The 115,343-nt window shown below is 72.1% G+C and carries 12 protein-coding genes and 1 pseudogene (2 of these 13 running past the window's edge); all 13 read right to left on the bottom strand.

Annotated elements, in window-relative coordinates:
* Positions 1-4,824 carry the start of a type I polyketide synthase gene (locus ACWGKJ_RS13290; protein ID WP_453315731.1) on the bottom strand. The gene continues 6,285 nt to the left of window position 1, outside the view, so the window shows 4,824 of its 11,109 coding nt (coding positions 1-4,824); the start codon lies at positions 4,822-4,824; the stop codon falls past the left edge of the window.
* Positions 4,825-4,869: 45 nt separating this feature from the next.
* Positions 4,870-18,852 (bottom strand): annotated as a pseudogene (locus ACWGKJ_RS13285) (SDR family NAD(P)-dependent oxidoreductase); the annotation flags it as partial.
* A gap of 270 nt (positions 18,853-19,122) precedes the next feature.
* Positions 19,123-20,250, bottom strand: a complete 1,128-nt coding sequence (locus tag ACWGKJ_RS13280) for an HAD-IIIC family phosphatase (RefSeq protein WP_385026028.1) — start codon at positions 20,248-20,250, stop codon at positions 19,123-19,125.
* 168 nt (positions 20,251-20,418) lie between these two features.
* Positions 20,419-21,540: an acyl-CoA dehydrogenase family protein gene (locus ACWGKJ_RS13275; RefSeq protein WP_385026031.1), complete on the bottom strand. Its 1,122-nt coding sequence runs from the start codon at positions 21,538-21,540 to the stop codon at positions 20,419-20,421.
* Position 21,541: 1 nt separating this feature from the next.
* Complete coding sequence (locus tag ACWGKJ_RS13270) at positions 21,542-21,823, bottom strand: acyl carrier protein (RefSeq protein WP_385026034.1); 282 nt, start codon at positions 21,821-21,823, stop codon at positions 21,542-21,544.
* A complete protein-coding gene (locus ACWGKJ_RS13265) occupies positions 21,820-22,686 on the bottom strand; it encodes a 3-hydroxyacyl-CoA dehydrogenase family protein (RefSeq protein WP_385026037.1) in 867 nt (288 codons plus the stop codon). The genes ACWGKJ_RS13270 and ACWGKJ_RS13265 overlap by 4 nt, the downstream gene beginning before the upstream one ends.
* Before the next feature lie 102 nt (positions 22,687-22,788).
* The gene (locus tag ACWGKJ_RS13260) at positions 22,789-25,674 is read right to left on the bottom strand and encodes a condensation domain-containing protein (RefSeq protein ID WP_385026040.1); all 2,886 of its coding nucleotides are present in this window, start codon (positions 25,672-25,674) and stop codon (positions 22,789-22,791) included.
* 5 nt (positions 25,675-25,679) lie between these two features.
* The gene (locus ACWGKJ_RS13255; RefSeq protein WP_385026043.1) at positions 25,680-26,516 is read right to left on the bottom strand and encodes a hypothetical protein; all 837 of its coding nucleotides are present in this window, start codon (positions 26,514-26,516) and stop codon (positions 25,680-25,682) included.
* Positions 26,517-26,628: 112 nt separating this feature from the next.
* Positions 26,629-41,583, bottom strand: coding sequence for an SDR family NAD(P)-dependent oxidoreductase (locus ACWGKJ_RS13250; protein WP_453315730.1), 14,955 nt, complete (start codon positions 41,581-41,583; stop codon positions 26,629-26,631).
* 79 nt (positions 41,584-41,662) lie between these two features.
* Positions 41,663-77,950 (bottom strand): type I polyketide synthase, encoded by a 36,288-nt coding sequence (locus ACWGKJ_RS13245; protein WP_453315729.1) that lies wholly within the window; start codon positions 77,948-77,950, stop codon positions 41,663-41,665.
* 103 nt (positions 77,951-78,053) lie between these two features.
* Complete coding sequence (locus tag ACWGKJ_RS13240) at positions 78,054-97,949, bottom strand: type I polyketide synthase (RefSeq protein WP_385024850.1); 19,896 nt, start codon at positions 97,947-97,949, stop codon at positions 78,054-78,056.
* A gap of 64 nt (positions 97,950-98,013) precedes the next feature.
* The gene (locus ACWGKJ_RS13235; protein WP_385024853.1) at positions 98,014-107,706 is read right to left on the bottom strand and encodes a type I polyketide synthase; all 9,693 of its coding nucleotides are present in this window, start codon (positions 107,704-107,706) and stop codon (positions 98,014-98,016) included.
* A gap of 51 nt (positions 107,707-107,757) precedes the next feature.
* Positions 107,758-115,343 carry the 3' portion of a type I polyketide synthase gene (locus tag ACWGKJ_RS13230; protein WP_453315728.1) on the bottom strand. It continues 6,883 nt past the right edge of the window, so only the last 7,586 of its 14,469 coding nucleotides appear in the window; the start codon falls outside the window, past its right edge; its stop codon occupies positions 107,758-107,760.

Raw genomic sequence — 115,343 nt, 5'->3', positions numbered from 1 at the left:
CCAGGCCAGCGAAACGGCGGGCAGACCCTGCTGGTGGCGGTGCGCGGCCAGGGCGTCGAGGAAGGTGTTGCCCGCCGCGTAGTTGGCCTGTCCGGCGTTACCGACCACGCCCGCGATGGACGAGAACAGTACGAAGGTGTCCAGGCTCAGGCCCAGGTCCCGGGTCAGCTCGTGCAGGTTCCAGGCCGCGTCCACCTTGGGCCGCATGACCCGCTCGACCCGCTCCGGCGTCAGCGATGCGAACAGCCCGTCGTCCAGCACCCCGGCCGCATGCACGACGCCTGTCAGCGGCACATCCCTGAGCACGTCCGCGAGCTGCGCCCGATCGGACACATCACATGCCACGGCGGTGACCTGAACACCCAGCTCCGCGATCCCGGCGCTGAGGGTCTGCATTCCGGGGGCTTCGCCACCGCGGCGTGAGACTAGCAGTAGCCGCTCGGCCTGTCCGCTCCGCGCCAGATGCCGGGCCACCAGACCGCCCAGCACACCGGTGGCACCGGTGATCAGGACCGTACGCGGATGACGCTCCTGGTCGGTGGACGGGGGTGTGGAGGGGGCCGTGGAGCGTACCCGGGCCAGCCTCGGCACGCGCAGCTGTCCGTCCCGGAAGGCGATCTGCGGCTCGCCCAGGCCCAGTCCGGCTCGCAGCCGGTCCGCAACGTCCGCCGTGGACGCGTCGTCCACATCGACGAGCAGGATCCGGCCGGGGTTTTCCGTCTGCGCCACCCGTATCAGGCCCCAGACCGGGGCAGCAGCCAGCTCTATCGGTGTCTCGGGTCCGGCGTCCACCGCACGCTCGGTCACCACCAGCAGCCGCGCACCGGACAGCACATCCGCCGCCAGCCACTGCTGCACCAGCTCCAGTACATCCACCGCGGTCCGATGCGCCGCAGCCGCGAGGGCTCCGGTGCTCACCTCGGGTACGACCCGCACCACGACGGCTTCCGGGACCTCAGCCCCGGCCCCGACCGCCGCCGCCAGCCCGGCCACATCCGGGTAGGCGACCGCACCCGGCAGCTCCGCGCCGACGCCTTCCGCCGTTCCTCTGAGCACGGCCCACCGGCCGGACGGCTCCCGTTGCCCGTCCGGCGCCGAACTCGCGGCCGGGGCAGGCACCCACTCGACCCGGAATAGGGCGTCTTCGGCGGCATGCGCACCAGCTCCGAGTTCCTGAGCCGACACGGTCCGCAGCGCCAGCCTGCCTACCGAGGCGACTATTTCGCAGGTCGCGTCGGCCAGCGTCACCGTCAGCCCATCGCCCGAGGCGGCCGGCGTCACCCGTACCCGCGCCGCCGCCGCGTCCGAGGCGTGCACCATCACGTCGCTCCACGCGAACGGCAACGCCAGACGGTCATCCCCGGTGTGCGCGGCGGCCACGTGCAGGGCGGCATCGAGCAGCGCGGGGTGCAGACCGAACCCGGCCACACTCACGTCTCCCGGCAGGGCGACCTCGGCGAAGAGTTCCGTACCGCGTCGCCAGGCCGCCCGTACGCCCTGGAACACCGGGCCGTAGCCAAGACCACGCTCCGCCAATCCCGGGTAGAAGCTCTCCAGGTCAAGGGCCTCCGCGTCGGCCGGAGGCCACTGCTTGAAGCCGTCGCCACTTCCTTCAGCCGCTGCCCCGGCCGCCGAGAGCACACCCGCCGCATGCCGGGTCCACTCCCCTTCCGGCGAAACATCCTCGTCCTGGGCATGAATGCTGACCGCACGGTGACCGGACTCATCCGGTACCTCCACCGTCACCTGCACCCGCACGCCACCAACCGAGGGCAGTACGAGGGGCGCTTCACTCAGCAGCTCATCAACGCGCGAGCAGCCCACCTCGTCCCCGGCCCGCACCGCCAACTCCACCAACGCAGCACCCGGCACCACCACCCGACCCGCCACCACATGATCCGCAAGCCACGACTGCGAGGACAAGGACAACCGCCCCGTCAACACCACACCACCACCCGCAGACAGCACTACTACAGCGCCCAACAGCGGATGCCCCGGAGATGCCAGACCAAGATCCTCAGCACGGCTGTCACTGGCCGCCTCCAACCAGAAACGCTGCCGCTGGAAGGCATAGGTCGGCAGGTCAACGCGGCGCGCACCGGTACCGGCATAGACGTTCTGCCAGCCCACCGGCACCCCGCGTACGAACGCCTTCGCCAGCGCGGTCAGCAGCGCCCTCGGCTCATCACGGCCCCGGCGCAGCACCGGCAACCACACCTCGGCCGAGGTCTCGCCCTCGGCACGGGACTGCGCCCCCATCCCGGACAGCACACCGTCCGGGCCAAGCTCCAGGAAGGTGCCCACCCCGAGCCCACGCATACTCTGCGCGGCATCGGCGAACCGGACGGCCTCACGCACATGCCGCACCCAATACGACGGATCCATCACCTCATCCGCCACGGGACGACCCGTCAGCGCCGACACCATCGCCAACCGCGGCCGGTGACACTGGACTCCAGCGACCGTCGCGGCGAACTCCTCAAGCATCGGCTCCATCAACGGCGAATGGAACGCATGCGACACCCGCAGACGACGCGTCCGCGCACCAGCCTGTGCCAGCTCCTCCGCCGCCGCCAACACCTCACCCTCGACACCGGAGAGCACCACCGCACGCGGCCCGTTGACCGCAGCCACATCCACACCCGGACGGGCCACAATCACCTCACGCACCCGCTCCTCGGAAGCCTCCACCGCCACCATCGCCCCGCCAGTGGGCAGGCCCTGCATCAAACGACCACGAGCAGCCACCACCGCACAGGCATCCCCCAACGACCACACCCCGGCTACGTGAGCAGCGGCCAGCTCACCAATGGAATGCCCCGCCACCACCTGCGGGGCAATACCCCACGACTCCAGCAACCGGAAAAGCGCCACCTCGATCGCGAACAGAGCAGGCTGCGCCCACACCGTCGCATCAACACTCCCCCCACCAGGCCAGGACACCTCACCCTCACCGCGCACCACCGCAGCGAGCGAACCCTCAACATGCCCCGACAGACCCGCACACACCTCATCAAACGCCCCCGCAAACACCGGGAAGGCTTCATACAGCTGCCGGCCCATACCGACACGCTGAGCGCCCTGCCCCGTAAAGACAAAGCCGAGCTTGCCCGCGCTACCGTCCGCAGCACCGCTCACCACGCCCGGCACCTCACGGCCCTCAGCCAACCCACCCAACCCGGCAGCCAGTTCATCGCGATCCGAGCCGAGGACCACCGCCCGGTGCTCCAGCACCGCACGCGAAGACGCCAACGACCAGCCCACATCCACCGGCCGCACACCCGCATCCCGCTCCACAAACTCCGCGAGCCGGCCGGCCTGCCCCGCCAGACCCGCCACCGAACGACCCGACACCACCCACGGCACCACCGGAAGCACCACACCACCCACACCAGCAGCGGTACCGGCCGCATCAGCGGACTCGTCCTCAAGCTGGGGCGCTTCCTGGGGCTGTTCGATGATGACGTGGGCGTTGGTGCCGGAGAACCCGAAGGACGACACCCCGGCACGACGCGGACGCTCGCCCGTCTCCGGCCACGGCATCGCCTCGGTGACCAGCTGTACCGCGCCCGCGTCCCAGTCCACGTGTGAGGACGGGTTCTCGGCGTGCAGCGTCGCGGGCACCACACCGTGCTGCATCGCGGCGACGACCTTGATGATGCCTGCCACACCCGCGGCGGCCTGCGCATGGCCGATGTTCGACTTCACCGAACCCAGCAGCAGCGGACGGCCATCGGGCCGCTCCTGCCCGTAGGTCGCCAACAGCGCCTGCGCCTCGATCGGGTCGCCCAGCGCCGTCCCGGTGCCGTGCCCCTCGACCACGTCCACATCGGCCGACGCAAGTCCCGCGTCGGCCAACGCCGCCCGGATCACCCGTCGCTGCGACGGACCGTTCGGGGCCGTCAGACCGTTGGACGCACCATCCTGATTGACGGCGCTGCCGCGCACCACCGCCAGCACCTTGTGACCGTTCCGCCGGGCATCCGAGAGCCGCTCCACGACCAGGACGCCGACCCCCTCACCCCACGCGGTGCCGTCCGCGCCCTCGGCGTAGGACTTGCAGCGTCCGTTCAGAGCCACGGCTCGCTGCCGCGAGAAGTCGATGAACGTGTTGGGGGTGGACATCACCTTCACCCCGCCGGCCAGCGCCAGGGTGCTCTCCCCCGACCGCAGCGACTGAGCAGCCAGATGGAGCGCCACCAGCGACGACGAGCACGCCGTATCGATCGTCACCGCCGGGCCCTCAAGCCCCAGTACGTACGCCACGCGCCCGGAGGCGACCGACGCCGTGGCGCCGACGCCGACGTACCCCTCGACCTCCTCCGGCATCGAGTGCGACGGCAGATAGTCGTGGTAGAAGAGCCCGGTGAACACGCCGGTCGAACTGCCCCGCAGATCGGTCGGGTCGATGGCGGCGTTCTCCAGCGCCTCCCAGGAGGTCTCCAGGAGCAGCCGCTGCTGCGGGTCCATCGCAAGGGCCTCACGCGGGCTGATCCCGAAGAACCCGGCGTCGAACTCGGCCGCGTCGTAGAGGAATCCGCCCTCGCCGGAGAGGGTTTTGCCTGCGGCATCCGGGTCGGGGTCCACCAGGTCCTGGGGCCAGCCGCGGTTGTCCGGGAAGGGGCCGATCCCGTCGCCACGCGACTCCACCAGCTGCCACAGCTCGTCCGGCGAGGAAACCCCGCCCGGGAACCGGCAGGCCATCCCGACGATGGCCACGGGTTCCGGCCGGTGTTCCTCCATCTCCCGCAGGCGCTCCCGGGCCTGGGCGAGGTCGGTGGTGACCCGCTTGAGATAGTCGCGAAGCTTCTCTTCGTTCGCCATCCGATTGACGCCTTCCTCACTACGCACGGTGGTACGGCGACGTACTCAGAGCCCGAGCTGGTTGTCGATGAAGTCGAACATGTCGTCGTCGCTGGCCGACTGGATACGGTCGGCGACCGAGGTGCCGTCGTCGTCACCGTCGTCGGTTCCGGCGGTCCCGTTCAGCGTGCCCAGAATGTCTTTGAGCCGGGCAGTGACCCGTAGCCGCGCGGCCTCGTCGGCCATCAGCCCGGCGATCGCAGCCTCGATCCGGTCGAGTCCGGAGTGGGCCGCGAGCGCGTCCGATTCCTCGGACGCGGAGCCGAGCATCTCCTCGGCGAGGTAGCCGCCCAGCGCAGCCGGGCTCGGGTGGTCGAAGACCACGGTGGGCGGCAGCCGCAGCCCGGTGGCGCTGTTCAGACGGTTGCGCAGTTCGACGGCGGTGAGCGAGTCGAAGCCGACGTCGCGGAAGGAGCGGGCCGCGTCCAGGCGGCCGGGCCCGGACATGCCCAGCACCTGGGCGGACTGCGCCAGGACCAGGTCCCGCAGGGTCTCAAGGGCCTCGCTCCGGTCCAGCAGGCCCAGCTGCTCGGCGAGCCGCTGCTGTGCTTCGGCCTGCCCCGGGACGCTGCGCCGCCCGTCGACTGCCGGACGGGCGGGCCCGCCTGCGTGCGGACCGCGTACCAGCCCGGAGAACAGGGGCGGGACTTCGCCGGTACGGTGCAGCGCGGCCGGGTCCAACTCGGCGGCCACCAGCAGTGGTTCCACTCGGCCCCTTGCGGAGTCCAGCACGGCGAGTCCGCGCGCGTCGGTGAGTGGCAGCAGCCCCTGCCGGGCCAGTCGCTGACGTTCGGCGTCGGTGAGCTGCCCGGCCATGCCGGACTCCCAGGGTCCCCAGGCCAGCGAAACAGCGGGCAGTCCCTGCTGGTGGCGGTGCGCGGCCAGGGCGTCGAGGAAGGTGTTGCCCGCCGCGTAATTGGCCTGCCCGGCGTTACCCACCACGCCAGCGACGGACGAGAACAGCACAAAGGTGTCCAGCTCCATGCCCAGATCCCGGGTCACCTCATGCAGATTCCAGGCAGCATCCACCTTCGGCCTCAGCACCGCCCCCAACCGCTCCAGGGAGAGCAAACCGACGATCCCGTCATCCAGCACCCCAGCCGCATGCACCACACCCGTCAGCGACACACCCTTGAGAACATCCACAAGCTGCTCCCGGTCACCCACATCACAAGCAGCGACAGTGACCCGAACACCCAACCCATCCAGATCACCGACAAGATCCGGCATCCCCGGGGCCTCCCCACCACGCCGGGAAACCAGCACCAGGTGATCCGCCTGCCCACTCTCCGCCAGATGCCGCGCCACCAGACCACCCAGCACCCCGGAGGCACCGGTCACCAGCACGGTGCCCGGCCGGGTCGTACGGGTCGCGACTTCGTCGGACGGTGTTGCACCGGACCCAAGGTCTCTATGAACGGCTGTTGTTGTCGCTGGTGTTGTCGCTGGTGTTGTCGTACTGATCGATGCCGTACGGGTCAGTCTGGGCACCCGGATCTGTCCGTCCCGGAGCACCCACTGCGGCTCGCCCAGCTCCACGCCGGCGCTCAGCCAGCCGGCCAGCTCGGCATCGGGGACGGACGTGTCGTCCACGTCGGCCAGCAGGATCCGGCCGGGGTTCTCCGTCTGCGCCACCCGTATCAGGCCCCAGACCGGGGCAGCAGTCAGCTCCACCGCGGCCTCAGGTCCAGCATCCACCGCACACTCGGTCACCACCAGCAGCCGCGCACCGGACAGCACATCCGCCGCCAGCCACTGCTGCACCAGCTCCAGTACATCCGCTGCGGTCCGATGCGCCGCAGCCACAACACCCTTTACCTCCGGTGGAGTTGCGGCCCGTACTACGACAGTACGGGGGACCTCGGCACCGGCCTCGACCGCCTCAACCAACGTCGGAAGGTCCGGGTACGCCGTGGCGCCCGGGACGTTCTCGCCGAGCACGGCCCACGGGACCGCCGCCTCGCCGGAACCACTCGCCGCCACCGCAGCGGGCACCCACTCCACCGTGAACAGGCCATCAGAGGGACCGGCAGTGGCAGCAAGGTCGAACAGCTTCAGGGTCAGGCCGCCGACGGCGGCGATCGGTGCGCCGTCGGTGTCCGCGAGGGTCAGGGAGAGAGCGTCGCCCTGTGTGTCGACCCGGACACGGGCCACCCGCGCATTGGTCGCATACAACTCAACATCCCGCCACGCAAACGGCACCTCCAGCCCGCCCGCACGCTCCCCAACACCCACACTCACATGCAACGCCGCATCCAACAGGGCCGGATGCAACCCGAACCCCTCCACCGCCACATCCTCCGACAGCGCAACCTCAGCGAACAGCTCCGCACCACGACGCCAAGCCGCCCGCACACCCTGGAACACCGGGCCATAGCCAAGACCACGCTCCGCCAAACCCGGGTAGAAGCTCTCCAGATCAACGACCTCCGCACCGGACGGCGGCCACTGAGCCAACCCGTCTGGCACTTCGGCAGCCACCCCGGCCGGAGCAAGCACACCTACCGCATGACGCGTCCACTCCCCCTCCGGCGAAACATCCTCGTCCTGGGCATGAATGCTGACCGCACGGTGACCGGACTCATCCGGTACCTCCACCGTCACCTGCACCCGCACCCCACCAACCGAGGGCAGCACAAGCGGCACCTCGCTCAGCAGCTCATCGACGCGCGAGCAGCCCACCTCGTCCCCGGCCCGCACCGCCAACTCCACCAACGCAGCACCCGGCACCACCACCCGACCCGCCACCACATGATCCGCAAGCCACGACTGCGAGGACAAGGACAGACGTCCCGTCAACACCACACCACCAGCAGACAGCGCTACCGCAGCACCCAACAGTGGGTGGCCAACGGCCGATTGGCCCAACTCCGCCGCGTCCGAACGGGCGGAGGGGGTCGGTAGCCAGTAGCGCTGCCGTTGGAAGGCGTAGGTGGGCAGGCCGATACGGTGTGCACCCGTGCCCGTATAGAGCTTCTCCCAGTCCACTGGTACTCCGCGTACGAACGCCTTCGCCAGCGCGGTCAGCAGCGCCCTCGCCTCATCACGGCCCCGGCGCAACACCGGCAACCACACCTCATCGGGAGCCTCGCCCTCGGTGCGGGTCTGCGGTCCCATGCCGGAGAGGACACCATCCGGGCCGATTTCAACGAAGGTGCGCACCCCGGTCTCACGCATCGCGTCGACGGCATCGGCGAACCGGACCGCTTCACGCACATGCCGCACCCAGTACGACGGATCCATCACCTCATCCGCCACGGGACGACCCGTCAACGCCGACACCATCGCCAACCGCGGCTTCTGATAGGCGACTTCAGCGACCGTCGCGGCGAACTCCTCAAGCATCGGCTCCATCAACGGCGAATGGAACGCATGCGACACCCGCAGACGACGCGTCCGCGCACCAGCCTCTGCCAACACCTCCGCAGCCGCCAACACCTCACCCTCGACACCGGAAAGCACCACCGCACGCGGCCCGTTGACCGCAGCCACACCCACACCCGGACAGGCCACAATCACCTCACGCACCCGCTCCTCGGAAGCCTCCACCGCCACCATCGCCCCACCCACAGGCAGGCCCTGCATCAAACGACCACGAGCAGCCACCACCGCACAGGCATCCCCCAACGACCACACACCCGCCACATGAGCAGCGGCCAGCTCACCAATGGAATGCCCCGCCACCACCTGCGGAACAACACCCCACGACTCCAGCAACCGGAAAAGTGCCACCTCGATCGCGAACAGCGCGGGCTGCGCCCACACCGTCGCATCAACACTTCCGCCACCCGGCCAGGACACCTCACCCTCACCGCGCACCACCGCAGCGAGCGAACCCTCAACATGCCCCGACAGACCCGCACACACCTCATCAAACGCCCCCGCAAACACCGGGAAGGCTTCATACAACTGCTGGCCCATACCGACACGCTGAGCGCCCTGACCGGTAAAGACAAAGCCGAGCTTGCCCGCACTACCGTCCGCAGCACCGCTCACCACGCCCGGCAGCTCACGGCCATCCGCCAACCCACCCAACCCGGCGGCCAGTTCATCGCGATCCGAGCCAAGGACCACGGCCCGGTGCTCCAACACCGCACGCGAAGAAGCCAACGACCAGCCCACATCCACCGGCCGCACACCCGCATCCCGCCCCACGAACTCCGCCAACCGGCCGGCCTGCCCCGCCAGACCCGCCACCGAACGACCCGAAACCACCCACGGCACCACCGGCAACACCACACCACCGGCCTCGCTCAGAGGAGCGTCCCAGGAAGCAGAAGCCCGCTCGTCAACCGGAGCCTCTTCGATGATCACGTGCGCGTTGGTGCCGGAGAACCCGAAGGACGACACCCCGGCACGACGCGGACGCCCACCCGTCTCAGGCCACGGCACCGGCTCAGTAACCAGCCGCACCGCCCCCGCATCCCAGTCCACATGCGAGGACGGGCTCTCCGCATGGAGCGTGGCAGGAACCAAGCCGTGCTCCATCGCGGCCACCATCTTCACGATGCCCGCCACACCCGCAGCGGCCTGGGCGTGACCGATGTTCGACTTCACCGAACCCAGCAGCAGCGGCCGGCCATCGGGCCGCTCCCGTCCGTAGGTCTCCAACAGTGCTTGTGTTTCGATCGGATCACCCAGGCGTGTTCCCGTGCCGTGGCCCTCCACCACGTCCACATCGGCGGGTGCCAGATCCGCATCGGCCAATGCCGCCCGGATCACCCGCTGTTGGGAGGGGCCGTTGGGTGCGGTGAGGCCGTTGGACGCACCGTCCTGATTGACGGCCGACCCACGTACCACCGCAAGCACCTTGTGACCGTTCCGCCGGGCATCCGAGAGCCGCTCCAGCACCAGGACACCGACACCCTCACCCCAGCCGGTACCGTCCGCGCCCTCTGCATACGCCTTGCAGCGACCGTCCGACGCGAGCCCACGCTGGCGCGAGAAGTCGATGAACGTGCCGGGGGTGGACATCACCGTCACCCCGCCGGCCAGCGCCAGCGTGCTCTCCCCCGACCGCAGCGACCGGGCAGCCAGATGGAGCGCCACCAGTGAGGAGGAACACGCCGTGTCCACCGTCACCGCCGGGCCCTCAAGGCCCAGCGCATAGGCCACCCGGCCGGAGGCCACCGAACCCATACCGCCGGTGCCGAGGTACCCCTCGGCCTCCTCCGGCACGGCATGCCAGGGCAGGTAGTCGTGGTAAAAGAGCCCCGCGAACACGCCGGTTCCGCTGCCCCGCAGCCCGGTGGGGTCGATGCCGGCGTTCTCCAGCGCCTCCCAGGAGGTCTCAAGCAGCAGCCGCTGCTGCGGGTCCATCACCAGAGCCTCACGCGGGCTGACCCCGAAGAACTCCGCGTCGAACGTAGCCGCGTCGTAGAGGAATCCGCCCTCCCCCGAGACGCTTTTGCCCATGGCGTCCGGGTCCGGGTCCACCAAGTCCTCGGCCCATCCACGGTCCGACGGGAAGGGGCCGATCGCGTCGCCGCGCGACTCCACCAGCTGCCACAGCCCCTCGGGGGATGACACCCCACCAGGGAACCGGCACCCCATGCCGACGATGACGACCGGATCGTCGTCCACACGTGCGCCGCCGGCCACCGGGGCGGTGCCGGGGGCCGGTACGCCGACGTCCTCGCCGAGCAGTTCGGCTCGTACGTATTCCGCCAGCGCGGCGGGGGTGGGGTGGTCGAATACGGCGGTGGCCGGAAGTCGTAGACCCGTCGTCCTGTTCAGCCGGTTGCGCAGCTCGACCGAGGTCAACGAGTCGAAGCCGGTGTCCCGGAAGGAGCGTCCGGACTCGACGGACTCCGGCCCTGCCATCCCCAGGACCAGCGCGGCCTCCGTCGCCACCAGGTGGAGGACGGTCTCGGACCGCTCGTCGGGGCCGAGCCCGGCGAGCCGTCCAGCCAGCGTGTTCCGGCCATCGGCGGCCGGCTCGGCGGCCGTGCGGCGGACGGGCTGTCGGCCGCTGCGCGTTCCCGGCAGCAGTCCGGAGAGCAACGGGGGCACCTCTCCGGCGCTGCGCAGCGCGGCCGGGTCGAATCCAGCGGTGACCAGCAGGGCGCTGTCGGTACGGACGGCGGCGTCCAGCAGGGCCAGCCCGGCCGGTGCGGACAGCGGCCGCAGCCCCTGTCGGGACATCCGGTGCCGGTCCACATCGTTCAGAGCGCGGACCATGCCGGACTCCCAGGGTCCCCAGGCCAGCGAAACAGCGGGCAGACCCTGCTGATGGCGGTACGCGGCCAGGGCGTCGAGGAAGGTGTTGCCCGCCGCGTAATTGGCCTGCCCGGCGTTACCCACCACGCCCGCGACGGACGAGAACAGCACAAAGGTGTCCAGCGCCATGCCCAGATCCCGGGTCACCTCATGCAAATTCCAGGCCGCATCCACCTTCGGCCTCAGTACCGCCCCCAACCGCTCCAGGGAGAGCAAACCGACGATCCCGTCATCCAGCACCCCAGCCGCATGTACGACGCCTGTCAGCGGCACATCCCTGAGCACTTCCGCGAGCTGCTCCCGGTCGCCCACATCACAAGCAGCGACAGTGACCCGAACACCCAACCCATCCAGATCACCGACAAGATCCGGCATCCCCGGGGCCTCCCCACCACGCCGGGAGACCAGCACCAGGTGATCCGCCTGCCCACTCTCCGCCAGATGCCGCGCCACCAGACCACCCAGCACCCCGGAGGCACCGGTCACCAGCACGGCGCCCGGCCGGTGCTCCCCTTCCGGGGACGGAGGCGAGGACGGCAGACGTACCAGCCGTGGCACTCGAATTCTGCCGCCCCGCACCACGAACTGCGGCTCGTCCAGGGCCACTCCGGCCAGCAGCCGGTCGGCTGTCTCGTCGGTGGAGACCTCGTCCACGTCGGCCAGCAGGATCCGGCCGGGGTTCTCCGTCTGCGCCACCCGTATCAGGCCCCAGACCGGGGCGGCAGCCAGCTCCACCGGTGCCTCGGGGCCGGCGTCCACCGCACGCTCGGTCACCACCAGCAGCCGCGCACCGGACAGCACATCCGCCGCCAGCCACTGCTGCACCAGCTCCAGTACATCCGCTGCGGTCCGATGCACCGCAGCCACAACACCCTCGGGGCCGGCTGCCGACAGGGCCGGGGCCACCACGGTCCGAGGGACCTTTGCCCCCGCTTCGACCGCCTTCACCAGTGCCGCCACATCCTGGTACGCCACCGCTCCCGGGATCCCGGACCCGGCGCCGGCCGTTCCGCCGAGCACCACCCACCGGTCGCCGGCCGGCTCCGACTCCCTCTCCTCTGCGGGCTGGGTCTCTGGGGCGGGAACCCACTGGATCCCGTACAGGCCATCATCTGCTTCGGCAGTGGGAGCCGTGAACGACCGCAGGGTCAGGCCGCCGACGGCGGCGATCGGTGCGCCGTCGGTGTCCGCGAGGGTCAGGGAGAGAGCCTCGCCCTGCGTGTCGACCCGGACACGGGCCACCCGCGCATTGGTCGCGTACAACTCAACATCCCGCCACGCAAACGGCACCTCCAGCCCGCCCGCACGCTCCCCAACACCCACACTCACATGCAACGCCGCATCCAACAGGGCCGGATGCAACCCGAACCCCTCCACCGCCACATCCTCCGACAGCGCAACCTCAGCGAACAGCTCCGCACCACGACGCCAAGCCGCCCGCACACCCTGGAACACCGGGCCATAGCCAAGACCACGCTCCGCCAAACCCGGGTAGAAGCCAGCCAGATCGAGGGCCTCCGCATCAGCCGGAGGCCACTGAGCCAACCTGTCTGGCACTTCGGCAGCCACCCCGGCCGGAGCAAGCACACCCGCCGCATGACGCGTCCACTGCCCTACCCGCGAAACGTCCTCGTCCTGGGCATGAATGCTGACCGCACGGTGACCGGACTCATCCGGTACCTCCACCGTCACCTGCACCCGCACCCCACCAACCGAGGGCAGCACGAGGGGCGCTTCACTCAGCAGCTCATCGACCCGCGAACAACCCACCTCGTCCCCGGCCCGCACCGCCAACTCCACCAACGCAGCACCTGGCACCACCACCCGACCCGCCACCACATGATCCGCAAGCCACGACTGCGAGGACAAGGACAACCGCCCCGTCAACACCACACCACCACCCGCAGACAGCACTACTACAGCGCCCAACAGCGGATGCCCCGGAGATGCCAGACCAAGATCCTCAGCACGACTGTCACTGGCCGCGTCCAACCAGAAACGCTGCCGCTGGAAGGCATAGGTCGGCAGGTCAACACGGCGTGCACCGGTACCGGCATAGACGTTCTGCCAGCCCACCGGCACTCCGTGTACGAACGCCTTCGCCAGGGCGGTCAGCAGCGCCCTCGGCTCATCACGGCCCCGGCGCAGCACCGGCAACCACACCTCATCGGATGTGTCACCCTCGGCACGCGTTTGCGGCCCCATCCCACACAGCACACCGTCCGGGCCAAGCTCCAGGAAGGTGCCCACCCCGGTTTCGCGCATCGCCTCGACAGCATCCGCGAACCGGACGGCCTCACGCACATGCCGCACCCAATACGACGGATCGGCCACCTCGTCCGCGACAGGGCGACCGGTCAACGCCGACACCATCGCCAGCCTCGGCCGGTGGAAGGTGACCTGACCAACCACCTCGGCGAACTCTTCCAGCATCGGCTCCATCAACGGCGAATGGAACGCATGCGACACCCGCAGACGACGCGTCCGCGCACCAGCCAGCGCCAACACCTCCGCAGCCGCCAACACCTCACCCTCGACACCGGACAGCACCACCGCACGCGGACCGTTGACCGCAGCCACATCCACACCCGGACAGGCCACAATCACCTCACGCACCCGCTCCTCGGAAGCCTCCACCGCCACCATCGCCCCACCCACAGGCAGGCCCTGCATCAAACGACCACGAGCAGCCACCACCGCACAGGCATCCCCCAACGACCACACACCCGCCACATGAGCAGCGGCCAGCTCACCAATGGAATGCCCCGCCACCACCTGCGGAACAACACCCCACGACTCCAGAAGCCGAAACAACGCCACCTCTACGGCAAACAACGCAGGCTGCGCCCACACCGTCGCATCAACACTTCCGCCACCAGGCCAGGACACCTCACCCTCACCCCGAACCACCGCGGCAAGGGAACCCTCCACATGCCCGGACAGCCCCGCACACACCTCATCGAAGGCCGACGCGAACACCGGAAACGCCTTATACAACTGGCCGCCCATACCCAGACGCTGAGCACCCTGACCGGTAAAGACAAAGCCGAGCCTGCCCGCAGCCCCCGCAACCCCGCTCACCAGGCCGGGAAGTTCCCGGCCCTCCGCCAACCCGTTTACCCCGGCCATCAGTTCATCGCGGTCCGCACCCAACACCACCGCCCGGTGCTCCAGCACCGCACGCGAAGACGCCAACGACCAGCCCACATCCACCGGCCGCACACCCGCATCCCGCTCCACGAACTCCGCGAGCCGGCCGGCCTGCCCCGCCAGACCCGCCACCGAACGACCCGAAACCACCCACGGCACCACCGGCAACACCACACCACCCACACCAGAGGCATCCCCCGGGGCAGAAGCCCGCTCGTCAACCGGAGCCTCTTCGATGATCACGTGCGCGTTGGTGCCGCTGATACCGAACGAGGAGACGCCCGCACGCCGCGCACGGTCCTCCCTCATCAGCCACGGGACCGACTCGGTCGCGAGGCGCACCGCGCCCGCGTCCCAGTCCACGTGCGAGGACGGCTCATCGGCGTGCAGGGTCTTCGGCAACTCCCCGTGTTGCAGGGCCAGTACGAGCTTCATGACGCCCGCCACGCCTGCGGCCGACTGGGCGTGGCCGATGTTGGACTTCACCGACCCCAGCCAGAGCGGCCGGTCTTCCGGACGGTCCTGGCCGTAGGTCGCCAGCAGGGCCTGCGCCTCGATCGGGTCGCCCAGCGGGGTTCCCGTGCCGTGCCCCTCGACCACGTCCACATCGGCGGACGCAAGCCCCGCATCGGCCAACGCCGCCCGGATCACCCGCTGCTGCGACGGACCGTTCGGGGCCGTGAGGCCGTTGGACGCACCGTCCTGGTTGACGGCGCTGCCGCGCACCACCGCCAACACCTTGTGACCGTTCCGCCGGGCATCCGAGAGCCGCTCCAGCACCAGGACACCGGCGCCTTCCGCCATTCCCATGCCGTCCGCCCGGTCCGAGTACGCCTTGCAGCGCCCGTCGGCGGACAGCCCCTGTTGGCGGCTGAACCAGTTCAGCCACGACATGGTGGCGTGCACGGTGATGCCGCCCGCGAGGGCCAGCGAGCACTCGCCGGAACGCAGCGACCGGGCGGCCAGGTGGAGCGCCACAAGCGAGGAGGAGCACGCCGTGTCCACGGTCAGCGCGGGACCTTCTAGTCCGAGCGTGTAGGCGATACGGCCGGAGATCACGCTGGGCGTGATACCCGTCTGCAGATGGCCTTCGAGTTCTGCGGGCGCGTGGGTTCCGTACCCGGACGGGGAGGCGCCCGCGAATACGCCGGTCGCCGAGCCTCGCAGGCGCCCCGGGTCGATGCCCGCCCGCTCGATGGCTTCCCAGGAAAGTTCGAGCAACAGGCGTTGCTGCGGATCCATCGCCAGCGCCTCACGCGGGCTGATCCCGAAGAACTGGGCGTCGAACTCACCTGCTCCGGTGATGAAACCGCCTGCGCGGGTGGTGAGTGTGCCGGGCAGCTCCCCGGCCGGATCAGGCAGCGGGGCGAGATCCCAGCCGCGGTCGCCGGGAAGTTCCCCGACTGCGTCACCGCCGTCGGCCAGCAGGTCCCACAGCTGCTCCGGGCTGCTGACGCCGCCGGAGAGACGGCAGCTCATCGCCACGATCGCGATGGGCTCGTCCGGGTCCACGGGCGTCCGGACAGGGACGGCGGTCTCGCCCGGACGGTCGTGGCCCAGCGCTTCCCCGCGCAGGAACGCGGAGAGCAGCAGCGGCGTCGGGTGATCGAAGATCAGTGTGGTGGGCAGCCGCGTGGAGACCGCTGCGCCCAGCCGGTTGCGCAGGTCGACACCGGTCACGGAATCGAAGCCCAGCTCCTTGAAGGTGCGCGCGGGGTCGAGGGCCTGCGACGATGTGTGTCCGAGTACGGCTGCGGCGTGCGTCCTGATCAGGTCCAGGACCAGCTGCTCCCGCTCGGATTCCGGCTGCCCGGCGAGCTGCCCCAGAAGTTCTGCGGCGGCGGGGCGGGAGTCGGTCGCCGCAGCCGTGTCGTCTGTGGTCTCCGGTACCTTGCTCGCTTGCGAGGACCATCCGGCGTCGAGCCAGTAGCGCTTGTGCTGGAAGGCGTACGTCGGCAACTCGACCCGCTCACCGGCGGACAGTACCGCGCGCCAGTCGACCGGCGCCCCACCCACGAACGCCTCGGCCTGCGAGGTCAGCAGACGTGCCTCGCCGCCCTCGTCGCGGCGCAGCGTCCCGCAGACGACGCCCGGTACGACACCGGGGCCGGCCTCCTGCGCGACCTCTTCCAGGGTGTCGTTCATCGCGCCCAGCAGCACCGGGTGCGGGGTCACCTCGATGAAGAGCTGGTGTCCGCGGCCCGCCAGGGCCCGTACCGTGCGGTCGAAGTGGACCGTGGCACGGAGGCTGCGGAACCAGTAGCCCGCGTCCAGCTCCTCACCGGTCAGGGTCTCGCCGGTCATCGCGGAGACCATCGGGACACGACCCCGACGCGGAGTGATCGCGGCCAGGGCCGTGGTGATCTCCTTCTCCAGGCGGTCCACCTGAGCGGAGTGCGAGGCGTAGTCCACCGCCACCATCCGCGCCCTGGCACCCTCGGCCTCGAACTCCGCCTTCAGCTCCTCAAGCGCGTCCGGCTCACCCGAAACCACCGTCGCCGAAGGCCCGTTGACCGCCGCCAGCGACGCACGCTCACCGAAGCGGACAAGACGCTCCTCGACCTCGGAGGCCGGGCGGCTGATCGAGAGCATCCCGCCCGCACCAGCAAGCACCTTCAGGGACTTCGAACGCAGCGCCACCACCCGGGCGCCATCCTCAAGGGACAACATCCCCGCAACCGTCGCCGCCGCGATCTCCCCCTGCGAATGCCCGACCACAGCCTCCGGGGCGACACCGGCCGCCTCCCACACCGCAGCCAACGACACCATCACCGCCCACAGAGCAGGCTGAACCACATCAGCCGCCTCCAACGCGGGCGCACCCTCCGCCCCCGCCAGTACGTCGTCCAACGACCAGTCCACGTACGGCGAGAGCGCCTCGGCACACTCACCCAGCCGCGCCGCGAACACCGGCGAAACCCCCGCCAGCTCACACCCCATCCCCACCCACTGCGAACCCTGACCCGCGAACGCGAACACCGAGCGGGAGCCCGAGCGGGCCACCCCGGAGACCACCGAACCCGAAGGCACACCGGCCGCCAGACTCTCCAGCCCGGCCACCAGCTCCGTACCGTCACCGCCCACCACCACAGCCCGGTGCTCGAACACCGAGCGCGTCGTCGCCAACGACCACGCCACATCAGCCGATTCCAGCTCCGGGCGGGCAGCCACCCACGCCCCCAGCCGCTCCCCCTGCCCCGCGAGCCCCGCAGCAGAACGCCCCGACACCACCCACGGCACCACCGCACCGGCACCCGATACCAGTGGCGTCGGAGGCTGCCCGGCACCGTCCTCCACCGGGGCCATGACCGCCGGGGGCTCCTCCAGGAGCAGGTGGACGTTGGTGCCGCCGAGGCCGAAGCCGGAGACGCCGGCTCGGCGGGTGCGCGCACCGGCCGGCCACGGGGCCGGAGCGGTCAGCAGCCGCACCCCGCCGGATGCCCAGTCCACCCAGGGGGTCGGCTCGTCCGAATGCAGTGTCGCGGGGAGTTCGCCGTGCCGCAGGGCGAGCACCATCTTGATCACGCCTGCCACGCCCGCGGCGGCCTGGGGGTGGCCGATGTTGGACTTCACCGAGCCCAGCCACAGCGAGCCGCGCTCGCCGCGCTCCTGGCCGTAGGTGGCCAGCAGCGCCTGCGCCTCGATCGGATCACCCAGCCTCGTACCGGTCCCGTGCGCCTCCACCACGTCCACATCGGCGGGCGTGAGGCCTGCGTCGGCCAGGGCGCGGCGGATGACGGCCTCCTGGGCCGTGCCGTTCGGTACGGTCAGCCCCTCGCCGGCGCCGTCCGAGTTGATGGCCGAACCGCGCAGCACGGCCAGTACGGAGTGGCCGTTGCGTACGGCGTCGGACAGCCGCTCCAGGACGAGCAGGCCGACACCTTCCGACCACACCGTGCCATCGGCGGCGGCCGAGAAGGGCCGGCACACCCCGTCCGCCGACAGCGCCCGGAGCCCGCTGAACGCGACGAAGTTCCTCGGAGTGGCCATCACGGACACCCCGCCGGCCAGGGCCAGCGAACAGTCGCCGGACCGCAGCGCCTGCACCGCGAGGTGGACGGCGACCAGGGAGCTGGAGGCTGAGGTGTCCACGGTGAGCGAGGGGCCGTGCAGCCCCAGCAGGTAGGAGAGCCGGCCGGACATCACCCCGGGTGAAGTGCCGGTGAACAGATGGCCCTTGACGCTCCCCGGTGCGCTCTGCAGCCTGGGACCGTACTCCCGAGGCTCGGCGCCGACGAACACGCCGGTGCGGGAGCCGCGGATGTCCGACGGGACGATGGCGGCGCTCTCCAGTGCCTCCCAGGACGCCTCAAGGAGCACCCGCTGCTGGGGGTCCATGGACAGCGCCTCGCGCGGCGGGATGCCGAAGAACGCGGCGTCGAAACCGGTGGCGTCGTCGAGGAACCCGCCGCGAGTGAGGTACGTCGTCCCGGCGCCGTCCGGGTCCTCGCCGTACAGGGAGTCCAGGTTCCAGTCCCGGTCCTCCGGGAAGCCGGAGAGCCCGTTGCGGCCTTCGGCCAGCAGCCCCCACAGGTCCTCGGGCGAACGGACCCCGCCGGGGTAGCGGCAGCTCATACCGACGATCGCCAAAGGCTCCGCGCCGGATGCGGCGGTGTCTCTCAGGGCCGGCCCATCGGTCTCGTTCACAAGTCCCTCGGTATTCCGGAAGTTGACTGCGGTACCCCGCCGCCGGTCCTCCGGCCGGAAAGGGGGCCGGACGACCGGATGGCTGCGGCGGAGAGGCTCGACGGAAGGGGCAGAAAGTGGAGCGGGAGGGTCCGTCGGATCGGCCGCGACCCCGGTCGGTGGGCCCGTGCGCGGGCCCGGTGGCCCCGGTCGGTGGGCCCGGTCAGCGGCCCTGGTACGCGGGCCGCCGCGACCTTCGCACCGTCAGCCGACGGGATCCTTCTCCCCGGTGTGTGCGCCGGTGTGTGCGGCCAGGTCCGGGGCGGTCAGGTCCGGGGCGGTCAGCTTCATCGTGGACGGTGCCTCGCGGCGGTCGGCGTGCAGGTGCAGCTGCTGGACGCCCTCCCCGGCGGGCTCGCCGAGCACGGCGAGGCAGGCACAGGAGTCGTCGGCGAAGCCGGCGAACCGGTAGGCGATGTCCATCATGCGGTTGCGTTCGGTGCGCCGGAAGTCGGCGGCGAGGTGCGCACCGGCCCGTGCCGCCTGATCGATGAGCCAGTTGAGCAGCACCGAGCCTGCGCCGAAGCTGACCACCCTGCAGGATGTGGCCAGCAGCTTGAGGTGCCACAGCTCCGGGTGGCGGTCCAGGAGGAGCACGCCGACCGCGCCGTGCGGGCCGAAGCGGTCGGTCAGGGTGACGGTCAGCACCTCGTGGTCCGCGTCGGACAGCAGAGCCCGCAGCGTGGCGTCCGAGTAGTGCACACCGGTCGCGTTCATCTGGCTGGTGCGCAGGGTGAGTTCCTCGACCCGGGAGAGGTCCTCCTCGTCGGCCCGCTTGATCGTCATGACCAGGTCGAGGCTGCGCAGGAAGTCCTCGTCGGGGCCGTTGAACGTCTCCTTCTCGGCCTCCCGGCGGGCGCCCGCCTGGTACATCTCGCGGCGGCGGCGGGCGTCGACGGTGACGGTCTCCGGGGTGAACTCGGGCAGCCCGGAGAGTGCGGTGGCCTGCTCGGCCGGATAGCACCGGACGTCGGGGGCGCCGTAGTTGACCTCGGCGCGCTCGGTCGGCTGGTCGTCGATGAACGCGATGGTCCGCTCGGCGAAGTTCAGCCGCTCGGCTATCTCCCGGACCGCGTCGGACTTGCGGCCCCAGCCGATCCGGGGCTGTACGAAGTACTCGGCGAGGCCCAGCTCCTCCAGGCGCTTCCAGGCCAGGTCGTAGTCGTTCTTGCTGGACACCGAGTGCAGGATGCCCCGGGAGTCCAGCTCCACCAGGGTGTCCAGGATCCCGGGGAACGGTTCGACTTCCGGGTCCTCCAGCAGGGTGCCGTCCCAGACGGTGTTGTCCAGGTCCCAGACCAGGCACTTCACGAGAGTTGGCTTGTCGGCCACGGGGTCTCCTACGGGCTTCGCTCGCGTCAGGGTCTTGCGGGCCGGCGGACGCGAGCCGAGGGGTGGAATCGGACGGACGGGGATGGTGGGACGGGCGGGAACGGTGGGACGGACAGGGGCGGTGGGACGGGCGCCGGAGCCGGCACCGGTGTGCGCGGCCCGGCGGTGTCAGCCGGCCTTGGTGCCGGACAGCACGTGGTCGGCGAGGATCAGCCGGCAGATCTCGTTGCTGCCCTCGATCAGCTCCATGAGCTTGGCGTCCCGGAAAGCGCGGGCCACCACGTGCCCGTCAGCGGCGCCGGTCGAGCCGAGCAGCTGGACGGCGGTTGCGGCGCTCCGGGCGGCCTGCTGGGCGCCGACGTGCTTGGCGAGGACCGCCATGGCGCCCATGTCCGGGGCCGCCGCGTCCCACTGCCGGCTGGCGTGCTCGCAGGCGCGGAGCGCGACCTGTTCGGCGACCAGCAGGTCGGAGAGGTGCCCGCGTACCAGCTGGTGCTCGGCGAGCGCCACATCTCCCTGGTGCCGTTGCCTCACGTGCCGGGCCGCGGCCTCCAGGCAGGCCCGCAGGATGCCGACGCAGCCCCAGCCGATGGACATCCGCCCGTAGGAGAGCGCCGTCGTGAACAGCATGGACAGCGGCTGTCCGCCGCCTCCGAGCACGTGCGTGGCGGGCAGCCGGACGTTGTCGAGGCGGATGTCGGCGTGCCCGGCGGCCCGGCAGCCCATGGGGTGCGGCACCGGTTCGATGTGCACGCCGGGCGCGTCGACGGGGACGACCGCGGCGGCGGCGCCGTCACCGTCCCCGTACCGGCCGACGATCAGCACGAAGTCGGCGTACCGGGTGCCGGTGACCCACTTCTTCGCGCCGTCCACGACGAACCCGTCGCCTTCTGCCTTGATCCTCGTGCGCATGGCCGCCAGGTCGCTGCCCGCGCCGGGCTCGCTGAAGCCGACCGCGGTGAGCTTCCCGCCGGTCAGCTCGGCGAGCAGGGCACGTCGCTGGGAGCGGTCGCCGAAACGCTGGACGGTCCAGGCCACGATGCCCTGCGAGGTCATCACCGACCGCAGCGAACTGCACAGGCTGCCCACGTGGGCGGTGAGTTCCCCGTTGGCGGAGCTGCTCAGGCCGAGGCCGCCGAAGCTCGCCGGGACCTGCGCGCAGAGCAGGCCGCGGGCGCCCAGCGTGCGCAGTACATCGACGGGCAGCTCACCCTCGACGTCCCAGCCGGCTGCCCGGTCGCCGACGAGCTCGCTGACCAGCGCGCGCTCGTCGTACAGGAGTTCCGGCATCTCAGTCCGCCTCCGCCGTGCCCTGCAGGCGCAGCACGAGGTCGGTCATGGTCTGCACGGTGCGGAAGTTGTCCAGCTTGAGGTCGCCGCCGACGATGGCGATGTCGTACGCCTCCTCAAGGTGGACGACGAGCTGCATGGCGAACATGGAGGAGACCATGCCGGAGGAGAACAGGTCCTGATCCGGCTCGACGGTGGTCTGGATCCGCTCGGAGAGGAAGCCGAGCAGCTCCTTGTGCAGGGTCTCCGCGGTGAGCGTGCTGGTTTCGCCTTCGACGGTCATGAGGCGACCTTTCCGTAGTCGTAGAAGCCCCGGCCGGTCTTCCGGCCGAGGTCGCCGTCCCGCACTTTGGCGAGCAGCAGGTCACAGGGGCGGCAACTCTCGTCCCCACGGCGCTCGTAGAGCACGTTGAGGGAGTCGACCAGGTTCTCCAGGCCGATGAGGTCGCCGGTGCGCAGGGGTCCTGTCGAGTGGCCCAGACAGCCCTGCAGCAGGTTGTCCACCGTCTCGACGGACGCCACGCCCTCCTGGACGAGCATGGCCGCGGTGTTGATCAGCGGGTGCAGCAGCCGGTTGATCACGAATCCCGCGGAGTCCTCGATGACGAGGGACTCCCGGCCGAGGAGGGTGAGCAGCGCGGTGGCGCGTTCCAGGACGTCGGGGGAGGTACGCGGGCCGCGGATGACCTCGACCATCTTGATCATGTACGCGGGGTTCATGAAGTGCACGCCCAGGAGGTCCTCGGGGCGTGCCGTCCATGCGGCCATCTCGTCGATCGGGATGCAGGAGGTGTTGGAGATCAGGGTGGTGCCGGGCGTGACGAGCTTGGAGGCCGCGCTGAGCACCTCCTTCTTGACCTCGGCGACCTCGGTGACGGCTTCGACGACGGTGTCGGCGTCCGCGATGTCGTCCAGCGACGCGGTGAGCGTCAGCGTGCCCTGCGGGCGGCCTTCCGGCAGCACACCCATCAGCTGGGCGTGCCGCAGCTTCTGCCGCACGGTGCCGCGCGCCTGGTCGAGTGCGGTCTCGTCCACCTCGACCAGGACGACGTCGACGCCATGGCCGAGTGCCAGTGCCGAGATGTTCGTGCCCATCACGCCGGCGCCGATGACGGCGAGCCGGTGCTCATCGAAAGCAGTGCTCATGGTCTCTTTCCTGGGTTCGGTGGGCCCGGTCGCGTCGGTGGGCCCGGTTACGGGCGGCCGGTTCTCTCCTGGCGGTGCTGCCGGGGCCCTGCTTGTTCCGGTTCACCCGCGCACCCTCGCGGCGAGGGCAGCGGGGGTCGGGTGCTTGAAGACGTCGCGCAGCCGGAGGGCGGTACCGGTGAGGTCCTCGACCTTCTGCGTCAGCACGGCGGCGAGCAGCGAGTGGCCGCCCGAGTCGAAGAAGTTGGTCTGCGCGGTGGCCTCGGTGTCCAGGAGCTGCTGCCAGATCCCGACGAGGTCACGGACGAGCGGGTCGTCCGCGGCGGTGTCATCCGCGGTGTCATCGGCGGCGGTGCCCGCGGTGGCTTCCGTGCGGGCCTGCCAGCTGAGGGTGCCGTCCGGGTGCCACTGGGCGAGCCGGCCGGTGCGGTGGTGGCGTCCGTACCCGGGGTGGTCCGGGAAGGCAAGGCCGCCGGCGTCGTCCAGGGCCAGGCCGGTTCCGGCGACGCACAGTTCGCCGCGTACGCCGACGGGCAGCTCCCGTCCGTCGCGGGCGGCGACGAACGCCCGGGTGTTGCCGATCGGCCGGCCCCTGCGGGTGTCCTCGGGGGTGGTGACCCGGCCCGAGAGGGCCCAGCCGGTGGTCTCCTGGGCGCCGTAGCCGCAGTACAGCCGGCAGTCGGCGGCGAGCAGTTCCTTCGCGGCCCGCGCGGACAGCTCGTCGCCGGGGGCGAAGACCGTCAGTCCGGACAGCCGGCCACCGAGTTCCTCCAGCAGCCCGGGCGGGGTACCGGGCGGGACCGCGAGGACGCTCGCCCCGTGCCGCTCGGCGACCGCATGCCGCTCGGCGACCACGTGCAGCGCGGTGGCGTCGGTGCGGGCCTCATCGGGTGCGATGACGAGCCGGGCTCCGGCGCTCAGCGCCAGGGCGGTGTCGAAGAGCGCGTCGAAGGTGCCGGGCCGGGCGATGCTCAGCACGCAGGTGCCGGGCCCGACGCCGAGTTCCCGGGCGAAGTGGCCTGCGGTGTCCGCGATTCCGGCGTGGCTCAGTACGGTTCCTGCCGGTTGCCCCGCGTCCGCCGGGGCGGTCAGCCGGCAGGCGGGTGCGTCCGGTTCGGCCCCGGCGCCGTGCCGCGCGACGGTCGCTCCGGGCTGCTCCGGGCCGCTCTCCGGGAAGGCGGGCTCCGCGCCGCTCTCCGGGAACGCGGGCAGTGGCAGGACCGGGGGCAGCTCGGCCTCTGCGGGCAGCTGTACCGCGGCCCCGGCCAGTACAGCTTTCACCCCGGGCCGTGTCATCTGCTCCGTCAGCAGGGCCGGTTCTGCTCCGGGGTGGAGCGGGAGGCAGACCGCGCCGGCCCGCCAGCAGCCGAGGAGCGCGGCGGCCGTCCCGTCCGGCGGCCCCGCGACCGCCACCACGTCCGCGGCCTGTACCCCGGCGTCCGTCAGCAGCTGGTGTACGGCGTCGGCCGCGGTGTCCAACTGGCCGTAGGTGACCGTGCGTTCGCCGTCGAGTACGGCCGGGCTCGCCGGTCGGCTGCGTGCGTGGTGGAGGAAAGCCCCGTCCACGGTGGCGTGTTGGCCGACAGTCGCGGTGTCGTTGGCCCGGTCGACCGTGGCGCGGTCGGCCTCGCTCCAGCCCGCCTTGCCGCCGAGTGGCAGGTCCGGGTCCTCGGCGGCCGTGACGAGCAGCGCCTCGAACCGGGCCAGCAGGGCCTCCGCGTCGGCGCGGGTCAGCGTCTCGGAGTAGCGCAGCATCAGCTCGGCGCCGGCCGGGGAGCCGACGAGTTCCAGGTCGAACTTGCTGTGCGGGTTCTCCACCGTCAGCAGCCGGGCCGGCATCCCGTCCACCCTCAGCTCGCCGACCGGGGCGCCCGGGAGGAAGTTGAACAGGTGCCGGAAGAGCTGGGTCTCCCAGGACGTACCGATCCCCGGCAGTTCACCGGCGAGTTCGTCCACGGGGGTGCGGGCGTGGGCCATCGAGCCGAGGAAGGCGTCCCTGGCCTGGCGGGCGAGGTCCCGGAAGCTCGCGGCGAGGTTCACCCGGATCCGGATCGGGACGACGTTGACGTGGTATCCGATGGCGCCGGTGCTCGCCCCGCGGACGTCCACCGGGGAGCCGATGACCAGGTCGGGGCCTGCGCCGTGGGAGGCGAGCAGGGCGGCGTAGGCGGCGAGCATCACGGCGCCCACCGGCGCCCGTACGGCACGCTGCAACCGGACCGCTGCCTGCTGTGCTTCGGTGCCGAGCGCCCGGGTGACGCTCTCCCCGGTGAGCATCGGCTGCCGGCCGCGCGGAGTGCCGCACCACAGGCCCAGGCTTGCGGGGTCGAAGCCGTCCAGGGTGCGGCGCCAGTGGTCGAGGTCGGCGGGGCGCGGCTCGGACTCGGCCAGGGCCGGGATCGGTGCCATGGCCTCATCCGGCACCGGCCGGCCGGCCGCGACGGCTTCGTAGACCGGGAGCAGCGCCTCCAGCAGGACGCCGGCCGAGACCATGTCGAACACCAAGTGGTGCACGGCCACACAGAGCACATCGCCGTCGGCGACGGTGGCGGTGCCGACCCGGATCAGGGGGCGGCCGTCGAGCCGGAAGGGGTGGTCGACGAAGGCGGTCAGGTCATCCGCCAGCGGCCCGCCGGTCAGCTCCAGCGGCTCCATGGGGACGGCGAACTCCCCGGCCGGTACGACCTCCCTGACCAGATCGGCGCCGCTCGCCCGGAACACGGTGCGCAGCACCTCGAACCGGCCGGCCACCACGGCCAGGGCCGCGCTCAGCACGTCCGGCCGGAGCCGGCCGCTCACCAGGAGCGCCAGCCCCAGATTGTTCACCCCGGTGTCGGGGACCAGTTGCTCCAGCAGCCAGAGGGCCTTCTCCTTGTTGGTGGTGGCCCTGGTGTGCGCGCCCGCGTTCGTGGCGGCCCTGGTGTGTGCACCCGCCGGTTCCGGAGCGTATTCCGGGACGGGTAGTGACGGGTCCGGCAGAGAGTTCATGTCGGTCAGAATTCAGCGTTGGCGAGAAGGGCGCGCACGGTCGATTCGTCCCGCAGAAGTTCGGCGTGGCCGATGTCGACGGGTATGCGCCGGCCGATTGTCTCGACGGCGTTCACGACGGTGGTGGCTCCGGTCTTCTCCAATTCGGCGTAGTCGGCCGATGTGAAGCCGAGCGCACCGTTCCAGGCCCGTGCCGGGTCGACCTGGGACGAGGCGGAGAGCCAGGTCATGTACGACTCGAAAAGCAGCACCATCTCTTCGCAGCGGGATTCGGAGAGTCCGATCCGCCGGAATGCCGAACCGGCCATGCCCCGGTACAGCTCGACCATCTGCCCGGCAGCATCCGCCATACCGATCGACGGGGCGGCGACGATCTCGGCTGCCTGCTTCCGTCCCTGCTCCGCCTCTTCCGTGCTGAGCACCGGGCCCGCCTGGCCGATCATCTTGTGCATCTCGGACTCCAGCAGCTGCAGATCGGCGAGTTGAGCGTCGAACAGCACCACCTGGGGCATCCTGCCCTGCGCTTCGGCCAGCCGCTCGGCGACCCGGCCCGCGTAGACGGCGCCGACACAGTATCCGAGCACCGCCACGACCTCGTGCTTCTCCCAGTCGCCCGACCGCATCCAGTGGTCGGTGTAGAAGTCGCCCGACGGCCTGTCGGACAGCCGCACCGGCGGCGGCGAGGTCTGCAGGAACCCGTGGCCGGACCAGGCGGAGCCCATCCCCTCCACGAGGTCCTCGAAGCCCGCCTCGTGACGTCCGGCCGCGGGGAAGTCGACGCCGAGTATCAGGGAATTCGAGACGGGCTCGGTTATGACACTCCAGGCGTTCTCGTTCGGCACTTTCTCATCCCATCATCGGAGTTGGCTGACTGATTTCCCCGCACTGCAGCCTGCGGAACTGAGTAACGAAATCCGGTCGGGCGCCGGCATTTCCCGTATTTCAGGAAACCTCTCACCGGTCTTCGGGAGTGCCTTCCCGGAGTGCCGCCGTCAGTTCGCCGAGCAGGAACTCCGCGATGGCTTCCGGCATATAGAGGTCATAGACGAAGCCCTCCGGCAGTGTAAGACCAGTCAGCTCGTTCATTCTTTCCCGCAGTTGAACGGCCGACATCGAGGTCATGCCGAGTTCGAAGACGTCGCCGTACTGCGGGACGGAGTCGGAAGACCCGTATCCGAGCATCGCCGCGATCTCCTCCCGTACCAGTCCGCTCAGCAGCTTCTGCTGCTCGGCCGGGGAGACTTCGGCGAGCCGCTGCCGCCAGTCCGCAGTGGCGGCGTCCGGGCTGTCCGCCCCGGCGCCTTCGTCCCCTCCCGCGGCGCCGGGTGGGCCGTCGGGCTGGGGCTCCCCGTCCGGTGCGACGCTGTCCCGGCGCCAGGCGGAGAACCGCGCCAGCACCGCGCTCAGCGGCATGTCCTCCCGCAAGGGCTCGCCCGCGCCCAGCACCTCGGTCAGTGCGGCCATGTCCTGTTCCGCCAGCGCGGACCAGAATCGCTGCTCGTCAGGGGAGCCCGGGTCGGCCGCCCGCGCTTCGGGAGCGGCCTGGCGGGCCGACGGCTGAGGCCAGTACCGCTGCCGCTGGAAGGCGTAGGTGGGCAGGTCCACCCGGTGTCCGGCGCCCAGGACGGCGGCCCAGTCCACAGCCACACCCCGGACGTGCAGAGCCGCCAGTGCGGAGGTGAACGCCCGGATGCCTGTCTCCCGCTCGCGCAGGGTCGCGGTGACGACGGGCGCACCGTCGCGGCCCGCGCCGCTTTCCCCGGCCTCCAGGGCCTGCGCGAGGGCGGTGGCCAGCACCGGCCCCGGACCGACCTCGACGTAGGCACCGAACCCGGATCCGGCCAGGGCCTCGGCCAACTCCCCTACAGGTACGGCCGGTTCCTGCGAAGCGTCGGGCAGCCAGTGCCCGGCGTCCAGGTCCGGCCCGTCCACCCAGGCCATGGACCGGGTGGAGAAGAGCGGTACGGAACCCGGCCGCGGGTGGACCGCGAGCGGCCTGCGGTCGGCCGTCGGCCGGCCGGAGAGCACGGCGAGCGCGGCCGCTTCGGCGGCCGTCAGCACGCCGGCCACCTGGGCGGCGGCGATCTCGCCCAGCCCCTGCCCGGCCACCGCGGCGGGGTGCACGCCGGCCGAGCGCCACAGCGCCGCGAGCGACACCAGCACCGCCCACAGCACCGGGTGGCGGACCTCGGGGCTGCCGAGCGCCGGGCTGTCCTCGCCGGCCCGCAGCACCTCGGTCAGCTTCCAGTCCACATGGGGCGCGAGGGCCTGCTCGCAGTCGGCGATCCGGTCGGCGAAGACCGGGGACTCGTCGAGCAGCGCGGCGGCCGCGTCCAGCCCGACGTCTCCGTCGCGGCTCCCGTACGAGGCGGCCGGGCCGGGGAAGACGAACACCGTCTTCCGGCCCGCCGTGGCCGTGCCGGTCACCACGTCCCTGGTCTGCACCCCCGCGGCGGCCACCGCGAGGCCCGCGAGCAGCGCGTCGCGGTCCGCGCCCTGCACCACGGCGCGGTGGTCGAAGGAGGTACGCGTGGTGGCCAGCGAGAAACCGATGTCCACCGGGTCCGTACCGGGCCGCTCCAGCAGGAACTGGCGCAGCCGCCCCGCCTGGGCCCGGAGCGCCTCCGGGGTCCGTGCGGAGAGCAGCCAGGGCACCACCGGCAGCGGTGCCGGAGCGGCCGCCGGAGCCGGTTCGGCTCCGGACGGGGGCCCGGCCTGCGGCGCGGGCGCCTCCTCGACGATGACATGCGCGTTGGTGCCGCTGATCCCGAAGGAGGAGACACCGGCGCGGCGGAGCCGGCCGTCCGCCCGCCACGGCACAGGTTCGGTGAGCAGCCGCACCTCTCCGGAGGCCCAGTCGACATGGGGAGAGGGCTCGTCCACGTGCAGTGTGCGGGGCAGTTGGCCGTGCTGCAGCGCCAGCACCATCTTGATCACTCCGGCCACCCCGGCGGCGGCCTGGGTGTGGCCGATGTTGGACTTCACCGAGCCCAGCCACAGCGGCCGGTCGTCGGGGCGGTCCTGGCCATAGGTGGCCAGCAGCGCCTGTGCCTCGATGGGGTCGCCCAGCCTGGTGCCGGTGCCGTGCGCCTCCACCACGTCCACATCGGCGGATGTCAGGCCCGCGTTGGCGAGCGCCGCGCGGATGACCCGCTGCTGGGAGGGGCCGTTGGGCGCGGTCAGACCGTTGGACGCACCGTCCTGGTTGGTGGCGCTGCCGCGCAGTACCGCCAGCACCGGGTGCCCGTTGCGCCGGGCGTCCGAGAGCCGCTCGATCACGAGCAGGCCGGCACCCTCGGAGAAGCCGGTGCCGTCGGCCGTGGCGGCGAACGCCTTGCACCGGCCGTCCGCGGCGAGCCCGCGCTGCCGGGAGAACTCCACGAACGTGCCCGGGGTGGCCATGACGGTCACACCGCCGGCCAGCGCCAGCGAGCACTCTCCGGACCGCAGCGACTGCGCCGCCAGGTGCAGCGCCACCAGCGCCGACGAGCAGGCGGTGTCCACCGTCACCGCCGGGCCCTCCAGGCCGAAGGTGTAGGCGAGCCGGCCCGACAGGATGCTGGTGGCGATCCCGGTCATCAGATGGCCCTCGGACTCGGAACCGCCCTGTGCCAGGACGCTCATCTCGTAGCCGGACGCGTAGCCCCCGACGAAGGTGCCGGTCGGAGTGGACCGCAGGGTGGCCGGGTCGATCCCGGACCGCTCGAACGCCTCCCAGGCCAGCTCAAGCAGCAGCCGCTGCTGCGGGTCCATGGCAAGGGCCTCACGCGGGCTGATCTCGAAGAAGCCGGCGTCGAAGGCGCTGGCGTCCTGTACGAACCCGCCCGCCCGGGTGTACGAGGTGCCGCTCTGTGCGGCGTCCGGGTCGTACAGCCCCTCCAGGTCCCAGCCGCGGTCGGTGGGGAACTCCGAGATCGCGTCCTCGCCGTCGGAGAGCATCCGCCACAGGTCCTCGGGGCCTGCCATACCCCCGGGGAAGCGGCAGCTCATCCCGACGATGGCGATCGGATCGTCCGTCGCCCCGGTCGTGGTCGTGGCCGCTGCCGTGCCGGTCGCAGCCGTGGTGCCCGGCTCCGGACCCTCGCCGAGCCGTGTACGCAGGTGCCCGGCGAGCGCAGCCGGGTTCGGGTAGTCGAAGACCAGCGTGGCGGGCAGCCGCAGCCCGGTGGCGCTGCTCAGCCGGTTGCGCAGCTGGACGGCGGTGAGCGAGTCGAAGCCGAGGTCGGTGAAGGGCCGGCCGGACTCGATCGACTCCCCCGATGCGTGTCCCAGGACCGCGGCGACGTGTGCACGTACCAGGTTCAGCAGCAGTTCGTCGCGCTCGGCGGCGGGCAGGGCTGCCAGCTGCTGCTGTAGGGGGTCCGCGCCCGCGCCGTCCGCCCCGGCAGCGCTGCGGCGTCCGGTGCCGGCGGTGACCAACGTCCGCCACAGCGGCGGGACTTCCGCGCTGCGGGCCGCCTGGGCACGTAGCCCCGACAGGTCCAGTCGGGAGGCCACCAGGAGCGCCTCGTCCCGGGTCAGCGAGAGGTCCAGCAGCGCCAGTCCCTCATCGGCGCTCAGCGCGACCGCGCCGCTGCGCGTCAACCGGTCCCGGCCCGAATCCGACAGCTGCCCGGTCAGTCCGCTGGCGTCGGCCCACAGCCCCCAGGCCAGCGAAAGGCCCGGGAGCCCGGAGGCACGGCGCTCGGCGGCCAGTGCGTCCAGGAAGGCGTTGGCCGCCACATAGTTGCCCTGACCGGGCACCCCGAACGCCGCCGCTGAGGACGAGAACAGGACGAAGTGCTCCAGTTCCGGGGCGAGTTCCCGGGTCAGCTCATGCAAATTCCATGCGCCGTCCGCCTTCGGGCGCATCACGCCCGCCACCCGTTCCGCGGTCAGTGTCCCGACCGTGCCGTCGTCCAGCACACCCGCCGTGTGCACCACGGTCCGCAGCGGAACCTCCGCCGGCACCCCGGCCAGTACGGTGGCCAGCTCTCCACGGTCCGCCGCATCACACGCCACCACATCCACCGACGCACCGGCCTCGGCCAACCCCGCCGCCAAAGCGGCCACATCAGCCGCAGCCGGACCCGAACGGCTCGTCAACACCAACCGCTCGGCCCGCCCCGTCACCGCCAGATGACGCGCCACCAGACCACCCAACGTGCCCGTACCACCCGTGATCAGGGCGGTACGGGCGCTGTACGCGGCGGCCGAACGGTTCGAAGGACGTTCAACTGCCTTCGTGGAGCGGGATGGACGGCTCAGCCGGCGGCCGTATACGGCGCCGTCGCGGATCGCAGCCTCCGGCTCTCCGGTGCCCAGCGCGTCGGGCAGCAAGGCAATCTGCTCCCCGGTGGCGTTCGGCGGCAGGTCCACGAGGACCAGCCGGCCCGGGTTCTCCGACTGGGCCGAGCGCACCAGCCCGGCGAGAGCGGCAGCCGGCAGATCGGCCACCCCCTCACCGGCCGAGACAGCCCCGCCGCCCCGGGTGAGCACCACCAACCTGGCTTCGTTCAGGCGCTCTTCGGACAGCCACTGCTGCACCAGGCCGAGCGTCTCTCCGGTAGCCCGCGCCGCAGCCGTCGCCGCGTCGGCGCTGTCATCCTCGCCCCCGGCGCAGGCCAGAACCACAGCGGGCCGGCACTCCCCCGTCTCCACGGCAGCGGCAACTTCATCCGGTACGGAGAAGCAACGCACCCGCTTTCCAGCGCGGTTGAGGGCATCGGCCACACCGAAGCGATCGGTACCGAGCAGCGCCCACTCCCCGGCCGGGGACTCACCCCCGGGAATCCGGGTCCACTCCACGGTGAACAGGGCGTCCGCCAACCCGGCCCCAGAGGCGCGGAGTTGACCGCCCGCCACCGGACGCGTCATGAGCGATGCCACCGAGACCACCGGGGCGCCCAGCGCATCCGCGGCCGTCAGGGCCAGCGTGCCCCGCGCGTCACGGCGCAGCCGGGCGCGCAGTACCGACGCGCCGCTCGCATGCAGTTCGACGCCCGTCCACGCGAACGGCAACCGCACCTGGTCCGCTTCGCCCTGGGTCTCCGAACCGAGCAGAACGCCGGCCTGCAGCACAGCGTCCAGCAGCGCCGGATGGAGGCCGAAGGCAGCCGCGTCCTGCGCCACCTCATCGGGCAGCGCCACCTCGGCGAAGACCTCCGCACCGCGACGCCACGCGGCCCGCAGCCCCTGGAAGGCCGGCCCATAGCCGTACGGGCCCTCGTTCGCGGCCTCGTACAGACCCGAGACGTCCACCTTCGTGGCCCCGTGGGGCGGCCACACGGCGAAGTCCTCTTCCGCGACGGCAGCTCCCGCGGCGGGGGCGAGCAGACCGCCGGCGTGCTGCGTCCATGCCTCCGCGGGGTCTGTGCCGTCGGCCGAGTCGGGGCGGGAGAAGACCTCGACCGTCCGGCGGCCTTCGGCGTCCGCTTCGGCGAGTACGACCTGGACCTGCACCCCGCCGCCATCGGCGGGCAGCACCAGGGGCGCCTGGAGCGTCAGCTCCTCCAGCACCCCGCAGCCCACCTGGTCGCCGGCACACACCACCAACTCCACGAAACCCGTACCCGGCAGCAGTACGGCTCCACGAATGGCGTGGTCCGCCAGCCATGGATGCGTCCGCACCGACAGACGTCCCGTGCACACCAGACCGGCCCCTCCGGCCAGTTCCACCACGGCACCAAGCAGCGGATGACCCACCGCGCCCAGCCCCAGCGACACCGGGTCCCCGCCCACAGCCGCCGCCCCGGCCGCCTTCGGCCAGAAGCGCTCGTGCTGGAAGGCGTACGTCGGCAACTCGACCTGCTCACCGACGGGCAGTACCGCGCGCCAGTCGACCGGCGCCCCACCCACGAACGCCTCGGCCAGCGAAGTCAGCAGACGTGCCTCGCCGCCCTCGTCGCGGCGCAGCGTCCCGCAGACGGCGGCCGATACGACACCGGGGCCCGCCTCCTGCGCGACCTCTTCCAAGGTGTCGTTCATCGCGCCCAGCAGCACCGGATGCGGGGTCACCTCGATGAACAGCTGATGGCCACGGCCCGCCAGGGCCCGCACCGCACGGTCGAAGTACACGGTGGCACGGAGGCTGCGGAACCAGTACCCGGCGTCCAACTCCTCACCGGTCAGGGTCTCGCCGGTCATCGCGGAGACCATCGGGACACGGCCCCAACGCGGAGTGATCGCGGCAAGGGCTGTGGTGATCTCCTCCTCCAGGCGGTCCACCTGAGCGGAGTGCGAGGCGTAGTCCACCGCCACCATCCGCGCCCTGGCACCCTCAGCCTCGAACTCCGCCTTCAACTCCTCCAGAGCGCCCGGCTCACCCGAAACCACCGTCACCGAAGGCCCGTTCACCGCAGCCAGCGACGCACGCTCACCGAAACGGGTAAGACGCTCCTCGACCTCGGAAGCGGGACGGCTGATCGACAGCATCCCGCCCCGGCCCGCCAGCACCTTCAGCGACCGGGAACGCAGGGCGACCACCCGCGCACCGTCCTCAAGGGACAACATCCCCGCAACCGTCGCCGCAGCAATCTCACCCTGCGAATGCCCCACCACAGCCTCCGGGGCAACACCCGCCGCCTCCCACACCGCAGCCAACGACACCATCACCGCCCACAGAGCAGGCTGAACCACATCAGCCGCCTCCAACGCAGGCGCACCATCCGCACCCGCAAGGACCTCGTCCAACGACCAGTCCACATAAGGCGAGAGCGCAGCCGCACACTCACCCAGCCGCGCCGCGAACACCGGCGACACCTCCGCCAGCTCACGCCCCATCCCCACCCACTGCGAACCCTGACCCGCGAACGCGAACACCGGGCGGGAGCCCGAGCGGGCCACCCCGGACACCACCGAACCCGAAGGCACACCGGCCGCCAGACTCTCCAGCCCGGCCACCAGCTCCGTACCGTCACCGCTCACCACCACAGCCCGGTGCTCGAACGCGGACCGGGTCGTCGCCAACGACCACGCCACATCAGCCGTTTCCAGCTCCGGGCGGGCAGCCACCCACGCCCCCAGCCGCTCCCCCTGCCCCGCGAGCCCCGCAGCAGAACGCCCCGACACCACCCACGGCACCACCGCACCGGCCTCAGCGCCGGAGAGCACCCGTGCCGAAGCTGCGGGGCAGCCGTCCGTGAGGTGGTCGTCCGTCTCCGGGTTCTCCTCTCCTGTCTCCTCGGCGGGGGCCTCCTCCAGGAGCACGTGGACGTTGGTACCGCTGATACCGAAGGAGGAGACACCGGCGCGGCGGACCTGGCCGTCGGGCCGCCACGGCACCGCTTCGGTGAGCAGCCGCACATCTCCGGCGCTCCAGTCGACATGCGGGGACGGCGCGTCGGCATGCAGGGTGCGCGGCAGCTGCTCGTGCTGAAGCGCCAGCACCATCTTGATGATCCCCGCGACACCCGCTGCGGCCTGGGTGTGACCGATGTTGGACTTCACCGAGCCCAGCCACAGCGAGCCGCGCTCGCCGCGGTCCTGGCCGTACGTGGCCAGCAGCGCCTGCGCCTCGATCGGATCACCCAGCCTCGTACCCGTACCGTGCGCCTCCACCACGTCCACATCGGCGGGCGTCAGCCGGGCGTTGGCCAGCGCCGCGCGGATCACCCGCTGCTGCGAGGGGCCGTTGGGCGCTGTCAGACCGTTGGACGCACCGTCCTGGTTGACGGCGTCTCCCCGTACCAGGGCCAGCACCTTGTGCCCGTTGCGGCGGGCGTCCGCCAGCCGCTCCACGACCAGCACACCGGTGCCCTCGGCGAAGCCCATGCCGTCCGCGTCGGCGGAGAACGCCTTGCAGCGGCCGTCCTCGGCCAGGCCGCGCTGTTGACTGAAGCCCACGATCCCGTCCGGGGTGGAGATGATCGTGGTGCCGCCCGCGAGCGCCAGGGAGCACTCGCCGGCGCGGATCGCCTGGGCGGCCAGGTGCAGCGCGACCAGGGAGGAGGAGCATGCCGTGTCCACCGTCACCGCCGGGCCTTCGAGACCGAGCGCGTACGAGATCCGGCCGGACAGCACACTGGTGGCGAAGCCGGTGGTGGCGCTCCCCTCCGCGCCCTCGCTCCCGGCGGCCAGACCGATCCCGTAGGCCGAGGCGAAGCCGCCGACGAAGACACCGGTCTGGCTGCCGCGCAGCGCGGCCGGGTCGATGCCCGCCCGCTCCAGCGCCTCCCAGGAGGTCTCCAGGATCTGCCGCTGCTGCGGGTCCATGGCAAGGGCCTCACGCGGGCTGATCCCGAAGAAATCGGCGTCGAAGCCTCCGGCGTCCGAGACGAATCCGCCGTCCCGCGCGTAGGAGGTGCCCACGCTGTCGGGGTCCGGGTCGTAGAGGCCCTCCACGTCCCAGCCCCGGTCGTCCGGGAAGCGTGAGACGGCGTCCGTCCCCCCGGCGAGCAGGCGCCAGAACTCCTCCGGGCCGTTGACGTCGCCGGGGAACCGGCAGGCCAGGCCGACGATCGCGAGGGGTTCGCCGGAGGCGGCGTCGGCCGTGCGGACCGGCGGCAGGCCGACGGTGTGCTCGTCCCCGTCGCCGACGAGCCGGGACCTCAGGTGACCGGCGAGCGCGAGCGGGTTGGGGTAGTCGAAGACCAGGGTGGCCGGGAGCCGCAGCCCGGTCGCACCGTTCAGCCGGTTGCGGAGCTCGACGGCGGTCAGCGAGTCGAAGCCGATGTCGGTGAAGGCCCGGCACGGCTCGATCGCCTCCGCCGACGTGTGCCCCAGGACGGCCGCCACGTGGGTGCGGACCAGGTCGGTCAGCAGCCGCATCCGCTCCGGTTCCGGCAGTCCGGCCAGCTGCTGCGGCAGCGAGTCGGCACCACCGCCGTCCGCACCGGCGGCGGTTCGCCGCCCGATGCCGGCGGTGACCAGCGCCCGCCACAGCGGCGGGACCTCCGTGCTGCGGGCCGCCTGGGCCCGCAGCGCCGCCGGGTCCAGCCGGAAGGGAACAACCGCCGCCTCGTCGCCCGCCAGAGAGAGGTCCAGCAGCGCCAGCCCCTCATCGGCGCTCAGCGCGACCGCGCCGTTGCGGGATATCCGGGACCGGTCGGATTCCGTCAACTGCCCGGTCAGGCCGCTGGCGTCGGCCCACAGGCCCCATCCCAGCGAAAGGCCCGGGAGCCCGGAGGCACGGCGCTCGGCGGCCAGTGCGTCCAGGAAGGCGTTGGCCGCCACATAGTTGCCCTGACCGGGCACCCCGAACGCCGCCGCTGAGGACGAGAAGAGTACGAAGTGGTCGAGGTCCAGCCCACGGGTGAGTTCATGCAGGTTCCAGGCACCGTCCGCCTTCGGGCGCATCACGCCCGCGATCCGCTCAGGGGTCAACGAGGCCACCGTGCCGTCGTCCAGCACACCCGCCGTATGCACCACGGTCCGCAGCGGAACCTCCGCCGGCACCCCGGCCAGTACGGTGGCCAGCTCTCCACGGTCCGCCGCATCACACGCCACCACATCCACCGACGCACCGGCCTCGGCCAACCCCGCCGCCAAAGCGGCCACATCAGCCGCAGCCGGACCCGAACGGCTCGTCAACACCAACCGCTCGGCCCGCCCCGTCACCGCCAGATGACGCGCAACCAGACCACCCAACGTGCCCGTACCACCGGTAATCAGGGCAGCACGGGCGCTGTGCGCGGTGGCCGGACGGGGCTCGGCGAGGTGGGCGGGGAAGGTCAGGACGATCTTTCCGGTGTGCCGGGCCTGCTGCATGAAGCGGAACGCGTCCCGTGCCCGGCGCACGTCCCAGGCCCGCAGCGGAAGACGCTCCAGCTCCCCGGCGACCACCAGCTCCACGATCCGGCCGAGCATGGTGCCCAGCCTCTCGGGGCCCGCCTCACCCAGGTCGAAAGGCCGGTAGTGGACGCCCGGGTGTTCCCCCGCGACGACTTCCGCGTCACGGACATCCGTACGGCCCATCTCCACGAACGCCCCGCCACGCGGCAGCAACCGCAACGACGCGTCAGTGAACTCGCCCGCCAGCGAATTCACCACCACGTCCATACCGGCACCACCCGTGGCAGCCAGGAACTCCGCCTCGAAACCCACCCCACGCGACGACGACACATGCGCCTCATCCAGGCCCATCCCCGCCAGCACCGACCACTTGCCCGGACTCGCCGTCGCAAAGACCTCCAACCCCAGATACCGGGCAATCCGCACCGCCGCCATACCCACACCACCAGCACCGGCATGCACCAACACCCGCTGACCCGACTTCACACCCGCCAACTCCACCAACGCATACCAAGCCGTCATGAAGGCCGTCGGCACCGAGGCCGCATCGGCGAAGGTCCATGCGTCCGGTACGCGGACCAGCTGGCGGGCGTCGGTGACCAGTACAGGGCCGAAGCCGCCCTGGGCCACGCCCATCACCCGTTCACCCGGGGCCAGTTGGGTGACGCCAGGTCCGGCTTCGAGCACTGTTCCGGCGATCTCACTGCCGAGTACTCCGCCGCCGGGGTACATACCCAGCGCGATCAGCACATCACGGAAGTTCAGCCCCGCGGCACCGACCGCCACCCGCACCTGACCCGCCGACAACGGGCCATCCACCCCAGGAACCGGCACCAACGCCAGCCCCTCCAGCGAACCACCCGCATCCGGCTCCAGCCGCCACACACCCTCAGGAACCACCAACGCACCCGAAGACCGCGTCAACCGCCGCCCGTACAACACACCGTCCCGGACAGCGACCTCAGGCTCTCCGGCGGCGACGGCGGCCGGAAGAGCGGCGATCTGCCCGGCGGTACGGGTGGCCGGGAGGTCCACCAGGAGCAGCCGGTCCTCCGGGTTCTCCGACTGCGTCGAGCGCACCAGCCCGGCGAGAGCGGCGGCCGGCAGGTCGGCCACCCCCTCACCGGCCGAGACCGACACACCACCACGGGTGAGCACCACCAACCTGGCGTCGCCGAGCCGGTCTTCGGCCAGCCACTGCTGCACCAGGCCCAGCGTCTCACCGGTCGCCCGCGCCGCGGCCGACGCCGGATCGTCCGCGCCGTCCGCGCCGCCGGCGCAGACCAGGACCACGGCGGGCGTGTACTCCGCAGCCTCCGCGGCGGCAGCGGCATCCGCCAGCCCGGAGAAGGTCCGCACCGGGGTGCCGGACTGTTCCAGGGTCTCGGCGACACCGAAGCGGTCGGTGCCGAGCAGCGCCCACTCCCCGGCTACGGGTTCTCCCCCCGCGATCGGTGTCCAGGCGACGGTGAACAGTGCGTCCGCGACTGCCATATCGGCGGAGCGGAGGCGGTCGGTGTCCACCGGGCGGGTGATCAGCGAGGCCACCGAGAGCACGGGCCGGCCTGCCGGGTCGGCGGCCGTCATCGCCAGGGTGCCCGCCGCGTCGCGGCGCAGCCGGGCGCGGAGCACCGAGGCGCCACTCGCATGCAGCTCGACCCCCGTCCATGCGAACGGAAGCCGCACCTCGCCGGTCGTACCCTCTCCGGCTCCGCCCATCAGGAAGGAGGCGTGCAGTACGGCGTCGAGCAGGGCGGGGTGCAGGCCGAACGCGGGGGCGTCCTGCGCCACCCCCTCCGGGAGGGCGACCTCGGCGAAGACCTCCTCGCCACGGCGCCACACCGCCTGGAGCCCCTGGAACGCCGGGCCGTAGCCGTACGGGCCCTCGTTCGCGGCCTCGTACAGACCCGAGACGTCCACCTTCGTGGCCCCGCGGGGCGGCCATACCGCGAAGTCGTCGTCGGTGGCGGCGGCCGGGCCGGTGGGGGCGAGCAGTCCGCTCGCGTGCCGGGTCCACACCTGGGGCTGGTCGGGCGCGTCCGGGCGCGAGAAGACATCGACGGGGCGGCGGCCGTCCGCTCCGGTTTCGGCCAGCACCACCTGGATCTGCACGGCTCCGCCGTCGTCGGGGAGGGTGAGCGGCGTCTGGAGCGTCAGCTCCTCCAGGAGCCCGCAGCCGACCTGGTCACCGGCGCGTACGACCAGTTCCACGAAGCCGGTCCCCGGCAGCAGCACCACACCGTCCACCGCGTGGTCAGCCAGCCACGGATGCGTACGCACCGACAGCCGACCGGTGCACAACGTGCCTGCTCCACCGGCGAGTTCAACTGCTGCTCCCAGCAGCGGATGACCCATGGCACTGAGGCCCAGCGCCGCCGGGTCGCCGCCCGTGACGGTGCCGGCGGCCTTCGGCCAGAAGCGCTCGTGCTGGAAGGCGTACGTCGGCAACTCGACCCGCCGCCCTCCGGGGAGCACCGCTTCCCAGTCGACCGGCGCCCCACCCACGAACGCCTCGGCCAGCGAGGTCACCAGCCGTTGCGTGCCGCCCTCGTCCCTGCGCAGCGTCCCGCAGACGGCGGCCGGCTCCGTACCCGGTCCGGTCTCCTGGGCGAGGTCCTGAAGGGTGTCGTTCATCGCGCCCATCAGGACCGGGTGCGGGGTGACCTCGATGAAGAGCTGGTGTCCGCGGCCCGCCAGGGCCCGTACCGCGCGGTCGAAGTGGACCGTGGCACGGAGGCTGCGGAACCAGTAGCCCGCGTCCAGCTCCTCACCGCTCAGGGTTTCGCCGGTCATCGCGGAGACCATCGGGACACGACCCCGACGCGGGGATATCCCGGCCAGCGCGGCCGTGATCTCCTCCTCAAGCCGGTCCACCTGAGCGGAGTGCGAGGCGTAGTCCACCGCCACCATCCGCGCCCTGGCACCCTCAGCCTCGAACTCCGCCTTCAACTCCTCCAGAGCGCCCGGCTCACCCGAAACCACCGTCACCGAAGGCCCGTTCACCGCAGCCAGCGACGCACGCTCACCGAAGCGGACCAGACGCTCCTCGACCTCGGAGGCCGGGCGGCTGATCGAGAGCATCCCGCCCGCACCAGCAAGCACCTTCAGCGACTTCGAGCGCAGCGCCACCACCCGGGCACCATCCTCAAGGGACAACATCCCCGCAACGGTCGCCGCCGCGATCTCGCCCTGCGAATGCCCGACCACAGCCTCCGGGGCGACACCGGCCGCCTCCCACACCACAGCCAACGACACCATCACCGCCCACAGAGCAGGCTGAACCACATCAGCCGCCTCCAGGACAGGCGCACCCTCCGCCCCCGCCAGTACATCGTCCAACGACCAGTCCACGTACGGCGAGAGCGCCTCGGCACACTCACCCAGCCGCGCCGCGAACACCGGCGAAACCCCCGCCAGCTCACGCCCCATCCCCACCCACTGCGAACCCTGACCCGCGAACGCGAACACCGGACGGACACCGGAGCGGGCCACCCCGGACACCACAGCGCCGGTCGGAACGCCCGTAGCCAGGCTCTCCAGGCCGCCGGTCAGCTCGGCGCGGTCCGTACCGACCACCACCGCCCGGTGCTCGAACACCGAGCGAGTGACCGCCAACGACCGGGCCACATCGGCCGGCTCCAACTCGGGACGGGCAGCCACCCACTCCCGCAGCCGTTCCGCCTGCGCGCCCAGGCCCGCAGCCGAACGGCCGGACACGACCCATGCACCGGCACCCGACACCAGCGGCGCGGGGGCCGTGGTCCCGGCGCCCTCTTCCCCGGTCTCCGCCGGGGCCTCATCGGCGGTGGCCTCAGGTGCCTCCTCCAGGAGGACGTGCGCGTTGGTTCCGCTGAGGCCGAACGAGGAGACACCGGCGCGCCGCACCCGCTCCCCGCTGGGCCAGGGCATCTGCTCCGTCAGCAGCCTGACGTCCCCCGCGGCCCAGTCCACGTGCGGCGATGGCTCGTCCGCGTGCAGGGTCCGGGGCAGCTCGCCCTGCCGCAGGGCCATCACCATTTTGATGACCCCCGCGACACCGGCCGCCTGCTGGGCGTGGCCGATGTTGGACTTCACCGAGCCCAGCCACACCGGACGGCCTTCGGGACGGTCCTGGCCGTAGGTGGCCAGCAGCGCCTGCGCCTCGATCGGGTCACCCAGCGTCGTACCGGTGCCGTGCGCCTCCACCACATCGACATCGGCCGCCGTCAGGTGGGCGCCGGCCAGTGCGGCACGGATCACCCGCTGCTGGGACGGGCCGTTGGGCGCGGTCAGGCCGTTGGACGCACCGTCCTGGTTGATGGCTGAGCCCCGCACCACCGCCAGCACCTCGTGGCCGTTCCGGCGGGCGTCCGAGAGGCGCTCGACGACGACCATGCCGGCGCCCTCGCCCATGCCCATGCCGTCCGCGTCGGCGGAGAACGCCTTGCAGCGGCCGTCCTGGGCCAGGCCGCTCTGCCGGGAGAACCCGACGAGCCCGACGGTCGATGCCATCACTGTGGCGCCCCCGGCCAGCGCCATCGAGCACTCCCCGGAGCGCAGCGCCTGGCAGGCCAGGTGGAGCGCGACCAGTGAGGACGAGCAGGCCGTGTCCACCGACACCGCCGGGCCCTGCAGCCCGAGCAGATAGGAGATGCGCCCGGACATCACGCTGACCGCGCCACCGGTCATCAGGTGCCAGTAGAGGTCGTCGGTGTGCAGGGCCGGGTTGGCGTGGTAGTCCGATGTGGCGGCCCCGACGAACACCCCCGTCTGCGTGCCGCGGAGCGAGGAGGGTGCCACACCGGCCCGCTCCAGCGCCTCCCACGACGTCTCCAGGAGCAGCCGCTGCTGCGGGTCCATCGCCAGCGCCTCACGCGGGCTGATCCCGAAGAACCCCGCATCGAAGCCGGCCGCGTCCTGGAGGAAGCCGCCCTTGGCCACGGAGGAAGTGCCCTGGTGGTCCGGGTCGGGGTCCTGGACGCCCCCGGTGTCCCAGCCGCGGTCGGCGGGGAAGCCGGAGATGGCGTCCCCGCCTGTCGCGACCAGCTCCCACAGCTGCTCAGGGGTGGTCACACCGCCCGGGTACCGGCAGCTCATGCCGACGATCGCCAGCGGTTCCGATGCCGCATCGACGAGCCGGCGGTTCTGCTGCCGCAGCCGCTCGGTCTCCTTGACCGAGGCACGCAGCGCTTCCAGGAGCTTGTCGGCCTGTCCGGTCATCGCTGCCTCCACACATCGAGCACTTCACATGTCATTCGCGGCACCGTCCGCGACCTCTTCCCCCGCGTCGTGCGCACCGTCACTCCGTCTCGCCCTCCAGGGCCAGGCGGATCAGGCTGTCGGCGTCCAGGGCGTCGATGTCTCCGCCCTGGTCTTCCTCACCACTCAGCAGGGCGTCGTCGCGGACACCGGCGAGCCGCATCAGCGCATCCATCAGCCCGGCCTCACGGAACCTGGAGAGCGGAACGCTCGCGAGTGCCTCCCGCAGTTTCTCCTCCGCAGGGTCCTGCGCGCCCTGTTCAACAAGCCCGGGAAGCAGCTCGTCGAGCAGGAAGGCAGCCAGTTCCAGGGTGTTGGGGTAGTCGAAGACCAGGGTGGCCGGCAGCCGCTTCCCGGTTGCCGTGCTGAGCCGGTTGCGCAGTTCGACGGCGGTCAGCGAGTCGAAGCCGATGTCGGTGAAGGCCCGGCCCGGCTCGATCGCCTCCCCGGAGCCGTGTCCCAGGACGGCCGCCACATGGGTGCGGACCAGGTCGGTCAGCAGCCGTGTCCGCTCCGCTTCCGGCAGTCCGGCCAGCTGCTGGTGCAGCGAGTCGGCGCCCGCGCCGCCGGCCCCGGCGGCGCTGCGCCGCCCGGACCCGGCCGAGACCAGTGCCCGGAACAGCGGCGGAACCTCCGCGCTGCCCGCGCTCTGTGCCCGCAGTCCGGCCAGGTCGAGCTTGGCCGGCATCAGCAGCGCCTCGTCCCTGGCCAGGGCCAGGTCCAGCAGCGCGAGTCCTTCGTCCGCGTTCAGTGCCGCGAAGCCGCCGCGGTTGATGCGGGCGCGCTCCGACTCGCTGAGCCTTCCGGTCAGGGCGCTGGCCTCGGCCCACATGCCCCAGGCCAGCGAGGTGCCGGGCAGCCCGGCCGCCCTGCGTTCGGCGGCCAGTGCGTCCAGGAAGGCGTTGGCCGCCACGTAGTTGCCCTGGCCCGGGCTGGAGAAGGTGGCCGCGGCGGAGGAGAAGAGTACGAAGTGGTCGAGGTCCAGCCCACGGGTGAGTTCATGCAGGTTCCAGGCACCGTCCGCCTTCGGCCGCAGCACCCCCGCGATCCGCTCAGGGGTCAACGAGGCCACCGTGCCGTCGTCCAGCACACCCGCCGTGTGCACCACGGTCCGCAACGGGCGCTCCTGGGGCACCCCGGCCACCACAGCGGCCAGGTCCTCACGCTCCGCCGCATCACACGCCACCACATCCACCGACGCACCCGACTCCGCCAGCTCGGCGGCCAGTGCCGCCGCCCCGACCGCACCAGGACCCGAACGACTGGTCAGAACCAGCCCGTCCGCCCGCCCCGTCGCCGCCAGATGCCGCGCCACCAGACCACCCAAGGTTCCGGTACCACCGGTGATCAGGGCGGTACGGGTGCTGTGCGCGGTGGCCGGACGGGCCTCGGCGAGGTGGGCGGGGAAGGTCAGGACGATCTTGCCGGTGTGCCGGGCGTGCTGCATGAAGCGGAACGCGTCCCGCGCCTGCCGGACGCCCCAGGCCCGCAGCGGAAGACGCTCCAGCTCCCCGGCGGCGAGCAGTTCCACGACCTTCCCGAGCATCGTGCCCAGCGCTGCGGGACCCGCCTCCGAGAGTTCGAACGGCCGGTAGTGGACGCCCGGGTGTTGCCCCGCGACGACTTCCGCGTCACGGACATCCGTACGGCCCATCTCCACGAACGCCCCACCACGCGGCAACAACCGCAACGACGCATCAGTGAACTCACCCGCCAGCGAATTCACCACCACGTCCATACCGGCACCACCCGTGGCAGCCAGGAACTCCGCCTCGAAACCCACCCCACGCGACGACGACACATGCGCCTCATCCAGGCCCATCCCCGCCAGCACCGACCACTTGCCCGGACTCGCCGTCGCAAAGACCTCCAACCCCAGATACCGGGCAATCCGCACCGCCGCCATACCCACACCACCAGCACCGGCATGCACCAACACCCGCTGACCCGACTTCGCACCCGCCAACTCCACCAACGCATACCAGGCCGTCATGAAGGCGCTGGGGACGGAGGCGGCCTCCGCGAACGACCAGCCGTCCGGGATCCGTACCAGCTGGCGGGCATCCGTGACCGCCGACGGGCCGAACCCGCCCTCGGCCAGGCCCATCACCCGGTCGCCCGGCTTCAGTCGACCCGTCTCAGGTCCGGCTTCGAGCACCGTCCCGGCGATCTCGCCGCCGAGCACTCCGCCGCCGGGGTACATACCCAGCGCGATCAGCACATCACGGAAGTTCAGCCCCGCGGCACCGACCGCCACCCGCACCTGACCCGCCGACAACGGGCCATCCACCCCAGGAACCGGCACCAACGCCAGCCCCTCCAGCGAACCACCCGCATCCGGCTCCAGCCGCCACACACCCTCAGGAACCACCAACGCACCCGAAGACCGCGTCAACCGCCGCCCGTACAACACACCGCCCCGGACAGCGAGTTCGCTCTCGTCGCCACCCAGCGCACCCGGCAGCAGCGTGGCGTACTCACCGTCCTCGCGCACCGGCAGGTCGACGAGGACCAGCCGGTCCGGGTTCTCCGACTGCGCCGAGCGCACCAGCCCGGCGAGAGCGGCGGCCGGCAGATCGGCCACCCCCTCACCGGCCGACACCGCCACACCACCACGGGTGAGCACCACCAGGCGGGCCTTGTCGAGGCGCTGTTCGGCCAGCCATTCCTGCACCAGACCGAGGGTCTCCCCGGTGGCCCGGGCAGCGGCCCGAGCCGGGTCGTCGTCCCGGCCGTCGTCACCGGCACAGACCAGGACCACGGCGGGGGCGATCTCGCCGATCTCCGTGGCAGCGGCCAGTTCCGTCAGCCCCGGGAAGCAACGAACCAGTGTGCCGGCCCCTTCCAGGGGCTCGGCGACGCCGAAGCGGTCCGTACCGACCAGCGCCCATTCCCCGGCGATGGCCTCCCCGCCGGTGGTGGGGGCCCACTCGACGCCGAACAGCGAGTCCGCCATTCCCGCGTCTGCGGAGCGGAGTTGGCCGGTCGCCACCGGGCGGGTGATCAGCGACGCCACCGAGAGCACCGGCTGCCCCGCCGCGTCCGCGGCCGTCACGGCCAGCGCGCCCTGCGCGTCGCGGCGCAGCCGGGCGCGGAGCACCGACGCACCGCTCGCGTGCAGCTCGACCCCCGTCCATGCGAACGGAAGCCGCACCTCGCCCGGTTCGTTCCGGTCGCCGCCGCTCACCAGGACGCTGGCGTGCAGCGCCCCGTCCAGGAGGGCCGGGTGCAGGCCGAAGGCCGCGGCGTCCTCCGCCACCTCATCGGGCAGGGCCACCTCGGCGAAGACATCCTCGCCACGGCGCCACGCCGCCCGCAGGCCACGGAAGGCCGGGCCGTACCCGTACGAGCCTTCGCTCGCGGCCTCGTACAGGCCCGAGACGTCCACCTCTGTGGCGTCCCTCGGCGGCCACACCGCGAAGTCCGCCTCGGCCACCGCGGCCCCCTCGGCAGGGGCGAGCACACCGCCGGCGTGCTGCGTCCACACCTGCGGCCCGTCGGCCGAGTCCGGGCGGGAGAAGACATCGACCGTCCGGCGGCCTTCGGCGTCCGCCTCGGCGAGGACGACCTGCACCTGCACCCCGCCGTCGGTGGGCAGCACCAGCGGTGCCTGGAGCGTCAGTTCTTCCAACAGTCCGCAGCCGGCCTGGTCACCGGCGCGTACGGCCAGTTCCACGAAGCCGGTCCCCGGCAGCAGCACCGCACCGCCGACGGCGTGGTCCGCCAGCCAGGGATGTGTCCGCACCGACAGGCGCCCGGTGCACACCAGCCCTGCTCCACCGGCCAGTTCGAGCGCGGCACCCAGCAGCGGATGGCCCACGGCGCCCAGGCCCAGCGCAGCGGGGTCTCCGCCGAAGGCGGTACCGGCCTGCTTCGGCCAGTAGCGCTCGTGCTGGAAGGCGTACGTCGGCAACTCGACCCGCTCACCAGCGGGCAGTACCGCGCGCCAGTCGACCGGCGCCCCATGGACGTACGCCTCGGCCAGCGAGGTCAGCAGCCGCCCTGCACCGTCCTCGTCGCGCCGCAGCGTCCCGCAGACGGCGGCGGATACGGCACTCGCACCGGTCTCCTGCGCCGCTTCCTCAAGGGTGTCGTTCATCGCGCCCAGCAGGACCGGGTGCGGGGTGACCTCGATGAAGAGCTGGTGGCCACGGCCCGCCAGGGTCCGCACCGCACGGTCGAAGTGGACCGTGGCACGGAGGCTGCGGAACCAGTATCCGGCGTCCAGTTCCTCACCGGTCAGGGTCTCGCCGGTCATCGCGGAGACCATCGGCACCCTGCCCCGGCGCGGAGCCACCTCGGCCAGAACGGAGATGATCTCCTTCTCCAGCCGGTCCACCTGAGCGGAGTGCGAGGCGTAGTCCACCGCCACCATCCGCGCCCTGGCACCCTCAGCCTCGAACTCCGCCTTCAACTCCTCAAGCGCGTCCGGCTCACCCGAAACCACCGTCGCCGAAGGCCCGTTGACCGCCGCCAGCGACGCACGCTCACCGAAACGGGTAAGACGCTCCTCGACCTCAGAAGCCGGACGGCTGACCGAGAGCATCCCGCCCGCACCAGCAAGCACCTTCAGCGACTTCGAACGCAGCGCCACCACCCGCGCACCGTCCTCAAGGGACAACATCCCCGCAACCGTCGCCGCAGCAATCTCCCCCTGCGAATGACCCACCACAGCCTCGGGAGCGACACCGGCCGCCTCCCACACCGCAGCCAACGACACCATCACCGCCCAGAGCGCAGGCTGCACCACATCAGCAGCCTCCAACGCAGGCGCACCATCCGCACCCGCAAGGACATCGGCCAGCGACCAGTCCGTGTACGAGGACAGCGCCGCCGCACACTCGGCGAGCCGCGCCGCGAACACCGGCGAAACCTCCGCCAGCTCACGTCCCATACCGACCCACTGGGAACCCTGACCCGCGAACGCGAACACCGGGCGGGTGTCCTGGCGGGCCACTGCCGAGAGCACCGCGCCGTCCGGTACACCGGCCGCCAGGCTCCGCAGGCCCGACACCAGCGCGGTGCGGTCACCGCCCACCACCACGGCGCGGTGCTCGAACGCGGACCGGGCCGTCGCCAACGACCAGGCTGTATCCGCCGGTTCCAGCTCCGGACGTGCGGCCAGCCATTCCTGGAGCCGCTCCGCCTGCGCCGCCAGGCCCGCGGCCGACCGGCCCGATACCGGCCAGACGTGGGCGGCGCCGGGTACGACGACCGTGCCTTCGGTGGTGATGCCGGTCTGCCCGTCGTCATCGGGGGCGGCGGTACCGGTGAGTGCCGGAGCCTCCTCCAGGATGACGTGCGCGTTGGTGCCGCTCAGACCGAACGAGGAAACACCGGCCCTGCGCACCCTGGCTCCGCTGGTCCACGGCACGGGTTCGGCCACCAGCTCCACCGCGCCCGTGGACCAGTCCACGTGGCTGGACGGCTCGTCCACGTGCAGGGTGCGCGGCAGCTGCTCGTGCTGCAGGGCCAGCACCATCTTGATGATCCCCGCGACACCCGCTGCGGCCTGGGTGTGGCCGATGTTGGACTTCACCGAGCCCAGCCACAGCGGCCGGTCGTCGGGGCGGTCCTGGCCGTAGGTGGCCAGCAGCGCCTGCGCCTCGATCGGGTCACCCAGCCTGGTGCCGGTGCCGTGCGCCTCCACCACGTCCACATCGGCGGGCGTCAGCCGGGCATTGGCCAGCGCGGCCCGGATCACCCGCTGCTGCGAGGGGCCGTTGGGCGCGGTCAGACCGTTGGACGCACCGTCCTGGTTGGTGGCGCTGCCGCGCAGCAGTGCCAGGACCTGGTGCCCGTTGCGCCGGGCGTCCGAGAGCCGCTCGACGACGAGCATGCCGGCGCCCTCGGAGAAGCCCATGCCGTCCGCCTCATCGGAGAACGCCTTGCAGCGGCCGTCCATCGCGAGGCCGCTCTGCTCGCTGAAGCCGATGAAGCCGTCCGGGGTCACCATGATCGTGATACCGCCTGCGAGCGCCATCGTGCACTCTCCGGAGCGCAGCGCCTGCGCCGCCATGTGCAGTGCGACCAAGGAGGACGAGCAGGCCGTATCGACCGTGACGGCGGGACCTTCGAGGCCGAAGGCGTACGACACGCGGCCGGACAGCACGCTGGTCGCGTTGCCGGTGATGAGGTGGGCCGCGCCCTCGAAGTCACCGTCGCGGCCGTAGCCGGACGCGTAGCCGCCGACGAACATGCCGGTGGCGGTACCGCGGAGCGACGCGGGGTCGATGCCCGACCGCTCCAGGGCCTCCCAGGAGGTCTCCAGGAGCAGCCGCTGCTGCGGGTCCATGGCAAGGGCCTCACGCGGGCTGATCCCGAAGAACCCGGCGTCGAAGCCGCTGACGTCCTGGACGAAACCGCCGACCGCGCCGTCCGGGGAGCCCTCGGGCGCAACCAGGTCCCAGCCTCGGTCGTCCGGGAAGCCGGATATGGCGTCGCCGCCCGTGGAGAGCAGGTTCCACAGGTCGTCGGGGCCGGCCACACCGCCGGGGTAGTGGCAGGCCATGCCGACGATCGCGATCGGCTCGTCGGCCGCGATGGTCGCGGGTACCGCGGCCGGCGCCCCGGTGTCCTCGGGCACAGTGCCCAGGAGTTCTCCCACCAGGTAGCCGGTCAGGGCCGTCGGCGTGGGGTAGTCGAACAGCAGGGTCGCGGGCAGCCGCAGCTGCGTCGCGGCGCTGAGGTCGTTGCGCAGCTCCACGGAGGTCAGCGAGTCGAAGCCGAGTTCGCTGAAGGCGCTGCCTGCCTGGACCTCATCGGGCGAGGTGTGGCCGAGCACCCGGGCGGCCTTGTCCTGCACCAGCTCGGTCAGTGCCCGTCGCTGCTCGGCCCGGGTCAGGCCGGCCAGCCGGTCCGCCAGCTCCCGTTCGGCGGGTGCCGCCGGGACATCGGCCAGCAGCGCGGCGAGCCGGCGTACCTCCGGCAGGTCGCGCATCAGGGCCGCCTGCACCAGATCCGCCGACGACTGCGGCTCCGCGAGGATGGCCGTCCAGTCGATGTTCATCACCGTCAGTGCGGTGTCGCCGCCGTCCAGCGCCTCGCCCAGTGCCCGCACCGCGAGGTCCGGGTCCATCACCTCTTCCCACTGGTTGCGGGCCAGCCGCTGCCGCGCCGCATCGGAGCTCTGCGCCACACCGGCCGCCCACGGACCCCAGGCCACGGCGAGTGCGGGCAGGCCGCGACTGCGCCGGTTCTGGGCCACGGCGTCCAGATAGGCGTTGGCCGCACCGTAGTTGGCCTGGCCCGGGGCGCCCGTGGTGGCCACCACGGAGGAGAACAGCACGAAGGCGTCCAGGTCCAGATCGGCGGTGAGCGCGTCCAGGTGGGCGGCGCCCGCGGCCTTGGCGGCGAGCGCCGTCTCAAGTCGGTCGGGGGAGAGAGCGTCGATCACGCCGTCGTCCAGTACCGCGGCGGTGTGCACCACGGTGGAGAGTGCGGGGCCGTCGGCCGCGATCCGGCCGAGCAGGCCGGCCAGTTCGGTACGGTCGGCCGCGTCGCAGGCCAGGACATCCACGGGGACGCCCAAGGCGGCCAGTTCGGCTGCCTGTGCCGCGATGCCCGCGGCGCCGGGTCCTGACCGGCTGGTGAGCACGAGGCGGCCCGCGCCGCGTCCGGCCAGCCAGCGTGCCACGTGGCCGCCGAGTGCGCCGGTGCCTCCGGTGACCAGTGCGGTTCCGTTCGACGGCTGCCAGGTCCCGCCCGCCGGGGGCCGCGGGGCGTGGGCCAGCCTGCGGCCCACCGTCCCGGCCTGCCGGATCGCCACCTGGTTCTCGTCGGAGCCCGCCAGCACGGCGGCCAGCTGCGCACCGGTGCGCTCGTCCAGCGTGGTGGGCAGGTCGACCAGTCCGCCCCAGCGGTCCGGGTGCTCCAGGGCGACAATCCGGCCGAAGCCCCAGATCTGTGCCTGCAGCGGGCCGGTCAGCACCTCGCCGGGGCCGGTCGCGACGGCGCCGCGGGTGGCCGGCCAGAGGGGTGCCTCGATCCCGGCGTCACCCAGCGCCTGCACCAGGCCCAGCGTGCCGGCCAGGCCGGCGGTCACCGCCGGACGTCCTGGCAGCGGCGTCTCGTCCAGGCCGAGCAGCGACAGCACTCCGGACACCGGCCCGGCGCCCCGCACGGCCCGGCCGACGAGTTCGGCGAGCACGTCACGCCGCACGGCCCCCTCCGGGACCTCGACGAGTACGGTCTCGGCGCCGCGGGCGGACAGGGCCGCCGCGCACCACGCCACCGGCTCGTCGTCGGCCGCGGCGGCGGGGACGACGAGCAGCCACCGGCCGGAAAGGCGCGCCGGAGCGGTCTCGGTGACCGGCGCCCAGGTCACCCGGTAGCGCCAGGCCGCTGTCTCCGACCGCTCCCGTTCCCGGAGCCGCCAGGACGTCAGGGCCGGCAGTACGTCGTTGAGCTGACGCTCGTCCGTGAGGGACAGCGTCCGGGCGATCCCGGCCAGGTCGCCGCCCTCGACGGCCGCCCAGAACAGGGCCTCGGACTCCGAGGACGCACCGTCGCCGCCTGCGGCCGGAACGGCCCCGGTGTTCGCCGCCTCCAGCCAGTAGCGGCGGTGCTGGAACGCGTAGGTGGGCAGCTCGACGGAGGCACCGGCCGGAAGGACACGTCCCCAGTCGACCGGCAGTCCGCCGGTGTGGGCGTGCCCGAGTGCCGTGAGGAGCCGCGCCGTTCCGGCGTTCTCCCGCTCCAGTGTCCCCACCGTCAGTACGTCCGCGATGTCCGCGTCCTCCGCGGTCTCCGTGACCGCCGCGGTCAGCACCGGATGCGGCGAGACCTCGACGAACGCCCCGTAACCGGCGTCCAGCAGGCTCCGTACGGCCTCCTCGAACCTCACCGTGCGGCGCAGGTTGGCGAACCAGTAGGCCGCGTCCACCTCTTCGCCGGTGAGCCACGCTCCGGTCACCGTGGAGACCATCGGCACCCGGCCGGTGCGCGGGGCGATCCCGGAGAGCGCGCTCTCCAGCTGCCCGGCCAGCGGTTCCACCGCCGGGGAGTGCGCCACGAAGTCGGTCGCCGGGATGCGCCAGCGCATCACCCTGCGGGCGGCCAGCTCCCGTTCGAACTCGGCCAGTGCCTCCGGCTCACCGGAGACCACGACGGCGGCGGGGCCGTTCACCGCGGCCACCGAGAGGCGGCCGTCCCAGCCGTCCACCAGCTCCCGCACCGGACCCTCCGGCATCACCACCGACACCATCGAGCCGGCCACCGAGAGCCCCGACAGCGCCCGGGACCGGACCGCCACCACACAGGCCGCATCCTCCAACGACAGCATCCCGGCCACCGTCGCCGCGGCGATCTCACCCTGCGAGTGACCCACCACCGCATCGGGAGTGATACCCGCGGCCTCCCAGATCGCGGCCAGCGAGACCATCACGGCCCACAGCGCGGGCTGGGCGACTTCGGCCGCCTCCAGCTCGGGAGCATCCTCCGCACCCGCCAGGACACCGCCCAGCGACCAGTCCACGTACGGGGCGAGTGCCGCCTCGCACTCCGCGATACGGGCGGCGAACAGCGGCGAGGAGTACAGCAGTTCCCGCCCCATGCCGACCCACTGGGTGCCCTGTCCCGCGAAGACGAACGCCGTCCGGCCCGCCGGACGGGCGAGGCCGGTCACCACCGATGCCGACCTCGTGCCTGCGGCCAGGCACCGCACCCCGTCGACCAGCTCTTCCCGGTCACCGCCGACCACCACGGCACGGTGCTCGAAGACCGAGCGGGTCGCGGCGAGTGACCAGGCCACGTCCGCGGGCTTCACCTCCGGCCGTGCGGCGGCCCATGCGTGCAGCCGGTCCGCCTGAGCGACGAGCCCGTCGGCCGAACGGCCGGACACCAGCCAGGCACTTGCCTCACCGTCGGCCAGGAGCGCGGGCCCGGCGTCCACCGGTGCGGGTGCGACGGGAGCGTCGGCCTCGTCGGGGACGGCGGCCGGGGCCTCCTCCAGGATGATGTGCACATTGGTGCCGCTCATCCCGAACGCGGAGACGCCCGCGCGGCGGACCCGCTCACCGCTGGGCCACGGCACCGGCTCGGCCACCAGCTCCACCGCGCCGTCGGACCAGTCGACATGGGGGGTCGGCTCGTCGATGTGCAGCGTGCGCGGCATCCGCTCGTGCTGGAGGGAGAGCACCGTCTTGATGACGCCGGCGACGCCCGCGGCGGCCTGGGCGTGGCCGATGTTGGACTTCACCGAGCCGAGCCACAGCGGCCGGTCACCGGGACGGTCCTGGCCGTAGGTGGCCAGCAGCGCCTGCGCCTCGATCGGGTCGCCCAGTTTGGTCGCCGATCCGTGTGCCTCCACCACGTCCACGTCGGACGCCGATACACCGGCGTTGGCGAGTGCCGCGCGGATCACCCGCTGCTGGGATGGACCGTTGGGGGCGGTCAGGCCGTTGGACGCACCGTCTTGGTTGATCGCCGAACCACGCACCACGGCCAGGACCTTGTGCCCGTTGCGCCGCGCGTCGGAAAGCCGCTCCACGACCAGCATGCCCGCGCCCTCGGCGAAGCCGGAGCCGTCGGCCGATGCGGCGAAGGAACGGCAGCGGCCGTCCAGCGACACTCCGCCCGCCGTGGCGAAGGCGACGAACACATCCGGTGTGGCGCTGACCGTCACGCCGCCCGCGAGGGCGAGCGAGCACTCCCCCGCGCGGAGCGCCTGGGAGGCCATGTGCAGCGCGACGAGGGAGGAGGAGCACGCGGTGTCCACCGTCACCGCGGGGCCTTCGAGTCCGAAGGTGTAGGAGAGCCGGCCGGACAGCACGCTGGTCGCGTTGCCGGTCGCCAGGTGCCCCTCGGCGACCCCGGTGCCCTCCAGCGGTACGTCGGTCGCGTACCGCGATGCGTAGCCGCCGACGAAGGCGCCGGTCTGGCTGCCGCGCAGCGTGGCCGGGTCGATCCCGGACCGCTCGAACGCCTCCCAGGAGGTTTCGAGGAGCAGCCGCTGCTGCGGGTCCATCGCCAGCGCCTCACGCGGGCTGATCCCGAAGAACCCGGCGTCGAAGGAGGCCGCGTCCTGCACGAACCCGCCGACCTGCTCATACGTCTTCCCGGTGCGCTCCGCCTCGGGGCCCTGGAGCATCTCCAGGTCCCAGCCGCGGTCCCGGGGGAAGGGGCCGATCGCGTCCACCCCCGAGTCCAGCAGCTGCCACAGCTCGTCCGGGCCGGCGGCGCCGCCCGGGAAGCGGCAGGCCATACCGACGATGGCGATCGGCTCGTCCGCCACCGGCACCGTTGTCGTCGCCGCGGCGGGGGCCGCGACGACGGGCAGGTCTCCGGCCAGTTCCGCGCGCAGCATCGCGGCGAGCGCGGCCGGGGTGGGATGGTCGAACACCAGCGTCGCCGGCAGCCGCAGTCCGGTCTCCGCCTTCAGCCGGTTACGCAGTTCTACCGCGATCAGCGAGTCGAAGCCGACGTCGGTGAAGGCCCGGTCGGCGTCGATGGCGGCAGCCGACGCGTGCCCCAGGACGGCGGCGGAGTGGGAGAGCACCAGTTCCAGCACGAGCCGGTCGCGCTCGGCGCCGGAGACCGATGCCAGCTTCTGGCGCAGCGCCTCGCCCGCCTCGGCGCCGGTGCCCGCGGCGGTGGCCGACGCGGCGGTACGGCGGACGGACACACCTGCCAGCGCCCGCCACAGCGGCGGTACCTCCGCACCGGACACGGTCTGCGCGCGCAGCGCGGCCGCGTCCAGCCTGGCGGGGGTCAGCACCGCTTCGTCCCTGGTCAGCGCGGCGTCCAGGACGACAAGTCCCTCTTCGGCCGAGAGCGGCACGAAGGACCGGTCGATCCGGGAGAGCGAGGTGGCGTCCAGGTTGCGGCCGATGCCGGCCTCGTGCGCCCACGGCCCCAGCTGCAGTGACGTACCCGCGAGGCCGGCAGCCGCGCGGTGTGCGGCCACGGCGTCGAGGAAGGAGTTGGCTGCCACGTAACTGCCCTGGCCGGGCGCGCCGAACGTGGCCGCCGCGGACGAGAACATCACGAACCGGTCCAGGTCCAGATGTGCCGTCAGCTCATGCAGGTGCCAGGCCGCGTCGACCTTCGGCCGCAGCACCGCGGACAGCCGTTCCGGCGTCAGCGAGGTGACCAGGCCGTCGTCGACGACGCCTGCCGCGTGCACCACGGAGCCCAGCGGGTTCTCGTCCGGTATCCGCTCCAGCACGGTGGCCAGCGCCTCGCGTTCGGCCGCGTCGCAGGCGGTCACCCGGACCCACACGCCCAGCTCCGCCAGTTCGGCGGCCAGCGCGGCCGCCCCGGCGGCAGCCGGGCCGGAACGGCTGGTCAGCACCACGCCACCGGCCCTTCCGGTGGCCACCAGGTGCCGGGCCACCAGCCCGCCCAGGGTTCCGGTGCCGCCGGTCACCAGGAGCGCGCGGGCGCCGGGATCGGCCTGCGGCCCCGACGGCCACTCGACCGGCCTCAGTTCACCTGCGGGACGGGTCAGGCGCCTGCCGTAGCGGGCCTGTCCGCGGATCGCCACCTCGGGCTCACCGTTGCCCAACGCCGCAGGCAGCAGGGCCACTTCCGTATTGTCAAGGGCGAAGGTGTCGTCGGTGGCGGGAAGGTCGGCCAGCAGCAGCCGGCCCGGGTTCTCCGCCTGCGCCGAGCGCAGCAGGCCGCGCACGGCCGCTCCGGCCAGGTCCGTCACCGGCTCGCCGGGGACCACGTCCACCGCGCCCCGCGTGACAAGTACCAACTGGGTCTCTTCCAGCCGTGGTTCGGCCAGCCAGTTCTGTACGAACCGGAGAGCCGCGCCGCCCGCCCGACGTACCGCGCCGGGGAACTCCTCCCCGGAGGGAACGGTCACGGGAAGGCCGGCGCCGGACATGTCGTCCTCGTTGCCGGAGTCCTCGGCTCCCGCACCGGACAGCGCGTCGGCGCAGACCAGAACGGTCCGCGGGTCGGCCGTGCCCGCCTCGACGGCTGCGGCCAGCTCGCCGAGGTCGGCGAAGGGACGCAGCCGCACACCGGCGGTGCCGAGGCCCTCGGCCAGTCCGTAACCGTCGGCCCCGAGCAGCACCCAGTCGCCGGACGGTACGTCGCCTCCGGGCACCTCGGTCCACTGCGGTACGAACAGCGAGTCGCTCAGCTCGTTCTGTACGGAGCGGAGCTGGTCCACGGGTACCGGACGTCGCACGAGCGATTCGACCGATACCACCGGGGCTCCGGTGGTGTCGGCGGCCGCCAGCGAGAGCGTGCCCTGCGCGTCCTGCCGCAGCCGTACCCGCAGCGCCGAAGCGCCGGCGGCGTGCAGCTCCACGCCGGTCCACGCGAACGGCATCGTGACCTGCCCGGACTCGTCCGCGGCGGACGAGTCCGCCAGGACCGAGGCGTGCAGCGCCGCGTCCAGCAGCGCCGGGTGCAGGCCGAACGCACCCGCTTCCTGCGCCGCCTCGTCGGGCAGCGCCACCTCGGCGAACACGTCCGCGCCGCGCCGCCAGGCCGCCCGCAGCCCGTGGAAGGCGGGACCGTAGACCTCCGCCAAACGCACCGGGTAGACGTCCGTGACGTCCACCGGCGTCGCGTCCTGTGGCGGCCACGTGGCGAAGTCCGTGTCGGCCGTCCCGGTTGCCGCGGCGGCGGCGAGCACACCGCTGGCGTGCAGCGTCCACGCCTGCTGAGCAGCCGCCTCCTCCGGGCGGGAGAACACCTCCACCCCGTGGTGCCCGGCACTCTCCGGCGCGGCCACCACGACCTGGAGCTGGATCCCGCCGCCGTCGGCGGGCAGCACCATCGGGGCGTGCAGCGTCAGTTCCTCCAGGAACCCGCAGCCGACCTGGTCGCCGGCGCGTACGGCCAGCTCGACGAAGCCGGTGCCCGGCAGCAGTACGACACCACCGACGGCGTGGTCCGCCAGCCAGGCGTGGGTGTGCAGGGACAGCCTGCCCATGCACACCACCCCGGTGCCACCGGCGAGTTCGACGGCCGCTCCGAGCAGCGGGTGGCCCACGGCACCCAGACCCAGCGACAGCGCGTCACCACCGCCCGACCGGGGCCCCAGTTCGCCCAGCATGCCCTTCGGCCAGAACCGCTCGTGCTGGAAGGCGTACGTGGGCAGGCCGACACGTCGCCCGGCCGGGAGCACCGACTCCCAGTCGATCTCCGTACCGTTGGCGAAGGCTTCGGCCAGCGAGGTGAGCAGGCGTGCCGCACCACCGTCGTCGCGGCGCAGCGTCCCGCACAGGGAAGCGGGCACAGCACCAGGACCGGCCTGCTCCGCGACTTCCTCCAGGGACTCCGTCATCGCACTCAGCAGCACCGGATGCGGAGAGACCTCGACGAAGATCCGCTGCCCCTCACCCGCCAGAACCCGCACCGCACGGTCGAAATGCACCGTCGCCCGCAGGCTCCGGAACCAGTACCCGGCGTCCAACTCCTCACCGGTCAGGGTCTCGCCGGTCATCGCGGAGACCATCGGGACACGACCCCGACGCGGAGTCACCTCGGCCAGAGCCGTGGTGATCTCCTCCTCCAGCCGGTCCACCTGCACCGAATGCGAGGCATAGTCCACCGCCACCATCCGCGCCCTGGCACCCTCGGCCTCGAACTCCGCCTTCAGCTCCTCCAGAGCGTCCGGCTCACCCGAAACCACCGTCACCGAAGGCCCGTTCACCGCCGCCAGCGACGCACGCTCACCGAAACGGGTAAGACGCTCCTCGACCTCGGAAGCGGGACGGCTGATCGACAGCATCCCGCCCCGGCCCGCCAGCACCTTCAGCGACCGGGAACGCAGGGCGACCACCCGCGCACCGTCCTCAAGGGACAACATCCCCGCAACCGTCGCCGCCGCGATCTCACCCTGCGAATGCCCGACCACAGCCTGAGGGGCGACACCGGCCGCCTCCCACACCGCAGCGAGGGAAACCATCACCGCCCACAGAGCAGGCTGAACCACATCAGCCGCCTCCAGGACCGGAGCACCCTCCGCCCCCGCCAGTACATCGTCCAACGACCAGTCCACGTACGGCGAGAGCGCCGCCGCACACTCGGCAAGCCGGGCCGCGAACACCGGCGAAACCCCCGCCAGCTCACGCCCCATCCCCACCCACTGCGAACCCTGACCCGGGAAGACAAACACCGGACGGGCACCGGAGCGGGCCGCCGCCGAGACCACCGAACCCGAAGGCACACCAGCCGCCAGGCTCTCCAGCCCCGCCACCAACTCCGTACGGTCACCGCCCACCACCACAGCCCGGTGCTCGAACGCCGACCGCGTCGCCGCCAACGACCACGCCACATCAGCCGGCTCCAACGACGGGCGCTGCGCCACCCACTCCCGCAACCGACCCGCCTGCGCCGCCAGCGCCTCCGCGGACCGGCCCGACACCAGCCACGCACCGGTGCCGTCGCGGGACACCACGGCTGCCGCCTGTGCCGCTGGGTCCGCCGCGGCTTCGGCGGGCTCCTCCACGAGGTTCTCGGCGGGCGCCTGCTCCAGGATGACGTGCGCGTTGGTGCCGCTCATACCGAAGGCAGAGACACCTGCCCTGCGTACCCGGCCGTCGGACGGCCAGGGCCTCGCCTCGGTCAGCAGCCGTACTTCGCCCGCCGTCCAGTCCACGTGCGAGGACGGTTCCTCGGCGTGCAGGGTCTGCGGCAGCTGCTCGTGCTGGAGCGCCAGCACCATCTTGATGACCCCGGCGACACCTGCGGCCGCCTGCGTGTGACCGATGTGGGACTTCACCGAGCCCAGCCAGACCGGACGGCCCTCGGGGCGGTCCTGCCCGTACGTGGCGAGCAGCGCCTGCGCCTCGATCGGGTCACCCAGCGTCGTACCCGTCCCGTGCGCCTCCACCACATCCACATCAGCAGCCGACAGACGCGCATTCGCCAGCGCCGCCCTGATCACCCGCTGCTGCGACGGACCGTTCGGCGCCGTCAGACCGTTCGAAGCACCGTCCTGGTTGACGGCCGAACCACGCATCACGGCAAGGACCTGGTGGCCGTTGCGGCGAGCGTCCGAAAGACGCTCGACGACGAGCATGCCCGCACCCTCGGCCCAGCCGGTACCGTCCGCGTCCTCCGAGAACGCCCGGCACCGCCCGTCCATGGACAGCCCCTGCTGCCGCGAAAAGTCGATGAAGGTTCCCGGATGCGTCATCACCGTCGCGCCACCGGCCAGTGCCAACGAGCACTCACCCGAACGCAGCGCCTGGGCCGCCATGTGCAGCGCCACCAGCGACGAGGAGCACGCCGTGTCCACCGTCACCGCCGGGCCCTCAAGACCCAGCGCGTACGAAACACGGCCGGAGAGCACACTGGTCGCGTTCCCGGTCAGTACATGTCCCTCGGAGCCGGATTCGCCCTGGCCCGCCATGGACACACCGATCCCGTAGCCCGAGGCGAAACCGCCGGTGAAGACACCGGTGGCGCTCTCCCGCAGGGTCATGGGGTTGATGCCGGAACGCTCCAGTGCCTCCCAGGAGGTCTCCAGGAGCAGCCGCTGCTGCGGGTCCATCGCCAGCGCCTCACGCGGGCTGATCCCGAAGAACCCCGCATCGAACCCGGCCGCGTCCCGCAGGAACGCGCCCTGCGCCACGTACGAGGTGCCCTCCCGCTCCCCGTCCGGGTCGTACAGGCTTTCCAGGTCCCAGCCGCGGTCGGTGGGGAAGGCACCCACCGCATCGGCGCCGGAGCCCAACAGCTGCCAGAACTCCTCCGGGCTGCCCGCGCCGCCCGGGAAGCGGCAGGCCATACCGACGATCGCCACCGGTTCGTCCGCAGCGGGGGCGGTCGCGATGGCCGCCGGGGCGGCCACGTCCGCCTGCTGCCCGGTCAGCTCGCCGCGCAGGAAGGCGGCCAGCGCCAGCGGCGTCGGGTAGTCGAAGACGAGGGTGCTGGGCAACCGCAGCCCGGTCGCGGTGTTGAGCCGGTTACGCAGCTCGACAGCGGTCAGCGAGTCGAAGCCCAGGTCCTTGAACGCACGCCGGTCCTCCACCGCCGCCGCGGAGGCGTACCTGAGCACGGTCGCCACCTCGGTGCGCACCACCTCTGTGAGCAGACGTTCCTGCTCCGGTCGGCCCAGTCCCGCCAGCCGCCGCGTCAGCTCTCCCTCCGGACGTACCACGGTGGTCGTGAGCTCACCGCCGGCGGCCATCCGGCGCACCTCGGGCAGGTCCCGCATCAACGGGCGCGTCAGTGTTTCCGCAGCAGCCGTACCGGACGTCAGCTGCGTCCAGTCCACGTCCATCACGGTCACCGCGGCGTCCCGGCCCTGCAATGCCTCGCCCAGCGCACGGGCGGCCAGCCGGGGGTCCATCGTCGGCATCGGGCCGCGCTTGACCCGCGCCTCCACCGTGATGCTGGACTCGATCATGCCGCCGCCGGCCCACGCACCCCACGCCACGGTCAGCCCGGCCAGCCCGCGGGCCTGCCGGTTCTCGGCCAGGGCGTCCAAGTAGGCGTTGGCCGCCGCGTAGTTGCCCTGTCCCGGGGCGCCCAGTGTGGACGCGATCGAGGAGAACAGTACGAAGGCGTCCAGGTCACGATCCGCGGTCAGCTCGTCGAGCAGTGCGGCGCCCCGGGCCTTCACCCGCAGCACCGTCTCCAGGCGGGAGGCGTCCAGGCGGTCCAGCACTCCGTCGTCCAGCACCGCGGCCGTGTGGAGTACCGCGGACAGCGCCGGGCCTGTCCTGTCGATCCATTCCAGCAGGGTCGACAGCGGCTCCCGCCGACCGGCGTCACAGGACACGATCTCCACCGTGGAGCCCGCCTGCGCCAACTCGGCGGCCAGCGCGGTGGCCCCCTTGGCCGAGGGGCCCGAACGGCTCGTGAGCACCAGGCGTTCGGCACCACGGCCGGCCATCCAGCGCGCCACATGACCGGCGATCGCCCCCGTACCGCCGGTGATCAGCGCGCTGCCGCGCGGCGCCCACTCCGAGTCGGTACGCACCTGCGAGGCACGCTCCAGGCGCCGACCCAGCACTCCGGCCGAGCGGATGGCCACCTCGTTCTCGTCACACCCCGCCAGTACGGCGACCAACCGGGCACCCGCCCGCTCCGACAACTCCCCGGGCAGATCAACCAACCCACCCCAACGCTCCGGATGCTCCATACCAACAACCCGGCCCAGACCCCACACCTGCGCCTGAACCGGACGCTCCAACACCTCACCCGGACCCGCACTCACCGCACCACAGGACGCCACCCACAACGGCGCCCCGACCCCGGCATCCCCAAGCCCCTGCACCAGACCCAGCGTCCCGGCCAGACCACCCGCCACCGCCGGATACCCCGACACCGGCACCTCGTCCAGCGCCAACAACGACAGCACACCCGACACACCAGAGACATCCGCCACCGCCTCGCCCAGCAGCGCAGCGACACCCGCCCGGTCCACCGCCCCGGACCCGACCTCGACCACCACGACCTCAGCACCACGCGCCTCAAGCGCCGCCACACACCACTGCCGCACCTCGTCCCCAGCACCAGCCACAACCACCACCAGCCACGCACCCGAAAGGACGGGCGAGTCGGGCTCCGCAACATCCGCCCAGGAGGTGCGGTAACGCCAGTTCGCGGTCAGCGAGCGGTCCAGTTCACGGCGCCGCCAGAAAGCCAGCGCCGGCAGCACGTCCCGGAGCTGGGCCTCGTCTCCGATGGCCAGGGTGTCAGCGATCTGCGCCAGGTCGCCATCCTCGACGGCCGCCCAGAACTGCACCTCCGCCGCCGTGCTCGCACCGTCCCCGCCCACGGCCGTCGGGGGCCCGAGCCGGAGAATGCCCTCGGGCCAGTACCGCTGGTGGCGGAAGGCGTACGTCGGCAGCGCCACCTGATCCGCGGCGGGCAGCACCCTCTCCCAGTCCACCGGAGCGCCGTTGACGAACGCCCGCGCCAGACCGGTCAGCAGGCTCGCGACGCCCTCATCGGTGCGGCGCTGCAGCGGGACGAAGGCCGGCTCCACGCTCTGCACCTCAGCAACGGCGTCCGGACCGAGCGAGGACAGCGACCCGTCCGGGCCCACCTCCACGAAGACGGACACACCTTCCCGGGCCAGCGCGGCCACCGCATCCGCGAACCGCACCGCCTGCCGCGTCTGCGCGGGCCAGTACCCCGCATCCGGCTCCGACACCAGCTCACCTGTGAGGGCGCCCGCCCACATCACCTCGGGACGGCGGTACTCCACCTGCCCCGTAACGGCCGTGAGCTCGTCGAGCACCGGGTCCATCGCCGGGGAGTGGAAAGCGTGCGAGACCCGCAGCCGCCGCACCCGGTGACCACGCTCCCGCCACAGCTCCACCACCGCGTCCACGGCCTCGGCATCACCCGACACCACCACCGAATCCGGACCATTGACCGCAGCCACCGCGACGTCCCCGGACACCTCGGTCAGCGAAGCAACGACCTCCGCCTCCGGGGCGTTCACCGCAGCCATCGCACCACCGGCAGGCAACTCCTGCATCAACCGTGCACGCGTCGCCACGAGCTTGCACGCGTCCGGAAGTGAGAGGACACCCGCTACGTACGCGGCAGCCACCTCACCCACGGAGTGGCCCACCACAGCGTCCGGCTTCACACCGGCCGCCTCCAGCACCGCAGCCAGAGCAACCTCAAACGCGAACAATCCCGCCTGCGCGTAAAGGGTCTGATCCGCAAGAACCGGATCCACACCATCCGCGCCGTCCGCGCCCAGGACCACATCCCGCACCCGGTAGGCGGCCCCCAACTCCAGCTCCAACAAACCGCAGACCCGGTCGAACACCTCGGCAAAGACCGGACTCGCCTCGTACAGATCCCGGCCCATACCAGCCCACTGAGCACCCTGACCAGCGAAGACCAGACCCACCCGGGTGTCCTCTGATGCCACACCCGAGACCACCGCACCCGAGGACACCCCGGCTGCCAGATCGGTTACCGCGGACAGCAGCTCCCCACGGTCGGTACCGAGCACGACCGCGCGGTGCTCGAAGGCCGTACGCGTCGTCGCCAACGACCACGCCACATCAGCCGGCTCCAGCCCCGGGCGGGACGTCACCCACTCACGCAACCGACCCGCCTGCGCCGCAAGACCCTCAGCCGTACGACCGGAGACCACCCACGCACCAGCACCCGACACCACCGGAACTGTCGGCTCCGCCGCCTCGCCCGCCTCTACGGCCGGAGCTTCCTCGATGATGACGTGCGCGTTGGTGCCGCTGATCCCGAACGCCGACACCCCAGCCCGACGCGGACGCTCCCCCACCGGCCACGCCACCGACTCATCCAGCAGCCGCACCTCACCCGCCGACCAGTCCACATGCGACGACGGGTCCTCGGCATGCAACGTCCGCGGCAACCGCTCATGCTGCAACGCCAACACCATCTTGATCACACCAGCAACCCCGGCCGCGGCCTGCGTATGACCGATGTTCGACTTCACCGCACCCAGCCACAACGGAGCACCCCCCGCACGCTCCTGACCGTACGTAGCCAACAGCGCCTGCGCCTCAATCGGATCACCCAGCGTCGTACCCGTCCCGTGCGCCTCCACCACATCCACATCAGCAGCCGACAAACGCGCATTCGCCAACGCCGCACGAATCACCCGCTGCTGCGACGGACCATTCGGCGCCGACAAACCATTCGACGCACCATCCTGATTCACCGCCGAACCACGCAACACAGCCAACACCCGGTGGCCGTTGCGCTGCGCCTCGGAGAGACGCTCCACCACCACGATGCCGGCGCCCTCGGCCCAGCCCGTACCGTTGGCGTCCTCGGAGAACGCACGGCAACGGCCGTCCACCGAAAGACCCTGCTGACGCGAGAACTCCACAAACGAGAACGGGGTCGCCATCACCGTCACGCCACCAGCCAGCGCCATCGAGCACTCACCCGAACGCACCGCCTGCGCCGCCAGATTCAACGCCACCAACGACGACGAACACGCCGTATCCACCGTCACCGCCGGACCCTCAAGACCCAACGCGTACGAAACACGGCCGGAGAGCACACTGGTCGCGTTGCCCGTCATCAGATGACCCTCAACACCGGAGCCCTCCTCGCCCCCGGCCGCGGAGACACCGAGCCCGTAGCTGGAGCTGAAGCCCCCGGCGAAGACACCGGTCGCGCTGCCCCGCAGCGAGGACGGATCGATCCCCGCCCGCTCCAACGCCTCCCACGACGTCTCCAGCATCAACCGCTGCTGCGGATCCATGGCAAGGGCCTCACGCGGACTGATCCCGAAGAACCCCGCATCAAACTCCGCCGCACCCCGCAAAAACGCACCCGACTCCGTATACGAAGTCCCCGCACTCTCCCCCTCCGGATCGAAGAAACCCTCCAGATCCCAACCACGATCCGTCGGAAAACCACCCACCGCATCACCACCGGACGCCAACAACTCCCAGAACTCCTCAGGCGAGTTCACTCCCCCAGGGAACCGGCACGCCATACCCACAATCGCCAACGGCTCATCCGCGATGGGGGCTGCCATGGCGGCGACGGGAGCGTCAGCGTCCGCCTGCTGCCCGGTCAGCTCCCCGCGCAGGAACGCGGCCAGCGCCACCGGCGTCGGGTAGTCGAAGACCAGCGTGGCCGGCAGCCGCAGCCCGCTCGCCCTGTTGAGGCGATTGCGCAGCTCGACCGCGGTCAGCGAGTCGAAGCCCAGATCCCGGAAGACCTGCCGGGCCTGCACCCCGTCCGGGGCGGAGTGCCCCAGTACGGCGGCGGCCTCGGCCCGTACCACGTCCGTCAGTACGCGCTCCTGCTCCGCGCGCGACATCCCGCGGACCAGGTCGGCGAGCTCTCCCTCGGCACCGCGTGGCGCGGCGCCGCCGGAAGCCGCTCCCGCGGCAGCCAGCTCGCGGATCTCCGGCAGGTCCCGCACCAGCGGCAGGTCCGCGGCGCCCGGACCGGAGGCCAGTTGCTCCCAGTCGACGTCCATGACGGTCACGACGGGCTCGGGGCCCTCCAGCGACTCGCCCAGCGCACGGACGGCGAGCCGCGGGTCCATCGGCGGCATCGGGATCCGCCGCATCCGGGAGCGGATCGCCTCGCTGGACTCGGCCAGACCGCCACCGGCCCATGCACCCCAGGCGACGGTGAGTCCGGTCAGTCCGCGGGCCCGCCGGTTCTCCGCCAGCGCGTCCAGATAGGCGTTGGCCGCTGCGTAGTTGCCCTGGCCCGCGGAGCCCAGGGTGGAGGCGGCGGAGGAGAACAGCACGAAGGCGTCCAGGTCCATGTCCGCGGTCAGCTCGTCCAGCAGCGCCGCGCCCCGGACCTTCACCTCCAGCGCGGTCTGTAGCCGTTCCACCGACATCCGGTCCAGCATTCCGTCGTCGAGGACCGCCGCCGTGTGCAGTACGGAGGACAGCGCGGGGCCGCTCCGTCCGGTCCACTCCAGCAGCCCGGAGAGCGACGGCCGGTCGCTCACGTCGCAGGAGACCACGTCCACCCGCGTACCGGCGGCGGCCATGTCCGCTGCCCGTGCCGCGATCCCCGCAGCCGCGGGACCGGAGCGGCCCGCCAGCACCAGGCGTGCGGCGCCCCGCTCGACCAGCCAGTCGGACACGTGACCGGCCACGGCGCCGGTGCCGCCGGTGATCAGTACGCTTCCCCGGGGCGCCCAGGTGTCCCCGGAGTCGCGCCGCGGGATGCGCGACATCCGTCGGCCGAGGATTCCGGCCGAGCGGATGGCCACCTCGTTCTCGTCACACCCCGCCAGTACGGCGACCAACCGGGCACCCGCCCGCTCCGACAACTCCCCGGGCAGGTCCACCAACCCACCCCAACGCTCCGGATGCTCCATACCAACAACCCGGCCCAGACCCCACACCTGCGCCTGAACCGGACGCTCCAACACCTCACCCGGACCCGCACTCACCGCACCACAGGACGCCACCCACAACGGCGCCCCGACCCCGGCATCCCCGAGCCCCTGCACCAGACCCAGCGTCCCGGCCAGACCACCCGCCACCGCCGGATACTCCGACACCGGCACCTCGTCCAGCGCCAACAACGACAGCACACCCGACACACCAGAGACATCCGCCACCGCCTCGCGCAACAGCGCGGCCACATCCGCCCGGTCCACCGCCCCGGACCCGACCTCGACCACCACGACCTCAGCACCACGCGCCTCAAGCGCCGCCACACACCACTGCCGCACCTCGTCCCCAGCACCAGCCGCAACCACCACCAGCCACGTACCCGAGAGCACACGGGAATCGGGCTCCGTGACGGACGCCCAGGAGGTGCGGTAACGCCAGTTCGCGGTCAGCGAGCGATCCAGTTCGCCGCGTCGCCAGGACGCGAGCGCCGGCAGCACCTCGTTGATCGGACGGCCGCCGTCCAGGGCCAGCGTCTCACCGAGCCGGGTCAGGTCCCCGCCCTCGACGGCCGCCCAGAACGCGGCCTCCACCGTGGCGCTCGGACCGCTTCCACTCGCCGTCAGTACTGACTTGGGCAGCGACTGCACGCCTTCGGGCCAGTAGCGCTGGTGCCGGAAGGCATACGTCGGCAGCTCGACTTGCTCACCCGCAGGAAGGACCGACTTCCAGTCCACCGGGGCACCGTTGGCGAAGGCCTCGGCCAGCGAGGTGAGCAGGCGTGCCGCACCACCGTCGTCGCGGCGCAGCGTCCCGCACAGGGAAGCGGGCACAGCACCAGGACCGGCCTGCTCCGCGACTTCCTCCAGGGACTCCGTCATCGCACTCAGCAGCACCGGATGCGGAGAGACCTCGACGAAGATCCGCTGCCCCTCACCCGCCAGAACCCGCACCGCACGGTCGAAGTACACCGTCGCCCGCAGGCTCCGGAACCAGTAACCGGCGTCCAGCTCCTCACCCGTCAGGGTCTCGCCGGTCATCGCGGAGACCATCGGGACACGGCCCCGGCGCGGGGATATCCCGGCGAGGGCCGTGGTGATCTCCTCCTCCAGGCGGTCCACCTGGACCGAGTGCGAGGCGTAGTCCACCGCCACCATCCGCGCCCTGGCACCCTCGGCCTCGAACTCCGCCTTCAACTCCTCCAGAGCATCCGGCTCACCCGAAACCACCGTCGCCGACGGCCCGTTCACCGCCGCCAACGACGCACGCTCACCGAAACGGACGAGACGCTCCTCGACCTCGGAGGCCGGACGGCTGACGGACAGCATCCCGCCCCGGCCCGCCAGCACCTTCAGGGACTTCGAGCGCAGCGCGACCACCCGCGCACCGTCCTCAAGGGACAACATCCCCGCAACCGTCGCCGCGGAAATCTCCCCCTGCGAATGCCCCACCACAGCCTCCGGGGCAACACCAGCCGCCTCCCACACCGCAGCCAACGACACCATCACCGCCCACAGAGCAGGCTGAACCACATCAGCCGCCTCCAGGACCGGAGCCCCCTCCGCCCCCGCCAGTACGTCGTCCAACGACCAGTCCACGTACGGCGAGAGCGCCACGGCACACTCGGCAAGCCGGGCCGCGAACACCGGCGAAACCCCCGCCAGCTCACGCCCCATCCCCACCCACTGCGAACCCTGACCCGGGAAGACAAACACCGGACGGGCACCGGAGCGGGCCGCCGCCGAGACCACCGAACCCGAAGGCACACCAGCCGCCAGACTCTCCAGCCCCGCCACCAACTCCGTACGGTCACCGCCCACCACCACAGCCCGGTGCTCGAACGCCGACCGCGTCGCCGCCAACGACCACGCCACATCAGCCGGCTCCAACGACGGGCGCCCGGCCAGCCACTCCCGCAACCGGCCCGCCTGCGCCGCCAGCGCCTCCACGGACCGACCCGACACCACCCACGCACCGGCATTGGAGACGAGCGGGGGCGCGGTCTTCGTCGGCGCGGGCCTTGACGCCTCGTCGTAGGCGGGCGCCTGCTCCAGGATGACGTGCGCGTTGGTGCCGCTGATACCGAAGGAGGACACGCCCGCGCGGCGCGGCCTGCCGTCGGCGGGCCAGGGGACCGCTTCGGTGAGCAGCCGAACCTGTCCCGCCGACCAGTCGATGTGCGGCGACGGCTCCGTTGCGTACAGGGTCTGCGGCAGCTGCTCGTGCTGGAGCGCCAGCAGCATCTTGATCACGCCCGCGACACCCGCGGCGGCCTGGGTGTGGCCGATGTTGGACTTCACCGAGCCCAGCCAGACCGGACGGCCCTCGGGGCGGTCCTGCCCGTACGTGGCGAGGAGCGCCTGCGCCTCGATCGGGTCACCCAGCGTCGTACCCGTCCCGTGCGCCTCCACCACATCCACATCAGCAGCCGACAGACGCGCATTCGCCAACGCCGCCCGGATCACCCGCTGCTGCGACGGACCATTCGGCGCCGTCAGACCGTTGGACGCACCGTCCTGGTTGACGGCGGTGCCGCGCACCAGCGCGAGGACCGGGTGCCCGTTGCGGCGAGCGTCCGAAAGACGCTCGACCACCAGCATGCCGACGCCCTCGGCCATGCCCATGCCGTCGGCCGTGGCGCCGAACGCCTTGGAGCGCCCGTCCACCGCCAGCCCGCGTGCCTGCGAGAAGCCCACGAAGCCGTCGGGTGTGGCCATGATCGTGGCACCGCCGGCCAGCGCCAGTGTGCACTCACCCGAGCGCAGCGCCTGCGCCGCCAGGTGCAGCGCCACCAGCGACGAGGAGCACGCGGTGTCCATCGTCACCGCGGGGCCCTCCAGACCGAAGGTGTAGGAGAGCCGGCCGGACAGCACGCTGGTCGCGTTGCCGGTCGCCAGGTGACCGTCCACGCCCTCGAAGTCCGAGGCTCCCTCCAGGCTGGCCTCGGCGTAGCCGGAGCCGTAGCCGCCGACGAAGGCGCCGGTCTGGCTGCCGCGCAGTGCGGTCGGGTCGATCCCCGACCGCTCGAACGCCTCCCAGGAGGTTTCGAGGAGCAGCCGCTGCTGCGGGTCCATCGCCAGCGCCTCACGCGGGCTGATCCCGAAGAACGCCGGGTCGAAGCCGCCGGCGTCCCGGAGGAAGCCGCCTTCCTGGGTGTAGGAGGTGCCGGCGTGTCCCATGTCCGGGTCGTAGATGGACTCCAGGTCCCAGCCGCGGTCCTGCGGGAACGGGCCGATCCCGTCCCGGCCCGCGGCCAGCATCTCCCACAGCTCATCAGGGCCGGCGGCGCCGCCCGGGAAGCGGCAGGCCATGCCGACGATGGCGATCGGGTCGTCCACCACCGTGGCGGACGGGGGTACTGGGTCGGCCGCTGCGGGCACCTCGCCCGCCAGCTCGCCGCCGAGCATCGTGGCCAGGGCGGCGGGGGTCGGGTAGTCGAAGACGAGCGTGGCGGGCAGCCGCAGCCCGGTCTCCGTCCGCAGCCGGTTGCGCAGTTCGACTCCGGTGAGCGAGTCGAAGCCGAGGTCGGTGAAGGCCCGTGCGGGCTCGACGGCCTCGGCCGACGCGTGTCCGAGCACTGCGGCCACGAGCGTCCGCACCAGCTCCAGGAGCATCCGGTCGCGTTCCTGGCCGGATCGCCCGGCGAGCCGGCGGAGCAACGCCTGCGCGGCATCCCCGCCGCCGGCCGACCCGGCGGCGGCCGTACGCCGTCCCGGGGTGCCGGCCAGCCGCCTCCACAGCGGCGGGACCTCGCCGCTGCGCGCGGCCAGCGCGCGCAGGTCGGCCACGTCCAGCCGGGCCGGTACCAGGGCGCCCTCGCCCCGGGTCAGCGTCCGCTCCAGCGCCGTGTCCAGTACGGCCAGGCCCTCGTCGGCGCCGAGCGCGGCGAGTCCGGAGCGTGTGATGCGGGAGAGCAGCTGCTCGCCCAGGTCCCGGCCGATGCCGGCCTCGTGCACCCACGGCCCCCAGGCAAGCGAGAGGCCGGGCAGCCCGGCGGCCCTGCGCTGCCGTGCCAGGGCGTCGAGGAAGGCGTTGGCGGCGACGTAGTTGCCCTGGCCCGGGGCGCCGAGTGTGGCGGCCGCCGAGGAGAACAGGACGAAGTTCTCCAGGTCGCTGTCCCGGGTGAGTTCGTGCAGGTGCCAGGCGGCGTCCGCCTTCGGCCGCAGGACCGTGGCCAGCCGCTCCGGGGTGAGGGTGCCGATCACACCGTCGTCGATGACTCCGGCGGCGTGGAAGACGGAGCCCAGCGGGCAGTCGGCCGGGATGCTCGCCAGCAGCGAGGCCAGCGCGTCGCGGTCCGCCACGTCGCAGGCGACGACCCGGACCTGCGCGCCGAGCGCGGCCAGTTCAGCGGCGAGCGCCGCGACACCCGTGGCGGCCGGGCCGGAGCGGCTGGTCAGTACGGCCGTCTGGGCCCGTCCGGTGGCCACCAGATGGCGGGCCACCAGGCCGCCGAGTGTGCCCGTTCCGCCCGTCACCAGCAGGGTGCGCGGGCCGCCTTCGGAACGGTCCCCGGGCTGTTCAACCGCAGTTCCGGCACCGGACGGACGGTTCAGCCGGCGCCCGTACGCGACCTGTCCGCGGAGCGTCAGCTCCGGCTCGCCGGTGGCGAGGAACCTCGGCAGTACGGCGAGCCGTTCGGCACAGCCGGTGGTGTCCTCGTCGGCGGGAAGGTCCACGAGGAGCAGCCGGCCGGGGTTCTCCGACTGCGCGGAGGAGAGCAGGCCGCGCGCCGCGGCCGCCGGCAGGTCCACCACGGGTCCGCCGTCCGCGGCCGCGACGGCGCCGCGGGTGACGACGGCAAGCTGTGCGGAGTCCAGGTGCTGTTCCGCCAGCCACCGCTGGGCCAGTTCCAGCACCTCGCCGGTCAGCCGCCGGGTCGTATCCGGGACGGTTTCGGCGCCGTACGGGGTTCCGTCGACGCAGATCAGCGCTGTATGCGGGGCGACTTCGCCCGCCTCAGCCGCCGCGGCCGCCTCTGCGATACCGGCGAAGGACCGCACCGGGCGACCGGCGGCCCGCAGACCGTCGGCCACACCGAAGCGGTCGTCGCCGAGCAGCACCCACTCGCCGTCCGGGACGGGAGCCTCGGCCAGCGGGGTCCACTCCTCGGTGAAGAGGGTGTCGCCCAGCGTGTTGCCCGCACCCTCCAGCTGGTCCGCCGACACCGGGCGGCTGACGAGCGATTCCACCGTCACCACCGGAGCCCCGGCGGGATCCGATGCGGTCAGCGCCAGGCCGCCCCTGGCGTCCCGGCGCAGCCGGGCCCGCAGCACCGACGCACCACTCGCGTGCAGTTCGACGCCGGTCCAGGCGAACGGCATCCGGACCCGGCCCTGTTCCCCGGCCGCGTCGCCGTCACCACCGGCATCGGTCAGGGGCGAGCCCGCCAGGAGTGCGGCGTGCAGGGCCGCGTCGAGCAGCGCCGGGTGCAGACCGAACGCGGCTGCCTCCCGGGCCGCCTCCTCGGGCAGTGCCACCTCGGCGAAGACGTCGCCGCCGCGCCGCCAGGCGGCCCGCAGCCCGTGGAAGGCCGGACCGTATACGTCGGCGAGCAGCCCGGTGTAGACGTCGTCGACGTCGAGTGCGGTGGCGCCCTGCGGCGGCCATACCGCGAAGTCGTCCACCGGCGTCCGCGGGTCCGCCGGGGACGTGGCAGCGGGAAGGAGCGCACCGCTCGCATGCTGCACCCATGTCTGGGGTGCGTCGGCTGTGCCGGCCGCGTCGGCCGTGTCGCGACGGGAGAAGACCTCGACCGTCCGGCGGCCTTCGGCGTCGGCCTCGGCGAGTACGACCTGGACCTGCACCCCACCGCCGTCGGCGGGCAGTACCAGCGGCGCCTGGAGCGTCAGTTCCTCCAGCGCCCCGCAGCCGACCTGGTCACCGGCGCGTACGGCCAGCTCGACGAAGCCGGTGCCAGGCAGCAGCACGGTACCGCCGACGGCGTGGTCCGCCAGCCACGGCTGCGTACGCACCGACAGACGTCCCGTGCACACCAGACCGGCCCCACCGACCAGTTCGACGGCCGCGCCGAGGAGCGGGTGGTCCACCGCGCCCAGGCCCAGCGACACCGCGTCCCTGCCGCCGCCGAGCAGCGCCAGGGAGAGCGTGCCCTGCGGCCAGTAGCGCTCGTGCTGGAAGGCGTACGTCGGCAGCTCGACCCGCTCGGCGGCGGGCAGTACGGCGCGCCAGTCGACCGGCGCCCCGCCCACGAACGCCCCGGCGAACGAGGTGACCAGCTGGGCCGCACCGTCCTCGTCCCGCCGGAGCGTCCCGCAGACGACGCCCGGTACGGTGCCGGGGCCGGCCTCCTGCGCGGCCTCTTCCAGGGTGTCGTTCATCGCGCCCAGCAGCACCGGATGCGGGGTCACCTCGATGAAGAGCTGATGGCCACGGCCCGCCAGGGTCCGTACCGCACGCTCGAAATGCACCGTCGCCCGCAGGCTCCGGAACCAGTAACCGGCGTCCAGCTCCTCACCGGTCAGGGTCTCGCCGGTCATCGCGGAAACCATCGGGACACGGCCCCGGCGCGGGGATATCCCAGCGAGAGCTGTGGTGATCTCCTCCTCCAGGCGGTCCACCTGGACCGAGTGCGAGGCGTAGTCCACCGCCACCATCCGGGCACGGACACCCTCGGCCTCGAACTCCGCCTTCAACTCCTCCAGAGCATCCGGCTCACCCGAAACCACCGTCGCCGAAGGCCCGTTCACCGCCGCCAGCGACGCACGATCGCCAAAGCGGGCGATGCGCTCCTCGACCTCGGAGGCCGGACGGCTGACGGACAGCATCCCGCCCCGGCCCGCCAGCACCGTCAGGGACTTCGAACGCAGCGCCACCACCCGGGCACCGTCCTCAAGGGACAGCATCCCGGCCACCGTCGCCGCCGCGATCTCCCCCTGCGAGTGCCCGACCACCGCACTCGGAGCGACACCAGCCGCCTCCCACACCGCAGCGAGGGAAACCATCACCGCCCACAGAGCGGGCTGAACCACATCAGCCGCCTCCAAGGCAGGCGCACCCTCCGCACCGGCAAGGACATCGGCCAGCGACCAGTCCACGTACGGAGACAGGGCGGCAGCACACTCAGCAAGCCGGGCCGCGAACACCGGCGAAACCTCCGCCAGCCCGCGCCCCATACCGACCCACTGCGAACCCTGACCCGCGAACGCGAAGACCGAGCGCGCTCCGAGACGGGCCGTACCGGACACCACGGCGGCGGAGGGGACACCACCGGACAGGCTCTCCAGCCCCGCCACCAGCGCGGTGCGGTCAGCGCCCAGGATCACGGCCCGGTGCTCGAACGCGGACCGGGTCGTCGCCAACGACCACGCCACATCAGCCGGTTCAAGGTCAGAGTGTCCGGCCAGCCACTCCTGGAGCCGCTCCGCCTGCGCCGCCAGACCGGTAGCCGAACGGCCCGAGACCACCCACGCACCGGCGCCCGACACCACCGGAAGCGCGCCCGGTGCACCGGTCGGCTCATCGGCGGTCTCATCGGGCTCCGCAGCCGGGGCCTCCTCGATGATGACGTGGGCGTTGGTGCCACTCATCCCGAATGAGGAGACACCGGCCCTGCGGGGGTGCTCCCCCGCAGGCCACGGCACCGCCTCGCTCAACAGCCGGACCTCGCCCGCGGTCCAGTCCACGTGCGAGGACGGTTCCTCGGCGTGCAGGGTCTGCGGCAACTGCTCGTGCTGAAGCGCCAGCACCATCTTGATGATCCCGGCGACACCCGCTGCGGCCTGGGTGTGACCGATGTTGGACTTCACCGAGCCCAACCACAGCGGCCGGCCCGCCGTCCGCTCCTGACCGTAGGTGGCCAGCAGCGCCTGCGCCTCGATGGGGTCGCCAAGGGTGGTGCCGGTGCCGTGTGCCTCGACGGCGTCCACGTCACCGGCGGTCAGCTGGGCGCTGGCCAGCGCTGCGCGGATGACACGCTGCTGGGACGGGCCGTTGGGGGCGGTCAGACCGTTGGACGCACCGTCCTGGTTGACCGCGCTGCCCCGTACCAGGGCCAGCACCTTGTGGCCGTTGCGGCGGGCGTCCGAGAGCCGCTCGACGACGAGCATGCCCGCGCCCTCGGCCCAGCCGGTACCGTCCGCGTCCTCCGAGAACGCCCGGCACCGGCCATCCTCCGAAAGCCCCCGCTGGCGGGAGAAGTCGATAAAGGTGCCGGGGGTGGCCATCACCGTCGCACCACCCGCGAGCGCCAGCGAGCACTCACCCGAACGCAGCGCCTGAATCGCCAGATGGAGCGCCACCAGCGACGAGGAGCATGCGGTGTCCACCGTCATGGCCGGACCTTCCAGGCCCAGTACGTAGGAGACGCGGCCGGAGAGCACACTGGTGGCGTTGCCGGTCAGCGAGTGTCCCTCGGTCCCGGAGTCGCCCTGGTTGGCCAGCGAAAGCCCGAACCCGTAGCCCGAGGTGAAACCGCCCGCGAAGACACCGGTCGCGCTCTCGCGCAGCGATGACGGGTCGATCCCGGCCCGCTCCAGCGCCTCCCAGGAGGTCTCCAGCATCAGCCGCTGCTGCGGGTCCATGGCCAGCGCCTCACGCGGACTGATCCCGAAGAAGTCGGCGTCGAACTCCGCCGCGCTGCCCAGGAACGCGCCCTGGGCCACGTACGAGGTGCCCTCGCGCTCACCGTCCGGGTCGAAGACGCCGTCCAGGTCCCAGCCGCGGTCGGTGGGGAAGGCACCCACCGCGTCGCCGCCGGCGGTGAGGAAGTTCCAGAACTGCTCGGGGGTTCCCGCGCCGCCGGGGAAGCGGCAGGCCATGCCGACGATCGCCAGCGGTTCGTCCACCGCGGCCGCGGCCACGGCGACCACCGGGGCGGCCGTGTCGCCCTGCCGTCCGGTCAGTTCTCCGCGCAGGAACACGGCCAGCGCCAGTGGGGTCGGGTAGTCGAAGACCAGGGTGGCGGGCAGCCGGAGACCGGTCGCGGTGTTGAGCCGGTTGCGCAGTTCGACCGAGGTCAGTGAGTCGAAGCCCAGGTCCTTGAAGGCGCGCCGGTCCTCGACCGCTTCGGCCGAGGGGTGGCCGAGCACCACGGCGGCCTCGCCCCGTACGACGTCGGTCAGCACCCGCTCCTGTTCGGAGCGGCCCATCCCGGCGAGCTGACGGGCGAGTTCCCCTTCCGCGTGGACCACGGTGAGGGTGTTCCCGGCCGCCACGAGCCGTCGGCGGGCCTCGGGGAGGTCCCGCAGCAGCGGCCTTCCCAGCACATCCGCGGCGCCCGCGTCGGATCCCAACTGCTCCCAGTCCACGTCCATGACGGTCACCAGGGCGTCCGGGCCCTCCAGTGCCTCGCCCAGCGCACGGGCCGCGAGCCGCGGGTCCATAGGAGGCAGGGGCATCTGGCGCATCCGCGAGCGGGCCGCCTCACTGGACTCCGCCAGACCGCCTCCGCTCCACGGGCCCCAGGCCACGGCCAGACCGGCAAGACCGCGGCTGCGGCGGTTCTCGGCCAGCGCGTCCAGGTAGGCGTTGGCCGCCGCATAGCTGCCCTGTCCGGGGCCGCCGAGGGTGGCAGCGGCGGCGGAGAACAGTACGAAGGCGTCCAGGTCACGGTCCGCGGTCAGCTCGTCGAGCAGGTCGGCGCCCCGGGCCTTCACCCGCAGCACCGTCTCCAGGCGCGGTGCGGTGAGGCCGTCCACCATTCCGTCGTCCAGCTGCGCGGCGGTGTGCAGGACGGACGACAGCGCCGGGCCCTCGGCGTCGATCCGGTGCAACAGGCCGACCAGTTGGGCCCGCTCGGTCACGTCGCACGCGACGATCTCGACGGCTGTTCCCGCCTGTGCCAGCTCGGCGGCCAGCGCCGCCGAGCCCTCGGCCGAGGGGCCCGAACGGCTCGTGAGCACCAGGCGTTCGGCACCACGGCCCGCCAGCGAGTGCGCCACATGCCCGGCGACCGCACCGGTGCCGCCGGTTATCAGAATGCTTCCGCGTTCCGGCCGGCTCTCCCCCGAACCGCGCCGTGACACACGGGACAGCCGCCGGCCGAGGAGCCCGGTCGACCGGACGGCCATCTCGTTCTCGTCGCAGCCTGCGAGCGCGCCTGCCAGGCGCGAGGCGGCCCGCTCGTCGAGCGACTCCGGCAGGTCGATCAACCCGCCCCAGCGGTCGGGGTGTTCCAGCGCCACGACCCGGCCAAGGCCCCAGACCTGTGCCTGTACGGGACGCGTCGGCGCCTCACCCGGTCCGGCCGCCACCGCGCCGCAGGTCGCCACCCACAAGGGTGCCCCGATTCCGGCGTCCCCGAGCCCCTGCACCAGAGCCAGCGTGGCGGCCAGGCCGCCGGCCACCGCCGAGTGCTCCGGCAAGGGCGTCTCGTCCAGCGCCAGCAGCGACAGCACACCCGACACACCGGAAGCGTCCGCCACCGACTCGCGCAACAGAGCGGCGACATCCGCCCGGTCCACCGTCCCGGACCCCACCTCGACCACCACGACCTCAGCACCACGCGCCTCAAGCGCAGTCGTGCACCGCTGCCGCATCTCATCCCCGGCACCGGCCGCAAGAACCAGCAGCCACGTGCCCGGAAGAACGGGAGAGTCGGGCTCCGTGACCACCGCCCAGGAGGTGCGGTAACGCCAGTTCGCGGTCAGTGAGCGGTCCAGTTCACGGCGCCGCCAGGACGCCAGCGCGGGCAGCACGTCCCTGAACGAAAGGCCGCCGTCCACCTCAAGGGTCTCGGCGAGCCGGGTCAGGTCCTCGCCCTCGACAGCCGCCCAGAACTCGGCTTCCGCCTCGGTACCCGCGACGATCCTGTCCACGCCGCCACCGGCCCGCGGCGGCGCGAGCGAGAGAATGCCCTCGGGCCAGTACCGCTGGTGCCGGAAGGCGTACGTCGGCAACTCCACCGGCTCACCGACCGGCAGCACCCTCTCCCAGTCCACCGGGGCACCGCTGACGAACGCCCGCGCCAGACCGGTCAGCAGGCTCGCGACGCCCTCATCGGTGCGGCGCTGCAGCGGGACGAAGGCCGGCTCCACGCTCTGCACCCCGGCCACCGCGTCCGGACCGAGGGAGGACAGCGAACCGTCCGGACCCACCTCCACGAAGACCGAGACACCCTCACGGGCAAGGGCCGCCACCGCATCGGCGAACCGCACCGCCTGCCGCGTCTGCGCAGGCCAGTACCCCGCATCCGGCTCCGACACCAACTCACCACTCAGCGCACCCGCCCACATGATCTCCGGACGGCAGTACTCGATCCCCTCCGCAACCGAGGCCAACTCCGTCAGCACCGGGTCCATCGCCGGGGAATGGAAAGCGTGCGACACCCGCAGCCGCCGCACCCGACGGCCCTGCTCCCGCCACAACTCCACCACCGCATCCACGGCCCCGGCATCACCCGACACCACCACCGAATCCGGACCATTGACCGCAGCCACCGCGACATCACCGGACACCTCCACGAGAGAGGCGACCACCTCCGCCTCCGACGCATTCACCGCAGCCATCGCACCACCCGAAGGCAGCTCCTGCATCAGACGGGCACGCGTCGCCACGAGCCTGCACGCATCAGGAAGCGAAACCACCCCGGCCACATACGCGGCAGCCACCTCACCCACCGAGTGACCCACCACCGCATCCGGCCTCACACCAGACGCCTCCAGCACACCCGCCAGAGCAACCTCGAAAGCAAACAACCCCGCCTGCGCGAACAGCGTCTGATCCGCAAGCCCGCCATCCACACCATCGGCATCCAGGACCACATCCCGGACCCGAACCGAAGAGCCCAACTCCAGCTCCAACAAACCGCACACCCGGTCGAACACCTCGGCAAAGACCGGGCTGCCCGCATACAGGTCCCGGCCCATACCGGCCCACTGAGCACCCTGACCCGCGAAGATCAGACCCACCCGGGCATCCGCGGGTGCCACACCCGAGACCACCGCACCCGAGGACACCCCGGCCGCCAGATCGGATACTGCGGACATGAGCTCGTCCCGCTCCGTGCCCAGTACCACCGCACGGTGCTCGAACGCGGACCGAGTCGTCGCCAACGACCAGGCCACATCCGCCGGTTCCAGCCCCGGACGGGACGTCACCCACTCCCGCAACCGACCCGCCTGCGCCGCAAGGCCCTCAGCCGTACGACCGGAAACCACCCACGCACCAGCACCCGACACCACCGGAACTGTCGGCTCCGCCGCCTCGCCCGCCTCTACGGCGGGGGCTTCCTCGATGATGACGTGCGCATTCGTCCCACTGATCCCGAACGCCGACACCCCAGCCCGACGCGGACGCTCCCCCACCGGCCACGCCACCGACTCATCCAGCAGCCGCACCTCACCCGCCGACCAGTCCACATGCGACGACGGATCACCCGCATGCAACGTCCGCGGCAACCGCTCATGCTGCAACGCCAACACCATCTTGATCACACCAGCAACCCCGGCCGCGGCCTGGGTGTGCCCGATGTTCGACTTCACCGCACCCAGCCACAACGGAGCACCCCCCGCACGCTCCTGACCGTACGTAGCCAGCAACGCCTGGGCCTCAATCGGGTCACCCAGAGTGGTCCCCGTCCCGTGCGCCTCCACCACATCCACATCAGCAGCCGACAGACGCGCATTCGCCAACGCCGCACGAATCACCCGCTGCTGCGACGGACCATTCGGCGCCGACAGACCATTCGACGCACCATCCTGATTCACCGCCGAACCACGCAACACAGCCAGCACCCGGTGACCCTTGCGCCGCGCGTCCGACAAGCGCTCCACCGCGAGCATGCCGACGCCCTCGGCCCAGCCCGTACCGTCTGCGTCCTCGGAGAAGGCGCGGCAGCGGCCGTCCGCCGAGAGGCCCTGCTGACGCGAGAACTCCACGAACGTGCCCGGTGACACCAGCACCGTGACGCCACCCGCCAGTGCCAGGGAGCACTCACCCATCCGCAGTGCCTGGACGGCAAGGTGCAGCGCCACCAGCGAGGACGAGCAGGCGGTGTCGATCGTGACCGCCGGGCCCTCCAGACCCAGCGCGTACGAAACACGGCCGGAGAGCACACTGGTCGCGTTGCCCGTCATCAGATGGCCCTCGACGCCGGAGCCCTCCTCGCCGGCCGCCCAGGAGAGGCCGATTCCGTATCCGGAGGCGAAGCCGCCGGCGAAGACACCGGTCGAACTCTCCTTCAGGGAGGACGGGTCGATGCCTGCCCGCTCCAGGGTCTCCCAGGCCGTCTCCAGCATCAGCCGCTGCTGCGGGTCCATCGCAAGGGCCTCACGCGGGCTGATCCCGAAGAATCCCGGGTCGAAATCGGCCACTCCCTGCAAAAACGCACCCTGGGCCACGTAGGAGGTGCCCTCGCGCTCACCGTCCGGGTCGTAGATGCCCTCCAAGTCCCAACCGCGGTCGGTCGGGAAGCCACCCACCGCGTCGCTGCCGGAGGCCAACAGCTCCCAGAAGTCCTCCGGACTGCCCACCCCACCCGGGAAGCGGCACCCCATGCCCACGATCGCGACCGGCTCAGCCGCCTGCTCCTGCACCTCACGCAGCCGGCCGCGGGCGTCCTGGGCGTCCGCGATGGCCCGCTTGAGGTAACTACGAAGCTTGTCTTCGTTGGACACGGTGAGCTCCTTGCAATGATTTTGAGCAGAGTCGGAGGTGACCCGTCCCGCACAGGTGCGGGGACGGACCGGTCGGCCGTGGCCGGTCAGGGCCTGAAAGGTGTCACTCGAGTTCCTCGACGAAGGCGAACAGCTCGTCATCGGTGGCGTCGTCGATATCGGCTGTGTGCCGCTTCTCGCTTCGGTCGGCGGCCTGCTCCCCGATGGTGTCCAGCAGCCGCCGCAGCCGGCTGGTGGCCATTTCGCGTACCGATTCGTCCATGAGTCCGGAGCGCATAGAGGCCTCCAGCCGGTCGAGTTCGCCCAGGACCGGTGCTGCCGTCGCCTCTTCCGGGGCGATCTCGGTGCGCAGCCGGTCGGCGAGCGCGGTCGGGGTGGGGTGGTCGAAGACGAGAGTGGCCGGCAGCCGCAGCCCGGTCACGGCGCTGAGCCGGTTGCGCAGTTCGACGGCGGTGAGCGAGTCGAAGCCCAGATCCTTGAAGGCCTGCCGGGCCTGCACCGCGTCCGCCGATGTGTGCCCGAGCACCGCGGCGGCCTCGGCGCGGACCGCGTCGGTCAGCACCCGGATCTGCTCGGAGCGGCCGAGACCGGCCACCCGAGTGGCGAGTTCGCCGTCGCTGGAGCTGCGCGAGACTCCACCCGCTGCGGCCCGCTCCGCTGCCAGTCGGCGGATCTCCGGGATGTCCCGGACCAGCGGCAGGTCCAGTTCGTCCGCCGAACCAGGTGCCGAGCCCAGCTGCTGCCAGTCGAAGTCCATCACCGTCACAGTCGGCTCCGGTCCGTCCAGCGACTCGCCCAGTGCCCGGACTGCGAGCTGCGGGTCCATCGGCGGCATCGGGATCCGGCGCATCCGGGAGCGGATGGCCTCGTTGGACTCGCCCAGACCGCCGCCGCCCCACAGGCCCCAGGCGACTGCCAGACCGGCAAGACCACGGGCCCGCCGGTTCTCCGCCAACGCGTCCAGATACGAGTTGGCCGCCGCGTAATTGCCCTGACCGGGCCCGCCCAAGGTGGAGGCCGCAGAGGAGAACAGTACGAACGCGTCCAGCTCCAGACCCGCCGTCAGCTCGTCCAGCAGCGACGCGCCGTGTGCCTTCACACCCAGCACGGTCTCCATCCGGGCAGTGGTGAGGCGGTCCACCACACCGTCGTCAAGGACGGCCGCGGTGTGCAGCACCGAGGACAGGGCAGGTCCGGTGCGGCCGATCCAGTCCAGCAGCCCGGTCAGGGGTGCGCGCCGGGATACGTCGCAGGAGACCACGTCCACGTGGGCGCCGGCGGTGGCCAGCTCCGCGGCCCGCGCGGCGATACCGGGCGCCGCCGCGCCGGAGCGGCCGGTCAGCACCAGCCGTTCGGCGCCGCGGCTGATCAGCCACTGCGAGATGTGCCCGGCGATGGCTCCGGTGCCGCCGGTGACCAGCACGGTCCCCCGCGGCGTCCAGGGGGTGCGGGGGTCGCGCCGCGGTACCCGGGACATCCGGCGGCCCAGGATCCCGGCGGAGCGGATGGCCGCCTCGTTCTCCCCGCAGCCTGCCAGCAGCGCCACAAGCCGGGCGCCCGCCCGGTCGTCCAGTGTCTCCGGCAGGTCGACCAGCCCGCCCCAGCGCTCGGGCTGTTCCAGTGCGATGACCCGGCCCAGACCCCAGACCTGTGCCTGCGCCGGGCGGGCCAGCAGCTCACCCGGGCCGGCCGCGACCGCACCGCGGGTGGCCAGCCAGAGCGGTGCCTCGATACCCGCGTCCCCGAGCGCCTGGACCAGGGCGAGGGTGCCGGCCAGTCCGGCGTTCACCACCGGGTGGTCCGGCAGCGGTGTCTCGTCCAGCGCCAGCAGAGACAGCACTCCCGAGACGGCGGAGGTGTCCGCCGCTCCGGTCAGCAGCGCGGCCAGTACTGAGCGGTCCGCCGTTCCGGCCGGAACCTCGACCACCACGGACTGGGCGCCGCGGCTGGAGAGCGCGGCAGCGGTCTGCTCGGCCGCACCGCCGTCCCCGCCCGCCGGGGCCACCACCAGCCAGGTGCCGGACAGCAGCCGGGAGTCCGGCTCCGTGATCGCCGACCAACTGATGCGGTAGCGCCAGTTGGCGGCGGTGGAGCGCTCCTGTTCCCGGCGTCGCCAGGAGGCCAGCGCCGGAAGCACCTCGCTGAACGGACGGCCCGCGTCCACGGACAGGGTCTCGGCGAGCCGCGTCGGGTCACCGCCTTCGACGGCGGCCCAGAACGCGGCGTCCACCTCACTGCCGGACCCGTCTCCGGCGGCGACGGCGCCAGGCACCGGCAGCGTCAGGAGACCTTCCGGCCAGAACCGGCTGCGGCGGAACGCGTAGGTCGGCAGCTCGATCTGCTCACCCGTGGGAAGGACCGACTTCCACTCCACCGGGGCGCCGTTGACATATGCCTCGGCCAGCGAGGTCACCAGCCGTTGCGTGCCGCCCTCGTCGCGCCGGAGCGTCCCGCAGACGGCGGCCGGCTCCCCACCCGGTCCGGTTTCCAGGGCGAGGTCCTGCAGGGTGTCGTTCATCGCGCCCATCAGTACGGAGTGCGGGGTGACCTCGATGAAGAGCTGGTGTCCGCGGCCCGCCAGGGTCCGTACCGCGCGGTCGAAGTGGACCGTGGCACGGAGGCTCCGGAACCAGTATCCGGCGTCCAGCTCCTCACCGGTCAGGGTCTCGCCGGTCATCGCGGAAACCATCGGCACCCTGCCCCGGCGCGGGGCCACCTCGGCCAGAACGGAGATGATCTCCTTCTCCAGCCGGTCCACCTGAGCGGAGTGCGAGGCGTAGTCCACCGCCACCATCCGCGCCCTGGCACCTTCCGCCTCGAACTCCGCCTTCAACTCCTCAAGCGCGTTCGGCTCACCCGAAACCACCGTCGCCGAAGGCCCGTTGACCGCCGCCAGCGACGCACGCTCACCAAAGCGGGCGATGCGCTCCTCGACCTCAGAAGCCGGACGGCTCACCGACAGCATCCCGCCCGCACCAGCAAGCACCTTCAGCGACTTCGAGCGCAGCGCCACCACCCGGGCACCGTCCTCAAGGGACAACATCCCCGCAACGGTCGCCGCAGCAATCTCACCCTGCGAATGCCCCACCACAGCCTCCGGGGCGACACCCGCCGCCTCCCACACCGCAGCCAACGACACCATCACCGCCCACAGAGCAGGCTGAACCACGTCAGCCGCTTCCAACGCGGGCGCACCATCCGCACCCGCCAACACCTCGTCCAACGACCAGTCCGCATACGGTGACAGCGCCGCCGCACACTCGGCAAGCCGCTCCTTGAACACCGGCGAGACCTCCGCCAGCTCCCGGCCCATCCCCGCCCACTGCGAGCCCTGACCTGCGAACGCGAACACCGGGCGGACGCCTGAGCGGGCCGTGCCTGACACCACAGCGCCGCCCGGAACACCCGTAGCCAGGCTCTCCAGACCACCGGTCAGCCCGGCGCGGTCCGTACCGACCACCACCGCCCGGTGCTCGAACACCGAGCGAGTGACCGCCAACGACCGGGCCACATCGGCCGGTTCCAACTCGGGACGGCCCACCGTCCACTCCCGCAGCCGCGCCGCCTGCGCGGTGAGGCTGTCCGCGGTCCGCCCGGAGAGCAGCCAGGCACCTGCGCCGGCGACCACCGGGATCACCGGTTCGGTACCCGGCTCGGTGGTGGCCTCATCCGTGTCATCGGCGGGCGCCTCTTCCAGGATGACGTGCGCGTTGGTGCCGCTCATCCCGAACGCCGAGACAGCGGCCCGGCGTACCCGGTCGCCGTCGGAGCACCAGTCCACCTGCTGGTTCAGCAGCCGGACCGCACCGGCCGTCCAGTCCACGTGGGACGACGGTTCGTCCGCGTACAGCGTCCGTGGCAGCTGCTCGTGCTGGAGCGCCAGCACCATCTTGATGATCCCGGCGACACCCGCAGCGGCCTGGGTGTGACCGATGTTGGACTTCACCGAGCCCAGCCACAGCGAGCCGCGCTCGCCGCGTTCCTGGCCGTACGTGGCCAGCAGCGCCTGCGCCTCGATCGGATCACCCAGCGTCGTACCGGTCCCGTGCGCCTCCACCACATCCACATCGGCGGTGGAGAGGCCGGAGTTGGCCAGCGCGGCGCGGATGACCCGCTGCTGCGAGGGGCCGTTGGGGGCGGTCAGACCGTTGGACGCACCGTCCTGGTTGACGGCGTCTCCCCGTACCAGGGCCAGCACCTTGTGGCCGTTGCGGCGGGCGTCCGAGAGCCGCTCGACGACGAGCATGCCCGCGCCCTCGGCCCAGCCCGTACCGTCCGCGTCCTCCGAGAACGCCCGGCACCGGCCATCCTCCGAAAGCCCCTGCTGCCGCGAGAAGTCGATGAACGTACCGGGGGTCGCCATCACCGTCGCGCCACCCGCGAGCGCCAGCGAGCACTCACCCGAACGCAGCGCCTGGCCCGCCAGATGGAGCGCCACCAGCGATGAGGAGCATGCGGTGTCGACGGTGACCGCCGGGCCCTCCAGGCCGAGGGCGTAGGACACGCGGCCGGAGAGGACGCTGGTGGCGTTGCCGGTCAGTACGTGTCCCTCGGCCCCGGACTCCTCGACCTGCCCTGCCAGCGTCACGCCGAGCCCGTAGCCGGAGGCGAAGCCACCCGCGAAGACGCCGGTGGCGCTCTCCCGCAGCGAGGACGGGTCGATCCCGGCCCGCTCCAGCGCCTCCCACGACGTCTCCAGCATCAGCCGCTGCTGCGGATCCATCGCCAGCGCCTCACGCGGACTGATCCCGAAGAAACCGGCGTCGAACCAGGCGGCGTCCCGCAGGAAGCCGCCGGAACGGGTGTACGTGGTGCCTGTGCTCTCGCCGTCCGGGTCGTAGACGTTCTCCAGGTCCCAGCCCCGGTCGGTCGGGAACCCGCCCACGGCGTCACTGCCGGAGGCCAGCAGCTGCCAGAACTCCTCCGGGCTGCCCGCGCCGCCGGGGAAGCGGCAGGCCATGCCGACGATCGCCAGCGGCTCGTCCGCCGGGGCCGCGACCCCGGTGGCGCCCGGAATCGCGGCGGTGTCCGGCTCCCCGTCGGTCAGCTCGCCGCGCAGGAACGCGGCCAGCGCGACCGGCGTCGGGTAGTCGAAGACCAGGGTGCTGGGCAGCCGGAGCCCGGTGGCCGTGTTGAGCCGGTTGCGCAGCTCGACAGCGGTCAGCGAGTCGAAGCCCAGATCCTTGAACGCACGCCGGTCCTCCACCGCCTCGGCCGAGGTGTGGCCCAGCACCACCGCGGCCTCGCCGCGCACCACATCCGCGAGCAGCCGCTCCTGCTCGGTGCGGCCCAACCCGGTCAGCTGACGCGGCAGTTCACCCTCGGCGTGGACGACGGCCGGGACGTCGCCGACGGCGGCCAGCCGGCGCACCTCGGGCAGATCCCGCACCAGTGGCCGCTTCAGCACCTCCGCGGTCCCCGGCCCCGAGGCGAGCTGCGGCCAGTCCACGTCCATGACGGTGACGGTGGCATCCGGGCCGCTCAGCGCTTCGTACAGGGCACGGACGGCGAGCTGTGGGTCCATCGGCGGCATCGCGCCGCGTCCGACCCTCGCCCGCACGGCTCCGCTCGACTCGGCCATACCGCCGCCGGACCAGGCGCCCCAGGCCACGGCCAGCGCGCTCAACCCACGGGCACGCCGGTTCTCCGCGAGGGCGTCCAGATAGGCGTTGGCCGCCGCGTAGTTGCCCTGACCGGGGCCGCCGAGGGTGGCGGCGGCCGCGGAGAACAGTACGAAGGCATCCAGGTCCAGGTCGGCGGTCAGCTCGTCCAGCAGGGCCGCGCCCCGGGCCTTGACCGCCAGCACCGTCTGCAGACGGGAGACCGACAGCCGGTCAACGACGCCGTCGTCCAGCACCGCAGCGGTGTGCAGCACCGACGACAGCGCCGGTCCGCTCCGCGCGATCTGCTCCAACAGGCCGCACAGGGACTCCCGTTCACTCACATCGCACGCCACGACCTGTACGGCGGAACCTGCCTGGGCAAGCTCCGCAGCCAGCACCGCCGCACCTTCAGCCGCCGGACCGGACCGGCTGGTGAGCACCAGCCTCTCGGCGCCCCGGCCGGAAAGACGGCGCGCCACATGGCCGGCGATCGCGCCCGTCCCACCGGTGATCAGGACGCTGCCGCGCGGCGACCAGCCCTCTCCGGAGACGTGTCGCGTCACACGTGCGAGCCGGCGGCCGAGGATTCCGGACGGCCGCAGGGCCACCTCGTTCTCCCCGCAGCCGGCCAGTACCCCGGCCAGCCGTGCACCGGACCGCTCGTCGAGCGTCTCCGGCAGGTCGATCAACCCGCCCCACCGGTCGGGGTGTTCCAGCGCCACGACCCGGCCAAGCCCCCAGACCTGTGCCTGTACGGGACGCGTCGGCGCCTCCTTCGCACCGGCCGCCACCGCGCCGGATGTGGCCACCCACAGCGGTGCCTCGATCCCGGCGTCCCCGAGCCCCTGCACCAGGCCGAGGGTGGCTGCGATACCGCCGGTCACCTCCGAATGGTCCGGCAGCGGCGCCTCGTCCAGCGCCAGCAGAGACAGCACCCCGGACACCGCGGAGGGCTCCGCCACCTTGCCGAGCAGCGCGGCCAGTTCGGCGCGCTCCACCGTCCCGTACGGGACATCGATCACCGCGACCTCGGCGCCTCGGGCAGCCAGCGCAGCCGCACACTGCTGCCGTGGCATCTCCGCGGAACCGGCCGGTACGAGCAGCACCCAGGTGCCGGTCAGCACGCGCGGGTCGGGCTCGGCGACGGGCGACCAGACCGTCCGGTAGCGCCAGTCGGCGGTGGCCGACCTGTCCAGCTCACGGCGGTGCCACGATGCCAGCGCCGGGAGCACCGTGCGGAGCTGCTCCTCGTCGTCGATGGCCAGGGTGTCGGCGATCCGTGCGAGATCGCCGTCCTCCACCGCTGCCCAGAACTCGGCCTCCGCAGCCGTGCTCGCGGCGTCGCCGTGTACAACGGCCGACGGCATGAGCGGGAGAATGCCCTCGGGCCAGTACCGCTGGTGCCGGAAGGCGTACGTCGGCAACTCCACCGGCTCACCGCCCGGCAGCACCCTCTCCCAGTCCACCGGGGCACCGTTGACGAACGCCCGTGCCAGACCGGTCAGCAGGCTCGCAACGCCCGCCTCGTCCCGCCGTTGCAGCGGGACGAAGGCCGGCTCCACACTCTGCACCTCAGCCACCGCCTCCGGACCGAGGGAGGACAGCGAACCGTCCGGACCCACCTCCACGAAGACCGAGACACCCTCACGGGCCAGGGCCGCCACCGCATCGGCGAACCGCACCGCCTGCCGCGTCTGCGCAGGCCAGTACCCCGCACCCGGCTCCGACACCAACTCACCACTCAGCGCACCCGCCCACATGATCTCCGGACGGCAGTACTCCAATCCCTTTGCGACATCACTCAGTTCGTCGAGCACCGGGTCCATCGCCGGGGAATGGAAAGCGTGCGAGACCCGCAGTCGCCGCACCCGGTGGCCCCGCTCCCGCCACAGCTCCACCACCGCATCCACGGCCCCGGCATCACCCGACACCACCACCGAATCCGGACCATTGACCGCAGCCACCGCGACATCACCGGACACCTCCACGAGAGAGGCGACCACCTCCGCCTCCGACGCATTCACCGCAGCCATCGCACCACCCGAAGGCAGCTCCTGCATCAGACGGGCACGCGTCGCCACGAGCCTGCACGCGTCCGGAAGTGAGAGGACACCCGCTACGTACGCGGCAGCCACCTCACCCACCGAGTGACCCACCACCGCATCCGGCCTCACACCAGACGCCTCCAGCACACCCGCCAGAGCAACCTCGAAAGCGAACAACCCCGCCTGCGCATACAGCGTCTGATCCGCCAACTCCGGATCCACACCATCCACGCCCAGGACCACATCCCGCACCCGATGAGCGGTCCCCAACTCCAGCTCCAACAACCCGCACACCCGGTCGAATACCTCGGCAAAGACCGGACTGCCCGCATACAGATCCCGGCCCATACCGGCCCACTGAGCACCCTGACCAGCAAAGATCAGACCCACCCGGGCATCCGCGGGTGCCACACCCGACACCACCGCACCCGACGACACCCCGGCCGCCAGATCGGATACCGCGGACATGAGCTCGTCCCGCTCCGTGCCCAGTACCACCGCGCGGTGCTCGAACGCGGATCGGGTCGTCGCCAACGACCACGCCACATCAGCCGGTTCCAGCCCCGGACGGGACGTCACCCACTCCCGCAACCGACCCGCCTGCGCCGCAAGACCCTCAGCCGACCGGCCGGACAGCAGCCACGCGCCGATGCCCGAACCCACCCGAGCCGATTCCCGCACCGCAGCCGGAGCAACGTCCCACACCGCAACGGCCGCCTCTACGGCGGGGGCTTCCTCGATGATGACGTGCGCATTCGTCCCACTGATCCCGAACGCCGACACCCCAGCCCGACGCGGACGCTCCCCCACCGGCCACGCCACCGACTCATCCAGCAGCCGCACCTCACCCGCCGACCAGTCCACATGCGACGACGGGTCCTCGGCATGCAACGTCCGCGGCAACCGCTCATGCTGCAACGCCAACACCATCTTGATCACACCAGCAACCCCGGCCGCGGCCTGCGTATGCCCGATGTTCGACTTCACCGCACCCAGCCACAACGGAGCACCCCCCGCACGCTCCTGACCATACGTAGCCAACAACGCCTGCGCCTCAATCGGGTCACCCAGCGTCGTACCCGTCCCGTGCGCCTCCACCACATCCACATCAGCAGCCGACAAACGCGCATTCGCCAACGCCGCACGAATCACCCGCTGCTGCGACGGACCATTCGGCGCCGACAAACCATTCGACGCACCATCCTGATTCACCGCCGAACCACGCAACACAGCCAACACCCGGTGGCCGTTGCGCCGCGCCTCCGACAAGCGCTCCACCACCAGAACCCCAGCGCCCTCGGCCCACCCGGTCCCGTTCGCGTCCTCCGAGAACGCACGGCAACGGCCGTCCACCGAAAGACCCTGCTGACGCGAGAACTCCACAAACGAGAACGGAGTCGCCATCACCGTCACGCCACCAGCCAGCGCCATCGAGCACTCACCCGAACGCACCGCCTGCGCCGCAAGATTCAACGCCACCAACGACGACGAACACGCCGTATCCACCGTCACCGCCGGACCCTCAAGACCCAACGCGTACGAAACACGGCCGGAAAGCACACTGGTGGAGTTGCCGGTCATCAGATGGCCCTCGACACCGGAGCCGTCCTGACCGGTGAGTGCCATGCCGATGGCGTAGCCGGATCCGAAACCGCCTGCGAAGACACCGGTCGCGCTGCCCCGCAGCGATGACGGATCGATCCCCGCCCGCTCCAACGCCTCCCACGACGTCTCCAACATCAACCGCTGCTGCGGATCCATAGCAAGGGCCTCACGCGGACTGATCCCGAAGAACCCCGCATCAAACTCCGCCGCACCCCGCAAAAACGCACCCGACTCCGTATACGAAGTCCCCGCACTCTCCCCCTCCGGATCGAAGAAACCCTCCAGATCCCAACCACGATCCGTCGGAAAACCACCCACCGCATCACCACCGGACGCCAACAACTCCCAGAACTCCTCAGGCGAGTTCGCTCCCCCGGGGAACCGGCACGCCATACCCACAATCGCCAACGGCTCATCCACCACAGGGGCCGCCACAGCGGCGACCGGGGCGGCGGTTGCGGCTTCGGCGGCGTTGTCCGGATGTGCGCCGACCAGTTCGCCGTGCAGGAAGGCGGCCAGCGCCACCGGCGTCGGGTGGTCGAAGACCAGGGTTGCCGGCAGCCGCAGCCCGGTCGCCGCGTTCAGCTGGTTACGCAGCTCGACCGAGGTCAGCGAGTCGAAGCCCAGGTCCCGGAACGCCTGCCGGGCCTGTACCAGCTCCGCCGATTCGTGCCCCAGTACGGCGGCGGCCTCGGCACGGACCACGTCGGTCAGCACGCGGTCCTGCTCCGAGCGGCCAAGACCGGCGAGCCGGGCGGCGAGTTCGCCCTCGGCCCTGGGAGCCGCACCGGCGCTGCCGGTACCGGCGCGCGCGGCGGCCAGTCGGCGGATCTCCGCCATGTCCCGGACCAGTGGCATCTCCAGGACGTGCGCCGTTCCCGGCGCCGAGCCCAGCTGCTGCGGGTCGAAGTCCATCACCGTCACGGCGGCGTCCGGACCGTCCACTGCCTCGACCAGGGCCTCCACGGCGAGCCGCGGATCCATCGGCGGCATCGCGGTCCTGCGCATCCGGGAGCGGATGGCCTCATTGGACTGTGCCAGGCCCTCACCGCCCCACAGGCCCCAGGCGACTGCCAGACCGGCAAGCCCACGGGCCCGCCGGTTCTCCGCCAGCGCGTCCAGATACGAGTTGGCCGCCGCGTAGTTGCCCTGACCGGGACCGCCCAGAGTGGAGGCCGCCGAGGAGAACAGTACGAACGCGTCCAGCTCCAGATCCGCCGTCAGCTCGTCCAGCAGCGCCGCGCCCTGGACCTTCACCTCCAGCACGGACGCCAGTCGCGCCGGCGAGAGGCGGTCCACGACTCCGTCGTCCAGGACGGCGGCCGTGTGCAGCACCGAGGAGAGTGCGGGGCCGCTCGCCGCGAGCCACTCCAGCAGCCCGGACAGCGCCGGGCGCTCGCTCACGTCGCACGCGACGATCTGGACTTCGGAGCCGGCTGCGGCGAGTTCGGCCGCCAGGGCCGCCGCGCCCGCGGCGGTCGGTCCGGAGCGGCTGGTCAGTATCAGGCGCTCGGCGCCCCGGTCGGCCAGCCGGCGCGCCACGTGTCCGGCGATCGCCCCGGTCCCGCCGGTGATCAGCACTGCGCCGCGCGGCGTCCAGCCCTCCCCGTGGCCGCCGCTCCGCGGGACGCTCGTCAGTCGGCGGCCCAGGATCCCGGCCCGCCGGACGGCGACCTCGTTCTCCCCGCAGCCGGCCAGCACCGCGACCAGCCGCGCACCGGCCCGCTCGTCCACGGTCTCCGGCAGGTCGACCAGGCCGCCCCAGCGCTCCGGGTGCTCCAGGCCGACGACCCGGCCCAGACCCCACACCTGCGCCTGTACCGGATGCGTCAGCGCCTCACCTCGGCCGGCCGCCACGGCGCCGCGGGTGGCGATCCACAACGGTGCCTCGATCCCGGTGTCCCCCAGGGCCTGGACCAGCGCGAGGGTGCCGGCCAGGCCGGCGTTCACCACCGGGTGGTCCGGCAGCGGAGTCTCGTCCAGCGCCAGCAGAGACAGCACGCCCGAGACGGCGGAGGTGTCCGCATCACCGGTCAGCAGCGCGGCGACCTGGGCCCGGTCGGAGGCCCCGGCCGGGGCCTCGACCAGTACGACATCGGCGCCGCGGGCAGAGAGCGCCGCGAGGCACTGCTCCCCCGCACCGCCGTCCGAGCCGGCCGATGTCACCACCAGCCACCTGCCGGACAGCGGCCGGGAATCCGGCTCGGCGATCGCTGACCAACCGATGCGGTAGCGCCAGTTGGCGGTGGTCGACCGGTCCTGCTCCTGGCGCCGCCAGGACGCAAGCGCCGGCAGTACGTCGTTGAACGGGCGCGCACCCTCCAGTGCCAGCGTCTCACCGAGTCGGCTCAGGTCCCCGCCCTCGACGGCGGCCCAGAAGGCGGACTCCGCGCCGGTACTCGCACCGTCGACTCCGGCGGCCAGGGAGCCGCCGATCGGGAGCGCCAGCATGCCCTCGGGCCAGTAGCGCCGGTGGCGGAAGGCATACGTCGGCAGCTCCACCTGCTCACCTGCGGGGAGGACCGACTTCCAGTCGACCGGTGCCCCGTGGACGAACGCCTCGGCCAGCGAGGTCACCAGCCGCTCCGTGCCGCCCTCGTCCCTGCGCAGCGTCCCGCAGACGGCGGCCGGCTCGGCACCCGGTCCGGAGTGCCGGGCGACATCCTCCAGGGTGTCGTTCATCGCACCCATCAGCACCGGATGCGGCGTCACCTCTACGAAGACCTGGCAGGCCTGCCCGGCCAGCACTCGTACCGCGCGGTCGAAGTGCACGGTGGCGCGCAGGCTGCGGAACCAGTACCCGGCGTCCAGCTCCTCACCGGACAGCGTCTCCCCGGTCATCGCGGAGACCATGGTGACCCGGCCGCGGCTCGGGGATATCCCGGCCAGCGCGGCCGTGATCTCCTCCTCAAGCCGGTCCACCTGAGCGGAGTGCGAGGCGTAGTCCACCGCCACCATCCGCGCCCTGGCACCCTCGGCCTCGAACTCCGCCTTCAACTCCTCCAGAGCATCCGGCTCACCCGAAACCACTGTCGCCGAAGGCCCGTTGACCGCCGCCAGCGACGCACCATCGCCAAAGCGGGCGATGCGCTCCTCGACCTCGGAGGCCGGACGGCTGACGGACAGCATCCCGCCCCGGCCCGCCAGCACCTTCAGGGACTTCGAGCGCAGCGCCACCACCCGGGCGCCATCCTCAAGGGACAACATCCCCGCAACGGTCGCCGCCGCGATCTCACCCTGCGAATGCCCGACCACAGCCTCCGGGGCGACACCGGCCGCCTCCCACACCGCAGCCAACGACACCATCACCGCCCACAGAGCAGGCTGAACCACATCAGCCGCCTCCAGCGCAGGCGCACCCTCCGCACCCGCAAGCACCTCGTCCAACGACCAGTCCACATAAGGCGAGAGCGCCGCCGCACACTCACCCAGCCGCGCCGCGAACACCGGCGAAACCTCCGCCAGCTCACGCCCCATCCCCACCCACTGCGAACCCTGACCCGCGAAGACGAACACCGTGCGGGCGCCCGGCCTGGACGTGCCCGCGACCAGCGAGCCCGAGGGGGTGCCGGACGCCAGGCTCGCCAGGCCCGCCAGCAGCTGCTCGCGGTCGCTGCCGACGATCACAGCGCGGTGCTCGAAGACCGAGCGGGTGGCCGCCAACGACCGGGCCACATCCACCGGTTCGAGCGAGGGGCGGGCCGAAACCCACTCCCGTAGCCGGCCCGCCTGGGCTGCCAGCGCCTCGGCGGTACGACCGGCGACCACCCAGGCTCCGGCACCGGCTACCGGTATCGGCGCCGCTTCCGATGGCGTCTGGCCTTCGGGGCCGTCGACCGCGTCGGGCTCCGTCGCGGGGGCCTCCTCCAGGATGAGGTGGGCGTTGGTGCCGCTGATGCCGAACGAGGAGATGCCTGCCCGGCGCACCCGGCCGTCGGACTGCCACGGAACCGCCTCGGTGAGCAGCCGCACATCACCGCCCTCCCAGTCCACGTGCGAGGACGGCACCTCGGCGTACAGGGTCTGTGGCAGCTGCTCGTGCTGGAGGGCCAGCACCACCTTGATGACACCGGCGACCCCGGCCGCGGCCTGGGTGTGACCGATGTTGGACTTGACCGAGCCCAGCAGCAGCGAGCCGCGCTCGCCGCGTTCCTGGCCGTACGTGGCCAGCAGCGCCTGCGCCTCGATCGGGTCACCCAGCGTCGTACCGGTGCCGTGCGCCTCCACCACATCCACATCGGCGGTGGAGAGGCCGGAGTTGGCCAGCGCGGCGCGGATGACCCGCTGCTGCGAGGGGCCGTTGGGCGCGGTCAGCCCGTTGGACGCGCCGTCCTGGTTGATCGCGGAGCCGCGCAGTACGGCGAGCACCGGGTGCCCGTTGCGGCGGGCGTCCGAGAGGCGTTCCACCACCAGCATGCCGGCGCCTTCGGCCATGCCCATGCCGTCCGCGTCGTCCGAGAACGCCTTGGAGCGCCCGTCCGCCGCCAGGCCGCGGGCGTGCGAGAACGCCAGGAAGCCGTCCGGGCTGGCCATGATCGTGACGCCGCCGGCCAGGGCGAGCGAGCACTCCCCGTTCCGTAGGGCCTGGGCCGCCAGGTGGAGAGCGACCAGTGAGGAGGAGCACGCGGTGTCGACCGTGACGGCCGGGCCCTCCAGGCCGAGGGTGTAGGACACCCGGCCGGAGAGCACGCTCGCCGCGTTGCCGGTCATCAGATGCGCCCCGAGGCTCTCCAGCTCCTCCTCGTCGGTGACGCTGACGGCGAGGTAGGAGGAGCCGTATCCGCCGACGAAGGCGCCGGTACGGCTGCTGCGCAGGGTCGCCGGATCGATGCCGGCGCGCTCCAGGGCCTCCCAGGAGGTCTCCAGGAGCAGCCGCTGCTGCGGGTCCATCGCCAGGGCTTCACGCGGGCTGATCCCGAAGAAGCCCGGGTCGAAGGCGCCGGCTTCCTGGAGGAAGCCGCCGACCTGCGTGTAGGAGGTGCCGGCGTTCTCGATGTCCGGGTCGTAGAGCGCTTCGAGGTCCCAGCCGCGGTCGGTGGGGAAGGTGGAGAGTCCGTCGGCGCCGTCGGCGAGCATCTGCCACAGCTCTTCCGGGCTGGTCACTCCGCCCGGGAAGCGGCAGCCCATGCCGACGATCGCGATCGGCTCGTCCGCTGCGAACGCGGCGGTGGTCTCGGGGGCGGCGGGGGCCGCGTCATCCGAGAGGTCGCCGACCAGCTGCTCCCGCAGCTGTCCTGCCAGCGCGACCGGGTTGGGGTAGTCGAAGACGAGGGTGGTGGGCAGCCGCAGCCCGGTCGCCGGGTTGAGCCGGTTGCGGAACTCGACGGCGATCAGCGAGTCGAAGCCCAGGTCGGTGAAAGGCCGGCCGGCCTCGACGGCGTCGCCGGAGGGGTGCCCGAGCACGGCCGCCGCGTGGCTGCGGACCAGGTCGAGCAGGAGCCGGTCGCGCTCCGGGGCGGGCAGCGCCACCAGTTGCTCGCGCAACTCCTTGGCGGCACCGGCTCCGGTCCCTGCGGTGGCTGCACCGGCAGCGGAAATGACAGCGGCCCTGCGCGGGACGAGGTCGTCCGCCAGCTCCGTCCAGAGTGCGGGGATGCCGGTGGCGCCTGCCTGGGCCCGCAGCCCGGCCTTGTTCAGACGGGCCGGTACGAGGAGTGCATCGGCCCGCTCCAGGGCCAGGTCCAGCAGGGTCAGGCCCTCGTGCTCGCTGAGCGCGGCGAGGCCCGAGCCGGTCATCCGGCGGAGCATCACCTCGTCCAGATCGCGGCCGATTCCGGCCTCCGGCATCCACGGGCCCCAGGCCAGCGCGGTACCGGCAAGGCCGGCGGCCCGCCGGTCGGCGGCCAGGGTGTCGAGGAAGGCGTTGGCGGCCGCGTAGTTAGCCTGGCCCGCACCGCCGAAGACGGAGGCCACGGAGGAGAACAGGACGAAGTGGTCCAGGTCCAGGTGGCGGGTGAGATCGTGCAGGTGGCAGGCCGCGTCCACCTTGGGGCGCAGTACGGCGGCCAGCTGCTCGGCGCTGAGCGAGTCGACCAGACCGTCGTCGATGATGCCCGCGGTGTGTATGACGGAGCGCAGCGGGCGGTCGGCGGCGACAGCGTCCAGGACAGCGGCCAGCGCGTCCCGGTCGGCCGCGTCGCAGGCGATCACCCGGACGTCCGCGCCCTGCGCGGCGACCCCGGCGGCCAGTGCGGCGACACCGGCGGCGGCCGGACCGGAGCGGCTGAGCAGCAGAGCCTCGCGGGCCCTGCCCGTGGCGGCCAGGTGCCGGGCGACGACTCCGCCCAGGGTTCCGGTGCCGCCGGTCACCAGCACGGTGCGCGAGTCCGCCGTGGCGGCCTCCCGCGGGTGACCGGTGGCGTCCCGGGCGCCGGTGGGGCGGACCATGCGCCGGACGTAGCCGCGCTGCTCCCGTACGGCCAGCTCCGGTTCGCCGGCAGCCAGGGCGGCGGGCAGCGCGACCGGGTCGCCCGCTCCGCCGTCCGCGGAGAGGTCGGCCAGTACGAAACGGCCGGGGTGCTCCATCTGGGCCGAGCGCAGCAGGCCCCGGAGCGCGCCGGCCGCCGGGTCCTTCACTTGCTCACCGGGGAGTACCGACACACCTCCACACGTGACCAGGACGAGCTGGGCGTCCGTCAACTTTGTTGCGGACAGCCACTCCTGAATAAGCGTCAGTCCTGCGGTTGCGACCTTCCGGGCGGCCTCGGCGACTCCGTGTCCGTCCGTGCCGCCAGGTCCGCTCTCCGCGTCACTGCCGCTGATGCAGGCGAGCACGGTACTGGGGACGATCTCGCCCGCGCTGACGGCGGCATCGAGTTCGGCGACCCCGGCGTAGCTGTGCACCGGTGTCCCGGCGGCGTTCAGCTGCTCGGCCACGGCGAAGCGGTCGGCGCCGATCAGCGCCCACTGCCCGTGCGATGCCGGGTGCAGGGCCAGGTTCTGGGCGGTCTTCCGGGAGTCGTTGCGGTGCTGCGGAAGCCACTCCACCGTGAACAGGGCGTCCCGGATCCACGCGTCGTCCGTCCGCAGCTGGTCAGCGGAGAGCGGCCGGGTCTCCACCGAGGCCACCGACAGCACCGTCGTTCCGGAGGGATCGGCGGCGGTGAGCGCCAGCGTGCCGTCGGCGTCCCGGCGCAGCCTGACCCGCAGCACGGACGCGCCGGCGGCGTGCAGCTCCACGCCTCTCCAAGCGTGGGGCATACGGATCCGGTCGGGTCCACCGTCCGCCTCCCGTCCCTGTGCCTGCCCGGCCACAAGGTCGGCGAGCAGCGCCGCGTCGAGCAGTACCGGGTGCAGTCCGTACAGGTCGGCGGCGCCGGCGTCCTCCGGCAGTGCCACCTCGGCGAAGACGTCCTCGCCGCGCTGCCAGACGGCTTGCAGGCCCTGGAGGGCGGGGCCGTAGACGTCGGCCATCCGTACGGTGTAGAGGTCGGCGATGTCCAGCGCGCGGGCGTTCCGTGGCGGCCAGGCAGTGAGGTCGGCCGGCGTCCGGGGTGTCTCCTGCGCGGAGTCCCGGGCTGGGGCGACGAGGGCCGTGGCGTGCCTGACCCAGCTGTGCTCCTCCTCCGAGCGGTCCGGGCGGGCGAAGACGTCCACCTGACGGCGGCCTTCCTCGTCGCCCGCGCCGACAACCACCTGGATCTGCATCCCGGCGCCCTCGGTGGGCAGCACCAGCGTTTCCAGCAGGGTGAGTTCGTCGAGATGTGAGCAGCCCGCCTGGTGCCCCGCACTCACCACCAGCTCCACGAAGCCGGTGCCGGGAAGCACCACCACACCGCCGACGGCGTGGTCGGCCAGCCAGGGCTGGGTGCGTACGGACAGCCTGCCGGTGCAGACCAGTTGGTCCTCGCCTGCCAGGTCGACAACGGCACGCAGCATGGGGTGGCCCACTGCCTCCAGGCCCAGCTCGGCCGGGTCTCCGGCTCCCGGCTTCACCGTGCCGGGCAGCGCCATCATGCCCTTGGGCCAGTAGCGCTGGTGCCGGAAGGCGTACGTCGGCAACTCCACCGGCTCACCCACCGGCAGCACACGCTTCCAGTCCACCGGGGCACCACTGACGAACGCCCGCGCCAGACCCGCCTCCAGACCGGTGGCCCCCTCCTCCGTACGCCGCTGGAGCGGGACGAACGCAGGCTCGACACCGCCGACACCGGCCACCGCATCGGGACCGAGCGAGGACAACGACCCGTCCGGACCCACCTCCACGAAGACCGAGACACCCTCACGGGCCAACGCGGCCACCGCGTCCGCGAACCGCACCGCCTGGCGCGTCTGCGCGGGCCAGTACCCCGCCTCCGGCTCCGACACCAGCTCGCCGGTCAGCGCACCCGCCCACAGCACCTCAGGCCGGTGATACGCCAACCCCGCCGCCACAGAACCCAGTTCATCGAGCACCGGGTCCATCGCCGGAGAATGGAAGGCATGCGAGACCCGCAGACGCCGCACCCGGTGGCCCCGCTCCCGCCACAGCTCCAACACCGCATCGACGGCTTCGGCATCACCCGACACCACCACCGAGTCCGGACCATTGACCGCAGCGATCACCGCCACACCCGGCACCTCGGCCAGCGAAGCGACCACCTCCGCCTCCGACGCGTTGACCGCAGCCATCGCACCACCGGCGGGCAGCTCCTGCATCAACCGTGCACGGGCCGCCACGAGCCTGCACGCATCCGGAAGCGACAGCACTCCCGCCACGTACGCGGCAGCCACCTCACCCACCGAGTGACCCACCACAGCGTCCGGCTTCACACCGGCCGCCTCCAGCACAGCCGCCAGAGCAACCTCAAAAGCGAACAACCCCGCCTGCGCGTAAAGCGTCTGATCCGCCAGACCACCCTCCACGCCGTCCACACCCAGGACCACACCCCGCACCGGGTGAGCGGACCCCAACTCCAGCTCCAGCAACCCGCACACCCGGTCGAACACCTCGGCAAAGACCGGACTGCCCGCATACAGGTCCCGGCCCATACCGGCCCACTGCGCACCCTGACCCGCGAAAATCAGACCCACCCGCGCACCCGTCCGGGCCACACCGGAAACCGTGGAACCCGAAGGCACCCCGGCCTCCAGCTTCCCCAGACCGGAAACCAACTCCTCACGCCCCGAACCCAGCACCACCGCACGATGCTCGAAAGCCGACCGCGTAGCCGCCAACGACCACGCCACATCCGCAGGCTCCAGCTCCGGACGGGACGCCACCCACTCCCGCAACCGACCCGCCTGCGCCACAAGCCCCTCAGCCGAACGCGCCGACACCAGCCAAGCACCGGCGCCTTGCAGGATCGGCTCAGCGGTCGGGCCGCCGACGTCCTCGGGCGCGGTGTCCTCGCCATCCGCGCCGTCCGCATCCGCCGAGTCCTCGGCCGACTCCTCGGCCGGCGCCTCCTCCACGATGACGTGCGCATTGGTGCCGCTGACACCGAACGAGGAGACACCACCGCGTCGTACGCGCTCCCCCAGCGGCCAGGGCCGGGCCTCGCTCAGCAGCTCGACGTCCCCGGCCGACCAGTCGATGTGCGGCGAGGGCTGCTCCGCGTGCAGGGTCTGCGGCATCTGCTGGTGCTGAAGCGCCAGCACCAGCTTGATGACGCCCGCGATACCGGCCCCGGCCTGGGTGTGGCCGATGTTGGACTTCACCGAGCCCAGCCAGACCGGCTGGTCGTCCGCGCGGCCCTGCCCGTAAGTGGCGAGCACCGCCTGCGCCTCGATCGGGTCGCCGAGCGTGGTGCCCGTTCCGTGCGCCTCCACCACGTCCACATCGGCGGTGGACAGACGGGAGTTGGCCAGCGCGGCCCGGATGACCCGCTGCTGCGAGGGGCCGTTGGGCGCGGCCAGCCCGTTGGACGCACCGTCCTGGTTGATCGCCGAGCCGCGGACCACCGCGAGCACCGGGTGCCCGTTGCGGCGGGCGTCCGAGAGCCGCTCAAGGACCACCATGCCGGCGCCCTCGGATATGCCCATGCCGTCCGCTTCGGATGAGAACGCCTTGCAGCGCCCGTCCCCCGCGAGCCCCAGCTGCTTGGAGAACTGGGCGAACATGACCGGGACGGTGGTGACCGTGACCCCGCCGGCCAGCGCAAGCGAGCACTCCCCGGAGCGCACCGCCTGGCAGGCCAGATGGAGCGCCACCAGCGAGGAGGAGCACGCGGTGTCCACCGTCACCGCCGGGCCTTCAAGCCCCAGCGAGTACGACACGCGGCCGGAGATGACGCTGGTGGAGGTACCCGTCATCAGGTGGACGTCGAGGTCCTCGTCGGTGCCGAAGCCGTAGCCCGACAGCGAGGCCCCGGCGAAGACACCGGTCTGCGAACCGCGCAGGGAGTCCGGGTCGATACCGGACCGCTCCAGCGCCTCCCAGCACACCTCAAGCAGCAGCCGCTGCTGCGGGTCCATGGCGACGGCTTCACGTGGGCTGACCCCGAAGAAGCCGGCGTCGAACCCGCTGGCGTCCGCGATGAAACCGCCTTCGGGAAGCCGCGTACGGCCGTCCGGGCCCTCCCCCCTCAGCTCATCCAGGTCCCAGCCGCGGTCGGTGGGAAGGTCGGCAATTCCGTCGCGTCCGGTGGCCAGCAGATTCCAGAAGTCCTCCGGATTCTCAATTCCTCCGGGATAACGGCAGCCGATGCCCACGATCGCAATGGGCTCATGGCTGCGCTCCTCGACCTCACGCAGGCGTTGACGCGTGTTGTAGAGGTCCGTCGTTACCCACTTGAGATAATCGCGGAGGGCCTCTTCATCTGCCATCGGATCTCACCAATCCAGTTCGTGAAAAACCCACACGTGCCATCCGCACCTGACGGGGTACCAATTACCGGCCGAGTTCCCGGTGGATAAACTCGAATATCTCGTCGTCGGTTGCGGATCCGATCTTCTCCGCGACTGCCTGACTCTCTTCCGGAGCGCCGGTCTCCTTCCACTGGGTGAGGAGACCCTGCAGGCGCTCGGTGACCATCTCGTACGTCTTCTCGTCCGGCGCCGTCCCGGTCAGCAGCGACCCGAGCCGGTCGACCTCCTCCACCAGCGACACCGGGGCCGTACCGTCCTGGAACTCCTCGTTCCAGAGGTGGCCGGCCACTGCTTCCGGGGTGGGGTGGTCGAACAACAGCGTGGCCGGAAGCTGCAGGCCGGTGGCGCTGCTCACCCGGTTCCGCAGCTCGACCGAGGTCAGCGAGTCGAAACCGAGGTCGCTGAAAGGACGGGTGGCCTCCACGTCCTCCGGCGCGGCGTAGTCGAGCACCGCGGCGGCCTGCGTCTGCACCAGACGGACCAGCGCCCGGTGCTGCTCGGCTTGCGGCAGCCCGGCCAGCTCCTCGCGGAGCGAGGCTCCGGCGGCCGGATCGGTGACCGGCTCGGCCGCCTCCTCCGCCAGAGCTGCGGCGACCTCGGGCAGGCTCTCGATGAGCGGGCTGGACCGGCGCAGCGTGAACGGCACGGCAAACCGTGACCAGTCCACGTCGACAATGGTCAGCGGCCCTTCCCTGCCGTCCACGAGATGCGCCAGCGCCTGCACGGCGCGGTCCTTGTCCATCAGCGCCACACCGCCGCGGGCCAGCCGTCCCGCGGTCTCGGCGTCGGTCATGCCGCCGCCGCCCCAGGGGCCCCAGGCCACCGAGGTCCCTGCCAGGCCCTGCGCCCTGCGGCGCTCGGCGAGGCCGTCCAGATAGGTGTTGGCGGCGGCGTAGGCGGGCTGCACGATGCTGCCCCAGATCGCCGAGATGGACGAGAACAGTACGAACGCGTCGAGTTCCAGACCGAGTTCGCGGGTCAGCTCGTCCAGATGCCGGGCTCCTGACGCCTTGGCCGCCAGGACCGCGTCCGTCTCGGCCAGGTCGGCTTCGGCCACCGGCACGGCCTGCCCGATTCCGGCGGTGTGCAGCACCGCGGAGAGCGCCGGGCCGGTCGTCGCGATCCGGCTGAGCGCCCCGGCCACCTGGGCCCGGTCGCTCACGTCGCAGGCCAGTACGTCCACCCGGCTGCCCAGGGCGGCCAGTTCGGCGGCCCGTGCGGCGACCCCGGCAGCCGCCGGACCTGACCTGCTGGTCAGGACCAGCCGCTCGGCACCCCGGCCGGCTGCCCAGTGCGCCACATGCCCGCCGATGGCACCGGTGCCGCCGGTGACGAGGACACTCCCGCGTGGTGTCCACTCCCGGTCCGATGCGGTCGGCTGCGGGGCATGGGTCAGCCGCCGTCCGAGGATCCCGGCCGGACGGATCGCCGCCTGGTCCTCTCCACAGCCAGCCAGCACCACACCCAGCCGGGCGGTGATCTTCCCGTCCTGCCCGTCGAACTCGGCAGGCAGATCGACCAGCCCACCCCAACGCTCCGGATGCTCAAGGCCGGCCACCCGGCCCAGCCCCCACACCTGCGTCTGCAGCGGACGGACCGGCGACTCGGCGGGCGCTCCGGCCACCGCACCCGATGTGGCCACCCAGAGCGGGGCCTCCACCTCCGCGTCGCCGAGCCCCTGCACCAGACCGAGCGTCGCGCCCAGCCCCACGGTCACCGACGGGTACGCGGCCATCGGCGACTCATCCAGCGCCAGCAGCGAGAACACCCCGGCGAATCCATCCACCGGAAGCACGGCGCGGACCTGCTCGGCCACCACCTCCCGGCCGGCAGCCCCGGCCACCTCCAACAGCTCGACATCCGCCCCGAGAGCGGACAGTGCGTCGCGGCACTGCCGCATCATCGAACCGTCCGCCTGCCCGGCCGGGGCAAGAAGCAGCCATGTGCCGGACAGCCGGGCCGGACCCGTCTCCGGGACCGGCGCCCAGGTGATCCGGTACCGCCAGCTCTCGGTGACCGAACGCTCCCGCTCCCGGCGCCGCCAGGACGCCAACGCGGGCAGTACTCCGCCCAGCTGATCCTGGTCCTCCAGAGCCAGTGCGTCCGCGACACCCGAGAGGTCACCGCCCTCGACGGCCGCCCAGAACCGGGCCTCCGCCTCGGTCGACGCACCATCCGCACCGGCCACCGCCGTGGCGGAGGGCTCCAGCCAGTACCGGCGGTGCAGGAAGGCGTACGTGGGCAGCTCCACCACATCACCGGCCGGGAGGACCTTCTGCCAGTCCACCGTCAGCCCACTCACGTACGCCTGCGCGAAGACCCTCAGCAGACGTGCGGCCCCGGCATCCTCCTGGGCCAACGTGCCGACCGACAGCACCTCACCGGCACCCGCGTCCTCCGCGGTCTCCACCACCGAAGCAGTCAGCACCGGATGCGGTGAGACCTCGACGAACGCCCCGTAACCCGAACCGAGCAACGTACGGACGGCTTCCTCGAACCGCACCATCCGCCGCAGATTCGCGAACCAGTACCCCGCATCCACCTCCTCGCCCGTGAGCCACTCACCCGTCACCGTGGACATCATCGGCACCCGGCCCGAGCGCGGAACGATCCCTGACAACTCACTCCGCAACACGTCCGCCAACGGCTCCACCGCCGGAGAATGCGCCACGAAATCAGTCGACGGAACCCGCCAACGCATCACCTTCCGCGCCGCCAACTCCCGCTCGAACCCGTCCAACGCCTCCGGCTCACCCGAGACCACTACCGAGGCAGGCCCATTCACCGCAGCAACCGACAACCGGCCACCCCAGCCGTCCACCAGCTCCCGCACCGAACCCGACGGCATCACGACCGACACCATCGACCCCGACACCGCCAACCCCGACAACGCGCGAGAACGCACCACCACCACACGGGCCGCGTCCTCAAGGGACAGCATCCCGGCCACCGTCGCCGCAGCAATCTCACCCTGCGAATGCCCCACCACCGCATCGGGAACGACACCAGCCGCCTCCCACACCGCGGCCAACGACACCATCACCGCCCACAACACCGGCTGCACCACCGCAGCAGCCTCCAACGACGGCGCACCCCCCACACCCGCCAGCACATCACTCAACGACCAGTCCACATACGCGGAAAGCGCAGCCTCACACTCCGCGAACCGAGCCGCGAACAACGGCGAGCAAGCCAACAACTCCCGCCCCATACCGGCCCACTGCGCACCCTGACCCGCAAACACAAACGCCGTACGCCCCGTCGAACGCACAACCCCCGACACCACCGAAGGCGACGACTCACCGACCGCCAGACTCCGTACACCCTCCAGCAGCCCGCCCCGGCCATCCCCGACCACCACACCACGATGCTCGAACACCGACCGCGTAGCAGCCAACGACCACGCCACATCAGCAGGGCCCACATCCGAGCGGACGTCGACCCATTCGCGGAGCCGGTCGGCCTGGGCGGTCAGCCCCGCGACGGACCGGCCGGACAACAGCCACGCGGTGGCCTCGCCCGCAGCGAGGAGTGCGGGGACGTTGTCCGTCGGCTCGGGCGCCTGGTCGGCGTCGGCCGGCTCGGTCTCCTCGGCCGGGGCCTCTTCCAGGATGAGGTGGGCGTTGGTCCCGCTCATGCCGAACGACGAGACGCCGGCACGACGTACCCGGTCCTCCGCCGACCACGCGACCGCATCGGTCAGCAGCCTGACATCACCGGCCGACCAGTCGATGTGGGGTGACCGCTCGGCTGCGTGCAGGGTCTGCGGCAGCTCCCGGTGCTGGAGTGCGAGCACCATCTTGATGACACCGGCCGCACCGGCAGCAGCCTGGGTGTGGCCGATGTTGGACTTCACCGAACCCAGCCACAGCGGACGGTCATCCGGACGCTCCTGACCGTAGGTCGCCAGCAGCGCCTGCGCCTCGATCGGGTCGCCCAGCGGGGTGCCGGTGCCGTGAGCCTCCACGACATCCACATCGGCCGCCGAGACACCCGCGTTGGCCAGCGCCGCACGGATCACCCGCTGCTGCGACGGACCGTTGGGGGCGGTCAGACCGTTCGACGCACCGTCCTGGTTGATCGCCGAACCACGCACCACAGCAAGGACCTTGTGCCCGTTGCGCCGCGCGTCCGACAAACGCTCCACCACCAGCATGCCGGCGCCTTCGCCGAGACCCATGCCGTCCGCGTCGGCGGAGAACGGCTTGCACCGGCCGTCCGGTGCCAGTCCCATCTGCCGGCTGAACTGGTCGAACAGCAGCGGGTTGGCCGCCACCATGACCCCGCCCGCCAGGGCCAGCGATGCCTCCCCGGAGCGCACCGCCTGGCAGGCCATGTGGAGCGCCACCAGCGAGGAGGAGCACGCGGTGTCCACCGTCACCGCAGGGCCCTCAAGACCGAGCACGTACGACACCCGGCCGGACACCACGCTGGTGGAGATGCCGGTCACCAGGTGGCCGTCGAGTTCCTTCTGCACGCCGGAGCTCCAGCCGTAACCGGAGGCGGATGCGCCGACGAACACACCGGTCCCGGTACCGCGCAGGGATGCCGGGGCAATGCCGGAGCGCTCCAGCGCCTCCCAGGCGACCTCAAGGAGCACCCGCTGCTGCGGGTCCATCGACACGGCCTCACGCGGACTGATCCCGAAGAAGCCCGCGTCGAAGCCGGTCGCGTCGTAGACGAAGCCACCGGAGCGGATGGGCCCCTGGGCGTCCCCCTCCCGGTCCTCGAAGACCCAGCCACGGTCATCGGGCAGTACGGAGACGGCGTCGGTCCCGGCGGTGACCAGGTTCCACAGCTTCTCCGGTCCCGTCACCCCGCCCGGGTACCGGCACGCCATGCCGACGATCGCCAGCGGTTCGTCCGTGGGCGCCGCCGCCAGGACCGGAGCGGTGCGCATCCCGTCCGGCTGTACGCCGTCCGGCATGCCGGGCAGCTCGGCCAGTTCGGCCAGCAGGAACTCGGCGGACGCGGCGGGCGTGGGGGCGTCGAACATCAGGGTGGCGGGCAGTTGCAGACCGGTGGCGCTGCTCAGCCGGTTACGCAGTTCGACCGAGGTCAGCGAGTCGAAACCGAGGTCGCTGAAGGCGCGGGTGGCCTCGACCTCGTCGGGCGAGGCGTAGTCGAGGACCGCGGCCGCCTGGGTCTGGACGAGGGAGACCAGCGTCCGCATCTGCTCGGTACGGGACAGACCCGCCAGCTCCTGGCGCCAGGAAGCCCCGGTGCCCCGGCCTGCCGTCGCGTCGTCGCTCCCCGGTGCGTCCGGCCGGTCTCCGGCCAGTGCGTCCCGGACGTCCGGCAGGTTCTCGATCAGCGGGCTGGGCCGGCGCAGCGTGAACGGCGGCGCGAACCGCTCCCAGTCCACGTGAGCCACGGTCAGCCGGGGTTCGCCGCTGTCCAGGACCTGGGCCAGCGCCTGTACGGCGAGGTCCTGGTCCATGACGATCAGGCCACGCCGGATACCCTGCGCCGCGCCCGCCTCGTCGGTCATCCCGCCGCCGCCCCAGGATCCCCAGGCCACCGAGGTCGCGGGCAGCCCCTGCGCCCTGCGGTACTCGGCGAGGCCGTCCAGGAAGGTGTTGGCGGCGGCGTAGGCGGGCTGGAGGCCGCTGCCCCAGGTGGCCGAGATCGAGGAGAACAGCACGAACGCATCGAGTTCCAGGCCGAGTTCGCCGGTCAGTTCGTGCAGGTGCAGCGCACCGGTCGCCTTGGCAGCCAGTACGGCGTCCGTTTCGGCGAGGTCGGTGTCCTGCACCAGGGTGGCCTGGTTGACGCCTGCGGTGTGCAGCACCGTGGTCAGCGCGGGGCCTTCCGCGGCGATCCGGCCGAGCACCCCGGCCAGCTGGTCGCGGTCTGCCGCGTCGCAGGCCAGTACGTCCACCCGGCTTCCCAGGGCGGCCAGTTCGGCGGCCCGTGCGGCGACCCCGGCAGCCGCCGGACCTGACCTGCTGGTCAGGACCAGCCGCTCGGCACCGCGGCCGGCCAGCCAGCGGGCCACGTGCCCACCGATGGCACCCGTGCCGCCGGTGACCAGGGCGCTGCCGCCGGGCTTCCACTGCCCGGCCGTGCCGCGGGGACGGCCTGCCCTGCTCAGCCGGCGGCCGAAGATCCCGGTCGGGCGGATGGCGGCCTGGTCCTCGCCGCAGCCGGCCAGCACCGCGCACAGCCGCGCCGCGACCTGACCCTCCACGCCGTCCTGCCCGCCGAACCCGGTCGGCAGGTCGATCAGCCCGCCCCAGCGGTCGGGGTGTTCCAGCCCTACGACCCGGCCGAAGCCCCAGGTCAGGGTCTGCGCCGGGGCGGCGGGCGACTCATCGGGCGTGGCGGCGACGGCGCCGCGGGTCAGCACCCACAGCGGCGCGTCGACTCCGGTGTCGCCCAGTGCCTGCACCACGGCCAGTGTGCGGGCGAGGCCAAGGGGAACCGCCGGGTAACGGACCATCGGGCTGTCGTCCAGGGCGAGCAGGGACACGATCCCCGCGGGTGCCTCGGTGTCCTGCAGCGCACTGCCGATAACGGTCGCCATCGCGGTGCGGTCCACGGCGTCCGCGGGTACACGGACGACCGTGGTGTCGGCTCCGCGGGCGGCAAGTGCCTCGGCACAGGCCCGGGTCGGGCCGTCGCCGTCCGGTCCGGTGAGCAGCAGCCAGCGCCCGGTGAGGACGGCGGCGACCGGGTCCGCCACGGGCGCCCAGCCGACCTGGTAGCGCCAGTCGGCGGTGGCCGACCGGTCCTGCTCCCGGCGCCGCCAGGAGCTGAGTGCGGCCAGCACCTCGTCAAGCGAGTGCTCGTCGTCCAGCTCAAGCACCTCGGCGATATGCGCCACATCGCCGCCTTCGACGGCGGCCCAGAACCGGGCTTCGGCCGCTCCGGACGCCCCGTCCGCAACGGGAGCTGCGGATCCGCCCGTGGCGGAGGGCTCCAGCCAGTAGCGTCGGTACTGGAAGGCGTACGTGGGCAGCTCCACCACATCACCGGCCGGGAGGACCTTCCCCCAGTCGACCCGCAGCCCGCTCACATGCGCCTGCGCGAACACCCGCAACAGACGCGCGGTCCCGGCATCCTCCTGGGCCAGCGTGCCGACCGACAGCACCTCACCGGCCCCCGCGTCCTCCGCGGTCTCGGTGACCGCCGCGGTCAGCACCGGATGCGGTGAGACCTCGACGAACGCCCCGTAACCGGCGTCCAGCAGGCTCCGTACGGCCTCCTCGAACCGCACCGTCCGCCGCAGATTCGCGAACCAGTAGGCCGCGTTCACCTCTTCACCCGTGAGCCACTCACCGGTCACCGTGGACATCATCGGCACCCGACCGGAGCGCGGAACGATCCCGGAGAGCTCACTCTCCAACTGCCCCGCCAACGGCTCCACCGCAGGGGAGTGCGCCACGAAATCAGTCGCGGGAATCCGCCAGCGCAGCACCTTCCGCGCGGCCAACTCCCGCTCGAACCCGTCCAACGCCTCCGGCTCACCGGAGACCACCACAGCGGCCGGCCCATTCACCGCAGCAACCGAGAGCCGCCCCTCCCACCTCTCCAGCAGCTCCCGCACGGAATCGGCGGGCATGACCACCGAGACCATCGACCCCGGCACCGCGAGCCCCGACAGCGCCTGGGACCGGACCGCCACCACCCGTGCGGCGTCCTCTAGGGACAGCATCCCCGCCACCGTCGCCGCAGCAATCTCACCCTGCGAATGCCCCACCACCGCATCGGGAACAACACCAGCCGCCTCCCACACCGCGGCCAACGACACCATCACCGCCCACAACACCGGCTGCACCACCGCAGCAGCCTCCAACGACGGCGCGCCCCCCACACCCGCCAGCACATCACTCAACGACCAGTCCACATACGCGGAAAGCGCAGCCTCACACTCCGCAAGACGGGCCGCGAACAACGGCGAGGAGCCCAGCAGCTCACGCCCCATCCCCACCCACTGCGCACCCTGACCCGCGAACACAAACGCCGTACGACCGGTGGAACGCGCAACCCCGGACACCACCGAAGGCGACGACTCACCGGCCGCCAGACCCTGTACCCCACTGAGCAGAGCATCCCGGCCATCCCCGACCACCACACCACGGTGCTCGAACACCGACCGCGAAGCAGCCAGCGACCACGCCACATCGGCCGGCTCCAGCGACGGACGCTCCGCCACCCACTCCCGCAACCGCCCCGCCTGCGCCGTCAGACCCTCCGCCGAGCGGCTCGACACCAGCCACGCCACAGCCTGCCCATCCGACAGCACCGCCGGCTCAGGGGTTTCCTCGGCCGTCTCGGCCTGCTCAGCGGGCCCCTCCAGCGCATCGGCCTCGTCCGCGTCCTCCGCAGGCTCGGCCTCCCCGACCGGCGCCTCCTCCAGGATCACATGCACATTCGTGCCACTCATCCCGAAACCGGACACACCCGCCCGCCGCACCCGCTCACCACTCGGCCACGCAACCGGCTCAGCCAGCAGCTCCACGCCACCCGCCGACCAGTCCACTTCGTCGGTGGGGTCCTCGACGTGCAGGGTGCGCGGCAAGTGCTGGTTCTGCAGCGCGAGCACCATCTTGATGATCCCGGCCATGCCCGCGGCCTGCTGGGCGTGGCCGATGTTGGACTTCACCGAACCCAGCCACAGCGGGCGCCCTTCCGGCCGCTCCTGGCCGTAGGTGGACAGCACCGCCTGCGCCTCGATCGGGTCGCCCAGCGGGGTGCCCGTTCCGTGCGCCTCCACCACGTCCACATCGTTGGCCGAGAGGCGGGCGCTGGAGAGAGCGGCGCGGATGACCCGCTGCTGCGAGGGGCCGTTGGGCGCGGTCAGGCCGTTGGACGCACCGTCCTGGTTGATCGCCGAACCACGCACCACGGCCAGGACCTTGTGCCCGTTGCGCCGCGCGTCCGACAGCCGCTCGGCCACCACCACGCCGACGCCCTCGGCGACGCCCATGCCGTCGGCGCCGGACCCGAACGCCTGGCACCGCCCGTCAGGGGAGAGCCCCAGAGAGCGGCTGAAGTCGGTGAACAGCACCGGGGTTGCCGCCACATAGGCGCCGCCGACCAGCGCCATCGAGCACTCCCCGGAGCGCAGCGCCTGGCAGGCCAGGTGGAGCGAGACCAGCGCCGATGAGCAGGCGGTGTCCACGGTGACCGCGGGGCCCTCAAGGCCCAGGGTGTAGGAGATGCGGCCGGACAGCACGCTCATGGCGTTGCCCGTCATCACGTGCCCGTCCAGATCGCCCTGTTCGCCGCTGGCCCAGCCGTAGCCGGACGCCGAGCCGCCGGCGAACACGCCGGTGGCGGAGCCACGCAGCGAGACCGGGTCGATACCGGAGCGCTCCAGCGCCTCCCAGGCGACCTCAAGGAGCACCCGCTGCTGCGGGTCCATCGACACGGCCTCACGCGGACTGATCCCGAAGAAGGCCGGGTCGAACCGGGTGGCGTCGTAGATGAAGTTGCCCGCCCGCACCTCGGCGGCTTCCTCGCCCGTGCCGTCCGGGCCGCCCAGGTCCCAGCCGCGGTCCTGCGGCAGCCCGGCCACCGACTCCTCTCCTGCGTACAGGAGTTGCCACAGGGCATCGGGGTTGCGCACCCCGCCGGGGAAGCGGCATCCCATGCCCACCAGGGCGATGGGCTCGCCGCCGGCCGCTTCCACCTCCTGCAGACGCTGCCTGGTCTCGTGCAGGTTGGCGGTCACCCGCTTGAGGAAATAGCGAAGCTTCTCCTCGCTCACTTACGTCACCTCGTCGAAGAAGTCGCGTCGCTGGCTGGTCACGCTGGCTGGTCAGTAGATTCCGAGTTCTTTTCCGATGAAGTCGAAGACCTCGTCGTCGGACGACGATTCGAGCTTCTCGGCAACCCCGGTCTCGGCGATCTGGGCCTGGGTCTCTTTCCACTTGGAGAGGACGACCTCAAGTCGGTTGGTGATCTGGGCGGAGTCGCCGCCGGACACCGCGGCGAGCATGTCCTCCAGCCGGTCCAGTTCGGCCAGTACGGGCTTGGCCGGGCTGGACTCCTCGGTGAGGCGGACCCGCAGATGGTCGGCGAGCGCGGCCGAGGTCGGATAGTCGAAGAGGAGGGTGCTGGGCAGCCGCAGCCCGGTGGACCTGCCCAGCCGGTCCCGGAGCTCGACGGCGGTCAGCGAGTCGGCCCCGAGGTCGTTGAAGGCCCGGTCGGCCTCCACGGATTCGGCGCTCGCGTGGCCCAGCACGGCGGCGGCCTCGGTGCGTACCAGCTGGGTCAGCAGCCGGTCCTGTTCCACCCGGGGCAGGGCGGCGAGCTGGCGGGCCAGCGCGCTGCCCGCTGCCGACTCCTCGTCGGCGCCGTCGCCGTCGCCCCTGGCGGCCAGCGTTTCGGCGACCTCGGGCAGGCTCTCGATCAGCGGGCTTGGCCGGCGCAGCGTGAACGGCGGCGCGAACCGCTCCCAGTCCACGTCCGCGACGGTGACGGTCGGGCGGCCTCCGTCGAGCGCCTGGCCGAGGGCGCGGATCGCCGCGTCCGGATCGATCAGGCGCAGACCGCGCCGCTCCATGTGCCCGGTGGCCTCCTCGTCGGTCATGCCACCACCGCCCCAGGGGCCCCAGGCCACCGAGGTGGCGGCCAGGCCGCGGGCCTGGCGGTCCTCGGCCAGGGCGTCGAGGTAGGCGTTGGCCGCCGCGTAACCGGCCTGCATTCCGCTGCCCCAGGTGGCGGCGACCGATGAGAACAGTACGAAGGCGTCCAGCTCCAGGTCCGCGGTGATCCGGTCCAGGGCGGCGGCGCCTGCTGCCTTGGCCGCGAGGACCGCGGCCAGTTCCGGCACCGACGCCTCGTCCAGTGCGGTCATCTGGCCCAGGCCGGCCGCATGCATGACGGCGGTCAGCGGCGGGCCGCCGGCGCCGATCCAGTCGACCGCGCCGACCAGTGCGGACTCCTCGCCCGCGTCGCAGGCGAGTACATCCACCTGCACTCCGGCCGCTGCCAACTCCACCGCAAGCGCACGGCTGTGGGCGGCGGCGGGACCGGAGCGGCTGGTCAGGACGAGCCGCTTGGCGCCGCGACCGGCCAGCCAGCGTGCCACGCGCCCGCCGATGGCACCGGTGCCGCCGGTGATCAGGACGGTGCCGCGGGGCACCCACGGCGCCCCGCCGCCCCGCGGCTGCGCGGCGCGGGTCAGACGGCGTCCGTAGATCCCGGACGGGCGGATGGCCACCTGGTCCTCGCCGCATCCGGCGATCACCGCACGGAGCCGTTCCGCGGTCCGCTCGTCGAACTGCTCCGGCAGGTCGATCAACCCGCCGCCGTGGTCCGGGTGTTCCAGTACGACAACCCGGCCGAGCCCCCACGCCTGCGCCTGCACCGGGCCGGCCGGCGCCTTCTCCGGCGCGACGGCGACACCGCCGCGGGTCACCCCCCACACCGGCGCGAGCACCCTTTCGGCGACCAGGGCCTGCGTCAGGGTCTGGGAACCGGCCAGACCGTTCGCCAGTGTCGGGTGCTCCGGCAGCGGGGTCTCGTCCACGGCCAGCAGGGATACGACGCCCGCGACACCGTCCTCCGGGAGCGCCGCGGCGATCTGTGCCGCCAGCCGTTCCTGGTCGGTGGTCTCCGCGGTCACCAGGGGCACCACCCGGCAGCCACCGGCGGTCAGCGCCTGCGCGCAGTGCTCGGTGAGCGCCTCCGCGGCCTGTCCTGCCGGGGCCACCAGCAGCCAGTTGCCGGCCAGTTCCACCGGGGCGGGGTCCGTGACCCGCTCCCAGTCCACCCGGTACCACCAGTCGGCGGTGGCGGACCGGTCCCGTTCGCGGCGTCGCCAGGACGCCAACGCTGGCAGTACGTGGGCCAGTTGCTGCTCGTCCTCGACGGCCAGGGTGTCGGCGATCCGGGAGAGGTCGCCCTCCTCCACCGCCGCCCAGAACTGCGCCTCGGCAGCCGTTCCCGTGCCGTCACCCCAGGAGTGCGGGAGGGTCTGTATCCCGTCCGGCCAGTACCGCTGGTGCCGGAAGGCGTACGTCGGCAGCTCCACCGGCTCCGCGATGGGCAGCACGCGCTTCCAGTCCACCTGGACCCCGGTGACGAAGGCTCGCGCCAGACCGGTCAGCAGGCTCGCCACACCGTCGTCCCTGCGCCGCTGGAGCGGTACGAAGGCGGGCTCGGCACGGTCGGCACCGGCCACCGCTTCGGCGCCGAGGGACGAGAGCGAGCCGTCCGGGCCGACTTCGACGAAGACGGAGATGCCCTCCCTCCCGAGTGCGGCCACCGCGTCGGCGAACCGGACCGCCTGCCGGGTCTGCGCAGGCCAGTAACCGGCCTCCGGCTCGGCCACCAACTCACCACTCAGCGCGCCCGCCCACAACACGTCAGGCCGGTGGTACGTCAACCCGGCAGCCACAGAACCCAGTTCACCGAGCACCGGATCCATCGCCGGGGAGTGGAAGGCGTGCGACACCCGCAGCCCCCGTACCCGGGAACCCCGATCCCGCCAGAGCTCCATCACCGCGTCGACGGCCTCGGCCTCACCGGAAACGACCACGGAATCCGGCCCGTTCACCGCGGCGACCACCACATCCCCGGTCACTTCCGCGAACGAGGCGACTACCTCCGCCTCCGGCGCGTTGACCGCAGCCATCGCACCACCGGCGGGCAGCTCCTGCATCAACCGGGCACGCGCCGCCACCAACCTGCACGCATCAGGAAGCGAGAGCACCCCCGCGACGTACGCGGCAGCCACCTCACCCACCGAATGGCCCACCACCGCATCCGGCCTCACACCAGACGCCTCCAGCACACCCGCCAGAGCAACCTCGAAAGCAAACAACCCCGCCTGCGCATACAACGTCTGATCCGCAAGCCCCGAATCCACACCATCCACGCCCAGGACCACATCCCGGACCCGAACCGAGGAACCCAACTCCAGCTCCAACAACCCGCACACCCGGTCAAACACCTCAGCGAAGACCGGACTGCCCGCATACAGACCCCGGCCCATACCCGTCCACTGCGCACCCTGACCCGCGAAAATCAGACCCACCCGGGCACCCGTCCGGGCCACACCGGTCACCGTCGTACCCGACGGCGCACCCGCCGCCAGCTGACGCAGACCCGAGACCAGCTCCGCACGCTCGGTGCCGACCAGGACGGCGCGGTGCTCGAAGGCCGAGCGTGTCGCCGCCAGCGACCACGCCACATCACCCGGTTCCAGCTCCGGACGGGCCGACACCCACTCCCCCAGCCGGTCCGCCTGCGCCGCAAGACCCTCAGCAGAACGCCCCGACACCAGCCACGCACCGGCGGTCGTGTGCGCCAGCACCGGCACCGCGTCCCGCTCCGGCCGGGCCGCCCCGGATCCCGCATCGGCGGACTCGCCGGCCTCGGCGGGGTCCTCGGGCGGGGCCTCTTCCAGGATGACGTGGGCGTTGGTGCCGCTGATGCCGAACGCGGAGGTGGCTGCCCGCCGCGGGCGCTCCCCGGCCGGCCATGCCACCGGCTCCGCGAGCAGCCGCACTTCGCCGGCCTGCCAGTCGATGTGCGGCGAGGGCTCGTCCACGTGCAGGGTGCGCGGCAGCTGCTCGTGCCTCAGTGCCAGCAGCATCTTGATCAGGCCCGCCATACCGGCGGCGGCCTGGGTGTGGCCGATGTTGGACTTCACCGAGCCCAGCCAGAGCGGCCGGTCCGCCGGGCGGTCCTGGCCGTAGGCCGCCAGCAGCGCCTGGGCCTCGATCGGGTCGCCGAGCGGGGTGCCGGTGCCGTGTGCCTCCACCGCGTCCACCTCGTCCGGGGTGAGGCGGGCATCGGCCAGCGCCGCGCGGATCACACGCTGCTGGGACGGGCCGTTGGGGGCGGTCAGGCCATTGGACGCACCGTCCTGGTTGATGGCGGAGCCGCGTATGACGCCGAGGACCCGGTGCCCGTTGCGGCGGGCGTCCGAGAGCCGCTCAAGCACCACCATGCCGGCGCCCTCACCCATACCCATGCCGTCCGCTTCGGCGGAGAACGCCTTGCTGCGCCCGTCCGCCGCCAGCCCGCGCTGCCGGGCGAAGCCGACCATCTCCCACGGGGTGGCCATCACCGCGACCCCGCCGACCAGTGCCAGCGGGCACTCCCCGGACCGCAGGGACCGGGCGGCGGTGTGCAGCGCCACCAGCGAGGAGGAGCAGGCGGTGTCCACCGTCATCGCCGGGCCTTCGAGGCCGAGTACGTACGAGACACGGCCGGAGATGATGCTGGTCGCGTTCCCGGTCACCAGGTGTCCCTCCACCTGGGCCGCGCTCTCCTCGCCGCCGAGCTGCATGCTGGCCAGCGCGTAGTTGGAGGAGTAGCCGCCGATGAACACACCGGTACGCGAGCCGCGCAGGGTTGCCGGGTCGAGGCCGGTGGACTCCAGCGCCTCCCAGGAGAGTTCCAGCATCAGACGCTGCTGCGGGTCCATGGCCAGTGCCTCGCGCGGGCTGATTCCGAAGAAGCCCGCGTCGAACCGGGTGGCCTGGTGGAGGAAGCCGCCCTCGCGGGTGTACGAGGTTCCGGCGTGCGAGGGGTCGGGGTCGAACAGGGCGTTCTTGTCCCAGCCCCGGTCCTTCGGGTAGCCCGAGATCCCCTCGCCGCCGCCGGCCAGCAGTTCCCAGAGCTCTTCCGGGGTGTTGAGGTCGCCGGGGAAACGGCAGCTCATGGCGACGACGGCGATCGGGTCCTCGCCCGTGCGGTCCGGCAGCTCCGGGGTCGCGGCGCTGCCTGCCGACGCGGTGTTCATGTCCAGAGCGCCGAGCAGCGTGGTCCGCAGGTGCTCGGCGAGCACCGCGGGGGTGGGGTGGTCGAACATGAGCGTTGCCGGGAGCCGGAGCCCGGTCATTGCGGCGATGCGGTTGCGCAGCTCGACCGAGGTGAGCGAGTCGAAGCCCAGCTCGCTGAAGGCGCGGTTCGGTTCGACCTCGTCGAAGTCGGCGTGGCCGAGCACTCCGGCGGCCTCGTCCCGGATCCGGCCCACCAGGAGCCGGTCCTGCTCGGTCCTGGACAGTCCGGCCAGCTGCCGGCCCAGTTCGCCCTCGGCCTGCTGTGCGCCACTCTCGGTGCGCCGGACGGCCTTGAGCTGCTGGACCTCGATGAGGTCGCGCAACAGCGGGGCCTCCAGAGCCTGTTCCTGCCCGGGTGCGGAAGCGAAGGCGTCGAGGTCGAGGTCCATCACGGTCAGTACGGTGTCGGTGCCGGCCAGTGCGGTGCCCAGGGCCTTGACCGCGAGCGCCGGGTCCATGAGGACCTCCCAGCGGTTGCGGCGCAGCCGCTGCCGGGCCGCCTCGGTGGCCTGGGACACGCCGTCGCCGGACCAGGGGCCCCAGGCGACGGCGAGCGCCGGAAGCCCACGGGAGCGCCGGTTCTCCGCCAGGGCGTCCAGGAAGGCGTTGGCCGCCGCGTAGTTGGCCTGCCCGGCACCGCCGAAGGTGGCTGCGGCCGAGGAGAACAGCACGAAGGCGTCCAACTCGCGGTCGGCGGTCAGTTCGTCGAGGTGGACGGCTCCTGCGGCCTTGGCGGCCAGGGCGTTCGCCAGCCGGTCGGCGTCCAGCCGGTCCAGCACCCCGTCGTCGAGGACGCCCGCGGTGTGCATGACGGCGGTCAGCGGCGGTCCGTCGGAGGCGATCCGGTCCAGGAGGGCGGCCAGCTGGGAGCGGTCCGCGCTGTCGCAGCGACGGATCTCCACGGTGGTGCCGGAGGCTGCCGCGCTCGCGGCGAGTGCGGCGGCGCCCGGGGCTGCGGCGCCCGACCGGCTGGCCAGCACGAGCCGTTCGGCGCCGCGGCCGGCCAGCCAGCGGGCGACATGCCCGCCGACGGCGCCGGTGCCGCCGGTGATCAGGACGGTGCTGCGGGGCGTCCACTCCCGGTCCGCGGCGGGCTGCGGGGCCCGGGTCAGCCTGCGGGCGAGGATCCCGGCGGACCGGATGGCCACCTCGTCCTCCCCGCAGCCTGCGAGGACCGCGCACATCCGGCTCGCGGCCCGGTCGTCCAGGACCGCGGGCAGGTCGATCAGCCCGCCCCAGCGGTCGGGCTGTTCCAGCGAGACGACCCTGCCGAGTCCCCAGGTCTGGGCCTGTACGGGACGGGTCAGCGGGTCGCCGGGCGCACTGGCCACCGCCCCGGTGGTGACCATCCACAGGGGTGCGGTGATCCCGGCGTCGGACAGCGCCTGCACCAGGGTCAGCGTCCCCGCCAGCCCGCCGGGCAGCGCGGGGTGCCGGGCGGTCGGCTCCTCGTCCAGCCCCAGCAGCGACAGCACCCCGGCCACCGAAGTGGGTGCGTCCTGCGCTGCGTCAGGTCCGGCCGCCCCGGCGTGGCCGGGGTGCAGAGCCCGTACGAGATCGGCGGCCAGCGCTCCACGCTCCGCGGTGCCCGTGGCCACCTCGACGGCCTCGGCCCGGACGCCGCGCGCGGTCAGCGCGCCGACGCACGCCCGGACCAGGTCCGCGGTGCCGCCGGTGTGCTCTGCGGGGACCGCCACCAGCCAGGTGCCGGCCGGCTTGGCCGGTGCCGGGTCGCTGAGCGGCGTCCAGCTGACCCGGTAGCGCCAGTTGCCGGTGACGTCGCGCTCCCGCTCGCGCCGCCGCCAGGACGCCAGCGAGGGGAGCACCTCACCGAAGGGCTGCGCTCCGTCCACGGCGAGGGTGTCGGCGAGCTGCCGCAGATCGCCTTCCTCGACGGCCGCCCAGAAGCGGGACTCGGCCTCGCCTGCCGCACCGGCCCCGCCGATGGCGTCCGTGACGGGTCCGGCCGGGCGGTCGGCGCCGAGCCAGTAGCGCTGGTCGCGGAAGGCGTACGTGGGCAGGTCGACACGGCTTCCGGTGGGCAGCACCCGGCGCCAGTCCACGGCGGTGCCCGCCACGTGCACCTGGGCGAGGGCGGCCAGCAGCCGCTGGGGGCCGCTGTTCTCCCGGTCCACCGTCCCGGTGATCACCGGGGTGCCGACCGATGTCAGCTCCTCGATGCTCTCGCTGATCCCGGTGGTCAGCACCGGCTGCGGGGAAACCTCGACGAAGGTCCGGTTCCCGGCCGATGCCAGTTCCTGTACCGCCTCGTGGAATCGCACGGTCCGGCGTACGTTGGCGAACCAGTAGCCGGCGTCCAGCTCCGCGCCGTCCACCCAGCGGCACTCGACGGTGGAGAACATCGGTATCCGCCCGGCCTCCGGCCGGATGCCGGACAGGCGCTCGGTCAGTACCCCGGACAGCTGCGCCACCCCGGCCGAGTGCGCCACGAAGTCGGTCACCGGGACCGGCCACCGCATGATGTGGCGGGCCGCCAGCTCGGCGCCGAACTCGGCCAGCGCCTGGGTCTCACCGGAGACCACGGTGGCGGCGGGCCCGTTCACCGCGGCGACGGCCAGCCGGTCGCCCCAGGGCTCCAGCAGTT

The organism is Streptomyces sp. NPDC054757 (genome assembly GCF_053612185.1).
Note: the sequence above shows the minus strand (reverse complement) of the source record. Positions and strands in the feature narration are given on the sequence as shown.

Coding starts and splice junctions, on each gene's coding strand:
- ACWGKJ_RS13270 (WP_385026034.1), bottom strand. CDS start 21,823: ATGACCGTCGAAGGCGAAACCAGCACGCTCACCGCGGAGACCCTGCAC.
- ACWGKJ_RS13260 (WP_385026040.1), bottom strand. CDS start 25,674: ATGAACTCTCTGCCGGACCCGTCACTACCCGTCCCGGAATACGCTCCG.
- ACWGKJ_RS13240 (WP_385024850.1), bottom strand. CDS start 97,949: ATGGCAGATGAAGAGGCCCTCCGCGATTATCTCAAGTGGGTAACGACG.
- ACWGKJ_RS13250 (WP_453315730.1), bottom strand. CDS start 41,583: ATGACCGGACAGGCCGACAAGCTCCTGGAAGCGCTGCGTGCCTCGGTC.
- ACWGKJ_RS13275 (WP_385026031.1), bottom strand. CDS start 21,540: ATGCCGGAACTCCTGTACGACGAGCGCGCGCTGGTCAGCGAGCTCGTC.
- ACWGKJ_RS13265 (WP_385026037.1), bottom strand. CDS start 22,686: ATGAGCACTGCTTTCGATGAGCACCGGCTCGCCGTCATCGGCGCCGGC.